We start from the raw sequence: 96,603 nt of genomic DNA on the forward strand, positions 1-96,603 counted from the left end.
CCCACACCCCCGCCCCACCTGCGACATCCGGGTGGGGGGGCGGCGCGGGGGCGCCCCACCCCCCTTCCGGAGGTGGGGCTACGTCAGGAGTTGGGCACGGTGGCGTACTTGGGGGTGCCGTCGGCCATCTGCCGCAGGGCGTCCTTGCGGTCGCGCTTGGAGAGCCGGTCGATGTACAGGTAGCCGTACAGGTGGTCGGTCTCGTGCTGGAGGCAGCGGGCGAAGAAGCCGGTGCCCTCGACCCGGATCGGGTTGCCGTGCTTGTCCTGGCCGGTGACGGCGGCGTAGCCGGGGCGGGCGAGCTCCTGGTACGCGGTGGGCACCGACAGGCAGCCCTCCTGGCCGTCGTCGAGGCTGCGGCGGCCGGCGGGGAGCTCCTCCAGCACCGGGTTGACGACGTGTCCGATGTGGCGGACGCCCTCGTCGTCGGGGCAGTCGTAGACGAAGACCTTCAGGTCGACGCCGATCTGGTTGGCGGCCAGGCCGACACCCTCGGCGGCGTACATCGACTGGAACATGTCGTCGACGAGCGCGGCGAGGTCCTCGTCGAAGGCGGTGACGGTCTGCGTCTCGCGGTGCAGCACCGGGTTGCCGACCACGGTGATCGGGCGGGCGGTGCCCTTGTTCGGGTCGGGCAGCTCGCCGACCACCTGCTGGACCTCGCTGTCCTGGTGCTCGTGGTCGTGCTCGTGGTCGTGGTGCTCGGCCATCGCTTGGTTCCGCTCCGTCCGCGTCCGGCTGGTGTACCGGTCCAGGGTACGGGGCGTGGCGGCGCACGGGGGCACCCCTCCCGGCCCCCTTGGGGCAGGGGGACGGTCAGCACACCTCTTCGAGGTCCCGGTAGGCGCGGGTGGCCGGGGAGGCGGCGGCCCAGCGCTCCAGCAGGGTGCGGACCAGTCCGGCGGGCGCGGCGATGCCGCATTCGCGTTCGATCTGCCAGGGGCCGCCGGCCGAGCCCTGGCTGAGATGGCTGAGGTGGCCGGGGTGCAGCGGGTCGCCGTCGTCGTGCGGGTCGTGGTGCGCGGTGTGGCCGTCGTCGATGGCCATCCGGGACTCCGAGCAGGTGCGGCACAGCAGCCGCACCGAGGACGTCCAGTCCTCGGCGGCGTACCCGGCGTCGGCGACGGTCTTCTCCAGCGCGTCCCGGTCGGCGGCGGTGGCGGCCTGCAGCAGCACCACCCAGGTCGGCACCGGGGAGGGCGCCCACAGCTCGATCTCGTCGAACACCGGGTAGGCGACACCGTCCGCGACCCGCTCGCCGTGCGGCGCGCCGTCGTGCAGCACCACCTCGCCCCAGCGGCGGCCGGAGGACGGCAGCGGGATGGACAGCACCTCGATCCGCGCCGGGTCGAGCCGGCGGCCCCACACCACCTCGGACTCGCCGTCCGGGGACAGCCGCACCGGGGTGGTGCCGAGGTCGAGCTCGATCGGCCCGTCCGTGCCCGGCCCGCCGGGCAGCCGCAGCCCGTACGCCTGCCAGGCGCGGCGGGCCAGCGGCCAGTCCTGCAGGGCGGTGGCGGTGATGCCGAGGTTCCACCAGTCCGGGGCGCCGTGCTGGCGGTCCAGCAGCGCGACCGCGCGCAGGCCGGCGCTGCGGGCCTGCTCCCAGTCGCGGCGGAACTTGTGCAGCAGGGCCAGGTTGAACCAGGAGTCGGACAGCGACGGCTCCAGGTCGGCCGCCATCACCAGCAGCGCCCCGGCGTCCTCGTACCGGCCGTCGCCGATCAGCGTGAACGCACGGTCGGTGGTCTGCCGCCAGGTCGCCGACGGACGGTGCCGTGCGCGGTGGAAGATCCTCACGTTGGTCCCTTGCCGTCGGTCGTCACCGGGTCGCCCCGCCTCCGGGTCTTCCCGCCACGACCGCATCCAACCACGCCCGCCATGGGCGGCGCGCCCCGCGCGGCCATTCAGGCCGCGAACCGGCAGCGGGCGGCGCGGTGGCCGCGGCGGCCGAGCCGGGCGAGCGCGTCCAGCACCACCGGGTCGTAGCCGCGGCCGGCGTCCAGCCTCAGGTGGTCGAGCGGGTCGGGGGCGCCGGCCCGGGGGCGGTCGGCGGCGGCGGTGCGCAGGTCGTCGTGCGCGTTGGCGACCCGGATGATCCGGGAGGCCAGCGGCAGGGTGGGGTCGTGCCGGCCGTCGTCGAGACGGCACGGGTCGGCGAGCCGGGCGACCTGCTGCCACACCTGCTTGGGCACGCCGGTGCGCCGGATCACTTCGCTGCCGAGCCGGGCGATCCGCTGCTGCTCCTCGTCGGGCAGCAGCGCGGTCGCCCCGCCGGGGACGGGTTCGACCAGCGACAGCTGGCCGATGTCGTGCATCAGCGCGGCGTACTCCAGCAGGGTCAACTCCCGGCTTCCGAGCCCGAGTTCGCGCCCCAGCGCGCACGCGGTGTCGGCCACCCGGCGGGCGTGCCCGGGGGTGGTGTAGCCGGCGATCTCGGTGGCCCGGGCGAGCGTCTCGATGGTCTGCCCCGTGGTGGCCCGCACCTCGACGGCCCGCCGGAACGAGGCCTGCGCGAGCAGCAGCGGCACGCAGAACACCGGCAGCGCCCACAGCCCGGCCTCGCCCGCGAGCAGGCTGAGCAGCAGCCCGGTGGCGACCTGCGCGGAGCCGATGCCGAGCAGCGCGTGCAGCTGGTCGTCGAGCGCGGCGCTGTACCGCAGCCCGGTGCGGGCCCGCTGCTGCCAGGCGGCCAGCACGGCGTCGCCGAGCGCGGCCAGCGCGGCGACGACGGCCAGCAGCGCCCCGTACGCGGGGCCGGGCAGCCGGTCGGTGGCGCCGGAGTCGTACAGCGGCTGGAACAGCAGCGCCGCGAAGGAGACGCTGACCACCCGGCGGGCCGCGGCGTCCAGTCCGCCCAGCGGGCCGCGCGGCCGGCCGCGGACGGCGGCCAGCGCGGCCCGCCCGGCCAGCTGCGCGGCGAGCCCTGCGGCCGTGCCGACGGCGGTGACGGCGGCGGTCTGCGACACCCCGTGCCCGGTGGGCAGCCCGTGCAGCGGCCCGAGCAGCGCGTACGCCAGGGCGACGGCGGTGGCCACCGGCGCGGGTTCGCGGTCGCCGGGCAGCGCGGGACCGGCGCACTGGCCGAGCGCGATCAGGGCGGTGAACGCCAGCGCCACCCCGGGCTGGCTGGTGCCGACGGCGAGCGCGTGCACCAGCGCGCAACCGCCGAGCACGGCGGCCGCGCCGTGCAGCAGGTCGGCCGGCCCCGGCCGCCGGACGGTCACGTCGCTCCGCCGGCGGGCAGGCCCTGCTCGGACGGCTGCGGCGTCCGGGCCGGTTCGGGCACGCCGAGCGGAATGTCCGGCACCTCGCCGTCCCAGCCGCCGGGCGGCGGCGGTTCGGGCTGCCAGCCGTGTTCGGCGACGGCGTCCACCAGGGCCCGCACCATCACCGGGTCGAACTGGCTGCCCGCGCACCGTTCCAGCTCGGTGACGGCCTCCGGGACGGGCCGGCCGCGCCGGTAGGAACGGGTGGAGGTCATCGAGTCGAAGGCGTCGGCGACCGAGATGATCCGGGCGAACTCGGGGATCCGGTCCCCCGCCAGGCCGTACGGGTAGCCCCGGCCGTCGATCCGCTCGTGGTGGTGCAGGATGCCGTCCCGGCCCTCGCCGAGGAAGTCCAGCTGCCGCACCAGCTCGTGCCCGAACACCGGGTGCACCTCGACGGCGCGCCGCTCCTCGACCGTCAACGGCCCGTTGCGGCGCAGCAGTTCGGTGGCCACCGCGAGCTTGCCGACATCGTGCAGGGTGCCGGCGAAGTGCAGGGTGCGGATCCGGTCCTCGGCGAGGCCCAGCTGGCGGGCGATCAGCACCGAGGCCCGGCCGACCCGTTCGCTGTGGCCGCGGGTGTAGGCGTCCTTGATCTCCACCGCCTGCACCAGCGCCTGCACGGTGGCCCGGTGCGCGGCGCGCTCGCGGTGGCCCTGCGCGGACAGCCAGGCGGTGATGGTCAGCGGCAGCAGCCCGAGCACCGCCGCGAACGCCCCGTACGGGCCCTGCCACAGCACCGCCACCATCAGCCCGCCCGCGCCGTGCAGCAGCGCCGCGGGCGCCGCCCGGCGCAGTTTGCGGAGCACGCCGCGGCCGGCCGGGCCGCAGGTCAGCCGGACCATGCCGGCCACCAGTGCGCCGTTGACCAGGCAGAACGTCAGGATCGCGGCGAACGCGCCGAACGCCGCGCCGGGGAAGCGGGTGCCCAGCAGCAGCCGGGAGCCGCCGAGCAGCCGGAACACCTCGGCGGAGATCGCCGAGGCCAGCGCCAGCTGGGCGGCGTTCCACACCCGGCGCAGGTGGCGCGGCTGCTGGGCGGGGCCGAGCAGCGCCCCGGGCAGCGCGACCAGGGCGGCGGCGGCCGGCGGCAGCATCAGCACGCCGGCGAACAGCACCGGGAAGAAGCCGCTGCCGCGCGGGTCCGCCGAGGGCTCCGGCCCGGACCGGCCGCGCAGCCACCGCCACACCCGGGCGCACGGGGTGCGCGCGCCCTGGGCGAGCGACTCCAGGCACAGGTGCAGCAGGGCCAGCAGTCCGATCCGGGGCCAGTCGAGCACCGGCCAGGCCGACCACAGCGGCAGCAGCGCGACCGTCGCCGCCGTCAGCACGGCGGCCAGATAGGCCACGGCCCGCCCCGGCAGGGCGATGCGCTCGCGTTCGCTGGCGATCTCGGCCTCCCCAGCCCGTACCGGGCCCTCCGACGTGAGGACTCGTCAGAGAATAGGGCCCGGCCACCCGGACGGGACGCACGATCGCGGATCGCCGCAGCCGGAGCAGCGACAGCTCACCCGATCGAGTGAGCAATCACTCCGCAGTGGCGATGGCGGAGCCGTGACCGGCCGTACCCTCGACCGTCATCTCCACGCCGACCGAGCCCACCTCGGCCACCGGACCGCCGCCCGGGCCCTGGCCCTGCCGGATCGAATCGATCCGGGCCAGCACCTTCGCCCGGAGGTCGGCGGGCGTGTCGTCGCAGCCGCACGAGCGCTTGATCAGCGCCTTGATCGCCTGTTCGAGGCCGTACTTCTCCAGGCACGGCGAGCACTCGTCGAAGTGCACCCGCAGCTTGGCGCAGTCGCCCTCGGGCATCTCGTTGTCGAGAAATTCGTAGAGGTGGTCGAGCACCTCTCCGCACTCGGTCTCGTGCGGATCGCCGCAGCTCATGAGCCAGCGCCCTTCGCTTCGTGCCCTGCACCGGTACCGGCCGGGACCAGCCCTCGCTCGCGGGCGTAATCCTCCAGCATGCCGCGCAGTTGGCGGCGACCACGGTGCAGTCGGGACATCACCGTACCGATGGGTGTACCCATGATGTCCGCGATCTCCTTGTACGCAAAGCCCTCGACGTCCGCGAGGTACACCGCGATCCGGAATTCCTCCGGAATGGCCTGCAGCGCGTCCTTCACATCGCTGTCCGGCAGGTGGTCGAGCGCCTGCGCCTCGGCGGAGCGCAGCCCCGTCGACATGTGCGACTCGGCGCGCGCCAGCTGCCAGTCCTCGATCTCCTCGGCCGCGGTGCGCTGGGGTTCGCGCTGCTTCTTGCGGTACGAGTTGATGAACGTATTGGTGAGGATGCGGTACAGCCAGGCCTTGAGGTTGGTGCCCTCACGGAACTGGTGGAACGACGCGTACGCCTTGGCGAACGCCTCCTGGAGCAGGTCCTCCGCGTCGGCCGGGTTGCGGGTCATCCGTAGCGCCGCCGAGTACATCGGCTCCAGGAAACCCAGCGCGTCACGCTCGAAGCGCTCGCGCCTGGCCTCCTCGCTCTCGTTCTCGGACACCCGGAAGGTGTCCTCGCCGATCACCTCGGCCAGTTCGTCGCCGGTGAGCTGCTCGCCCTCCGGACGGCCCTGGTCGGTGCCCGAAGCACCCGACGCGGCCGCGTCATCGGTCCCGACGACCGGACCCACCTCCTCGATCAGCTTCACACGGCCCACCACGGGCCGATCCGCAAGCGAGGATATCGGGCTGACCGGTTTCTCGCCCGCGGCAACCCACTGCGACCAGTCCGGCACGAGCGGCGCCTCGGCCGCCCGCTCGTCGGGCCGTTCGGGGCACGCGATCGAAACCATGGACGCTGCCTTTCCACCGGGACTCGTTCTGACGACTCGTGCAACCGCGAACATCGCCCGGGCATTCCCCATGGCGGTCCCTGGGATTCCACATGCTGACCGTGCCGCGGCCTTGCCGCCGCGCGCCTCCCGCTTCGCGCGGTCCTCCCCCGGCCCCAGCGGGCCGGGGGGTGCCCCCACCCGCCCCGGTCGGGGCACGACGGAACTCGCGTGTCAGAGCCAGTCGGCCACGGCACCGGTGATCAGCGTCAGCGCTTCCTCCTGACCCAGCGGGGCCTTCTTCGGGACTTTGAACCCGTGCGAGGCGTAGGGCACTTCGACCAGGCGGTGGGTGCCGGGCAGGGCCGGGAAGTCCGCCGGGGTGCCGAAGGTGTCGGCACCGCCCTGCACCACCAGGGTCGGCAGGCCGGTCCCCACCAGTTCCTCCGCCCGGCTCTTCTCCGGCTTGCCCGGCGGGTGCAGCGGGAAGGCGAGGGCCAGCACGCCCGCCGCGCCGAGGCCGGCGGCGGTGCGGCAGGCCACCCGGGCGCCGGCGCTGCGGCCGCCCGCGTACACCGGCAGCCCCGTCTCGGCGGCGGCGGCGAACTGCGCGGGCCAGCCGGCGTCGAGGGTCTTCGGGGCGGGGGCGAGCTTGCGGCCGGCCACCCGCCAGGGCTGCTCGGCGAGCACCACGGTGACGCCCGCCACCGGGAGGGCCGCGGCGAGCGCCTGCAGGTCGGGCGCCTCGATGCCGCCGCCCGCGCCGTGGCCGAGCAGCAGGACGGCGCGCGGGGCGTCGGCCCGGAACCAGTGGAGCCGGGCGTCGCCGGTGGGGGTCTCGATGATCTGCGGCATGGCGCCGAGCGTATAGAGGGGAGCGTCTCAGAACAGCGTGGTGAGGTCGTCCTCGGTGAGTCGCCTGGTCAGGCCGGGGTGGTTGTTGCGGATCGAGCCGACCTCGTCGGGCACCGGGTGGATGCGCAGCTCGCCGGGCGGTGGCGGGGTGAGGTCGGCGCTCTCGGCATGGGGGTCGAGCCAGGTGTCCCAGCGGTCGGGGCCGAGGTACAGCGGCATCCGCTCGTGGACGGGGGCGAGCAGCGGTTCGGCGGCGGTGGTGACGACGGTGCAGGTGACCAGCCAGGCGTCCGGGTGGTCGGCGGGGACGTCCCGGTTGCGCCAGAACTCGTACAGGCCGGCCAGCGCCGTCGGCGCGGGAGACGAAGTAGGGGCGGCGGGGCGGGCGGGAGACGTCGTCGGTGGGCGCGGTCTGCCACTCTCCCCCAGCCCGGCGGCTGGGAGGTGCCCCCATTTCGCCGTCCACCGGTATCAGGCAGCGCCGCGAGGCGAAGGCCTGCCGGTAGGCGGGCTTCTCGTGGACGGTCTCCGCCCGCGCGTTGATCATCTTCACCGCGGTGTCCGGACTGCTCGCCCAGGCCGGCACCAACCCCCAGCGCAGCACCCGCAGTTGACGCACCGGCCGGCGCTCGCCGCGCGGCGCCCGGTCCAGCACGGCGAACGCGGACGCGGTGGGTGCGACGTTCCAGCTGGGGGCCAGCGTCTCGGTGGGATCCCACTGCCGGACCCCGAAGTGCCGGACCAGGTCGGCGGGGTCGGTGGAGGAGGCGAAGCGGCCGCACATGCCGTTCAGCTTGCCAGAGCCTGCCTGCCCGCAGAACCGGCGGCTACCGGCCGCCCGTCCTTCCGTGAAACGCTGCCCGCCCGAACGACGGTGATCGGAGGCCCACCGGAATGGACTTCGCACAACTGTGGGACCGGATGACGGCCGTACAGCCCGACCCGCCGACCTGGCTGGCGTGGGGCGCCGCGGCGGCGGCGCTGCTGGCGGTGGCGCTGCGCCCGCTGTGGCGGCTGAGCCGCACCGTGGTGACCATCGCGCACGAGGGCGGGCACGGCGTGATGGCGCTGCTGACCCGCCGCCGGCTCTCCGGCATCCGCCTGCACTCGGACACCTCCGGGCTGACGGTCACCTCCGGGCGGCGGACCGGGCCGGGCGTGGTGCTGACCTTCGCGGCCGGCTACCCGGCGCCCTCGCTGCTCGGCCTGGGCGGGGCGGGACTGCTGGCGGCGGGCCGGATCACCGCGCTGCTGTGGATCGGCATCGCACTGCTGGCGGCGATGCTGCTGACCCTGCGCAACCTGTTCGGCGTGCTGGCGGTGCTGGCGACCGGCGGCGCGTTCCTCGGGGTGTCCTGGTACGGAGACGCCGAGTGGCAGGGCGCGTTCGCCCACCTGGGCGTGTGGTTCCTCCTGCTGGCCGGGGTGCGTCCGCTCGTCGAGCTGTTCTCCACCCGGCGGCGCGGCGACGCGCCCGGCTCGGACGCCGACCAGTTGGCCGGGCTCACCGGCGTACCCGCGACGGCCTGGCTGGCGCTGTTCCTGGTGGTGGCGCTGGTCTGCCTGGGGCTCGGGGCAGCCTGGCTGCTGCCCCGGTAGGGGGGCGCGGCCTCATAGACTGGGCGACATGACCGACTCCCTGTGGCCCGCTCCCGTCGCCACCGCCGCCGTGGACGCGACTGTGACGATCCCCGGCTCGAAGTCCGCGACCAACCGCGCGCTGGTGCTGGCCGCCCTCGCCGACGGCCCGGGCTGGGTGCGCCGCCCGCTGCGCAGCCGCGACTCGCAGCTGATGGCGGACGGCCTGCGGGCCCTGGGCGTGACGGTCGAGGAGACGGTGAACGAGGCGTCCGGCGGCACCGGCGGCGGCGAGGCCTGGCGGGTCATCCCGGCCGAGCGCCTGCGCGGCCCGGCCCAGGTGGACGTCGGCAACGCCGGCACGGTGATGCGCTTCCTGCCGCCGCTGGCCACCCTGGCGGACGGCCCGGTGCACTTCGACGGCGACCCGCGCAGCCACGAGCGCCCGCAGCACGGCGTGATCGACGCGCTGCGCACCCTCGGCGCCCGGATCGACGACGGCGGGCGTGGCGGCTTCCCGCTGACCGTGCACGGCACCGGCGCCCTGGACGGCGGCCCGGTGGAGGTGGACGCCTCGTCCTCCTCGCAGTTCATCTCGGCGCTGCTGCTGTCCGGCGCCCGCTTCAACAACGGCGTGGAGATCCGCAACGTGGGTGCCACGGTGCCCTCGCTGCCGCACATCCGGATGACCGTCGACATGATCCGCAAGGCCGGCGGCCAGGTCGACGCCCCCGAGGACGGCGGCGAGAAGGACATCTGGCGGGTCACCCCGGGCGCGCTGCTCGGCCGCGACCTGGTGGTCGAGCCGGACCTGTCCAACGCCGCCCCGTTCTTCGCCGCGGCCCTCGCCACCGGCGGCCGGGTCGTCGTCCGGGACTGGCCCAAGCACACCTACCAGCCCGGCGACCAGCTCCGCGAGATCTACACCGCGATGGGCGGCTCCTGCCAATTCGTGGACGAGGGGTTGGAGTTCACCGGCACCGGCAAGATCCACGGCATCGAGGTGGACCTGCACGACGTCGGCGAGCTGACCCCGGTGATCGCCGCCGTCGCAGCCCTCGCCGACTCCGAGTCCCACCTGTACGGCATCTCCCACCTGCGGCTGCACGAGACCGACCGGCTCGCCGCGCTCGCCAAGGAGATCAACGACCTGGGCGGCGACGTCTCGGAGACCGAGGACGGTCTGCGGATCCGCCCCCGCCCGCTGCACGGCGGTGTCTTCCACACCTACGAGGACCACCGGCTGGCCACCGCCGCCGCCGTCCTCGGCCTGGTGGTGGACGGCGTCCTGGTGGAGAACGTGGCGACCACCGCGAAGACCCTGCCGGACTTCCCGCAGATGTGGGCCGACCTCCTCGGCCAGGGCTGACGGGGGATCACGAGCATGCGCCGCTACGGCAAGGACGCCGACGAGGACGACATCCGCAGCCGCCCGGGCCGCCGGGGCTCCCGCCCCCGCACCCGCATCCGGCCCAAGCACGAGGACGCCGCCGAGGCGATGATCCTCACCGTGGACCGGGGCCGGATGACCTGCCTGGTCGACAGCGGAACCAAGGACGAACGCCTGGTCACCGCCATGAAGGCCCGCGAACTCGGCCGCAAGGGCGTGGTCGTCGGCGACATCGTCAACCTGGTCGGCGACCTCTCCGGGGCCCCCGACACGCTGGCCCGGATCGTCCGGGTCGAGGAACGCACCTCGGTGCTGCGCCGCACCGCGGACGACGACGACCCGTACGAGCGGATCGTGGTCGCCAACGCCGAACAGCTGGCCATCGTCACCGCGCTCGCCAACCCGGAGCCCCGCCCCCGGCTGATCGACCGCTGCCTGGTCGCCGCGTACGACGCCGGCATGGAGCCGCTGCTGGTGCTCACCAAGTCCGACCTGGCGCCCGCCGACGAGCTGCTGGAGTCGTACGCGGCGCTCGGCATCGACTACGTGGTGACCCGGCACGACGAGCTGGCCACCACCGGCGCGGAGGCCGTCCGGGAGTACCTGCGCGGGAGGACCACCGTGTTCATCGGGCACTCCGGCGTCGGCAAGACCACCCTGGTCAACGCGCTCGTCCCGGACCAGCAGCGGACCACCGGCCACGTGAACGCCGTCACCGGCCGCGGCCGGCACACCACCGTCTCCGCGCTCGCCCTGCGGCTGCCCCCGCCGCCCGGCGTGAAGCCCGGCTCCCGCAAGGCCCTCGACCCGGGCTGGGTGATCGACACCCCCGGCTTCCGGTCCTTCGGCCTGTCCCACATCGACCCGTCCCGGGTCATCCACGCCTTCCCCGACCTGGAACCCGGCACCGAGGACTGCCCGCGGGCCTGCTCGCACGACGAACCGGACTGCGCCCTGGACGCCTGGGTCGCCGACGGCCACGCCGAACCGGCCCGGCTCTACTCGCTGCGCCGCCTGCTCGCCACCAAGGAAGCCCACGAGGGGGACTGAGAGTTCACTGGACCGACGAGTCGCCCGGCCCTGCCCACTGGGTAACGATAGGAAGGTCACACCGTCCTATCTGACAGGGAGTCAACCCGATGGCATGGGCCATGGTGATCCTCGCCGGTCTGCTGGAAACGGGATTCGCGGTCAACCTCAAGCTCAGTCACGGCTTCACCAAGCTCTGGCCCACCATCAGCTTCTGCCTCTTCGCGCTCGGCTCCTTCGGCCTGCTCACCCTCTCCCTGAAAACCCTCCCGGTGGGCAGCGCCTACGCGGTGTGGACCGGCATCGGCGCGGCCGGCACCGCCTTGTACGGAATCATCTTCCTCGGGGAGTCCTCCTCCACCCTCAAACTGGTCTCGGTGAGCCTGGTCATCGCAGGTGTGATCGGACTTCAGCTCAGCGGCTCGGGACACTGAGTCCGCTAGGGTTCGGGGCATGGCCGACTACCACGACGATCTCCGACTCGCCCACGTCCTCGCCGACTCGGCCGACTCGGTCACCATGGAGCGCTTCAAGGCGCTCGACCTCAAGGTCGAGACCAAGCCCGACCTGACCCCGGTCAGCGACGCCGACAAGGCCGCCGAGGAACTCGTCCGCTCCGTCCTGCAACGAGCCCGGCCCCGCGACGCGGTGATGGGCGAGGAGTACGGCCTGCAGGGCTCCGGCCCGCGCCGCTGGGTGATCGACCCGATCGACGGCACCAAGAACTACGTCCGCGGCGTCCCGGTCTGGGCCACCCTGGTCGCCCTCCTCGAGGAACAGCCCGACGGCGAACACGCCCCCGTCGTCGGCATCGTCTCCGCCCCCGCCCTCGGCCGCCGCTGGTGGGCCGCCAAGGGACTCGGCGCGTTCGCCGGCCGCAGCCTCGCCAAGGCCCAGCGCATCCACGTCTCCAAGGTCTCCCGCCTCGCCGACGCCTCGCTCTCCTTCTCCTCCCTCAGCGGCTGGGAGGAACGCGCCCGCCTCGACGCCTTCCTCGACCTCACCCGCAAGTGCTGGCGCACCCGGGCCTACGGCGACTTCTGGTCCTACATGATGGTCGCCGAGGGCGCCGTCGACATCGCCGCCGAACCCGAACTCTCCCTCTGGGACATGGCCGCCCCCTGCATCGTCGTCCAGGAAGCCGGCGGCCGCTTCACCGGCCTCGACGGCATCGACGGCCCCTCGGGCGCGGACGCGGTCGCCACCAACGGCATCCTCCACGAGGCGGCGCTGCGCTCACTGAGCCTGTAGGCAGGTGGGCGCGAGCGGGGAGAGCGCAACCAGGGGCGCGGGGAACTGCGCGAAGGGGAACGCACCCACCAGCAAGATCGCGACGCAGGACAATGACTTGCACGTGATCGCGACCTTGCGGACGTGATGTGCGCTTGTCGCGCAGTTCCCCGCGCCCCCGGTTTCGCGCCCGCCTGCTCTCGCGCCCGCCTGCTCTCGCGCCCGTCTGCGTTCGCGCCCTCCTGCGTTCGCGCCCGATTACGCGGACAACTCCGCTGTCATCGCCTCCAGCAACCGCCCCGCCCGCTCCGCGACCTCCGCCGGCCCGTACTCCGTCGCCCGCTTGCACCAGTTCTCGGCCTGCACCGTCTCCCCCCGGCGAAGGGCCAGCAGCGCCAGCCTGAGCGCGGCCCGCCCGTGCCCCGCGTCCGCCGCCCGCGTGTACCAGAGCATCGCCTCGGCCTCGGAGTCCTGACGGGCCAGCAGCAGCCCGAGGTTGAACGCCGCGCTGCGGCTCCCGCCCTCCGCCGCCCGCCGGTACCAGCTCTCGGCGATCTGCAGCGCGCCCCGTTCCGCGGCGCGGACGCCCATCCGGACCTGCGCCCGCAGGTGCCCCGCGTCCGCCGCGACCGCGTACCAGTGTTCGGCGTCCGCGTCGGCGTCCCCGCGCCGGTCCAGGAGTGAGGCGAGCCGGAACGCGCCCTCCGCGGAGCCGCCTTCTGCGGCCTGCCGGTAGCGGTCGAGCGCCCCGGCGAGGTTGCCTCGCTGTTCCTGGACGACGGCGAGTTGGAGCGCGGCCTCGCCGTGCCCCTCGGCGGCGGCGCGGGCGTACCACTCCTGGGCCTGCCGGGTCTCGCCGCGGCCGGCGTGCAGCACGCCGAGGTTGAACGCGCCGTCGACGGAGCCGGCTTCGGCGGCCTTGGAGAACCAGGGTTCGGCTCCGAATTCGTCGCCGCGCTGGAGCAGCATGACGGCGAGCGCGTTGCAGGCTTCGCGGTGGCCGGCGTACGCGGCGCGGCGGTACCACTGTTCGGCCTGGGTGTCGCGGCCGACGCCGGCGCACAGCAGGCCGAGGTTGAAGGCGCCGTTGTGGTCGCCGGCGTCGAGCGCGGCGCGGTACCAGCGTTCGGCGACGGCGTCCTCGCCGCGGCCGGCGTGCAGCGCGCCGAGCGCATTGGCGGCGGCGGCGTCGCCGGCTTCGGCGGCCTCCTGCCACCATTCGGCGGCGGCGGTGGGGTCGCCGGCGTCGCGGAGCAGGAAGCCGAGCGCGCAGGCGGCGCGGGCTTCGCCGTTCTGCGCGGACTGCCGGTACCAGCGGGCGGCTTCGTCGAGGTCGCCGCGGGCTTCGAGCAGCACGCCGAGGCGCAGCGCGGCGCGGGCGTGGCTGCGGGCGGCGGCGGTGCGGTACCAGGTTTCGGCGGTGTCCTTGTCGCCGGCGGCTTCGCGCATCCGGGCGAGGCGGTAGGCGGCTTCGCGGTGGCCGGTGTCGGCGGCGGCCTTGAACCAGCGTTCGGCGCGGACGTCGCGGCGGTGTTCCATCAGGTCGCCGAGGGCGTACGCGCCGAGCGGGTGGCCCTGTTCGGCGGCGAAGTGCAGCCAGTACTCGGCGGCTTCCTCCTCGCCCTGGTCGCGCAGTTGCAGGCCGAGGGCGTGCGCGGCGGGTGCCGAGCCGGCGACGGCGGCCTGCCGCCACCACTGGCCGGCTTCGGCCCGGTGGCCCTGCTGGTGGAGCAGCACGCCGAGGTTGTTGGCGGCGGCGCGCAGGCCCGCGGCGGCGGCGGTGCGCAGGTAGGGTTCGGCGTCCTGGAGGTCGCCGCGGCGCAGCAGCAGGGCGCCGAGCTGGCTGGCGGCGCCGGGGTCGCCGGCGTCGGCGGAGCCGCGGTGGCGGGCTTCGAGGGCGGCCTGTTCGCGGGCGGCGAGGGCGGTTTCGAAGCTGTCGGCGCCGTCGTCGCTCTCCAGCAGGTCGCGGGCGGAGGCGGTGGCGACGACCTGGTCGGCGGTCAGGTGGACGAGGCTGTCGGGGCCGTAGCCGGACGCGGCGAGGCGGCCGCCGGCGGTGATGCGCTGTGCGGGCAGGCTGCCGCCCGGCCGGCGGGCGCGTCGGGCACCGGTGTCACTGTCCGTGGTGCTGCTGGCCGCCGGTCGTTCTCCCGTTCCGTTCCTTCCGATGAGTTTCATGCCGACTCCAGCTCCCCCCGAGTGTCGCGGCATTCGCCCCCGGCCGTCGGCCCGGGACGGGTCCCCCAGGGGTCACGCCGGATCGGACGGCCTGTCAATGGCCGTGCCGCGTCCCCCTCGTGGTCCATCGTCGCATCACCCGCAACCCTCGTACACCTGCTCCGTCCGTTTTGGCGGAGCGGGGCCGAAGCCCGGCGAGATTGCTTCAGCGCTTTGTCGATTTCCCGACACTGAGCCCCACAAACCCCGGCCACGCATCGTACCGGAGTCGATCAACACTCGATGCACACAAGGGCGAAGGCCCGAAGGGCGAATCCCTCCGGGCCTCCGTGGCGGAGCTGATGACGTTCGGTCAGCTGATGCTGAAATCGTCTGCCTGGTAGGCACCCTGGCCGTACCAGCCGTGCGCCCAGATGGTCACCGAGGTGACCGAGGCGCCGGTGGTGAACTTGGTGGACAGCTGCGTCCACGCGCTCCCGCCGGGGGTCCAGGTCGAGCTGTCCGCGCCGGAGCCGGTGACGCCCAGGTAGGTGTAGTTGCCCTTCACCCACGCGGACAGCGTGTACGTGGTGTTCGGCTTGACCGTGACGGTCTGCTGGCACTGCGCGGTGTCACTGGCACTGGCGTTGCCCTGCAGCGCGTACGAACCGGTGTGACCGCCGCCGACCACGCTGCCGCCGCCGCCCGCGCAGCTCCAGGGGCTGAGCGCGCCGGACTCCAGACCGGGGTTGGCGACGATCCCGCCGCCACCGGGGCCACTCGGCGAGGAGGACGGGCTGCCGGACGGGGAGCCGCTCGGCGAGGTGGACGGCGAGGGGCCGCTGCTGGTGCTGCTGCTCGCGCTCGGCGAGGGCGAGGTCGGCGGCGCGGGGCAGTTGGCGGCCGAGCCGTTGGTCGCCGTCACCAGCGGGTTCAGCAGCACCGCGTTCGGGTCGTCATAGAGCGAGAACACGAAGGAGCCGCCGAGCCCGTTGCAGTGCGCGTAGTCCATCTTGGCCTGGATGGACCTGGCGTTCTCCCCGGACCAGAAGTTGGTGCCGTCGTAGAAGTAGGCGGCCTGCGAGGCCGGGTCCCAGTAGGTGTCGTTGGCGTTGTCGACGACACCCAGCAGTTCCTTGTACATCCGCACCCCGGCCACGTTGCCGGAGTTCGGCGCCCCCTGCGCGGGCCCATTGGCCGGTTGGAACAGCCCGTGGTTGGCGCCGGCCGCCACGCCCGTCCAGCCGCGGTAGTACAGCGGGACGCCCATGTTCAGCTTGTTGGCCGGGAAGCCGCCGGGGATGCCGTACGAGGGGTCGCCGACCGTGTAGGCCTTGATCGCCTCGTCGATGGAGTACTTGGCGTTGCCCGGCGGGATGCTGTTCGACGGGTCACCGGGGTTCTGGTAGACCGGCGTCTGATGGTTGGTCGGGCCCTGCGCCTCCCAGCCGCCGTGCATGTCGTACGTCATCGGGTCGCCGAAGGTCAGGTACTGGGCGATCTTGTCGGTCTCGACGTGCTGGATCTTGTCCTGGCCGGCGGGCAGCGCGGCGCTCAGTGCGTAGGTCTTGCCGTCGGCGGCGCCCTGGGCGTTGAGCTCGCTGCGGAACTCGGCGAGCAGTGCGGTGAAGTTCTGCTTGTCGTTCGGGGAGGAGTGGTTGCCGGTGTGGCCGCCGCCGCCCGGATACTCCCAGTCGATGTCGAAGCCGTCGAAGATGCCCTTGCCGGTGCCGGGGCCGCCGTAGCCGCCCTGGGCGGGCAGGTTGCCCTTGATGAACATGTCGACGCAGGAGGAGACGAACTTCTTGCGGGAGGCGTCGGTGGCGGCCGCGTCGGAGAAGTACTTGGAGTACGTCCAGCCGCCGATCGACAGCAGCACCTTCAGCTTCGGGTACTTGGCCTTCAGTTCCTGGAGCTGGTGGAAGTTGCCGGCCAGCGGCTGGTTCCAGGTGTCGGTGGAGTTGTCGACGCTGTTGCCGTTGGCGAAGGTCTTCGCGTAGTCGGCGTAGTAGTCGCCCGCGCCGTCGCCGGCGTTCGGGTTGTTCTCGTCCTGGGAGGCCGCCGAGTTGGCTTCGAAGCAGGTCAGGTTGGTGGGGTCGATGTTGGCGAAGTCGTACAGCAGGTAGTCGAGTTTCCCGGCCATGCCGTTGGTGTCGACGTTCTTCAGGTAGTAGGCGTTCTGGTAGATCGACCACTGGTCGAAGTAGGCGATCTTCAGGCCGCCGCTGGTGGCGGGGGCGCCCGTGGTGTTGGACGGTCCGGCGGTCGCGGTGGGGGCTCCCAGCAGCGACATCGCCCCGGCGAGCAGGGTGGCGGCCGCGGCGGTGACGGCCCAGACCCTTCTGTTGTTGCGGTGCATGCGGATGTGCCTCTCCTGTCACGTGGGGATGCAGGAACGCCGTCGGACACCCGGTCGGGGAGCGGCAGACGGGGGCAGAACACGGTCGATGCCCGGATCGGGCACGTGTTGCAGCACCACGAGGCGGGCGGTGGGGGCCGCCCGTCATGGGCACGACCCAGATTGGACTGGACCACTGGGGGTGTCAATCGGGTCTGCACCAAGGAATGGCAAAGGCCCGGAGGCTGATGCCTCCGGGCCTTTCGCTACTGAGTAGCGGGGACAGGATTTGAACCTGCGACCTCTGGGTTATGAGCCCAGCGAGCTACCGAGCTGCTCCACCCCGCGTCGGTGAAACCACTGTAGCACGATCACGGGGTGGAACATCAAATCGGTTTTCCCAGCTCAGCCGGTGGGCGACGCCCCCGGCGAACCTGACGGTGCGCCGGACGGCGTCGGCGCAGCACCGCCCGAGCCGTTCTTCGGCTCGGCCGCCAGCGCGGCGTCCAGCGCCTTCTGCAGCGCCTGCTGGGCCTGGCCGTACGCCGCCCAGTCGCCGTTCTTCAGAGCGGTCTGACCGTCGGTGAACGCCTTCTGGGCGTCCGCCAGCGCCTTCGCCAGCGCCGGGTTGTCGCCCGGCGTGGGCGTCGCCGGCGGGGTCGGCGTGGTGCTGCCGCCCGGATCGGCGGGGGCGGTCGGGGTGGTGGCCCCGGCGCCGGCCGAGCCGAGCACCTTGGTCAGCGCCTTGTCCAGGGTGTCCTCCAGCGCCACGTTGTGGTCGCCGTACACCGCCAGCACCTTCTTCAGCACCGGCACCTTCGCGCCGCGCGCCACCAGGTACACCGGCTCGACGTTGAGGATGCCGCCGCCGACCGGCAGGGTCAGCAGGTTGCCGTACACCACGTCCGAGTCGGCGCCGTTGCGCAGCAGGGTCAGCTGGTGGGCGACGTCGGTGTCGGAGTTGAACTTCGCCTGGGTCAGCGCCGGGCCGAGCGCGCCCGATTCGGAGGTGATCCGCAGGATCCGCAGCTTGCCGTAGTCCGGGCCCGGGTCGGCGTCCGCGGTCATGAACGCGGCCAGGTTCTTCCGGCCCGAGGGCACGAACGAGGTGGTCAGCGAGAAGCTGGCCTTCTTCGCGTCCGGCATCCGCACCGTCAGGTAGTACGGCGGCTGCACCTCGTCGGCGTTGACGGTCGGGTCGACCGGCACCTCCCAGATGTCAGTGCCGTTGAAGAACGCCGTGGCGTCCGTCATGTGGTACATCCCGAGCAGGTCGCGCTGCACCTTGAACATGTCCTGCGGGTAGCGCAGGTGCGGCAGCAGCGTGTCCGGGATGTCCGCCTTCGGCTGGACGGTGCCCGGGAACGCCTTCATCCAGGTCTTCAGCACCGGGTCGGACTCGTCCCACTGGTAGAGCGTCACCTCACCGGTGTACGCGTCGACCGTGGCCTTCACCGAGTTGCGGATGTAGTTGACCTCGTTGACGGCGGTCAGGGTGCGGCCGCGCTGGTCGGTCAGCGAGTCCTTGGTGGCATCGCCGAGCACCGTCTTGGACGAGAACGGGAAGCCGTCGGAGGTGGTGTAACCGTCCAGCACCCACACCAGGCGGCCGTTCTCCACCACCGGGTACGGGTCGGCGTCGATCGACAGCCACGGCGCGACCTTCTCCACCCGCTCCTTCGGGGTGCGGTCGTAGAGGATCTTCGCGCCGTCCTTGATCGCCCCGGAGTAGAGGATCTGCGGCTCGGCGAACTTCACCGCGTACGCGGCCCGGGTCAGCGGGTTGTCCAGCGAGACGCCGCTGCCGCCGGTGTACTGGTACGTCCGGTCGGGGTCGGAGTCCCGGGTGTAGTCGATCTCGTCCATGCCGGGGCCGACGATCGAGTACGTGCTGGACTTCTCGCCGTAGTACACCCGCTGCTGGTAGTCGCCCAGCGCCCCGGTGGTCGGCAGCGACTGCTGGGTGTAGACCGGGTTGCCGTTGGCGTCCACCTGGTTGCCCTTGGCGGCGACCACGCCGTACCCGTGGGTGTACTTGAAGTGGTCGTTGATGAAGTTGCGCTGCTGCACGCCCGTCAGGTCCAGCTCACGCACGCCCAGCACGGTGTCCTGGTCGCCGTACCGGTCCACGTCCAGGGTCTTCGGGAACGCGTAGTACTGGCGCAGCGCCTGGTTCTGCTGGAACGTCGGCGACACCACGTTCGGGTCCAGCAGCCGGATGTCGGCCACGGTCTGCGCGTCCTGCTTCAGCTTCTCCGCGTCCGGGGTGACGGTCGGCGAGTACTGGTCCGGCTGAACGTCGGCGATGCCGTAGGCCTGCCGGGTCGCGTCGATGTTCTTCTGGATGTACGCGGTCTCCTTGGCCTGCTCGTTCGGCTTGACCTGGAACTGCTGCACGATCGCCGGGTACAGCCCGCCGACCAGCACCGCCGACAGCGCCATCAGCCCGAAGCCGATCAGTGCCGGCGCCCAGGTCCGCCGCACCGGCGTCAGGAAGAACAGCACCGCGCAGATGATCGCCACGAAGAACAGGATCGTCTTGGCCGGCAGGAACGCGTTCGCGTCCACGTAGCGCAGACCCGTCCAGCCCTCGACGCCCTTGTACGACTCGCTCTTCACCGCCAGCGCGTACCGGTCCAGCCAGTACGCCACCGCCTTCAGTAGCACGAACACGCCCAGCAGCACGGCCAGATGACCCTGCGCCCCGGCACTCGCCCGACGGCCCGGGCCTTGCAGCCGAAGGCCGCCGTACAGGTAGTGCACGGCCGTCGCCGCCAGCAGCGACACGATCACCGCGCTGAACGCGAAGCCCAACAGGAACTCGTACCACGGCAGTTCGAACGCGTAGAACGAGACGTCCAGGTGGAACTGCGGGTCCTTCTGCCCGAACGAGGTGCCGTTGATCCACAGCATCCACGTCCGCCACTGCGCGCCCGCGGCCGCGCCGGCCGCCAGGCCGACCAGCAGCGACAGCCCGATCAGCAGCCACTTGCGGAACGGCGCCACGCCCATCCGGTAGCGGTCCAGGCTCTGTTGCTCCACCGACATCGCCGCCAACGGCGGCCGCAGCCGGTACGCCAGCCACAGGTTGAACCCGACCACCAGCGCCATCAGCAGCCCGAACACCGCGAACAGGCCGATCTTCGCGCCCAGTTGCGAGGTGAACACCGAGCCGTACTTGACCGACTTGAACCACAGCCAGTCGGTCCACAGGCCGGCGAACATGACGAACAGCAGGAACAGTGCCGCCAGCACGCCGACCGTCAGCAGCAGCACCTTCGTCCGGCGCGGCGGCGGCCCGACTCTCGCTCGGAAACCCGGATCGGAACGATCCGGCATCTGGAAGGTCAAGACGCCACCTCAGCTGTTGTTGTCGTTGGGGATGACGGTGCCGCGCCGTGGACGGGCGGACACCGGACTCCAATGCAACTTAAACAGTCTTTACCGGAGTTCCCGGACACTGCGTCGGAGTTGGAGACGGCCCCCCCGGACATGTGAGGATGGCCCCATGTCCGACTCCCCTGACCTGACCTCCGCCGCCTCTGGCATGCCCGCCGCCACCCCCCTCACCCGGGCCGCGCTGGAGATCGACGAGCACGCCGCCACCCTCGGCTGGGACAACCCCGCCCGCCTGTTCGCCCTGGTCGACAACGCCCAGATGCGCAAGGCCAATCCGCGGCTCGCCACCCAGCTCGGCCTGGACGAGAACCCGACCGGCCTCACCCCGGTCGAACAGGAGGAGATCCCGCCGGGCACCGAACTCGACCGCTTCCTGGGCACCATCGCCTGGCCCGACGGCGTGGTCGGCTGCGCCCTGGTCGTCGAACGGCTCATGCTCCCGCCCGGCGCCGAATCCTCCCGCCCGAAGAACGCCACCGAGCAGGAGATCAACGACTGGGTCGCCGGCCACCCCCAGCGCCAGGAAGTCCGCATCACCGCCGCCGTCCTGCGCGACGGCGCCCGCGAGGTCGCACTGCGCCTGCGCGAGAAGGACATCGCCCGCGAGGTCCTCACCGGCCCCGACCTGGTCCCCAACCTCACCCAGGCCCTCCTCGCCACCTTCCAGTAACGAGAGGGTGCGAAACCAGGGAGAGCACCACCAGGGGCGCGGGGAACTGCGCGAAGGGGAACGCACCCGTCAGCAAGATCGCGACACAGGACAATGACCTGCACTTGATCGCGACCTTGCGGAGCAGTTCCCCGCGCCCCTGGTGGTGCAGCCCGCCTGCATTTCGCGCCCCGCGTTTCGCGTCAGCGGTTGCAGCTGGGCAGCGCCGCCTTCTCCCCGCTCCGGATGGAGTCGAGGGCCTTGACCGCCCCCGCGAGGTTGTCGACCTTGACCAGCGTGAGGCCGGAGGGCGTGCCCTTCGTTGCCTCGGCGCAATTCTCGGCGGGGGTGAAGAAATACTCGGCGCCCTTGTCCCGCGCGGCGATCAGCTTCATCTGGATGCCACCGATCGGCCCGACCGTGCCGTCGTCGTCGATGGTGCCGGTGCCCGCCACGAACTTGCCGCCGGTGAGGTCGGTGGGGGTGAGCTTGTCGACGATGCCGAGCGCGAACATCAGGCCGGCGCTCGGGCCGCCGACGTCCTGCAGGCCAATGTCGATCTTGAACGGGTAGACGTGGTCGACGCCGGGCGTGATGCCGACGATGGCCCGGTCCTCGCCCTCCGCCTTGCCGGTGGTGATGGAAACCTGCACCTGGTCGGCAGGGTTCGGCGTCGGGCCGGTCTTGGCGTGCGGGATCACCGTGAAGACGGTGGTCTCGCCGGGCTTGTGCTTCATCACCTGCTCGGCGACCTGGGTCCGGCTGGTGATCGCCGTCCCGTCCACCGCGACGATCTGGTCGCCGGCGTGCAGCTTGCCTTCGGAGGGGCCGCCGGAGGTCACCGAGGAGACGATGATCTGCGTGGTGACCGGGATGTCCAGCTGCTTCAGCGCGGCGGTCTTCGCGCTGTCCTCGGAGGAGGCGAACTCCTCCGCGTTCTGCTGCTGGGCCTCCTGGTCGGTCTGGCCCTTCGGGTACACGTTGTCGTGCGGCACCACCAGCACGTCGCCGCGCATCCAGCCGACGATCGCGGAGATCAGGCTGGGCTGGTAGTTCGCCCCGGTGACCTGGACCGTGGTCATGTTGAGGTGGCCGCTGGTCGGGTAGGTGTCGCGTCCGGTGATGGTGATCACCGGGGTGCCGGTCTTGTCCTGCACGCCGAGGGTGTTGTACGTCGGCCCCGGGCTCATCTCGGTGTACGGCACCTTCATCAGGACCGAGGCACAGAGCAGGCCTATCAGCAGCAGGGTGGCGGCGAGCATCGTCGCCGATCGGCGTGGCATGGCACGACAGTACGGGAAGTCCGGGCCGCGATGCACCGCTGTGCGGCCCGCCGATCTGCCCCTCCAGTGCCTCCCGCGAGGCTATTTGCCGCCGGAGCGTCCGCTGCCGGTGCTGCGTTCCATCGCGGCACGGAAGCGTTCGTGTTCGGCGAGCGAGGACGGGTCGGTGATGGAGCGCGGCGGTCGTGCCGCCCATCCCGCCCACACCGAGGCCAGTAGTCCGGCCACTACAGGAATGATCAACCAGGCAAGCGCAGCCATTTTCGAACTCCCCACAGGCTCGTCATGCGTATCAGCAGATTAGCCGCCTACCGGAGGAACGGCGCGTGCGGTGTCCGAGTTACGGTACGGCGTGGCGCGCCCACCGTTCCGAGATACCCCCGAACGGGGAACGAGCGGGGCGCGGAGCGGACACGGGTGGTCAGCAGGACCCCGATCCGACCCATTCCTCCTCGCCGTCGGCGAAAACCTGGTGTTTCCAGATCGGCACCTCGTGCTTGAGGTCGTCGATCAGCCGCCGAGAGGCCTCGAACGCCTCGCCGCGGTGCGGGCAGGAGACCGCGACGATCACCGCGATGTCGCCGATCTCCAGCCGCCCGGTGCGGTGCACCGCCGCCAGCGCCCGGACCGGGAAGTCCGCACAGATCTTCTCGGCGATCCGGCGCAGCTCCCGCACGGCGGTCGGGTGGGCGCTGTACTCCAGCGCCGCGACCGCCTTCCCGCCGTCGTGGTCGCGCACCGTGCCGACGAACAGCGTGGTGCCGCCCGTCGCGTCGTCACCGACCGCCGCGTGCACCTCGTCCAGGGAGAGCGGCGTCTCACGAACGGCGAGCAGCCGGATCGGGTCGTGGTTCTCGGACATGGCCCCCATCATTCCGCATCCGAGCGGGGCCCCGACAGCGGGTTTCGCACCGCGGAACGGCCGTCCGCGGTGCGAGGGAGCCAGGTCAGATCCGGCGGTGCTTGCGGGCCCGGCGGACCAGCGCCGCCGTGCCGATCAGCGCCACCGTGGCACCGGCCGCGCCCAGGCTGGTGGCGGCCTCCTTGCCGCCCAGCCGGCGCCCGGCCACGGCGTGCTTGCCGGACACCTGGGCGAGCAGTTCGGCCAGCACCTCCTCGTTGGTGTGCTTGGGCCGCCAGCCCGCCTCGTGCAGCCGGCTGCCGGAGACCACCCACGGGTACATGGTGTAGGCGAGATCACCGGCCGGGGCCGGAGTCAGGCCGAGGCGGTGCAGCCGGGCGGCGGTGCCCAGGGCCAGCGAGGCGGGCAGTTCCATCCGGCGGATCCCGGACAGCTCTTCCACGTCCTCCTGCTCCAGCCAGCCGTCGCAGCCGACCGTCACCTCGCCCTCGACCAGGCCGAGCGCCGCGTACTCCAGCGCCGAGGTCAGGTCGTCCAGGTGGCAGAACTGCCAGCACGGGCGGGAGCCGGCCACCACCAGCAGGCGCGGGGCCTCGAAGTGGCGGGTGAGCACGGTGTCGATGCCGGGGCCGACCACCACGGCCGGACGCAGCACGGTGATCTGCAGCCCGGGGTGGGCGCGCGGGGCGCGGCGGGCGAGCCGTTCGATCTCCAGCAGGTCGCCGACCAGCGAGGCCTCCTCGGTGGCCCGCAGTTCGGAGTCCTCGGCGAGCGGGACCTCGTTGTCGGCCAGCGCCCCGTAGACCATCGCGGAGGTGCACAGCACCACGCGGTGCACGCCGACGGCGGCCGCGGCGGTCAGGACGGTCTGGGCGCCGCGCACGTTGTAGGCGCTGCGGGTGCGCGGGTCGGACTCCATGCCGAGGTCCATCGCCAGGTGCACCACCACGTCCACGCCGGACAGCCGCTCGGCCACCGCCGGGTCGCGCACGTCCAGCACCCGCCAGTGCACGCCGGGGACTTCGCCGCGGCGGTCGTCCACCGCGAGCACCCGGCGCACGTGCGGGGAGCTCACCAGGCGCTGGGCGACGCGCTCGCCGAGCACGCCCGCGGCGCCGGTGACGGCCACGGTGAGCGGTTTGCCGCCGTAGGCTGGAGGCGGCGAACCGGCATCGGCCGGCACGTCCTCGCCCTCGGTCAGCCCAGAGCGAACGTCCGAAGGCGGGGAACTCACCGGCCATCCTCCACGGTTAGCTTAAGTGCGTACGTACGAGTGTCACGCACTGTCCATCCTGCCCGAGGCTCGGCCCCAGCGGTGCACCCGGCGCGGTCGGCCGCGAGACCATTGAAACCTCCCGGAGCCTCCGGGCAACAGAATTTCCCGCCACACCCGCGTGACGGCCGATCAGATCGAGGACCCCGTGAGCGACCTCCCCTTCGGATTCGGCGTTCCCCCCGAGGAGCCCGAGGACGGCAAGAACAAGGGCAAGAAGGACGGCGAGCAGGGCGACTCGACCCCGCAGCCGTTCGGCTTCGGCAACGGAAACCCCTTCGGGGCGCTGTTCGGCATGGGCGGCGCCGGCGGGGCGGGCGGCGACAACCCGTTCGCCGCGATGATGGGCGGCTTCAACCCCAACGACCTGGGCGCGGCGTTCCAGCAGCTCGGGCAGATGCTCTCGTTCGAGGGCGGCCCGGTGAACTGGGAGCTGGCCAAGAACATCGCCCGGCAGACCGTGGTCGCCGAGCAGCCCGAGGGGAAGACCAAGGACCGCTCGGTGGGCGCCGCCGAGCGCACCGCCGTGGTCGAGTCGGTCCGGCTGGCCGACCTGTGGCTGGACTCGGCGACCGAGTTCCCGTCCACCTCCTCGACGGCCGTGGCGTGGAGCCGCGCCGAGTGGATCGAGGCCACCCTGCCGGTGTGGAAGGACCTGGTCGACCCGGTCGCGGAGCGGGTCGGCAACGCCATGGGCGGCGTGCTGCCCGAGGAGATGCAGGCCGTGGCCGGGCCGCTGATGGGCATGATGCGCTCCATGGGCGGCGCCATGTTCGGCACCCAGATCGGGCAGGCGCTCGGCGCGCTGGCCGCCGAGGTGCTCGGTTCCACCGACGTCGGCCTGCCGCTCGCCCCCGCCGGGAAGGCCGCGCTGCTGCCGCAGAACATCGCCGAGTTCGGCGACGGGCTGAACGTGCCCGCCGAGGAGGTCCGGCTCTACCTGGCCCTGCGCGAGGCCGCCCACCAGCGGCTGTTCGCCCACGTACCGTGGCTGCGGGCGCACCTGTTCGGCGCCGTCGAGGCGTACGCGCGCGGCATCAAGGTCGACACCTCGCGGATGGAGGAGCTGGTCGGCCAGCTCGACCCGAGCAACCCGGAGGCCCTGCAGGACGCACTGGCCGGCGGCCTGCTGCAGCCCGAGGACACTCCCGAGCAGAAGGCCGCCCTGGCCCGGCTGGAGACCGCCCTCGCCCTGGTCGAGGGCTGGGTCGACGCCGTGGTGCACGCCGCCGCCACCCCGCACCTGCCGCACGCCGCCGCGCTGCGCGAGACGCTCCGCCGCCGCCGCGCCACCGGCGGCCCCGCCGAGCAGACCTTCGCCACCCTGGTCGGCCTGGAACTGCGCCCGCGCCGCCTGCGCGACGCCTCCCGCCTGTGGGCCTCGCTCGCCGACGCCCGCGGCGTCGAGGGCCGGGACGCGCTGTGGAGCCACCCCGACATGCTGCCCACCGCCGCGGACCTGGACGACCCGGACGGCTTCGTGCACCGCGACACCACCGCCGAGGCCGAGGGCGGCTTCGACTTCGACGCGCTGAACAGGCTGCTCGGCGAGGCCGCGGGCGGCGGCGCCGGGAAGCCCGACCTGACCAAGGGCGACGCCGGGTCCGCTTCCGACTCCGACAAGTCCACCTCCGGCGAGGATTCCGGCAAGGATTCCGGCAAGGACGAGGACGGCCGGGAAGGCGACGCCAAGTGACGTCGCTGCACACCGACGCCGTCCGCGCGCTGACCGACTGGGCGCCCGACGACGGCGGCCAGCAGGAGCTGCGCCGCGACTACCTGGCGCACCTGGCGGCCCACCCCGACGGCCTGTGGCGGGCCTGCCTGCCCGGACACATCACCGCCAGCGCGCTGGTGGTCGACCCGGCCGAGGGACGGGTACTGCTGACGCTGCACCCCAAGGTCGGGAAGTGGCTGCAGATGGGCGGCCACTGCGAGCCCGGGGACGGGACGCTGGCCGCGGCGGCGCTGCGCGAGGCGGTCGAGGAGTCCGGCATCGCCGAACTGGAGCTGCTCGCGGTCGGCGGCCGCACCACGCCGGTGAAACTGGACCGGCACCACGTGCGCTGCATGGGCAAGGACCGGCCGGAGAACATCCACCTGGACGTGCAGTACGTCGCCCTCGCCCCGGCCGGAGCGCGCGAGCTGATCAGCGAGGAGTCGCTGGACCTGCGCTGGTTCGGCTGGGACCAGTTGCCGGCCGACACCGACCGCTCGGTGCGGGACTTGGTGGCACGGGCCCGGGCGCTGGTCTGAGCCACTCGCTCTCGACCCCCGCAGGCCCTGAAGGGTCCGGCGGGGGTCGTCGTGCGTCGGGCGGCCGTCAGGTGTTCCGGGCGCCGGGGATGTGCGGCAGCCGGGCGGCGGAGGCGACGCCCTCCAGGTAGCCGCGGGCCCGCTCGGTGCGGGGGTAGGCGTCCAGCAGGGCCCAGAACCGGGGGCCGTGGTCGGGCACCAGCAGGTGGGCGAGCTCGTGCAGCAGCACGTAGTCCACCACGTACTCGGGCATGCCCTGGAGGCGGTGGGAGAGCCGGATGGTGCGCTCGCTGGGGGTGCACGATCCCCAGCGGGAGTTCTGGTTGGTCACCCAGCGGACCTGCTCGGGCTCGGCGCGGCCGCCCAGGTACAGCCCGGACAGTTCGGCGGCCCGGGCCTGCAGGGCCTCGTCGCCGAGCACTCGGCGCTTCTCCTGCGCGGCCAGCTTGTCGAGCATCTGCGCCACCCAGCGCTGTTCCTCGGCGTGCGACATCCGGGCCGGGATCAGCACCACGGTGCGGTCGCCCTCGCGGTAGGCGGAGACGGTGCGGCTGCGGCGGGCGCTGCGGCGCACCTCGACCTTGCTGCGGTCGATGGCCCGCTCGGGGCCGCGGGCCCGGTCGGCCTCGGTGCTGGCATGCGCACCGGACGCCGCGGTCGTGGACCCGGAGGCTGCCCGGGCACGCCAACGCGACGCCGACCGATGGGAGTCGCGTTCGGCTGCCATGGCATGGACGTTACCCCGTCCTCGCGACAGAAGTCCGGCACCGGGACGGCGCGGCCCCGGGGACCACCCGGGCGCGTTGTCCACAGGCTGTGCACGGTGATGACCGGATTTTCGGTACGGGCCTGTGGACAACGCGCTTTCGTGTCCGGAAGGTCGCGGGCAAGCTGCGGTCACCAGTTGATCCGACGCCTCGACCGGGACGCCGGAGACCGACGCTTGGAGGACCGACATGCGCCCCGTGATCAAGCCCGCCCTGTCCCGGCTCTGGCGGGAGAAGCAGACCCTGCAGTTCGGCACCGTCCGGCGGCACGCCCGCCTGATCGAGGGCGTCGACCGCAAGCTGGCGATGTTCCTGGAACTGATCGACGGCACCCGGGACGGGCCCTCGGTGGTCGCCGCCGGTAAGCGGCTCGGCCTGAGCGCCGAGTACTGCCAGGGCATGCTCGACTCGCTCGCCCGGAGCGAACTGCTGGACGACACCGAGGCCTTGAGCAGGGTGCTGGAGCTGTACCCGCCGGCCCGCCGCGAGTTGCTCGGGCCCGACCTCGCCTCGCTCTCCCTGGTGCACCCCGCCCCCGACGAGGCCGCCGCCGTGGTGCAGGGCCGTGCCACGGCCCGGGTCGAGGTGCGCGGTGCGGGGCGGGTCGGCGCGGCCGTCGGCACCGCACTGGCCGCCGGCGGCATCGGCGAGGTCGCCGTGCTCGACCGCGGCCGGGTCACCGTCCGGGACTGCGCACCCGGCGGCTTCCCGCCGGGGGATGTCGGGCGGCTGCGCGCCACCGCCGCCCGCGAGTTGGTGCACCGCGCCGTCGGCGCCCCGGTCGGCGAGCGCTACCGGCGCCCGCCCGCCACTCCCCCACCGCCCACCCTGGTGGTGCTCGCCCCGCGGGACGGCTCCGCCGCGTACACCGGCGCCGCGGTCGACGCCCAGGAGTTGATGCGCGCCGGCATTCCGCATCTCTACACCGGGGTGCTCGAACACCTCGGCGTGGTCGGCCCGTTGGTCGTCCCCGGGGCCTCCGCCTGCGGCAGCTGCGCCACCCTGGCCCGGCGGGACGAGGACGAGGCCTGGCCCCGGCTGCTCGCCCAGCTGATCGACGAGGGCCCCGGCCGTCCCCGCGCCCCGGCCTGCGACGGCGCGGTCGCCGCCTCCATCGCCGGGCTCGCCGCCCTGCACGTCCAGCTGTACCTGGACGGGGTGTTGCCGCCGAGTGTGGACGGCTGGTGCGAACTGTCCGCGGCCGACGGCATGGTGCGGCGGCTGCGGCTGCGCAGCCACCCCGACTGCGGTTGCCTGTGGCAGTCCGTCACACCCGCCCAAGCGGGCACAATGGCATAGGACATGCCTTCGGGCCCGTCCGGCGAGACCCAGCCGTTCCACCGCACGCCCCTTCCCGGTGCACCGCCTCCGGGGCGCGCGGCCCCGGCCGGGAGAAGCGCCGGACGGGCCCGGGAGTCCACGCACCACCGCCGGCGGGGGGCCGCCGGTCGGTCCGGCTGATCTGGAGGTCCGGTGAGCGATCTACCGCGCAAGGCAGTGACCGGCACGGCGCGACCGGCCGCCCGCCCGCGCCCGGCGGCGGCCCGGCGGCATGTGGCGACGGCTGCTTGGGCGACGGCGGCAGCCGCTGCCGACTGCTCGGTCCGAACGGGGGCGGCAGATGTCTGAGATGCCGCGCAAGGCGGTCTCCCGGACGGCCCGGCTGGCGGCCCTGCCGCTGAGCTTCGCCGGCCGTGCCACGCTCGGCCTGGGCAAGCGGCTCGGCGGGCGTCCGGCGGAGGAGGTCGCGGCCGAGCTCCAGGCCCAGACCGCCGAGCAACTCTTCGCCACCTTGGGCAAGTTGAAGGGAGGGGCAATGAAGTTCGGGCAGGCCATGTCGGTCTTCGAATCGGCCCTCCCGGAGGACGTGGCGGGCCCCTACCGGGCGGCACTGACCAAGCTCCAGGACTCCGCCCCGGCCATGCCGACCCGCACCGTGCACTCCGTACTCGCCGCCGACCTGGGCGACGACTGGGCGGCCAACTTCCGCTCCTTCTCCGACCAGCCGTCCGCCGCCGCCTCCATCGGCCAGGTGCACCGGGCCGTCTGGCAGGACGGCCGGGACGTCGCGGTCAAGGTCCAGTACCCGGGCGCGGGCGAGGCCCTGCTCAGCGATCTCGGCCAACTCGCCCGGCTGGCCCGGATGCTGGGCCCGCTGATCCCCGGGATGGACATCAAGCCGCTGATCGCCGAGCTGCGCGAGCGGGTCACCGAGGAGCTCGACTACCAGCTGGAGGCCGAGTCGCAGCAGCTGCACGCCCAGGAGTTCGCCGACGACGCCGACATCCGGGTGCCCCGGGTGGTCGCCCAGTCCGGGCGGGTGCTGGTCACCGAGTGGCTGGACGGCAAGCCGCTGTCCCAGGTCATCTCCGACGGCACCCGGACGGAGCGCGACCGGGCCGGGCAGCTGCTTGCCCGCTTCCTGTTCGCCGGCCCGGCCCGCACCGGGCTGCTGCACGCCGACCCGCACCCGGGCAATTTCCGGCTCGTCAAGACCGGCCGGGCCGCCTCCAGTTGGCAGCTCGGCGTGCTCGACTTCGGCACCGTCGACCGTCTCCCCGGTGGCCTGCCCCGCCCGATCGGCACCTCCCTGCGGCTCGCCCTGGCGGGCGATGCCGGGGCCGTCTACGACCTGCTCAAGCAGGAAGGCTTCGTCCGCCCCACCATCTCGCTCGACCCGGACGCGGTGCTCGACTACCTGGTGCCGATCATCGAGCCCACCCGCGCCGAGCAGTTCACCTTCAGCCGCGAGTGGATGCGCACCCAGGCCGCCCGAATCGCCGACCCGCGCTCCCCCGCCTACAACCTGGGCAAGCAGCTCAACCTCCCGCCCTCCTACCTGCTGATCCACCGGGTCACGCTCTCCACCATCGGCGTGCTCTGCCAGCTCGGCGCGACCGTCCGCCTGCACGAGGAACTCCTCCACTGGCTCCCCGGCTTCGCCGAGAACGAGGGCGACCAATGAGCCGCTGAAGAAGGTGACGAGGGTGCGGGTGACGGAGCGTCCACAGTGGGAACAGCCGTTCCCGGTGCGGTTCCTGATCGTCGGGGAGGACGAGGAGGACGGCCACCAACTGCTGCTCGGCCGGTGCGCCGCCGTCGAGGGGCTGTTCGCCGACCCGCCGCCGCCACCGCGCGAGGTCCTGGTACTGCGCGGCTGCACGCGGGGCCTGGCGGCGGGGTGGCTCGGTGCTGCCTTGATCACCGGGCGGTCGGGGGCCGGGCGCGAGTACCGGTGGGAGCTGCTGGACGCCGAGATCCTCGTGGTCGGGCCGCACGCCGCCGATCCGACGCTGGTCGACGTGGTGGTCGGGGCGGCGGTCGGCCTGGTGGACGACTTCCGCTTCGCGCAGGACCCGTGCGGACGCTTCGAGTTGCTGGGCAGTCGGAACGAGCGGCTGGCGGCGTGCGCGGAGGTGACGGGGCTGCTGACGGCCCGAGCCGGGCCCGCTCGATCGCCGGTGCGGCTGATCGGCTGCGAGCCCGCCGAGCCGCTGCGAGTGAAGGTGGACAGCGGATACTCGGGCTGGCCTGCCTGCACCGAGCTGTGGGCGCTGGACGACACCGGCCGGGTGATGGCCCGCGTCCACACCGGGCCGGCCATCGACCGCACCTGGCCGTCGGTGCTGCGCGGCGGCCTGCTGGACGTGCAGTTGTCGGTCTCCCCCGAAGATTTGCCGGGCTCCGCGGCCCGCGAGGTCTGGCGGCAGTGGCAGCCGGGGCCGCCCGAACAGCCGGGCAGCTGGCGCGGGTCGAGCGTCGCCGCCAAGGAGGCCTGGCAGTCGCTGGCGCTGAACCGGCTCGAACCCGGTCCGGACCGCCCCGGCGGCGAGTACCACCTGGCGGGCGCGGGTGTCGAGGACTCGACCGGCCTGCACTGCGCCCTGGGCGAGCGGTCAACGGCCCGGGCGGCTACTACGGGCGGGAGTGGAACGGCTTCAAGGACTGTTTCGGCGGCGGCTTCGGGCCGGTCCCGCCGTTCCCCCTGGTCTGGCACGACTTCGCCGTGACGGAGCGGGAGTTGGCGAGCGAGGCGGATCCGGCGACCGGACTGAGTTACCCGGAGGAGCTGGCCCGGCTGATGGAGAGCCGCCGGATCCGCGTGATCCGCGCCTGACCGACCGTCGGAGAGCGGCCGCGGCCGACCGCCGGTCAGGAACGTTCGCCCGGCAGCGGCCCCGCCGTCGGCCAGGCCGTCCGGACGCGGGTGGCGAGGGTCGCGCAGAACCGGCCGAAGACCGGGAGGGCGGTGTCCGCGTCAGCGAGGGCGGCGACGGCCCTGAGTCGGTGCGCCAGGCGCCGGCGGGCGGTGGCGTTGCCCCAGGTCCAGTCCGCGTGGTGCAACCGGGCCAGCTGGTCGGCGATGCCGCGCTCGGCCTTGGGGACGAGGGCGTCGCCGCGCAGCAGCCAGCCCACGCAGGCGTCGGCGAGCTCGGCGTCGGTGGGGGCCTCCGTGCCGGTGGCGGCGCGCCAGGCGGTGCGGTAGGCGGCCTCGGCCTCGGCGAGTACGTCGGCGGGTGGGGCGGTGGAGCACCAGCAGGTGGGGAAACCGATCCGCAGATAGGCGAGTTCGGCCGCGCCCGGGCCGAGCGAGGACTGCTCGAAGTCGATGAACCGGACGCCCTCGGCGGTGTGCAGGTCGTTGCCGGGGCAGGGGTCACCGTGCAGCAGGGCGTGCCGGGCTGGGGTGGCGGAGAGCCGGGCGAGCAGCGCCTCGGCCTCGGCGCGGGCGCCGGGCGGGGCGGGGACGTCGAGGGCGCGGGCCAGCGCGAGGAAGCAGCCGAGGTCGCGCCCGGTCGGGCCGGTCCAGGCGGGCAGCGCGGTGCCGGGGGCCGTCCCGGCCAGGTCGTCCAGGTCGGCGGGGGCGCTCGCGTGCAGCCCGGCCAGCGCGGCGGCGTAGTCGATCTGCCAGCCGGGGCCGGGGGTGCGGTGCTCCAGGCGTTCCAGCACCACCACGCGAGCGGCGGGGTCGGTGCCGAGCAGGGCGGGCACCACCGGGCGACCGGCGCGGCCGGCCCGCCGGGAGGCGAGGGACAGCGCGGCCGCCTCGCGGGCGTAGCGGTCGTCGGCCCCGGGCGAGTCGATCAGTTGCTTCACCACCACCGGGACGCCGGAGAGTTCGGCCCGCCAGACCCGGGAGCGCGGACTGCTGACCAGGCGGCGAACCTTGCGCGGCGAACCGAGTTCGGCGCGCAGCCGCTCGCCGAGCGGAAGGGAGGACCACATGCGGCACATCCTCGCACGCTCCGTTCGAGCAGCGAACGACAGTACGACCCAGCGAAGTTGGGTGGGCAGCGGGCCCGGACGCGCCGATGGCCGGCTCCCCGGCGGGGAGTCGGCCATCGGCGTTCAGGGGTTGGTCACCGGCATGGGCGCGGGGCCGGCCGGCGGGGTGGAGCGTCCGTCACATCAGGGCGACGGCAAGGGCCTTGCGGGCGCGCAGGGAGGCCTGCTCGGCCTTGCGACGCAGTCGCGTCGCGCGCATCACCCGCAGGCCGAGGCGTTGCTCCTCGGCCTCGTGGAGGCGTTCCTGCATATGCGCACGTGCCAGGGATTCTTGGAGGAGATTCATCTCAAGGGTCCTGTTCTGGATCTGGAGTTCAGTGGTCTGCTCGGAGCGGACGGTCGGATCGATGCCGGCGGGGTTCATGTGGTGGTCCTGCTCGTGGTGCGTAGTGGGGAAGGGACGGGACAGTTCGGAGTCGGCCTTGGCGGCCGCGAGGCGTACCGAGTCGCGCAGTGCGGTGTCCAGCGGGGGCTGCTCTCCCCGGCGGACGGCTGCGGCTTCGGTGCGGGACCGGGCTGCGGGGTTCACGCCATGACCTCGGTCTTGCGCGGACGGCCACGGGGGCGCTTGCGGGCGACGACGACGCCCTGGACGAAGAGCTCGCCACCCCAGACGCCCCACGGCTCGCGGCGCTCGAGCGCGCCGGTGAGGCAGGCGGCCTTGACGGGGCAGGTGCCACACAGCGACTTGGCGTACTCGACGTCGGCGGGCGTCTCCGCGAAGAAGACCTCCGGGTCGAAGGCCCGGCACGGAATGGGAAGCCCGAGCGAGTCAGCCTCGTCGATGGCGGTGAGCTGCATGAGTGTTACCTCCGGGGGGTCGGCCTGGTCGGCCTTGATGGTCTTGTCGGGTACGGACGGGAGGGGCGGCGGTGTGATGACCGTGGACACTTTGGGCGTCTTCCTCGTCTTCTTGTTGGGTCCGGCCGGGCTCGTTGTTCGAGATCGGCCGGAGGCCCCGTGGGGCCTGGGTAGGTCGTGCGTACCGGACAAAACAGAAGGGCCGCGGAACCCGGTTGCTGGGTTTCCGCGGCCCTGGAGGCACCGCCCTGACGGGTTGCGTCAGGGTCGTTCGCTCCAGGGTCCAGGCCCGCGGAAAGCCTGCTTCCGGACGGCTCCGGCGCCGCGAACGGCGGCCGTGGCCAGAATGATCTGCTGCTTCTGCTGCTTGACTCCGGCACCGCCGACGGCCGCATAGCGCCCATGGGCCGCTTCTGCCGCAACTGCCTTCGGTGCCTTGGTCGGTCGCTCGTCGGACAGCGCAATGCCATCGACAAACATCGACCGGTCACGGGACGAACCCACCTCGACACGGGTGCCCTCAGCATTGCCACGACCACTGACAAGGCAGTGCTCGGCAACCAGCAGGACTCCGGCGTTGCCGCCGGCCACGTCGAGACCCAGACCCGGCACGAGGACGCGCGTGGGCATGGCGAGGGTGGACATCGGGTCGGTCATTTTGGTGATCGTCTTCGTCGACACTGAACTCGCCTCCTCTCGGCGTCTCGCGGTGCCCAGTCCCCCGGGCTCCGATATCTGGTTGATGGTCAGCGCATGCAGAAACAAGCCCTCTGCGAGCGTTGCGGTCTCGTCCCCTTGACCGCTCCGGCAGGCTATTGCGCCGTACACGCGGCGCGCAAACTATTTTTCCGGCGAGTTTTCCGGTGAGTTCTCGGCCTGCTCCGCGGCCTCGCCCCCGGGTGAGTCCGGTACCGGCTCCCCGTCGGGCTCCCCCACGAGCTCCGGACTCTCCCCCGCACACAACAAGAGCACGTCGGAGCCGTACTTGTCCAGCTTCATGGCCCCCACCCCGGAGATCCGGGAGAGCTCCGCGAGGCTGCTCGGCACGTCCTCCGCGATGGCCGTCAGGGTGGCGTCGGTGAACACCACGTAGGCCGGGACGCTCTGCTCCTTGGCGCGGGCCGAACGCCACTCGCGCAGCCGCTCGAACAGCGCCTCGTCCATGGTGGACGGGCAGCCCTCGCAGCGGCGGAGCTTGCGCTCGACGGCGTCGGTCAGGGTGCGGTCGCAGACCCGGCACTTGACCGGGCCGCGCACCCGGCGCGCGGCCGGGCGCTCCGCGCCGGGCTCGACGCCCCCGCGCCCGCCGCGGGTGCGCGGGCCGGAGCTGGAGGAGCCGGGGCGCAGGCCGTCCAGGAAGCGGGTGGGCTTGCGGGAGGCGCGGCCGCCCGGGGAACGGGACAGCGACCAGGAGAGGGTGAGGAAGCGGCGGGCCCGGGTGACGCCGACGTACAGCAGGCGGCGCTCCTCCTCGACCTGCTCGTCGGTCTTGGCGTAGATGATCGGCAGCGTGCCCTCGGTGAGGCCGACCAGGAACACCGCGTCCCATTCCAGGCCCTTGGCGGCGTGCAGCGAGGCCAGCGTGACGCCCTCGACGGCGGGGGCGTGCTGGGCGGCGGCCCGGGCGTCGAGTTCGGCGACGTAGGACGCGAGGTCGGCGCGCTCGCCGGCGGCGGCGCGGGCGGTCTCGAACTCCTCGGCGAGGCGCACCAGCGCGTTCAGCGACTCCCAGCGCTCGCGGACGGCGCCGGAGCCGGCCGGGGCGGTGGCGGAGAAGCCGCGGGTGGCGAGCACCGCGCGGACCTGGGCGGCGAGATCGGGAGCGCCGGCGGTGAGCGGGTCGTCGGCGGCCCGGGCGGCGCCCTTGAGGAGCACGCCGGCCTCGCGGACCTCGGGCCGCTCGAAGAACCGCTCGGCGCCCTTGAGCTGGTAGGAGATGCCGAGGTCGGCGAGCGCCTGCTCGTACACCTCGGACTGGCTGTTGGTGCGGAACAGCACGGCGATCTCGCTGGCCCGCACGCCGGTGCCGAGCAGGTCGCGGATCAGCCGGGCGGTGGACTCGGCCTCGGTGGGCTCGTCCTGGTACTCGCGGTAGACCGGCTCGGGGCCGGCCTCGCGCTGGGAGATCAGCTCCAGGCGGTGCTGGGCGGCCTGGCCGCGGGCCTGGGCGAGCAGGCCGTTGGCCAGGTGCACCACCTGCGGGGTGGAGCGGTAGTCGCGCACCAGCTTGACCACCGTCGCCCCGGGGTGGCGGTGACGGAAGTTCAGCAGGTAGTCCGGCGTCGCTCCGGTGAAGGAGTAGATGGTCTGGCTGGCGTCGCCGACCACGCAGAGGCTGGCGCCGCCGTCGCTGCCCGTCCACTGCTCCAGCAGGCGCTGTTGGAGCGGGGAGACGTCCTGGTACTCGTCGACGGTGAAGTGGCGGTACTGGGCGCGGACCCGGTCGGCGATCTCCGGGCGGTCCTCCAGGATGGCGGCGGTGAGCAGCAGGACGTCCTCGAAGTCGATCAGGCCGCGGTCGCGCTTGGTCTGCTCGTAGGCGGCGTAGACCCGGGCGATCTCGGCCGGGTCGCGCGGGGCCTCGCGGCCGGACTTGGCGACCGCGGTCGGGTAATCGTCGGGGACGACCTGGGTGACCTTGGCCCATTCGACCTCGGCCGTCAGGTCGCGCAGTTCGGTGCGCTGGACGCGCAGGCCGCTGCGGCCGGCCGCCTCGGCGACCAGCTGGACCTTGCGCTCCAGCAGCCGGGGGACCTCGCCGCCGATGGCGCGCGGCCAGAAGTACTGGAGCTGGCGCAGCGCGGCGGCGTGGAAGGTGCGGGCCTGGACGCCCTCGGCGCCGAGCTGGCGCAGCCGGCCGCGCATCTCGCCGGCGGCGCGGGCGGTGAAGGTGACGGCGAGGACCTGGGCGGGCTGGTAGACGCCGCTGCGCACGCCGTAGGCGATCCGGTGGGTGATGGCCCGGGTCTTGCCGGTGCCGGCGCCGGCCAGCACGCAGACCGGGCCGTGCAGGGCGGTGGCCACGGCGCGCTGTTCGGGGTCGAGCCCGGCCAGCACGGCGTCCGCTCCGAGGGGGGCGAAGCCGCCGGGGCGGTGCTGCTGGCTGGGGCCACCGAGGCCGGGGAGGTCTTCCTGCATGCCTTCCATCCTCGCAGGCGCGCCGGACAGTCCGGACGGTGTTGTCCACAGCCCCGCTCGGATGATCGGATCGACCCACTGTTACCCGCCCTGGAATGGGGGCGGCCCGCCGGACGTTTCCTCCGTGGGCTGCACGCCCCCGTTCGTCGACCGAAGGAGTCCCTCACCATGTCCGGCACCGTCACGATGTACAGCACGACCTGGTGCGGCTACTGCAACCGCCTCAAGAGCCAGCTGGACCGCGAGGGCATCGCCTACACCGAGGTCAACATCGAGCAGGACCCGGCCTCGGCGGCCTACGTGGAGTCGGTCAACGACGGCAACCAGACGGTCCCGACGGTCGTGGTGGTCGGCGCCTCCGGCGAGCAGAACGTGATGACCAACCCGAGCCTGCGCCAGGTCCAGGCCGCGCTGGTCTGACCCGGCGGGCGGCCGGGCCCCGGTCAGTCGGCCGGGGCCCGGTCGCCGAGTTCGTAGAGCAGCCGGGCCCGGTCGGCGGCGTAGCGGGTCTCCACCACCCGGATCGGGCCGCGCCGGTCGCGGGTGACGCGGGTGTTGACCAGCAGCGGCACGCCGGGGCCGAGCCCGAACCAGGCGGCCTCGGCGGGGTCTGGCATCCGTGCGGTGAGGTGGTCGGTGGCGGCGGTCTCGGTGCGGCCGAGGTCGGCCAGCGTCCGTTCGTCGCCGCCGGGGGTGGGCAGGTCCTCCATCAGCGGGGTGCCGGCGGCCAGTCCGGGCCGGTAGTGGCTGTCCTCGATGGCGTAGGGCTCGTGGGCGACGCGGCAGAGCTGGCGGCGCATCATGACGCTGTCGTCGGGCTGGAGTCCGAGCCAGTCGGCGATGTCGCGGCGGGCCCGGACGGCCCACACCTCGTACTCGAAGCTGAGGTCCAGTCCGGCCGCCCGGGCTTCGGCGGTGTAGGTCTCGGCGCCGGCCGGCAGGGCGCCGCGGCGGTGCGGCCGGGGGTAGACCCGGTGGTCGTGCCGGGTTCGCCGGCGCAGGTAGGTGCCCTTGCCCTGGACGCGCACCACCCGGCCCTCGTTGACCAGGACGTCGATGGCGAGGCGGACGGTGTTGCGGGCCACCCCGTACTGCTCCTCCAGTTCGCTCTCGACGGGGAGTCGGCCGCCGCCCTCCCATTCACCGGAGTCGATGCGGCGGCGCAGGTCGGCGGCGATGCGCTGGTACTTGGGCGGGGTCGCGGCGGCGCGGGGGATCGTCACGCGAGCGAATGTAGCCAGGCCGTTTGTGGCATTTCAGCCGAACCTGGCATCCGCGGTCGCGGATCTGTTCGGGAGGTCCCGGGGATTCCGCCCCGGAAGATTCGAACATTTCCGGTCGGCGGAGCGGGACCCGGTCGGCCCCCGGAGTCGCCCGGAAGCGCGACAGGGGCGCGCGGAATGCTCCGCACGCCCCTGTACCCGGCGCTCTCACCAGCGGGCGGCCGCCGGCAGCGGTTCGCCGTACCAGAGTTCGACCAGGTGCCGGGCGATCGAGATGCCGGACGGCGGCAGGATCTCGCCGGCCGCCATGCCCGCCCGCAGTTCCTCCCGGCTGAACCAGCGGGCCTCGGACAGCTCCTCGCCGTCCACGGTGATCCCGGTGCCGTCGGGGTGCGCCCGGCCGAGGAAGCCGAGCATCAGGCTGGACGGGAACGGCCAGGGCTGGCTGGCCACGTACTCGACCTCGGCGACCCGGACGCCCGCCTCCTCCAGCACCTCGCGGCCGACCGTCTGCTCGATCGACTCGCCGGGCTCGACGAACCCGGCCAGCGTCGACCAGCGGCCCTCCGGCCAGAGCGCCTGCCGGCCCAGCAGGCAGCGGTCCTCGCCGTCGGTGATCAGCATGATCACCGCCGGGTCGGTGCGCGGGTAGTGCTCGGCCGCGCAGGAGGTGCAGCGGCGCAGGTGTCCGGCGCCGGCCTTCTCGGTGCGGTGGCCGCACCGGGAGCAGAAGGTGTGCAGCCGGTGCCAGTGCTCCAGGGCGACGGCGTGCACCAGCAGTCCGGCGTCCCGGTCGGAGAGCGAGCCGCCGACCTCGCGCAGCCCGGCCGGGCGGGCGTCGCCGTCCAGCCGGCCGGGCAGCGACTCGCAGTCCAGCGCGAAGTGGTGGACGCCGTCGTCGTCGGTGCCCAGGAAGTAGCGGTCGCCGTCCTGCGGGGCCTCGAAGGAGGGCAGCAGCACCAGTTCGGTGCCGCTGCCGGTGTCCACCACGAAGGCCTCGCCGCCGGCGATCGGCAGCACCTTGGTGGTGGGGTGGCTCCAGGCCGCGGCCAGCCACGGCTCGTCGAGTCGGCGGTGCGCCGACCGGTCCACCCCGGCGCGGGTCAGCGCGAGGTGCTTGGTGTCAGGGGCGCTGCTCAACTCGTCCATCCCCGTTCGCTTCGGTACGGCAGGTACGGCGCCTTCGCCGCTTCGGGACGCGCACTCACGGCCGGAAGTTCTCCGCGAGGTCGCCCCACAGGTACGCGGAGGTCTCGACGCCCTTGCGGAGCAGGTCGAGTTCCACCTTCTCGTTGATCGAGTGCCAGCCGTCCGAGGGCACCGAGATGCCGAGGAACAGCACCGGCGCGCCCAGCACGTCCTGCAGGTCGGCGGCCGGGCCGGAACCGCCCTCGCGGGTGAACAGGATCTTCTGCTCGAAGGCCCGGCCCATCGCCCGGACGGTGGACTGCAGGGCGGGGTGGTCCAGCGGCGTCAGACACGGGCGGGTGGCGCCCGGGAAGACGATCTCGTACCGGATGCCCGCCGGGACCTGCGCGGAAACCCAGGCGGCGACGGCCTCCCGGACCTTCTCCACCTCCTGCCCGGCGACCAGTCGGAAGGACAGCTTGAGGTGCGCCTCGGCCGGGACGATGGTCTTGCCGCCGGGGCCGGTGTAGCCGCCCCAGATGCCGTTGACCTCGGCGGTCGGCCGGGCCCAGACCCGCTCCAGGGTGGTGTAGCCGGCCTCGCCCAGGGTGCCGTGCGACTTGGCGACCTTCAGCCACTGCGCCTCGTCGAAGGGCAGTTCGGCGAACAGCGCCCGTTCCTGGTCGGTGAGTTCGACGATGCCCTCGTAGAAGCCGGGCACCGCGACCTTGCGGTCCGCGTCGTGCAGGCCGGCGGCGAGCGCGGCGGCCACGTCGGCCGGGTTGGGGACGGCGCCGCCGAAGGACCCGGAGTGGATGTCGCTGTCCGGGCCGTACAGGTCGATCTGGCAGTCCGCCAGGCCGCGCATGCCGGTGCACACGGTCGGGGTGGTCTCGGACCACATGCCGGTGTCGGAGATGATCACCACGTCGGAGGCCAGCCGGTCGGCCTCGCGGCGCACCAGGGCGGCGAAGTTCGGCGAGCCGGACTCCTCCTCGCCCTCGATCAGCAGCTTGAGGTTGACGGCGGGCGCGGTGCGGCCGGTGGCGGCGAGGTGGGCGCGCACGCCGAGGGTGTGGAAGAAGACCTGGCCCTTGTCGTCGGCGGCGCCGCGCGCGTACAGCCGGCGGCCGATCACGGTGGGTGTGAACGGTTCGGTGTCCCAGCCGTCCTCCTTGGCGGCGGGCTGCACGTCGTGGTGGCCGTAGACCAGCACGGTCGGCGCGCCCTCCTCGCCGGACGGCCACTCGGCGAACACCGCGGGCAGCCCGTCCGTCTCCCACACCTCGGCGACCGGGAAACCGGTCGCGCGCAGCTTCTCGACCAGCCACTCGGCGGAGCGGCGGACCTCTCCGGCCCGGTCGGGGTCGGCGGAGACGGAGGGGATGCGCAGCCAGTCGGCGAGGTCGGCCAGGAAGGTGTCCTCGTGCTGGTCGATGTAGGAGCGGACGGCGCTGTCCGGGGTTTTCGTCATACGGACGACTTTAGTTCGCCCGGGTGGGTCCGTGCCCACGACCTCCCTCGGCCGTGAGCACGGTCACCCTCCCTCTGCCGGGGCCTCAGGCGCCCCGGCGGCTCAGGGCGATCTTGGAGCGGGTGAGCAGCGCCGCGAGCAGCACCGCCACCACCGGCAGGCCGATCACCATCGCCGCCAGTTCGATCCACGGGATCGCGATCACCGGATCCGGAGTCGGCTGGCCGGGCGCCGCCCACCTCGCATGGTCCTTGGCCTCGAAGATCCGCAGGGCGACGGACGGGACGGTGCCGCACAACAGACCGAGCACCGAGCCCATCGCGGCGATCACACCGCACTGGAAGCCGGACAGCCGGCGCCGGATGCCGCCGCTCGCGCCGACCGCGGCCAGCGTGGCGAGGTCCTGCTGGGAGTCCGCCGCGGCCAGGCCGGTGGCGATGCCGGCCGCGCCGAGCGCCACCAGTCCGGCGAACACCGTCAGGCCGACGGTGATCAGGTCGACGTCCGGGTGGAAGCCCCGCTCGACCGTGATCATCGCGTTGTCGTCCAGCTTGGCCAGCGAGCCGTTGGCCTTCTGGTACGCCTTGTCGGACGGCTCCGCGGCGGGCATCCAGAGCGAGCCGGCCGCCCGGGTGCCCAGGCCGATCTTCTCGGCGGTCTGGCGGGTCATCATGGCGTTGCCGAACGGCGCCGGGACGTGCACCTCGACCGCGTCCGCCAGCAGGTGACGCTCCGCCGGCCGATAGTTGTTGTCCTCGCGCATCTTCTTCTGGTCGAAGGGGTCGGTGACCAGCAGGTCGACCTTGCTGTTCTCCACGTAGTCGGGCCGGAACACCAGGATCTTGCCGTCGGCGAGGGCCTTCTCGGCGGCCTGGTCACGCACCCCGAACAGGGTGTGCAGCAGGGCCGCGTCACCGACCAGGGTCTCGCCGAACATGGTGCTCCGGCGCTCCCCGCGGTCGCGGTTCACCGCGCAGCGGGGGTCGGTGTGCAGGCGCTCGTACTCCTCGGGGGAGCGGGCCCCGTCGGCGGGGCAGCGCTTGGACCCCGGCAGCACGACCTGGACCCAGCCGCAGGGCGCGCCGGGGTTGCACTTGGCGGTCGGCGTCACGTCCCACACGTCGGCGCGCTCGCCGAGGTCGGGGATGTTGCCCTCGACCACCTCGCGCATCATCGGCAGCCGGTTCTGGTCGGCGGTCGGCCCCCAGCCGGCGTACAGCGCGACGGTGTTGGGAGGCGCCGACGGCATGTACTCGCGGCGCTGCTGCTCGGTGCTGCTGGTGGTGTAGATACCCACGGCGACGGCGCCGGCCACGGCGGCCATCACGGCGGCCACCGCCGGGGCGGTGCGGCCGCGGTGGCGCACCGAGTCGCGCAGTGCGAGGCGCGGGCTGAGCGGCAGGTGGCGGCCGAGCCGGCCGAACAGGCCGATCAGCATCGGGGTGCACATCAGCATGCCGATCTCGGCGATCACCGAGCCGCCGAGCAGGCCGTAGACCACGGCGGTACCGGTGGCCGCGCAGGCCAGCGCCAGGGCGGCGCCGCCGCCGATCATGATCAGGCCGAGTACGGCGACGATCCGGCTGGGGGGCTTGCTGCCGCCGCGTCCGGTGAGCGCCACCACCACGTCCTGTCGGGCGGCCTGGACGGCGGGCACCACGGCCGCGAGCAGGCCGGTGACCAGGCCGACCACGACGATCGCCAGCAGGTCGAGCGGCTGCAGGTCGAAGTGGCCGAAGCGGCGTCCGGCGAACTGTTCGGCGTTGTCGCGGAACACCGCGACCAGCAGGATCGCGAGCGCCAGGCCGGTCAGCGCGCCGGTCACACCGAGCACCACACCGCCGCCGAGCACCACGGCGCGCACGTGCCCGCGGTCGCCGCCGCCGGCGGCGAGCAGGCCGAGCTGGCGGCGCGAGCGGCGGGCGCCGACCGCGAAGGCCGGTCCGGCGAGCAGCACGATCTCCAGCAGGGCCATGCCGACCACGGTGCCGCCGATCGCGACGGTCACCTTGTCGACGCCGCCGTAGTTCTGCCGCCCGGGCTGCTGGTACAGCGGCACCTCGGAGCGGGCGGGCGGGTGCATCAGGACGGCCTTGGAACTGACCGCGAAGCCGTACTTGTTGAGCTCCAGCACCTTCGGCCAGTCCAGCGCGGCCGCTCCGGCGGGCAGCTGGACCAGCCAGCTTTCGCGGCTCTCCGGGACGGCCGCCCGTTCCGGGTCCGCCTGCGCCAGCGGGGCGATCACGCTGCCGGGGCGGGCGAACAGTTCGGCGCGCTTGAGGTCGGCGGGGATCTCGACGACGGCCGTGATGGTGAACGGCGTGGACTCCAGGCCGCGGATCGCGGTGGAGTCGCCGAGCCGCAGCCCGGACTGGTTCAGGAACTCCTGGGTGGCGGCGATCTCGTTCGGCTGGGCCGGGGCGGTGCCGCGGATCCTGTTCACCATGCCGTGCCACACCGGGTCGGCCAGGTCGACCTCGACGGCCTCGGCCGTCATCCGGCCCTCTTTGGTGGTGACCGTGGTGCGCGGTCCGGCGGGCATCGGCACCAGCTTGGTGCCGGCCGGGAGCAGTTCCTTGATCAGGTCGACGGGCTCGGTGCTCGCGCTGCGCTGTTCCTCGGGCGTCTTCGGCCGCGGCTGTCCGTCGGGGCCGGGCCCGCCGGTCTGGGTCTCGTCGTCGGGGTTGGGCGCCTGCAGAACGATGTCGCCGCGCTGGCCCACGGCGATCCGGGCGTCGGCGGTGCCCATCACCCGGGCGACCTTCTCGCCCGGTTCCAGCTGGGCACTGCGGGCGACCACGTCGACGCCGGCCACGCCGAGGATCGGCAGGCCGATCATCGCCACCACGAGGGCGCTGCGACCCTTGGCGCGCATCGCGTCGCGCCGGGCGATCCGCAGGGCCGCCCGCCAGGCGGTCAGCCTCACTGGTCGCCGTCCTTGAGCGCGTTGGCGGCGGCGGTGACCAGCAGGGTTCCGGCGTCCTGCCGGGCGGTCTCGTCGACCAGCCGGCCGTCGCGCAGGAACACCACCCGGTCCGCCCAGGCGGCGTGCCGGGCCTCGTGGGTGACCATCATGGCGGCGGCTCCGGCGTCGCAGCGGGCGCGCAGCACGGCGAGCACGGACTCGCCGGTGGTGGAGTCGAGGGCGCCGGTGGGCTCGTCGGCGAGCACCAGGCGGCGGTCGCCGATCAGCGCGCGGGCGATGGCGACGCGCTGCTGCTGGCCGCCGGACATGTCGTCGGGGAAGCGGTCGGCGAGTTCGGGGATGCCGAGTTCCTCCAGCGCGGCGAGCGCTTCCTTGCGGGCGGCGCGGGCGGATATGCCGTCGAGTTCGCGGGGCAGGGCGATGTTCTCGGCGGCGGTGAGCGCCGGGATCAGGTTGTAGTCCTGGAAGACGTAGCCGACGGAGCGGCGGCGGACGGCGGCGAGCTTCTTGCGGTCGAGGCTGCCGAGCACGATCCCCTCGACCAGCACCTGGCCGTCGCTCGGGCTGTCGAGGCCGCCGGCCAGGGTCAGCAGGGTGGACTTGCCGGAGCCGGAGGGTCCCATCACGGCGACCAGTTCGCCCGGGTACACCTTCAGGTCCACGGCGCGCAGCGCGTGCACCTCGGCCGCGCCGTGGCCGTGCACCCGGCTCACCCGGTCCAGGTGCAGCACGGGCTGGGCCGGCTTGAGTTGTTCGGTCATCACTCCCCCAGGAGTTTCAGAGGCGGCCGCGTGCGCGGCTCTTGACGGCGCGGCGCTCGGGCGGCGCGGCGACGGGTTCGGCCGTGGCAGCGGCCTGTCGCTCGGCGTGCTGGCCGAGCCGGGATTCGCAGTGGTCCAGCCAGCGGATCTCCGCCTCGGTCTGGAAGATCAGCTGCTCCAGCACCAGCAGCCAGGCCAGGTCCGCGCCGTCGCCGGTGTCGGCGGCCAGCGCCCGGCCCTTGAGCCGGGTGTAGTCCTGCAGTGCCTTCATGCTGTGCCGGCGCTGGCCCTGGACGACGCCGGTGACGTCGACTCCCGGGACGGTCACCGCCATCGCCAGCTTGATCGCCAGTTCGTCGCGCGGCGGGTTGGTGCGCGGCACCGGGGTGTCGAACCAACGGCGCAGTTCCGTGCGTCCTTCGTCGGTGACGGCGTAGAACTGGTGGCCCTCGTCGTCCTCGCCGGCGGACTCGACCAGGCCGTCGCGCTCCAGCCGGCCCAGGGTGGTGTAGACCTGGCCGACGTTGAGCGGCCAGGTCGACCCGGTGCGGGCCTCGAACTCGGAGCGCAGTTGGTAGCCGTAGCGCGGGCCCTGGTCGAGCAGGGCGAGCAGACCGTGACGGATCGACATACTGAGTATGTATACCCGGTATGGACCTGCCCGCTCAAGCCGCCCCTCCGGTCGCACCCACCCGGTACCGTCGGCTCCGTGACCACTCTGCGGATCGCCACGTACAACCTGCTGCACGGTCAGCCGCTCGCCGCCGACGGCAGCCCCGCGCCCTACCCGATCGAGCCGGGCGGCCCGCTGGCCGAGGCCGTCGCCGCGCTGGACGCCGACGTCCTCGCCCTCCAGGAGGTCGACCGCGGCCAGGAGCGCTCCGGCCGCACCGACCAGGCCGCCATCGCCGCCAAGGCGATGGGCGCCGCCGACTGGCGCTTCGCCGCCGCGCTGCACGGCACCCCCGCCCGGTCGGCCGGCTGGGTCACCGACCCGGCCGTGCCCGGCCTCCAGGTGTACGGGCCGGCCGAGGCGGACGACGGCGCCGACCGGCCCTCGTACGGCACGGCGCTGCTGACCAGGCTGCCGGTGCTGCACTGGCGCGCCCGCCGGTTCGCGCCGGCCCCGTTCGGGCTGCCGCTGCGGGTGGCCGGGCGGCGCGGGCTGACCGCGGTGCCGGACGAGCCGCGCGCGGCGCTGGCGGCGGTGCTGGCCGGGCCGGCCGGGGAGTTCACCGTGGTCGCCGCGCACCTGTCGTTCGTGCCGGGCTGGAACGTCGCGCAGCTGGCCGCGATCCGGCGCTGGATCGCCGACCTGCCGCAGCCGTACCTGGTGCTCGGCGACTTCAACCTGATCGGCGCGGTGCCGCGCACCGTGCTCGGCTCGGCGCACGCGATCCAGCGCACCGCCGCCCGCGAGCGCGTCCGCACCGCGCGCCGCACCCGCCTGCAGGGCTGGTACGACCTGGCGCGCACCCCCACCTATCCGTCACACCGGCCGACCGTGCAGTTCGACCACATCCTGGGCATCGGCGTGCCGCGCAGCACGGTCGGCTCGGTGTCGGCGCCGCGCACCGGGGTGTCCGACCACCGGCCGCTGGTGGTGGAGATCGACGTCTAGAAGATCTGCCCGACCGGGGCCTCGGCCTGCTGCTGGACGGGCAGCAGCAGCGGGTCGAACTGGAGCATCAGCATGGCGGCGTCGTCGCCGAGCTTGTGCCCGACGTGGCGGACCACGTCGTCGTGCAGGCGGCGCAGCACCTCGACGGGGCCGCTGTCGGCGAGCAGCGGCAGCCGGTCGGTGAGCGGGTAGAAGGCGCCGCGGTGGTCGCGGGCCTCGATGACGCCGTCGGTGTACAGCAGGATGCGGTCGCCGGGTTCGGTGGTCAGCCGCTGCAGCGGCGGGCAGACGTCGCCGGGGTCGAGCACCCCGAGCGGCGGGACGGTCTCGTCTGCGGCCAGCAGCCGGGGCGAGTCCTCGCCGCGCAGCAGGACGGGGGCGGGGTGGCCGCAGTTGGCGATCTCCAGGGCGCCATCGGGACGGACCCCGAGCAGCACCAGGGTGACGAACTCCTCCTCCACGCCGGGGTGGTCGTTCTCGTGCAGCGCGCGGTCCAGGCTGACGGCGAGCCAGCCCGCGACCCGGTCCAGCGAGGGTTCCTGGTGGGCGGCCTCGCGGAACGCGCCGAGTACGGCGGCGGCGGTCTCCACGGCGGCCAGGCCCTTGCCACGCACGTCGCCCATCACGGCGCGCACCCCGTGCCGGGTGTTGACCACCTCGTACAGGTCGCCGCCGATCGAGGCGTGCGCGGCGGCCGCCGCGTAGCGGACCGCGGCCCGCACCGGCCCGACCCGTTCGGGCACCGGACGCAGCAGCACCCGGCGGGCGATCTCGGCGACCAACTGGGCCTCGGCGAGGGCGAGTTCCTGGCGCAGCCGGAGGGTGGCGCTGAGGTGGCCGATGCCGGCGATGAGCACGATCGCGGCGACGGTGGCGGTGTGCACGGACTCCCCGAGCACCCCGTGATAACAGGCCATGCCGAAGGCGCACAGTTCGGCGAGCGCGCCGATCAGCAGCGGGTACCACGTCCGCCGGGAGACCACGGCGGCGAGGGCGGGGACGGCGGTCAGTGCGGGTTCGACGGTGACCTGGCTGTTGGTCAGCAGGTCGAGGGAGACGACCAGGGCCATGCCGATCAGTGGCAGGGCGTGCGAGGTCTTGGGCCATGTGCCGGTGACGGTGTTGGGTACCGGCCCTGGGGTGGGGCCGTGGAGGACGTCCCTGATCCATCCGGTCGCGCTCAACGTCGGTCTCTCCAGCGGAAGGTGCGGGTGCTGCTCGGCACCTGCGGGTCTGACGGGAGGTCAGGGGGTCGGGGCCCTGACGGCGGCCGGAGTACGGGAGGATGACCGGTTACCGACCCCACAATAGGCACGAAACGTGCAGGGCGCACAGGTTTCGCTTGATCTCGTGACGAGTTGAATGCTCTGAGTGACTCTTTTCTACCTATTCCCGATCAGAAGATCGCTCAACTCTTTTCGGCCAGGAAGTCCTGACGGTGTTTCGATCCGGCCGCTGCGCACGTAGCAGAACGAGGCCGTGACCTGCTCCACCGGAACGCCCGTCTGCTCGGCCCAGGCGAGCCGGTAGACGGCGAGCTGCAGGGGGTCGCCGCTGTCCTCCCGGCCGGTCTTCCAGTCCACCACCTCGTAGCGCGGTGACCCTGCGCCACGGTCCGCGTCCCGGTAGACCGCGTCGATCCGGCCGCGCACCACCCGTCCCGCCAGCACCAGTTGGAACGGCGCCTCGACCCGGTGGGGGGTGCGGCCGGCGTACGGGCCGCGCAGGAAGGCCTCCTTGAGGCGCTCCAGGTCGCGCTCGTCCTCGATCTCGTCGATGTCGGCGTCCAGGCCGGGCAGCGCCTCCGGGCCGAGCAGCAGCGGCTGGTCGAAGCGGGCCTGCACCCAGGCGTGGAAGCGGGTGCCGCGGCGGGCGGCGGGCGCGGGCGGGCGGGGCATCGGGCGGGCGAGTTCGCGGGCGAAGCCGTCCGGGTCGGCGGCCAGCCGCATCAGCTCGGTGGCGGACAGCGAGGCGGGCAGCTCGACCTCCCGGACGGTGCGCCGGGAGCGCTCCAACTCGCCGATCAGCGCCGTCAGGTCGCGGTCCCAGGAGGCCACCAGCCGCATGTCCTCGACGCCCATGGCCTCGGGTTCGGCGGCGGGCGCCCCGGCCAGCCGGTGGCGGACCACGTCCGCGACCCGGCGGCGGGCGTGCTGCGCGGACGGGTCCAGCGGCAGCGGCCAGGGGGTCTCCACGGACACGTCGAACGCCGGGTTCTCGGCGTCCGGAAGCGGTTCCCCGGCCCAGTGCTCGACCTCGCCGTTGCCGGGCCGCTCGGCGTGCGCTCGCAGCTTCAGCAGGAAATCGGACGGCCCGCGCCGGCGCTTCTGCGAGGGCCCCCACCAGTGGCCGGAGGCCAGCAGCAGCGACCGCGGGCGGGTGAACGCGACGTAGCCGAGCCGCAGTTCCTCCACCTCGGCGTGGTGGGCCATCTCCTTCTTGAACAGGCCCATGCCCTTGGCGTTCCACGCCGGGTCGGCGGGCAGTGTGGCGGCGTCGCCGCGCAGCGCGTGCGGCAGCACCTTGCGGGTGGAGGTCCAGCGCTCCCGGCCCTGCCCGGACGGAAAGCCGCCCTTGACCAGGCCGGGGACGGCCACCACGTCCCACTCCAGGCCCTTGGACTTGTGCGCGGTGAGCACCTTGACGGTGTCCTCGCCGCCGGGCAGCCCGGCGTCCAGGCCGCGCTCGTACTCCTGGGCGGCCCGCAGGAAGGCCAGGAAGGCGGCCAGGCCCGGGTCGCCGTCCAGGTCGGCGAAGGACGCGGCGATGTCCAGGAAGGAGTGCAGGGTCTCCCGGCGGCGGGCGGCCAGCGCCAGCGGGGAGGCGGACAGCTCGACCTCCAGGCCGGTGACGGCCAGCACCCGGTGCAACACGTCCATCAGCGGTTCGGCCAGTGCCCGGCGCAGGTCGCGGATCTCCCGGGCGAAGCGGGCGAAGCGCACCCGGGCCTCCGGGGAGAACGGCAGCTCGTCGGGCTGCTCGGCGTCCACGAAGGTCTCCAGCGCGTCGGCCAGCGAGACCACCTCGGTGGGATCGGTCTCGGCGACGGCGGCGGCGAGCGGGTCCTGGTCGCCGAGCCGGGCGGTGCGCACCAGGTCGGCGGCGCGGCGGCCGAGCAGGGCCAGATCGCGCGGGCCGATCCGCCAGCGCGGGCCGATCAGCAGGCGCACCAGGGCGGCGTTGGCGGTCGGGTCCTGGAGTACCTCGCAGACGGCCACCAGGTCGGCGACCTCCGGGAGTTGGAGCAGCCCGCCGAGGCCGACCACCTCGACCGGGACGCTGCGCGCCACCAGTGCGGCGTGGATGTCGGGGAAGGCGGTTCCGGCCCGGCAGAGCACGGCGATCCGGCCGGGCGCGGTGCCGGTGCGCACCAGGTGGGCGATCGAGTCGGCGAGCCAGTCCACCTCCTCGGCATGGGTGGGCAGCAGCGCGGCCCGCACGTAGCCGTCGAGTTCGGCGCCGGGCGCGGGCCGCAGCGCCTCCACGCCCTCGTGCATCTCCCGCAGCGGGGCGGCGAGTTCGTTGGCGAAGGCGAGCAGCCGGCCGCCGCTGCGGCGGTTCTCGCTGAGCGCGAAGCGGTGCGCGGGGCTGCCGTCGGCCTGCGGGAAGTGGTGCGGGAAGTCGTCCAGGTTGGCGACCGAGGCGCCGCGCCAGCCGTAGATCGCCTGGCAGGGGTCGCCGACCGCGGTGACGGGGTGTCCGGCGCTCCCGGGGCCGCCGAACAGGCCGGCCAGCATGAGGCGTTGGGCGACCGAGGTGTCCTGGTACTCGTCCAGCAGCACCACCCGGTACTGCTCGCGCAGCAGCCGGCCGACCTCGGGGCGCTGCTGGGCGAGGCGGGCGGAGGCGGCGATCTGGTCGCCGAAGTCGAGCAGGCCGAGCTTCTGCTTGCGGGCCCGGTAGTCCTCGACCAGGTGCAGCAGTTCCTGCCGGCCGCGGGCGGCCTTCGGGACGGCCCGCAGGTCCTCGTTGGAGAGTTTCACCGTGGCCAGCGTGTCGAGCAACTCCTCGTCCCAGGCCCGCAGTTGCGAGGGTTCGACCAGGTGTTCGGCCAGTTCGGAGTCGAGCGCGATCAGTTCGGCGACCAGCGCGGAGAAGGTGCCGGTGAGCGCCGGGTAGGGGCCGCGGGCCTGCCGCAGCACCCGGGCGGCGAGCTGGAAGCGGGTGGCGTCGGCGAGCAGCCGGACGTCGGGTTCGATGCCCAGCCGCAGGCCGTGTTCCTTGAGCAGGGTGCCGGCGAAGGCGTGGTAGGTGGAGATCTGCGGGTCGCCGAGCGAGTCGTCCTCGCGCACCCCGGCCCGCAGCAGCGAGGCGCGGACGCGTTCGGCGAGCTCCCCGGCGGCCTTGTTGGTGAAGGTCAGGCCGAGCACCTGTTCGGGGCGCACCGCCCCGGAGCCGACCAGCCAGACCACCCGGGCAGCCATCACGGTGGTCTTGCCGGAGCCCGCGCCGGCCACGATCACGCCCGGGGCCATGGGCGCGCCGATGGCCGCCAACTGCTCGGCGTTGAACGGGATGCCGAGGAGTTCGCGGAGCTGGGCCGGGTGCTGCAACGGCTCAGTCGACGACATGCCGGCCGTCCCGCTGCGCGGAGCAACTGCCGCGGAAGGCGCAGCGGCCGCAGCGCTCGCCCGCGGTGGGGGTGAACCGCTCGGCGAGCACCCGGCCGGCGGTGTCGGCGAGCAGGTTCTCGATCCACGGGTCGCCGTCGGGCGGCAGCTGCCGCTGCACCTTGGGGGCGTCCGGCTCGCCCTTGGCGGGCTCGCGCAGGTGGACCAGTTCGGCGCCGCCCGGGACGGCGCCCTGCTCGAAGCCGGGCAGGCCGTCGAGCGCGCCGCCGCGCACCGCCAGCTGGTAGACGGCGAGTTGGCGGTGCTGGGGCAGCGACTTGTCGGTGGGGATCTGCTTGCCGGTCTTGAAGTCGACCACGTAGGCGCGGCCCACCGAGTCGGCCTCGACCCGGTCCATCGAGCCGCGGATCCGCACCGCGACACCGCCGACGTCCAGGGTGAGGTCGAAGCCGTGCTCGGTGGCGACGGTGGTGCGCTCGCGCTCCAGCACGTGCCAGCGCAGGAAGCGCTCCAGGGCGGCGCGGGCCTCGGTCTTCTCCTGCTGGGACTTCCACGGCGCGTCGAAGGCGAGGGCGTCCCACACGGTGTCCAGGCGCTCCATCAGGACGGCCAGGTCGGCGGGGGTGCGGCCGGAGCCGACCTCGTCGGCGAGGGCGTGCACCACGTTGCCGAAGCCCTGGGCGGCGGAGGCGGTGTGCCCCGCCTTCACGTCCTTCTCCAGGAACCACTGGAGCGCGCAGGACTCCAGCTGCTCCAGGCCGCTGCCCGACAGCCGCACCGGCAGCCCGGGCTCGCGCAGCGGCTCCGGGGCGGCGGTGGCGTCCACCAGGCCCCACCACTGGTCGGGGTGGGCGGCGGGGACCAGCGGGCGGCCCTCCTCGTCGAGGGCGGCCGCGAGGGTGGCGAGGCGTTCGGCGGCGGCCCGGCGCAGCTGCGGGGAGCGGGCCGGGTCGACGGTGACGGCGCGCAGCTCGGCGACCAGCGCGGACACCGCGAGCGGGCGGCGCGGGCGGGCGGTCACGTCGGCGACCTTCACCTGCGGGACGCGCTCCAGCACCCGGCCGGTGCGCGGGTCGAGGGTCTCGCGGTACAGCTCGCGCAGGAACCGGGACGGTTCGTCGCCGTCCTCGGCGGGGGCCTTGACGGCGGTGACCACCAGGCGTTCCTTGGCGCGGGTCGCGGCGACGTAGAACAGCCGGCGCTCCTCGGCGAGCAGCGCGGCGGCCGACAGCGGTTCGGCGAGGCCGTCGCGGCCGATCCGGTCGGCCTCCAGCAGCGAGCCGCGGCGGCGCAGGTCGGGCCAGAGTCCCTCCTGGACGCCGGCCACCACGACCAGGCGCCACTCCAGGCCCTTGGAGCGGTGCGCGGTCATCAGCCGCACCGCGTCGGGGCGCACGGCGCGCACCCGCAGGGTGTCGGCGGCGATGTCCTGGGCCTCGACCTCGGCGAGCAGGTCGAGCGCGCCGCGGTGGCCGGAGACCCGTTCCTCGGCGCGGGCGGCGGTCTCGAACAGGGCGCACAGCGCGTCCAGGTCGCGGTCGGCGTTGCGGCCGGCCGCGCCGCCTCGCAGCGCGGCCCGCTCCAGGCGTTCGCGCCAGCGCCGCGAGCCGTCCCACAGCTCCCACAGCGCGTCCTCGCCGGACGCGCCGCCGGCCAGCAGCTCGCGGACCTTGCGCAGCAGCACGCCGAGTTCGTAGGCGCGGCGGGCGTACGGGGCGTCCAGCAGGGCGAGCAGTTCGGGCTGCTCCAGCGCCTCGCGGACGAGTTCCTCGGCGGGGCGGACCACGCCGGCCACGCCGTCCTCGGCCAGCGCCCGGCGTTCCTCCTCGCGCAGGGTGCGGCCGAGGCGGCGCAGGTCGGAGCCGTCCAGGGCGGCGAGCGGGCCGGTGAGCAGGGTGTGCGCGAGGTCGGCGGTGAGCGCGCCCTCGCCCTCGGCGCACACCCGCAGGGCCAGCAGCAGCGGGGTGACGGCCGCCTCCTCGCGCAGCGGCAGGTCGTCGCCGTCGATCTCCAGCGGTACGCCGGCGGCGGCCAGCGCGCGGCGGACGCCCGGTATCGACCGGGAGCCGGCCCGCACCAGCACCGCCATCTCGCCCCACGGGACGCCGTCCTCCAGGTGGGCGCGGCGCAGCAGGTCGGCGACCGAGTCGAGTTCGGCGCCGGGCGTCGGGTAGGTGTACACCTCGACGGCGCCGCCCTCGCGGGAGGGCAGCAGGGCGCGGTGCGCGGCGAGCTTGTCGGCGGGGAGGCGGCCCATCGGCATCCGGCGGGCGAGTTCCCGGGAGGCGGCCAGCAGCACCGCGCCGGAGCGCCGGGACACCCGCAGCACCTTGACCTCGGCGGCCCGGCCGTCGGCCTGCCGGAAGGCGTCGGGGAACTCCAGGATGCCGTTCACGTCGGCGCCGCGGAACGCGTAGATCGACTGGTCGGGGTCGCCGACCGCGACCAGGTCGCGGCCGCCGCCGGCCAGCCGCTGCAGCAGCCGCACCTGGGCCGGGTCGGTGTCCTGGTACTCGTCGACGAACACCACGTCGTAGCGGCTGCGCAGCTGTGCGGCGACGTCCTCGCGTTCGGCGAGCAGCACGGCGCGGTGGACGAGTTCGGCGTAGTCGAGGACGCCGCGCAGGTCGAGCACGTCCAGGTACTCGGCCAGGAAGTGCGCGGCGGCGGCCCAGTCGGGGCGCTGGACGCCCTCCGCGAAGCGCAGCAGTTCCTGCTCGCCGAGGCCGAGTTCACGGCTGCGGGCGAGCACCGCGCGGACTTCGTCGGCGAAGCCGCGGGTGGTCAGGCAGGCCCGCAGGTCGAGCGGCCAGCGGATGGTGGCGGTGCCCGCCCTGGCGTCCTCGGCGCCGCCGGCCAGCAGTTCGCGGACCATCACGTCCTGCTCGGGTCCGGACAGCAGTCGCAGCGGCTCGGCGTACTCCTCGGGCGACTGGTGGGCGCGCAGCAGGGCGTAGCAGAACGAGTGGAAGGTGGTGGCCTGCGGGGCGGTGGTGCCGATCCGGGCGGTCATCCGGTCGCGCAGTTCCATCGCGGCCTTGCGGCTGAAGGTGAGCACCAGCACCCGCTCGGGGGCGGTGCCGTCGGCGATCCGCCGGGCGACCGCCTCGACCAGCGTGGTGGTCTTGCCGGTGCCGGGCCCGGCGAGCACCAGCAGCGGCCCCGACGCGTGCTCGACCACCGCCCGCTGGAAGTCGTCCAGCACGGGCGGGTCGGGCTGCGCGAGGGGGCTGCGCACCAGGCGGAACGGTGAGGTCACTGCGGTCCAGGGTCGTACGGCGGTTCAACGGCGGGCGGTGGGTGAGGGTGGGGCCCGCCGCATCGAGCCTACGATCCTGCACCCACAGACCCCTCCGGCGCACGTTCCCCGGTCAGGCTCCTGCGCTGCCGTCCCAGCGGGCCGCCCGCAGATCGACCCGCGGTTCGCCGGCCACCGTGCGCAGCGGGGTACCCTCGGCCCGGTACTCGGGCAGCGCCCGGTGTTCGTGGCCGGGCAGCGGCCGCCCGTCCGCGCGGATCACCCGCCACCAGGGCACCGAGCCGCCGTACAGTGCCATCACCCGGCCGACCTGGCGGGGGCCGCCGCGGCCCAGGTACTCGGCGACGTCGCCGTAGGTCATCACCCGGCCCGGCGGGATCCGCTCGGTCAGGTCGAGCACCGCCTCCGCGTACGGCGGGATCTCGCTCACGTCGTCCGGCTCGGTCATCCGACGTATTCTTCCCCATCCGGTCGATTTCCCGCACCCCCGGCGGGCAATGCGGCACGCGGGATACCGCCCCTGGACCGCACCGGGGTTCCGGGCATGGCAGCATCTTCGGGGCAGTGCGACACGCGAGGAAACAAGACCAGATGACCGGGACGGCTGAATTGAACGTGGACAAGGGCTCCGAGGAGTCCGCCACCGACGGTTCCGCCGAGCGGGGCCACGACGCCCCGCCGGTCGACCTGCGCCACCGGGCGCGGGACGCGCACCACACGGGGGAGGACGCGGTGGCCGCTCAGCTGCCGCCGGACGACGGGTCGGACCGTCCGGGCACACCGGACCGGCCGCCGGAGCGACCGGACCAGCACAAGAACGGGCAACCCGACGGGCAGCCGGCCGAGCCCTCGGAGGAGCCCTCGGACGGGCCTTCGGAGGAGCCCTCGGAGGAGCCGTCGGAGGAGCCTTCGGACGAGGAGCAGCCCGAGGCGGAGGAGCCGGCCGGCGAGTACCTGGCGGTCGACGAGCCGCTGCTGCCGCCGCGCGCCCACCGGCCCTCGGACCTGCTGCGGTTCCTCGCCGGTCTGCTCGGCATCGTCGCGGTGTTCGTGCTCGCGCAGGTGGCGGTCTCCACCACCAGCGGCATCGAGAACGACATCACGGTCAACGCCAAACGCATCCCCGACCTGCTGTCCACGATCTCCGCGCTGGTCTCCTCGATCGCCGTGCTGGCGGTGCCGCTGGCGTTCGCGGTCGAGCGGCTGATCAAACGCGACGGCCTGCGGGTCGCCGACGGCGTACTCGCCTCGGTCCTCGCCTACGGCGTCTCACTGGGCGTCGACTGGTGGGTGGCGGCCAGCGCCCCCGAGGAGATCCGCAACGCGCTGACCCAGTTCCCGCCGGGCCACGAGGAGACCCTCACCGACCCGGTGCACGGCTACCTCGCCCCGGTGATCGCGTACATGACCGCCGTCGGCATGTCGAGCCGGCCGCGCTGGCGGGTCGCGCTGTGGATCGTGGTGATCCTCTCCGGCGCGACCGAGCTGGTCAACGGCTACACCACCCCGTTGTCCCTGCTGCTCACCGTGCTGATCGGCTGGTCGGTGGCGTACGGCACGCTGTACGCGATCGGCTCGCCGAACATCCGGCCGACCGGGCAGCACCTGATGATCGGCCTGCGCAAGGTCGGCTTCACCCCGTCCGCCGCGCACACCGCCCCCGACGGCCCCGGCGGCACCCGCCGCTACCTGGTCGTCCAGCAACACGGGCCGCTGCTCGACGTGCACATCATCGACCGCGAGCAACAGGCCTCCGGCTTCTTCTACCGGGCCTGGCGGCGGCTGCGGCTGCGCTCGGTCGCGGTCCGCCGCAGCCCGCAGTCGCTGCGCCAGGCACTCGAACAGGAGGCGCTGATCGCCTACGCGGCCGCCGCTTCCGGGGCCCGTGCCCCGCAGCTGGTCGCCACCTCCGAGCTCGGCCCGGACGCCGCGATCCTGGTGTACGAGAACGTGGCCGGCCGCACCCTGGACGAGCTCGCCGACGAGGAGGTCACCGACGCGGTGATGACCTCGTTCTGGACGTCGGTGGCCACCCTGCACGAGCGCCGGATCGCGCACCGCCGGCTCACCGGCGAGTCCCTGCTGGTGGTGGACGACCGCACCGGCTGCCTGATCAACCTGTCCGGCGGCGACATCGCGGCCGGCGACCTGACGCTGCGCATCGACGTCGCCCAGCTGCTCACCACCTTCGCGCTGCGCACCGGCCCGGAGCGGGCCGTGGCCGCCGCCACCGAGGCGCTCGGCCCGGCCCGGATCGCCGAGGCGCTGCCGCTGCTCCAGCCGGTCGGCCTGAGCCGGCAGACCCGCGGCGACCTGCAGCGGATGACCAAGGAGCGGAAGGCCGCCGCGCAGGCGCTGGCACTCAAGCAGGTCGCGGCGGGCGAGCGCACCCAGCAGCAGGCCGAGGAGGACATCGCGCAGGCCGGCGAGGACCTGCTGTCCAAGCTGCGCGGGCAGATCCTGCAGATCGCCCCCGAGGCGCCGATGGCCCCGGCCAAGCTGGAACGGCTCAAGCCGAAGACGCTGATCATGGTGGTGGCGCTGACCTTCGCCGCCTACCTGGCGCTGACCACGATCCGGCCGGACCAGTTCAAGGTCTCCCAGATGAACTGGGCCTGGGCGGCGGCCGCGCTGGCCGCCGCCGGCGCCTCGTACGTCGCCGCGGCGATGAGCCTGACCGGTTTCGTCCCGGAGAAACTGCCCTTCGGCCGGACGGTGGCCGCGCAGCTCGCCGGATCGTTCGTGAAGCTGGTCGCCCCGGCGGCGGTCGGCGGCATCGCGCTGAACACCCGCTACCTGCAGAAGGCCGGCATCCGCCCGGTCCAGGCGGTCGCCTCGGTCGGCGCCTCGCAGCTGGCCGGGCTCGGCGGCCACCTGCTGCTGCTGTTCGCCTTCGGCCTGATCACCGGCACCCAGACCAACGGCGACCTGGGCGCCTCCCGGGCGGTGATCATCGGGGTGCTGTCCGCCGCGGTGCTCGCCCTGGTGGTGGCCGCGGTCGCCCCGCTGCGCCGGTTCGTGGTGACCCGGGTCCGCTCGCTGTTCTTCGGCGTGATCCCGCGGATGCTCGACCTGATGCAGACCCCACGCAAGCTGATCACCGGCTTCGGCGGCATCGTGCTGCTGACGCTGTCCTTCACCGCATGCCTGGACGCCTCGGTGCAGGCCTTCGACGGCGGCGCGCACGTCACCTACGCGGCCGTCGCCGTGGTGTTCCTGACCGCCAACGCGGCCGGTTCGGCGATCCCCACCCCGGGCGGCATCGGCCCGGTCGAGATCGCCCTGATCGGCGCCCTGACCGTGGCCGGCGTCCCCGCCACCGCGGCCACCCCGGCGGTGTTCCTGTACCGCCTGCTGACCTTCTGGCTCCCCGTCCTGCCCGGCTGGATCGCCTACAACGTCCTCCAGCGCAAGGGCGCGCTCTAGGGCCTAGCTCTTCGGGTACGCGGCGACGATCCGGGCCAGCATCTCCTCCCAGGGCGTCGGCGTCAGGCCGAAGGTCTCGCGGGTGGCGGTGTCGTCGAGCACGAACGGGCGCTCGAACTGGTAGGCGGTCTCCCGGGCGGCACGGATCGTCGGGTTGACCAGGCCGAGCAGGGCGAGCACCGGGCGTGGGATGCCGGTGACCTTCGCGACCGGCCGCCTGGCGGCGGCGCACAGCTCGGCGATCACCTGCCGCTGGCTGCGTGGCGCGTTGCTCGGCACGTGCCAGGCCCGGCCCCAGGCGCGCTCGTCGGCGCCGACGGTGACCAGCAGGCGTGCGACGTCCTCCGGGGCCGTCCAGCTGTGCGGCGCGTCGGGGTCGCCGAGGACCTGCACGGTGCGGCCGGCCAGGGCGCGGGAGAACGCCCGGTCGTCGAGCGCGCCGAGCGCGTTCGCCGCCAGGTAGTCGGAGCCGCGCACCTCGGTGACCCGTACCCGCCCGGCCTGGTGCGCGGCCAGCGCGTCGCGCCACATGGTGGCCCGCACCTCGCCCTTGGTGGAGACCGGCCGCAGCGGCGTGCCCGGGCTCATCGGCCCGTCCACCACGCCGTAGCCGTACAGGTTGGAGACGGTGGCCAGCACCGCGCCGCCGCGCTCGGCGGCGGCGAGCAGCGAGGCGGCCAGCGGTGGCCAGACCTCTGGCCAGCGGTGGTAGGGCGGGTTGGCGCAGTTGTAGAGGACCTCGGCGCCCTCGGCGACGGCACCGAGCGCCTGCTGGTCCGACGCGTCCAGCTGCTGCCGCCGCACGCCCTCCAGCGGGGCGGCGGAGGCGGCGCTGCGGGTGACCACCACGACCTCCTCGCCGCGCTCGGCGAGCAGCCGTGCGGTGGCCGAGCCGACCGGCCCGGCCCCGACCACCACGTGCTTGCCCATCGGACTCCCCCGCTCTCTCGAACATCCGCGCCCCTGCCGACGCAGGTGTGCTGTTCCGCACCCATGGTCACGCAAAACCGCCCGACCGGGGGAATTCCCCTGGTCGGGCGGTTCGCTGAATGTCTGTCAACGCACGGCGCGGCGTTGGGCCTTCGTCAGTAGACGGGCTTCTCCGGCTCGATCTGGTTGACCCAGCCGATCACGCCGCCGCCCAGGTGCACCGCGTCCGCGAAGCCCGCGGACTTGAGCACGGCCAGCACCTCGGCCGAGCGGACACCGGTCTTGCAGTGCAGCACGATCCGCCTGTCCTGCGGCAGGTCCTGCAGGGCGTTGCCCATCAGGAACTCGTTCTTCGGGATCAGGCGGGCGCCCGGGATGTTGACGATCTCGTACTCGTTGACCTCGCGGACGTCGATGATGTCGATGTCCTCGCCGCTGTCGATCCACTCCTTGAGCTGCTTGGAGGTGATCGTGGAGCCGAGCGCGGCGGCCGAGGCCTCCTCCGAGACGACACCGCAGAACGACTCGTAGTCGATCAGCTCGGTGACGGTCGGGTTCTCGCCGCACACCGCGCAGTTGGGGTCCTTGCGGACCTTCACCGAGCGGTACTGCATCTCCAGGGCGTCGTAGATCATCAGCCGGCCGACCAGCGGCTCGCCGATGCCGGCCAGCAGCTTGATCGCCTCGTTGACCTGGATCGAGCCGATCGAGGCGCACAGCACACCCAGCACGCCGCCCTCGGCGCAGGACGGGACCATGCCCGGCGGCGGGGCCTCCGGGTACAGGCAGCGGTAGCACGGGCCGTGCTCGGCCCAGAACACGCTGGCCTGGCCGTCGAAGCGGTAGATGGAGCCCCACACGTACGGCTTGCCGAGCAGCACCGCGGCATCGTTCACCAGGTACCGGGTGGCGAAGTTGTCGGTGCCGTCGACGATCAGGTCGTAGCCGGAGAAGATCTCCATCACGTTGTCGTTGTCGAGGCGCTCCTCGTGCAGCACCACGTTGACCAGCGGGTTGATCTCCTTGACCGAGTCGCGCGCGGACTCGGCCTTGGAACGGCCGATGTCGGACTGGCCGTGGATGATCTGGCGCTGCAGGTTCGACTCGTCGACGGTGTCGAACTCGACGATGCCGAGCGTGCCGACACCGGCGGCGGCCATGTACATCAGGGCCGGCGAGCCGAGGCCGCCGGCGCCGACGCAGAGCACCTTGGCGTTCTTGAGCCGCTTCTGCCCGTCCATGCCCACATCGGGGATGATCAGGTGGCGGGAGTACCGGCGGACCTCTTCGACGGTGAGCTCGGCGGCCGGCTCGACCAGGGGTGGCAGCGACACGGGGACTCCGATGGTCGTCAGTTTCTCGTTCGACTACGCCAACAGTGTCACGTGCCGGGGGTATTCCAAGACAGCAGGTCCACTTTCTGAGATGGCCGGCGTCGGATGGCGAGACTTCGCACCCGGCGCCGAACCCCCTGGTCAGGCCGCGCCCGCCCCGATCAGACCCGGCAGGCGGTCTCCAGCCAGACGTCCCCGAGCGACTCCTCCAGCGGCACCTGTGTCCGCCATCCGAGACGGTCCCGGGCGGTCCGGACATCCGCCTGCCGCCAGTGCACCGGCTCGGCGGCGGCCCGCGCCTCGGCCGCCCGGGCACCCTCCGTGGCCGTCTGCTGCGCGGGCAGCACCACCTGGCGGGCGTCCTCGCTGATCGTCCCCTCGAAGCCGGACGCCCGGACCAGCAGGTGCGCCGCCTCCCGCGCCCGCACCGCGTGGCCGCTACCGATGTTGATCACCCCGGTGGCCGCGGACACCGCCGCCGCCTGGATCGCCCGCGCCACGTCCCGGACGTCCACGAAATCCCGGTAGCCGGACAGGTCCGGCATCCGCACCTGGGCCTCCTCCTGCTCCAGCGCCCGCCGCAGGCCCTCCGCCAGCCGCCCGAACAGCGAGGCCGTCGGCGACCCCGGGCCGACCACGTCGAACACCCGCAGCACCAGCGCGTCCAGCCCCGAACTCAGCACCAACTCGGTGCCCGCCAGCTTCGACACCCCGTACGGCCCGACCGGACGCGGCTCCGCGCCCTCCGGGATCGGCCCGCCCGGCTGGGTCGGCCCGTACTCGGCGGCCGACCCGACGTGCACCAGCCGGGCGGGCTCCCGGCTGCGCCGGATCGCCTCGCAGACCGTCGCCACCGCCAGCGTGTTCGCCCGGATCAGCGCCCGGGACGTCCCGTACGTCGCCCCCGCGCAGTTGATCACCACCTGCGGGGCGACCGCGTCCAGGAACCGGGCCAGCGCGCCCGGACTGCCCGCGGCCAGGTCGAACCTGATGTCGGCGGAATCGCCCCGGCCCAGCACGGTCACCTGGAGCCCCTCCTCCGCCAGCAGCCGGTCGGCGACCCGCCGGCCGATGAACCCGTCGGCTCCCAGCAGCAGCACCCTCATCGGGCCCAAGTCCTTCCATCAGGCCCGGCACCGGCCGGGCAACGAGATTCGATCGACAAGTCGGAGTACGCCCCCGGCCGGGTGCTCAGCGGCCAGGCGTGCCCGGCCAGCAGGACGGCCGGGCCGAGCGCGGCGGCCAGCACCGGGCCCGGCGGCGGCGCCCCGAGCCAGTGCGCGGGGCCGGGCAGCGAGAGGACGGCGGCGCCGGTCGCGGCTGTCAGCACGGCGACCGCGGCGGTGCCGGGCCGCCCCGCGCCGCGCACCACACCGGCCAGCAAAGGCAGCACGCCGCACACCAGCAGCGCGGCCCACGCGGTACCGCCACGCCCACCGACCCCCGCCCGGGCGAGTACCGCAAGCACCGCCAGCTGCGCCAGCACGGCCAGCGGCAGGACGGGGCGCAGCCGGGAGCGGAACTCCCGCAGCGTGGCGAGTGCCGTCTGCCGCTGCCCGAACCGGCGCAGCCGGGCCGCGCCCCACCCGGCGCTCGCACCACCGAGGGCGACCACCAGCGCCGTGCCGGGGGCGGCGGCGCAGAGCAGGGCGAGCAGCAGTCCGCTGCCGGCGCCCTCGCCGAGCGCGGCCCAACGGGAGGACCACCAGGACGACCGGCGCCCGGCCCGCACCGGATCGTCGAGCAGCCCGTCGTCCGGCTGCCACCCGACGACCGCCCCCGGCGGCGCCGCACCCGACGGGACGGCGACCAGCGCGTGCCCGCCCGCGCCGGCCAGCACCGCCAGCGCCCCGCCCGCCACCCCGCCGAGCGCGGCGGCCGGCAGCAGCGGCAGCAGGTGGACGGCTGCGCCGCACAGCGCGGCGGGCAGTCGCCGCGGGGCCGGAGCGGGCGCCAGCGGTTCGGGGGGCGGCGGGCGGCGCGGCACCCGGGCGTACAGCTCCTCGGCGAGGCCGAAGACGTCGGCGTGCCGGTAGCGGGCGGCGCCGTCGGCGGCCAGGCCGGCGTCCTCCAGGGCGGCGGCGATCTCCAGCGGGTCCACCGCCCGCTCACACAACTCGCGGTTGGCGTCCAGGAGTTCACGCACCGGGTCGGCTGATGGCGAAGAGGCGGTCACACGGCCTCCGCGAGCGCGGGCAGCGAGGTCCCGCCGGCCGCCACCCAGTACTCGGCGGGCCGGGCGAACGGCCGCGCCGGAATGCCGGGGCGGGCCGGGAACGCCGGGTGGCGGGAGATCAGTTCGAGGTAGATCTCGCGGAACGCGCCGACCACGGGCTCGACGCCGAAGCGTTCCTGCGACCGCAGCCGACCGGCCAGCCCCAGCCGGGAGCGCCGCTCGTGGTCGCGCAGCAGCGCCAGGCAGGCCCCGGCGAGGGCGCGCGGGCTGCGCGGCGGCACCAGCAGCCCGGTCGGGCCGAGCACCTCGCGGGCCACCCCGACCTCGGTGGCGACCACGGCCCGGCCGCTGAGCATGGCGTCGGCGAGCAGCCGGGGGCTGCGCTGGGCGAGCGCGCTGAACACCACGGCACTGCCCGCCGCCCAGGCCGTGGCCAGGCTCTCCGGCCGCCCGGCGAACTCGACGGCCCCGGCGACGCCGAGCCGCTCGGCGATCGCCTCGCAGTGCGCCAGGTAGCCGGCCGCGCCCTCCTCGCCGTACATCCGCAGCCGGGCGTCGGGCAGTTCGGCGCGGACGTGCGCGAAGGCGTGCAGCATCAGTTCGGGGTCGCGGCCGGGTTCCAGCGCGCCGGCCCAGACCAGGGTGGGCGCCTCGGGTTCGGCCCCGGCGGCGGCCCGTCCGGTGGCGGGGGTGCCCTCGTGGATGACCCGGGTGCGGGCGGGGTCGCCACCGCAGTGCCGCTGCCACTGCTGGTCGTAGGCGCTGCCGGGGGTGAGCACGGCGGCCTGCCGGTAGGTCTCCTCGGTGAGCTGCCGGAAGAACGACAGCAGCAGGGCCCGCACCGGCCAGCGATAGGGGGCGGAGCGGTAGCCGCGGTACTGCTCGCGCAGGTGCAGGCCGTGCTCGGTGACCACGAACGGGACGCCGTGCAGTTCGCGGGCGACCAGCGCGGGCAGTGCGGCCGGCCCGCCGCCGACCACGTGGCACAGGTCGGCGCCGCCGAGCCCGGCCGGGCCGGTGCCGTACCAGGGCGCGGACAGCGGCCGCAGGCACTGTTCCAGCAGGTCGGCCGCGACCAGCACGTCGCAGACCTGCGGCTGGCCGCCGGCGGTGTCGGCGCCGGGCATCCGCCAGATCCGCTCCAGCGCGCGGTGCGCGTGGCCGGAGGCGAGGAACGCGGGCAGCGCCTCGTCCTCCCGCCCGAGCGCGGCCAGCCGGTACAGCGCGGGCCCGAACCCGGCCCGCTCCCCGGGCATCACCAGCGCGCGGACCAGCTCCTCGTACGCCCGCACGTAGGCCCGGCGGCGCAGCGCGGCCGGCCTGCGGCCACCCGGGCGGCGCCCCCACATGGGCAGTTCGTGGACGCCGTGCAGGCCGCGCACCCCGGTGGGCGGTGCGGGACGATCGCCGGGGAGCAGCCGGTAGAGCCGGAACTCGTGCTCGGGCAGGCCCTCGACCAGGCGGCCGCACCAGCCTCCTCCACCACGCTGCGCGTTGGTGTGACTGCCCTCGGTGAGCAGAGCTATGCGCACGACGCCTCCTGAGCACGAGCGTTTCGACGGGTTCCGGCCCTACGACACAGGAAGTGCGTCCGTGCTCGACGGCCCTCCGGCCGGCGTTCGCTCCCCCGCGTCCGCCACCGTCGCCGTCTCGCCCCCCACACCTGTTCGGTCCGACAACACGACGGTAGAGCGCCGGGCCGGACCCCTTGGGGGCCCGGCCCGGCTTGCCACCTGATCGAGTGAACGGCCGTGACCTCGCGCGTCTCGGCCGCGTTCTCGCCCGAAGCGCCCGGTGCACCCAGTGCGCCCGAAGCACCTCACCGGCCGTCAGCGTCCGGCGTCGGCCTCCACGAGCAGTTCGCGCACCGCGCGGGCCACCGGCTCGGGGTGCTCCAGCATCGCCACGTGCCCGGACTCGGGCAGCACCAGCAGCCGGGCGTCCCGGAACGCGGCGCAGGCCCGCCGGGCGGAACGGTAGGAGACCAGCTTGTCCTTGAGCCCGTACACCAGCAGTACCGGTACCTCGACCTGCCGGGCCTGCCGCCACAGCGACTGCTCGCCGCGCTCGGTGTAGGCGCTGACGATGCCGCGCGCGGACCCGGCCAGCGCCTGCAGGGCGTACGGCAGCGCGGTACGGCGCCGGTACTCGGCGACGGCGCGGGCCCGGCGGTGCGCGGGGATGCCCTCGGGGTCGCCGTAGACCAGCCGCAGCAGTTCGGCGGTGGCGCTCTCCGGGTCGCTGGCGGCGCCGCGGCGGCGGAGCAGTTCGGCCACGCCGGGGACGGCCAGCAGCCCGGTGGGCCAGGCGGTGCGCTGCGGGGGCAGTTCGGGCAGCGCCGGGGAGATCAGGGTGAGGCTGCGCACCAGGTCGGGGCGGAGCGCGGCGAGCCGGACGGAGACCGCGCCGCCGAGCGAGTTGCCGAACAGGTGGACCGGTCCGCGGCCGGTCTCCTCCAGGTAGCCGATGACGGCGCGGACGTGGCCGGAGACGCTCAGGTTGCCGTCCAGCGGCGGCGCGGACCAGCCGAAGCCGGGCAGGTCGACCGCTTCGCCGTCGACGTCCTCGGAGAGCTGTTCGAGCAGCTCCAGCCAGTTGTCGCCGGAGCCGCCGAGCCCGTGCACGAACAGGGCGGGCGGGAGTCCTTCGCGGGGTTCGGTGTGGCGGCTGACGGCCACTGCCGCTCCGGGCACCTCGACGGTGCGGTAGGGCTCCAGGGCGGCGAGAGGATGCTGGGCGGCGCTCATGGAGGACGATGGTAGTGAGGACGGCCTGCCACCGGCGCGATTCGGGCCGGTCCCGACCCGTTACTGGGTCCGTCCGGACCTGTGGACACCGCTGGTCCGGGCCGTATTGTGGGCTCCCGACAAGGGCGGTGGTGCGCTTTACTCGGCTTCACCCGCGCAACAGCGGGTTACCGAAAAGTAGAATCAACACCTTGCAGCCCATCGCAGACCGTGAAGTGAGGAGCGCCGTGACGGCCATCCAGGAGGCGCAGGAGCGTCCGCGCGGTGCCCGCCTGCCGCGAAGCGCCCGCCGTGAACAACTGCTCGGAGCCGCCCAGGAGGTGTTCGTCGCCCAGGGCTACCACTCGGCCGCCATGGACGACATCGCCGAGCGGGCCGGCGTCAGCAAGCCGGTGCTGTACCAGCACTTCCCCGGGAAGCTGGAGCTCTACCTCGCGCTGCTGGACAAGCACTGCGACGCCCTGGTGGACGGCACTCGGGCGGCGCTGGAGGCGACCAACGACAACAAGCAGCGGGTCGCCGCCACCATGGAGGCCTACTTCCACTACGTCTCCAGCGAGTCCGGCGCGTTCCGGCTGGTCTTCGAGTCGGACCTGACCAACGAGCCGGCCGTGCGCGACCGGGTCGAGCGGGCCACCGACCTGAGCGCCACCCTGGTCTCCAAGGTGATCGCCGAGGACACCGACCTGCCGGAGGCGGAGGCCAAGCTGCTCGCGGTCGGCGTCTGCGGCATGGCCCAGATCACCGCCCGGTACTGGCTGTCCCAGGAGTCCGAGATCCCGCGCGACGAGGCGGTCCGGCTGATCGCCAGCCTGGCCTGGCGCGGCCTGAAGGGCTTCCCGATGCACCCGGCCCTGGAGGGCTCCGGCGCCACCGGCGAGTGAGCGCCGATTCGGCCCTGAGCGGACCGACCCGGGACGTTCGCCTCCCAGCCGCTCCCCTGCCTTAAGGTGAAGCCCGTACGGCGCGCCGCCCGCGAACGGCGGTTCGAGCGCGCGCGGCCAGCTACCGGAGGGACGGAAGCCGTGGAGGTCAAGATCGGCGTGCAGAACGCGAACCGGGAGATCGTCCTGGAGAGCGCGCAATCTGCCGAAGAGGTCGCGGACGCGGTCGCCAAGGCCCTGGACGGCAGCGCCAAGCTGCTCACGCTGTCCGACGAGCACGGCCGCAAGGTGATCGTCCCGGCGGACCGCCTCGCTTACGTCGAGATCGGCGAGCCGTCCGTCCGCAAGGTCGGTTTCGGCACGCTCTGAGCGCACAGCACGGCGCCCGTTCCCCCACCCGGGGGGACGGGGCGCCGTGCTGTGCGTACCGGAGGCCCCGGGCGGGTAGGCGGTGGGTGCTCCAGCGCCGCACAACCCCGGGAGGCAGCCGTGTGGGAGACGACCGCGTTCGTCCTGATCGGCTTCGCCGTCGGGTTCGGTGCCCTGCTGGCCCGGCCCGGGCTGTTCCCCGGGTCGCGCGCGCTGCCGGTCGGCACCGCCCTGGTGTCCGCCGTGCTGGCCGGGCGGCTCACCCACTACGTGATGGACGGGCACGCCCCGGCGGTGCAGCTGGCGGTGTCGGCCGTGGTGGCGGTCCTGCTGGTGTCGGTGCCGGCCCGGCCGGACCTGTCGCCCCGTCGGCCCGGCGGCCGGCACCGCCACGCCTGACGACCGCTCAGGACGCCAGACCGAGCGCGGCCATCCGCTTGGTGTGGGCCTCGGTGATCCGGTTGAACATCTTGCCGACCTCGACCAGGTCGAAGCCGCGCACGTGCGCGCCGCCGACCAGCAGGTTCGACAGCGCGTCCCGCTCGGCGACCACCCGCTGCGCCTGGCTGAGCGCCTCGCCCATCAGCCGCCGGCCCCACAGCGCGAGCCGGCCGCCGACCCGCGGGTCCTCCTCGATCGCCTGCCGCACCCGGTCCACCGCGAACTCGCCGTGCCCGGTGTCGGCCATCACCCGCAGCACCAGGTCGCGGGTGTCGTCGTCCAGCCGGACCGCGACCTCGCGGTAGAAGTCGGTGGCGATGGCGTCGCCGACGTACGCCTTGACCAGGCCCTCCAGCCAGTCGGACGGGGCGGTCATCCGGTGGAAGGCCTCCAGCGGCTCGACGAACGGCTCCATCACCGCGACCGGGTCGGCGCCCACCTCGGCCAGCCGGTCGTGCAGCAGCTGGTAGTGCTGGAACTCGGCGGAGGCCATCCGGGCCAGCGCGGCCTTCTCCGCGATGCCGGGCGCGAACTTGGCGTCCTCGGCGAGCCGCTCGAAGGCGCTCAGCTCGCCGTACGCGAGCGCGCCCAGCAGGTCGAGCACCGCCGCGCGGTACTGCGGGTCGGCGGCCCGGGCCGTCCAGGGCCCGATCGAGTCGGTGATCCCGTCACCGGGTTCCTGAGTCTCCATGGCACCTGACCTTAGTGGTCCCGACGGGTGCGAGGACCGCCCGCCGCCGTCCCGCCACCCGGGCGCGGCCGGTCGGAGTATTCGCCGTCACGTGTTCGAGTCGTCGCTTGACTGTATGGTAGGTAGCGAGGCCAGGTGTAACCCCGCGCGGCCCGTCCGTTCAACGGCAGGCCGCGCAGTCGTACCCGGTGGCGTTCCGCCGCCCGGTGCACCGCACCCGGCGCTCACGTACGCGGATGCCCGGTCGGAGACCCGATCGGCTCCGACCTGGCCCGAGCCTCGGGCCCAGGCACCGCATCAGGCCGAGCGAGGGCCGCCGCGGACCGCGCCGCGATGCGCCGGGCCGCACGCCCCCGTCAACGGGACGCCCTCCCCCGCGCCGCCCGCCCGACGCGCCCCTCACCGGGCAGCGCGGGCACGGCAGGACGCGCTCGAACTCGGCCCCTCCACACGGAAGAGGCAGCACCCTGTCCACCACCGCCGAACCCACCAAGACGACCTTCCGGGAACTCGGAATCCTCCCGGAGACCGCCGAAGCCCTGGAGGCCGTCGGCATCGTCCACCCCTTCCCCATCCAGGAGATGACCCTGCCGGTCGCACTGACCGGCCACGACGTCATCGGCCAGGCCAAGACCGGCACCGGCAAGACCCTCGGCTTCGGCCTCCCGCTGATCGAGCGGGTCGTGGTCAAGGCCGACGTCGCCGCCGGCCGGGCCACCGCCGAGCAGCTCACCGACAGCCCGCAGGCGCTCATCGTGGTGCCCACCCGCGAGCTGTGCACCCAGGTCACCAACGACCTGCAGACCGCCGGCAAGGTCCGCAACGTCCGCGTCCTCGCCGTGTACGGCGGCCGCGCCTACGAACCGCAGGTCGAGGCCCTGAAGAAGGGCGTCGACATCGTCGTCGGCACCCCCGGCCGCCTGCTCGACCTGGCCGGCCAGCGCAAGCTCGACCTGTCCCAGGTCCGCGCGCTGGTGCTGGACGAGGCCGACGAGATGCTCGACCTCGGCTTCCTGCCCGACGTCGAGAAGATCATCACCATGCTGCCCGCCAAGCGGCAGACCCTGCTCTTCTCCGCCACCATGCCCGGCCAGGTCATCTCGCTGGCCCGCCGGTACATGAGCCAGCCCACCCACATCCGGGCCGCCGCGCCGGACGACACCGGCACCACCGTCGCCAACATCGAGCAGCACATCTTCCGTGCCCACTCGCTCGACAAGGTCGAGATGGTCTCCCGGATCCTGCAGGCCGACGGCCGCGGCCTCGCGATGATCTTCTGCCGCACCAAGCGCACCGCCGCCGACGTCGCCGACCAGCTCACCAAGCGCGGCTTCGCGGCCGGCGCGGTGCACGGCGACCTCGGCCAGGGCGCCCGCGAGCAGGCGCTGCGCGCCTTCCGCAACGGCAAGGTCGACGTCCTGGTCTGCACCGACGTCGCCGCCCGCGGCATCGACGTCGAGGGCGTCACACACGTCATCAACTACCAGTGCACCGACGACGAGAAGACCTACCTGCACCGGATCGGCCGCACCGGCCGGGCCGGCGCCTCCGGCACCGCCGTCACCCTGGTCGACTGGGACGACATCCCGCGCTGGCAGCTCATCAACAAGGCGCTGGACCTGCCGTTCAACGACCCGGAGGAGACCTACTCCACCTCCCCGCACCTGTACGAGCTGCTCCGCATCGCCCCCGGCACCAAGGGCATCCTGCCCCGCTCCGAGCGCACCCGGGCCGGCCTCGCCGCCGAAGAGGTCGAGGACCTCGGCGAGACCGGCGGCCGCGGCCAGCGCTCCGGCCGCACCGGTGGCGGACGCGGTGGACGCGGCGCAGCCCCCGAGACCCCGGCTCCCGCCGAGCGTCCGGCCCGCCGCAGCCGCGAGCGTCGCCGCACCCGCGGCGGCAACTCCCTCGCCACCGGCACCAACGCTCCGGCCGCCCCCGAGGTGACCACCGCCGAGCATCCCGCCGCGCCCGCCGCGCCCGCCCCGGGCGAGGGCCGCAGCTCGCGCCGCCGCAACCGCAACCGCCGCAACTCCGCTGCCGCCGCCCCGGCCGTGGTCGAGACGGCCATGGTCGAGACGGCTCCGGCACCGGTGATCGACGCCGCCCCGGTGGTCGTCGCGGAGCCGGTGGTCGTCGCGGAGCCGGTCGCCGAGACCCCGGCGGTCCGGGCCCCGCGCAAGCGCACCCGCAAGGCTGCCGCCGCCCCGGTGGTCGAGGTCGTCGTCGAGGCCGCCCCCGCCGAGCCGGTCGCCGAGACCCCGGCCGCCCGCACCCCGCGCAAGCGCACCCGCAAGGCTGCCGCCGCCCCGGTGATCGAGACGGTCGCCGAGGTCGTCGTCGAGGTCCCGGCCCCGGTGGTCGTCGCGGAGCCGGTCGCCGAGACCCCGCGCAAGCGCACCCGCAAGGCTGCGGCCGCGCCGGTGGTCGAGGAGACGGTCGAGGCCCCGGCGCCGCGCAAGCGCGCGACCAAGAAGGCTGTCGCCGCTGTCGAGGTCGTCGCCGAGGAGGCCGCCCCGGCGCCCCGTAAGCGCGCGACCAAGAAGGCTGCCGCCGCCGAGGTCGTCGCCGAGGAGGCCGCTCCGGCCCCGCGCAAGCGGGCCACCAAGAAGGCTGCCGCCGCCGCCGAGGTCGCCGCCGAGGAGGCTGCCCCGGCGCCGCGCAAGCGGGCCACCAAGAAGGTCGCCGCCGCCGCCGTCGAGACCCCGGCGGAGGAGATCCCGGCGCCGCGCAAGCGGACGACCAAGAAGGCTGCCGCCGCCGAGGTCGCGACCGAGGAGGCTGCCCCGGCCCCGCGCAAGCGGGCCACCAAGAAGGCCGCCACCGCCGAGGTCGCCGCCGAGGAGGCCGCCCCGGCGCCCCGTAAGCGGGCAACCAAGAAGGCCGCCGCCGCCGAGGTCGTGACCGAGGAGGCCGCCCCGGCCCCGCGCAAGCGCGCCACCAAGAAGGCCACGGCCGAGGAGATCCCGGCCCCGCGCCGGACCCGCAAGACCGTGGAGCAGTAACCCGCACCACCTCACCCGCCGGGGAGGGCCCGACCACCACCAGGTCGAGCCCTCCCCGTCGGCATTCCCACCCGCACAGGCCCCGCGCGCCGCCTGGCAGGGCCAGCGCCGTGCTGCCCCCCGATTCGCCGTCGGCTGCCGGACACCTGCCGCGCAGGGTGGCTCACCATGCCCCGCCCCGGGCAACAGCCGCCGAGCCGCACCTCGGTGGCCGACGGGGCGCGCAGCCATCCACAGCGGATGCGCCACCTGGCAGGGCCGGAGCCATGCTGCGCAACACTCGGCCCCGCTCCGCCCGACCCCGCGTCAGCAGTGGCCCCGTGCGCGTCGCCGCCCCGCCCATCCGGCCGTCGCCCCGGCCCCGTCCGACGGCCCTCGGCGTTTCGTCCCGCTCCGCCCGTGGCAGCCGGATGCGTGCTGCGTAGGGTGGCTCCGGGTTTTCGGGTGATCTGCCGGGAGGGCATGGAGTTATGAGTACGCCGCCGTTCTTGAAGCTGCCGGGGTGTGTGCGGGCCGTCCGGGTCGGTGGGCTGGCGGCGTTGCGGGGGGAGCCGGTGGGGGCGGTGCGGGGGACGGCGTTGCTGGTGCCGGGGTTCACCGGGAGCAAGGAGGACTTCATCGCGTTGCTGGAGCCGCTGGCCGAGGCCGGGTTCCGGACCGTCGCGGTGGATCAGCGCGGCCAGTACGAGTCGGGCGGCCCGGACGGCCCGGAGGCGTACACGGTGCAGGCGCTGGGTGCGGATGTCCGGGCGCTCTCCGCGGAGCTCGGGGCCGGGGGCGAGCCGCTGCACCTGCTGGGGCATTCGTTCGGCGGTCAGGTGGTGCGGGAGGCGGTGCTGTCGGCGTCCGACGAACTGCCGTGGGAGTCGCTGACGCTGATGTCCACGGGTCCGGGGGCGATCGATCCGGCGGAGGCGGCGCGGACGAGGCTGCTGCTGGACGCGCTGGAGTCGATGGACCTGGAGTCGATCTGGCAGGTGATGCGGCAGATGGACGGTGAGCGGGTGCCGACGCTGGATCCGGAGATCGCGGAGTTCCTGCACCGTCGCTGGCTGGCGAACCTGCCGCAGGCGCTGAAGGTGGCGGCGGCGCACCTGGTGGCGGCGCCGGACCGGGTGGACGAGTTGGCGGCGGTCGGGCTGCGGACGCTGGTGCTGTCCGGCGAGCGGGACTACGCCTGGCCGGTCGAGGAGCAGTCGCGGATGGCGGAGCGCCTGGGCGCGCTGCGCACCGTGGTGCCCGGCGCGGGGCACTCGCCGAACGCGGAGCGCCCGGCCGAGACGGCCGCGGCCCTCGCCGCGTTCTGGTCCGCGCAGGACGTGTAGCGCGCGGCGCGCCGTTTTCCCGGCGAATCCGGGCCACCAGCAGGCTTTCTGACGGTCAGTCAGAAGTCGGCTCCGGTTTTCGCGCGACAAGGATCGTTAGCTCGGGTAATATTTGACTCAGTCCGGAATCAGAACCTACGACGGCCGCACCCTCCTCCGGCCGTCGAAATCACGGATTTACCGGCGGGCAACCGCCAGGTAGCAGCGTCGCGGCACAGTGAGACAGGGGCATCGTCGCCTCCTTCCGGCTGCCGCACCGTAAGTGCCGCTGAAGAAGTCCTGCTTGAGAGTGGGGGGGAGCGACAGGTGACTGCACCTGCCGGACGTCCGACCCAGCCAGTGCCGGCGAGCCATCGCGCGATGGCCTACCGCCGGCCGAGTCCGCCTCGGAGCCCGAGGGCGGGAAGGGAGAGGCCCATGCGTTTCGAGATCCTTCGCCTGGATCACGCCGGAGCGGAGACCGATCGGCTGATCGCCGACGCGGCGACTGTCTCCGAGTACCTGAGGACCGCCGCGCAAACCGGCGAGCGCCTGTACATCCGGCCGTGCAAGGCCGTGTGACCGGACGCGGACGAGCCGCCGAGCCGTCCGACGTTCCGATACCCGGCTGACGCCCCGTCACCACAGGAGACCCCTGGGACGACGGGGCGTCAGTGTGTTCGGGGGCCGCGACCTGCGGGGGTTTGGCGCCGGGTCGCCCGGGACATCAACCCTGCCGGACCCGGGCCGTTGCCGGGGCGGCTCGTGGCGGACTCCTTCCGGGTGATCGTCCTTGACGCAGCAGTCCGGAGGGAGGACCGTTGTCGGTTATGAGGGGCGAGCCAAGCTGTCCGCGATGTGCCGGTCGGGTCCGCGCCCCCGGCCTCTTCTCCGACACCTGGCAGTGCGACCGGCACGGTGCCGTGCACCCGATGCAGCCGGTGCTGCCCCCCAGTGTCGAGGCGTTGAACGTCGCCGTGAACCGCTCGCAGGTGCCCGTCTGGATGCCCTGGCCGCTGCCGGTCGGCTGGCTGTTCACCGGGATCGCGCACGCGGGTGACGATCTGTCGGGTGCGCGCGCCACCGCCGTCGCCTGCTCGGGGCCGGCCCCGCTCGGCGGGTTCGGCGAACTGGTGCTGGTGGCCGAGGAGCTGGGCATCGGCCTGGGCGCCCGCTACGCGGGATTGGACGGGCCGGACCCGGGCGACTCGGTGGCGCTGTACAAGCCGGCGGACGCCAAGCTGATGGCGGCCGGCCGGCCGACCCCGATGTTCCACGTCCCCGGCGCCCCGGACGACCGGGCGGTGTACGTCGGCGAGGCGCGCGGCCTGTGGCTGTGGGCGATCGCCTGGCCCGAGCAGTCAGCGCTGTTGATGCACGACGAGCTGGTGCTGACGGACCTGCGCGACGCGGGGGCCGAACTCGGCCTGCTGCCCTGCGGGGCGCTCTCCCCCCGCCTGCTCGGCTGACCCACTCCCCCCGCCCCGCGCGGCTCCCTATCCTGGGCGGCATGCGTATCGATCTGCACGCCCACAGCAATGCTTCGGACGGCACCGACTCCCCGGCCGAACTGGTCGCCAACGCGGTGGCCGCGGGCCTGGACGTGGTGGCGCTGACCGACCACGACACGGTGGCGGGGTACGGCGAGGCGACGGCCGCGCTGGCCGGGACGGGGCTGACCCTGGTGCCGGGTGCCGAACTCTCCTGCCAGGTGGGCGGGATCAGCATGCACCTGCTGGCGTACCTGTTCGACCCGGCGGAGCCAGCCTTCGCGGCCGAGCGGGAGCTGGTGCGCACCGACCGGTTCCGGCGCGGGCGGGCGATCGTGGAGCGCTGCATGGAACTGGGCGCGCCGATCAGCTGGGAGCAGGTGCAGCGGATCGCCGGGGCCGGCTCGGTGGGCCGTCCGCACATCGCGTCCGCGTTGGTGGAGGCGGGCGTGGTGGCGAGCGTCTCGGACGCGTTCACGCCCGAGTGGCTGGCCAACGACGGGCGGGCGGACGTTCGCAAGCACGAGACCGACCCGGCGCTCGCGGTGCGGCTTGTGCGGGCGGCGGGGGGCGTACCGGTTTTCGCTCACCCCGGAGCGGACAAGCGCGGCCGGACGGTTTCGGACCAGGTGATCGTCGATCTTGCGGCGGCCGGGCTGGCCGGGCTGGAGATCGACCACACCGACCACGACGAACCGACCCGGGCCCGACTCCGCACTCTGGCAAGCGAGTTGGGACTTCTGGTGACGGGCTCCAGCGACTACCACGGCAGCCGCAAGACCGTCCGGCTGGGCGAGTTCACCACCGCCCCAGAGGTGTACGAAGCACTGGTGGCACAGGCGACCGGAGCCAAGCCCATCACTGGGTGAAACACCCCGGCGCGTCCCATCGCACCCGAACGACGGAACGCCCAGAATGCCCGCCATGAACGACGCCATCGACGGCAAGGTCTTCGGCTCACTGTTCGTCACACTGTTCGTGATCATGGATCCACCGGGCATCATGCCGATCTTCCTGGCACTCACCTCCGGCCGGACGCCCCAGGTGCAGCGCCGGATGGCCTGGCAGGCCACGCTGGTGGCACTCGGGGTGATCACCGTCTTCGGGCTGTTCGGGCACCAGATCCTCGACTACCTGCACGTGTCGATCCCGGCGCTCCAGGTGGCTGGCGGGGTCCTGCTGCTGCTGATCGCCCTGGATCTGCTGACCGGCCGGATCGAGGAACCCACCCAGACCAAGGACGTCAACGTCGCCCTGGTCCCACTGGGCACCCCACTGCTGGCCGGGCCCGGGGCGATCGTCGCGGTCATCCTGGCCGTGCAGGGAGCCAGTACCACGACGCAGCACCTGGCGCTCTGGTCGGCGATCGTGGCCATGCACCTGATCCTCTGGGTGACCATGCGGTTCTCACTGTCGATCATCCGGGTGATCAAGGACGGCGGCGTGGTCCTGATCACCCGGCTGTCCGGCCTGCTGCTGTCGGCGATCGCGGCGCAGCTGGTGGCCAACGGGGTGTTCGCCTTCATCGCGGACAACGCCAAGTGACGGGCCGACGAGGGCTCAGTCCAGTGGGACGCCGCGGCGGTTCGGGTCGCGCAGGTCGGTGCTGTGCTTCAGCCAGCGCTCCTCCAGCGCGCCCGCGCCCTGGACGCGCTTGAACGCGGCCTCGTTGGGCGTCATCGGCAGCAGCGGCAGGAAGCGCACCGCCTCGGCGGGGGCCGGGAGTTCGAGGTCCTCGACCAGGCCGCCGGGCTCGGCGGCCAGCACCGAGGTGAACGGGGCGCCGGTCCACAGCGGGGAGCCCAGGTCGAGCGAGCCGCCGGGGGCCACCACCAGGCCCTCCACCTGCGGGCTGGCGGCGAACACCACCAGCGCCCGGTGCACCTCGTCCCGCCCGCCGCGCACGGTGAGCACCAGTTCGGCGCGCGGGCCGCGCACCGGGTCGGCGACCGGCGAGGACGGGTCGGCCATCGGGGCGGCGGACATGCCGAGCGTCGCGTAGCGGACCAGGCCCTCGGCGTCCGGGCCGAAGCGCAGCACCTCGATCCGGTCCGCGCCGACGAAGGTGACCGCGGCGCGGCCCGAGGGTTCGCCGAAGGTGCTGATCAGCCGGGCCTCGACGGCGGCCAGGACGGTCTGCCGGGTCGGGCCGGAGCCGTGGCCCGGGCCGGCGTCGGGATCGGAGAAGTCGCCGAAGAGCGGGAAGTCGTGCGCCATGCCGCGACCTTAGCGCGCGCGGCGGCGGGCCGACTTTGGCGCGACCTTTACCCGGCGGAGGCCGAACTCCGGGGCCCGGCACGGGGAAGAGCTGTTAATGTGAGCGGTCGGCCTTGTGAATACGAACCAGGGCCGCGACGGCCCCCGCGTGGGCCCCGGCGTGGAGGAGGTGGTCACGGTGGACAGCAGTCGACCATGCAGTACCGGCAGCTCTCTCCGGCCCACCCTGGCCCGCCGCCTGCACGGCTGACCTGGGCTCACACGCAGCGTGGCGTCCGGCCGGGAGAGCACCTTCCCCGGGGTCGAGCCGTCGAAACCCGCCCAGCAACGGTTTTCTGACGCATCATCGGCTCCGGCGTGTCCACCGGTGTTTCCCGCCGTCGCGTTCGCCCTGCCCTGCCGGGGCGCGCGCCGGTCCGGCCCAAGGAGTCCGCGCCATGTCGATGATCAACAACCTGCGCGCCGCCGTCGTCCGTCCGACCCGCCGCCGGGCCGGTGACGACCTCGGACTGCCCCCCGGCACCACCCCGTCCTCGGTGGTGGACTGCGCCGTCTACCAGCAGGGCAAGCGGATCGGCGAGACCTGCAGCCCGCGCGAGGCCGCCCGACAGGTGAAGGCGGCCCACCAGAACGGTCCCGGCTCGTTCAGCTGGATCGGCCTGCACGAGCCCACCGGCGCCGAGTTCGAGGGCATCGCGCAGCGCTTCGGCCTGCACCCGCTGGCGGTGGAGGACGCGGTGCACGCGCACCAGCGTCCCAAGGTCGAGCGGTACGACAACATGCTGTTCGCGGTGTTCAAGACCGTGCGCTACATCGAGCACGAGCAGCTCACCCCGACCAGCGAGGTGGTCGAGACCGGCGAGCTGATGGTGTTCGCCGGCCCGGACTTCGTGATCACCGTCCGGCACGGCGCGCACTCCTCGCTGCGCGCCCTCCGGCTCCGCCTGGAGGCCGACGCCGAGGGCACCGGCCTGCTCGCCGAGGGCCCCGCGGCGGTGCTGCACGCGATCGCCGACCACGTGGTGGACAACTACCTGCTGGTCGCCGAACGCCTGCAGACCGACGTGGACGAGATCGAGTACGGCGTGTTCGCCAACCGCGGCGGCAGCGGCGCCGATGTCGGCCGGGTCTACCAACTCAAGCGCGAGGTACTGGAGTTCAAGCGCGCCGTCACCCCGCTGCTGCGGCCGATGCTGCAACTGTCCGAGCCGGTCGCGCGGCTGGTCGACCCGGAGATGCAGAAGTACTTCCGGGACGTCGCCGACCACCTGGCCCGGGTCAGCGAGCAGGTGCAGGGCTTCGACGAACTGCTCAACTCGCTGCTCCAGGCCAACCTGGCGCAGGTCTCGGTCGCCCAGAACGAGGACATGCGCAAGATCACCGCCTGGGCGGCGATCTTCGCCGTCCCCACCATGATCACCGGCGTGTACGGCATGAACTTCGAGCACATGCCGGAACTCCAGTGGACGTACGGCTATCCGACCGTGCTCAGCGTGATCGCCCTGATCTGCGTCGGCATGTACCGGGGCTTCCGCCGCAACGGCTGGCTGTGAGGGGCCTCGGGTGGGGCGTCAGCGGCGCTCCGCCCGGGCCACCAGCACCAGGCCCAGCAGGATCATCCCGACCGCCGGGTAGGCGGCGACCGGCGGCCACTGGCCCAGCCACACCGCCGCGATCAGCGCCGCGCCCGGGGTCTCCAGCAGGATCGCCGTCGAGGTGACCGACGGGCCCAGCGTGCGCACCACCCGGTTGCTCAGCGAGTGCCCGAGCAGCTGCGCCGACACCATCAGCAGGACGATCTGCCACCACGCAGCGGCCGGCCAGCCCGACAGCCGGGTGTCCGTCAGCAGACACACCACCAGCAGCGCCACCGCACAGGTCGCGTAGCAGACCAGGGTGTACGCGGTGGTCGACAGCGTGCGCCGCACCTCCGCGCCCAGCAGCACGTACCCGGCCGCCGCCGCGCCCGCGGCCAGCGCCAGCCCGTCCCCGAGCAGCGCCCGCGGCGAGACCGACAGATCGACGCCGGTCAGCACCAGAACGCCCGCGAACGCCAGGCCCACGCCCAACCACACCAGCCGCGGCGCGCGCACCCCGAACAGGCGCATCAGCAGGATCGTCCACAGCGGAGTGGTCGTCACCAGCGCGGTCGCGGACGCCACCGACGTCATCCGCAGGCTGGGCATCCACAGCCCGAAGTGCAGCGCCAGCAGCACGCCGGCCCCCATCGCCAGCAGCAACGCCCGCCGCGAGATCCCGCGCAGCTCGGCCCGGTGCCGCCACAGCGCGTACGGGCCCAGCACCGCCACCGACATGCTGTTGCGCCAGAAGGCGATCGCCAGCGCGGGCGCGGCCGTCGCACTGATCAGCGGGGCGGACAGCGAGATGCCCGCGATCGACACCGCCAACAGCAGCAGGTCGGTACGCGGCAGCACCGGCCGCCGATCGACCACCGCGGACGCGGCGGGGGCGTTCATGGTGGTGGGCACGGCTCTCCTTCGGCGGAACGGGGGGCAGGCTACACCGTAAGGTCTGTCTGCCCGTCATGGCACTGTCGTCCCGGGGGATGGACCCGTCCCCGGACGGCCAGGCCGTACGCTGTGCGGCATGGAGCGTACGACGACCGCGAGCCCGGCAGATTTCCTCGACCGGGCCCTGGTGGAGGAGTCCGCCAAGAAGTCCGGCCTGCTCTGGGTGCAGCCCGCCGGGCAGCCGCACGCCCGTCCGCTCTGGCACGCCTGGTACGACGGCGCCGTGATCGTCGTCGGCGACGGCGCCGAACAGCCCCTGCACGGCCTCACCGCCGACGCCACCGCCACCCTCACGCTGCGCAGCAAGGACAAGGGCGGCCGACTGGTCACCTTCCCCGCCACCGTCACCGCGGTCGCCCCCGGCACCCCCGCCTGGGACGGCGCCGTCGAGGAACTCAAGGGCAAGCGCCTCAACGCCCCCGACACCGACACCATCGGCGACCGCTGGGCCCGCGAGTGCCGCATCCTCCGCCTGGAGCCCACCGGCCCCCTCGCCCCCCACCCCGCCGACGCCCTCACCGCCACCCCCATCCCCACCCCGGCCACCACCCGCAAGCCGATCCCGGCCGGCCTCCCGAAGCTCCTCTTCAAGAAGAAGCACAAGAGCTGAAGCAAAGACAGGGGCGCGTGGGGGTACCTCCCGGCCCGCCAGGGCTGGGGGACAGCGCAAAGCGGAAGGCACCCGTCAGAAGGCTCGCGGCACCCCATTGACCTGCCGCCCGACGCGCCCCCGCAGCACGCCCCTCCGCGTCCGCGCAGACTGGCGCGAAGGCAGGGCCGCGAGGCGGAAGGCGCCCGCCGGAAAGCTCGCGGCACCCCATTGACCTGCCACCTGGCGCGACCCTCGATAGATTTGGGGGGTTGTGTCCGTTTCCCCCCGGGGAGGGAGTCGTATGGCGGGGCCAGGCAGCCGGGTGTTCATCTCTCACCTCTCCGGGGTCGCGGTGTTCGACCCGAACGGCGACCAGGTGGGTCGGGTCCGCGACGTCGTGGTCTCGTTGCGTCTCGGTGGCAGCCCGCCCAGGGTTCTCGGGCTGGTGGTGGAGGTGATCGGCCGCCGCCGGATCTTCCTGCCGATGACCCGGGTGACCAGCCTGGAGTCCGGCCAGGTGCTCTCCACCGGGCTGCTGAACATGCGTCGCTTCGAGCAGCGCCCGTCGGAGACCCTGGTTCTCGCCGAGCTGCTCGACCGCACCGTCACCCGTACCAAGACCGCCGACGAGGTGACCGTGCTGGACGTCGCGATGGTGCAGACCCGCCTGCGCGAGTGGGAGATCGACAAGGTCTTCGTCCAGGTCGGAAGGCCTTCCCGGCTGCGCAAGGCCAAGGGCGAGCAGTTGCTGCTCGACTGGTCCGCCGTCACCGGCTTCTCGCTCGCCGAGGAGGGTCAGGGTGCGGCCAACCTGCTCGCCACCTTCGAGCAGTTGCGCCCGGCCGACCTGGCGAACGTCATGCACCACCTGTCGGCGAAGCGTCGCGCGGAGGTCGCGGCCGCTCTCGACGACGACCGTCTGGCGGACGTCCTGGAGGAGCTCCCCGAGGACGACCAGGTGGAGATCATCGGCAAGCTCAAGGAGGAACGGGCCGCCGACATCCTGGAGACCATGGACCCGGACGACGCCGCCGACCTGCTCTCCGAGCTGCCCACCGAGGACGCCGAGCGGCTGCTGCGCCTGATGGAACCCGCCGAGGCGGCGGAGATGCGCCGGCTGCTCTCCTACGAGGAGGACACCGCGGGCGGCCTGATGACCACCGAGCCGATCGTCCTGGAACCCGACGCCTCGGTCGCCGAGGCGCTCGCCCGGGTGCGGGTCTACGACACCAAGCCGGCGCTGGCCGCGCAGGTGTACGTGTGCCGCCCGCCGAACGAGACCCCGACCGGCACCTACCTGGGCACCGTGCACTTCCAGCGGCTGCTGCGCGAACCCCCGTACACGCTGGTCGGCTCGATGGTGGACGACGACCTCGACCCGCTGCCGCCGAACACCCCGCTCCAGCTGATCACCTCCTACCTGGCCACCTACAACCTGGTGGCGGCGCCCGTGGTCGACGAGGACGACCACCTGCTGGGCGCGGTCACCGTGGACGACGTACTGGACCACCTGCTGCCGGACGACTGGCGCGAGGGCTCGGTGCACATCCCCACCGCGGAGGTGCCCGATGGACAGTGACCGCAAGCGTCAGCACGACTCACCGGGCCAGCGGATCCAGGGCGAGCTGCGGGAGCTGCGCCAGCTGCGCGAACTGCGGGCCCGCGAGCAGCGGGTCCGCCGCGAGGAGCGCCCCGGCCAGGCCCCGGGCTCCCGCTCCCGGCTCGACCAGCCGCGCACCGGCCGCCCGGGCCTGATCCGCCTGCCCGAATGGGACGCGGAGGCTTTCGGCAAGCTCTCCGAGCGGATCGCCCGGTTCCTGGGCACCGGCCGGTTCATCGTCTGGATGACGGTGGTGATCATCGCCTGGGTGGCGTGGAACACCCTGCTCCCGCCCACCGTGCGCTTCGACAACTACCCGTTCATCTTCCTCACCCTGATGCTGTCGCTCCAGGCCTCGTACGCGGCCCCGCTGATCCTGCTCGCGCAGAACCGCCAGGACGACCGCGACCGCGTCAACATGGAGCAGGACCGGGCCCGCAGCGACCGCAACATCGCCGACACCGAGTACCTGACCCGCGAGGTCGCGGCGCTGCGGCAGGGCCTCGGCGAGGTCGCCACCCGCGACTTCATCCGCTCCGAACTCCAGTCGCTGCTCAGGGAGATCGACGAACGCCGGGAGCCCGTCGAGCCGCTGTGACCCGCGGCACGCTACCGGCGAGTCGGGGGCGGGGCGCAGCGCCGTACCATCAACACATGGCCAACGAGACAGAGGTGGCGGCCGGGGTGACGGAGCAGTCCGTCCAGGAAGCCCTGGCGACCGTCCACGACCCGGAGATCAACCGTCCGATCACCGAGATCGGCATGGTGAAGTCCGTCGAGATCGGCGACGGCGGTGCGGTGAAGGTCGCGGTGTACCTCACCGTCTCGGGCTGTCCGATGCGCGAGACGATCACCCAGCGGGTCACCGATGCGGTGTCCGCCGTTCCCGGCGTCACCGCCGTCTCCGTCGAACTCGACGTGATGAGCGAGGAGCAGCGCCGCGAGCTCTCCCAGCTGCTGCGCGGCGGTGCCCCGGAGCGGGAGATCCCGTTCGCCAAGCCGGGCACTCTGACCAGGGTGTACGCGGTCGCCTCCGGCAAGGGCGGCGTCGGCAAGTCCTCGGTGACGGTCAACCTGGCGGCGGCGCTGGCCGCGGACGGCCTGAAGGTCGCCGTGGTGGACGCCGACATTTACGGCCACAGCGTGCCCCGCATGCTGGGCGTCGAGGGCCGGCCCACCCAGGTGCAGGACATGATCATGCCGCCGGCGGCGCACGGCGTGAAGGTCATCTCGATCGGCATGTTCACCCCGGGCAACGCCCCGGTGGTGTGGCGGGGCCCGATGCTGCACCGCGCGCTGCAGCAGTTCCTGGCCGACGTGTACTGGGGCGACCTGGACGTCCTGCTGCTCGACCTGCCGCCCGGCACCGGCGACATCGCGATCTCGGTCGCGCAGCTCGTCCCGAACGCCGAGATCCTGATTGTCACCACCCCGCAGATGGCCGCCGCCGAGGTCGCCGAGCGGGCCGGCACGATCGCGCTGCAGACCCACCAGAAGATCGTCGGCGTCATCGAGAACATGTCGGGCATGCCCTGCCCGCACTGTGACGAGATGATCGACGTCTTCGGCACCGGCGGCGGCCAGACCGTCGCCGAGGCCCTCACCCGCACCGTCGGCGCGACCGTCCCCGTCCTCGGCTCCATCCCGATCGACGTCCGCCTGCGCGAGGGCGGCGACGACGGCCGCCCGGTCGTCCTCTCCGACCCCGACTCCCCGGCCGGCGCCGCCCTGCGCACCATCGCCGGCAAGCTCTCCGGCCGCCAGCGCGGCCTCTCGGGCCTCTCCCTGGGCCTGACCCCGAAGAACAAGTTCTGACGGACTCTCAGCACCACGAGTGGCCCCGGGCACCCGCCCGGGGCCACTCTGCTGGAACCGCGCCGGGTGGCGGGACTGTCCACCCGGCGTGGACAGACGCGAAGACGGTGTGGACAGACGCGGAATCGGTTGCCTGGCGGCGGTGCTGCTGACAGCGGCAGCGGTGCTGATGCTGCTCAGCGCGGGCTGCACGATCGAGCTGGAGGGGCCGCCGGAGCTGAATCCGGGCCTCCACGACAACCGGACGTTCCTGGCGCAACTGGCTCTCGAAGGGGGACTCCTCCTCCTGGTGGCCGGCCTGGGCCTGGGCGTGCTCGGCCCCGGCCGGGTGGTCAGCCGGATCGCGGTCGTGGTGGTGGCCGTGCCCCTGCTGGCGTTCGGGGTGTTCCGGGTGACGGCGCTGGTCCCGATGCTGCGCTGCCACGGAAACTCGATCGGGCAGGTGACGGAGGGGTCCTACCGCTGCTACGACCGCTAACGGCCGTCGTAGGTCTCCAGGTCGGGAACGGTGGTGAAGCCGATGCCGTACGCGGAGACCGAGCGGCCGTAGGCGCCGATCAGGACGCCGGGGGCCTCGCCGGCCAGGACCCAGCCGTATTCGGACTCGCGGTAGCGGAAGGGCTGCGGGGCGCCGTTGACGGGGAGGGTGAGGGAGGACCAGGCGGGGCCGTCGAGGTCGTCGGCCAAGTCCCAGGCGAGGGTGGACTGCTGGTCGAGCCAGTGCTGGCGCAGGGTGCGGTCGAGGTTGCCGGGCCAGGTGGCGGCGAGCAGTCCGGCGCCGGCCAGCCAGGCCGCGGAGGAGGCGGAGGTGGCTTCCAGGGTGCCGGTGTTGTCGGCGCTGCGGCGGACCTCGCGGCGGGCCACGGTGACCACCATCGCGAAGCGCCGGGTGTCGCGCGGCTCGGGTCCGCGGGCGGGTTCGTCGCCGTGGCCGAGGGTGCCGTAGTCGGGGATGTCGCTCTGCGCGGCGCGCGGGCTCTGGCCGGTGCCGACCTGGCCGAGCCAGCGGCGGCCGGTCCAGCCCTCGTCCAGGCCGTACCAGGGGAAGTCGGCGGCGCGGTAGGCGACGAGGGGGTCGGCGGCGGGCCGACGCGTCGCGGCGGGGTCTGCGGTCGTTTGCGTGGCGTCCACTGCGGGCCTCCTCGGCTGTGCTCCTGCCACGGGTGGGCTCCATGGTGGCGCACCGCGGCCCCTCTGTCCGGGAAAACCGGGCCGGACACGGCCTGGCGTGACGGACCGCACAGCGCGCGCCCTCGGGGAGGTAGTGGACACGATAGCGGCGCGAACGACAACGCCCCGCCTGCCGGGCGGGGCGTCGGGGACGAGGTCCGGGTCGGGCGGGGAGCCTCGGTCAGGTGGCGTCCGGGTCGAACGGCGGGCGCTCACCGGCCGCGAGGGCCGGTCCGCTGCTCAACGGGGAGGCCGGCTTGGAGAAGTCGACCGAGGCACTCGGGGTGCGGGTCGGCTCGCCGTTCAGCGCGGACTTGAGGTCGACGCTGTCCTTGAGGTCCTTCAGTCCGAGCGGGTCGTCACCGTCGCCGAGCAGCTGCTTGCGGACGAAGGTCTTCGGGTTGAGGTCCTCGAAGTCGAAGTTCTGGAACTCCGGTCCGAGTTCGCTGCGGATGTCCTCCTTCGCGTTGTCCGCGAAGGAGCGGATCTTGCGAATGAACCCCATGGTGTCCTGAATCAGCTTCGGGAGCTTGTCCGGCCCGAAGATCACGATGGCCATGATCACCATCGTCAGGACCTCGAGTCCGCCTATGTCTCCGAACACCTGAACTCCCAGCACCCGACAACGCTGAACCAAGGGTAAACGCGGGCGGCCGCTCCCCGGTCTTCCTCAGGTGAATCCGTGGTAAAGACCACCCGGGCGACCGGCGTCGACGGCGTGCCGGTGAAGGCAGGCTAGCGCAGGACCTGGAGCTGGTCACCGCTGGGCGACGGCTGCGGGCTGGCCTGCAGCCGGGAGCGCATCGGAAAGTCCGGGGCGTCCATCTGCTGCTGCGCGTTGACGGGCACGATCGCCCCGCCCACGGGGGTGACGCTGGTGGGCTGCCGGTTGGGGCCGCTCTGGCCCGTGGTGAGGCCGCCGACACCGCTCAGGGTGACCGCGGCGACCGAGAACGCCCCGGCGGCGGCGAACACCAGCCGGCGCCCGCGCGCCGAAGCCGGGCGGGGAGTGGGCAGCTCGCCGAGCGCGGCCAGCGGACGCGGCGCGGCGGACGGGCGGGAGCCGAACAGGCCGGCCCGCGGGTCGATCCCGGGTATCGGGGCCTCGGCGCCCAGCGCGCCGCCGCCGAAGCCCGCGCCCCGGCCGAAGGAGCCGCCGGTGAGCCGGCTGCCGCCGAACACGGCACCCGACGGCCCATCAGGGCCCGACTCGTCCTCCGGCAGCGCGGCCACGGCCAGCAGCCGGGCCATCAGCGCCGCGGACGGGCCGGGCGCGCCGGCGCCGCTGAGCGTCCGCTTGACCGCGCGGGCGCCCTCCGCCTCGGCCAGGCACTCCGGGCAGGTCGCCAGGTGGGCCTGCACCCGCTCGCGGGCGTCGTGGCCGAGTTCGCCGTCCAGGTAGGCGGTGAGGCGGTCGCCGAGGTGGTGGTGCTCCTCGGCCGCCGGCTCGACCGGGCGGATCGTCACGGGCCGCAGCTCGGCCGCCGCCGGGGACTGCTCGACGGCGCGGCGCAGCGACGCCCAGCGCGAGCGGCCGGTGGCGTCCGCGCGCTCGGGGGCGTGTTCGCTCATGACCCCCTCCGGTCGCTTCCGCCCGGTTCGGCGCCGACCGCCACGGGCTCGGCGGAGCCGCCCCGGCGCGAACGGCCCGCGGCGGCGTTCGGCGCCCGGTGCTTGAGGGCGGCGCGCAGGTGCGAGCGGCCACGGTGGATCCGGCTGCGGACGGTGCCGAGCTTCACCCCGAGGGTGGCGGCGATCTCCTCGTAGGAGAGGCCCTCGATGTCGCACAGCACCACGGCGGCACGGAACTCCGGGGCAAGGGTGTCCAGCGCCTGCTGCACGTCCGCGTCGAAGTGGGTGTCGCTGAAGTGCTGGGCGGGGCTGGGCTCACGGCTGGCCAGGCGCTCCGCCGCGTCCTCGGCGAGGGCGTCGAAGCGGATCCGCTGGCGGCGGCGCACCATGTCCAGGAACAGGTTGGTGGTGATCCGGTGCAGCCAGCCCTCGAAGGTGCCGGGGGTGTACGTGGACAGCGAGCGGAACACCCGGACGAAGACCTCCTGGGTGAGGTCCTCGGCGTCGTGCTGATTGCCCGTCAGCCGATAGGCCAGGCGGTAGACCCGGGCGCTGTGCGCCTCGACGATCTCCTCCCAGCTGGGCGGCGTCCAGCTCTGCGCGTCGGGCCCCTCCGCGAAGGACGCGAGCGTACCGGGGGCCTCGGCCACCGAGTCGTCGGCTGCGGTCGTCTTGTCCAGGGGGGAGTGCACAGACTGGTTCATCACGGGCTTCGGCGTACGGGCCGACGTGGTGCCGCGGACGTGCCGCTGCACAGGGACGTCGCCCTCGGCCACACCTCCTCGGTCGGCTCTTCTGCCCAGCAGAGCCACCACCATATCCACCTCACACGTCAAGCCCGGATAAGAGCGGTCGAACAGCGGCCGCCGCAGGCGGTCCGGCCACCTACGACAACTCAACGGCCAGCCGTCGAACGCGGTTCCCGGACGGCCAGTAGTCTGTCGCTGGAATTTGTCGACTTCCATCGACATCGGCGCTCCGGAAGAGGAAGCCATCACCGAGTTCGGGCCCCAGCGAGCGGCCCTCGCCGACACCTACGTCGGCGAGGACGCGGTGCTGACCTACGCCCGGGCCCAGTCGGCCCGCACCGGCATACGCGCGATCGGCCCCAGCGGCGGCGCGGCCCTGCGCCTGCTGGCCGCCGCGCTCGACGCCAAGGCCGTGGTCGAGATCGGCACCGGCACCGGCGTGTCCGGCGTCTACCTGCTGCGCGGCATGCGGCCCGACGGCGTGCTCACCACCGTCGACTCCGAACCCGTCCGCCAGCAGTACGCCCGCGAGGCGTACCTGGCCGCCGGCTTCGCCGCCAACCGGGCCCGCTTCATCCCCGGCCGGGCCCGCGACGTGCTGCCGCGACTCGCCGACGGCCAGTACGACCTGGTGTTCTGCGACGGCGACCCGGCCGACTCCGGCTTCCACCTCACCGAGGCGATGCGGCTGCTCCGGCCGCGCGGCGTGGTCTGCTTCGAGGGCGTCTTCCAGGAAGGCCGGCTCGCCGAACCCGAGGCCGACGACCCGCAGATCCGCGCGGTGCGCGACCTGGTCGCCGACATCCGGGAGAGCGACATCCTGCTGCCCGCCCTGCTCCCGGTCAGCGACGGCCTGCTCTGCGCCGTCAAACGCTGACCCCGCACCAGCACGCGGAACGGGCCCGCTCCCCGCAACCGGGGGACCGGGCCCGTCGAACACTCCCGGAACGCCCGGGACGTGCGAGTGGCTACCTGCCTGGGTCAGCCGCAGGCCTTCTTCAGGGCCTCGCCCAGAGCATCCGCCTCGTCCGGCGTCAGCTCCACCACCAGGCGCCCGCCCCCTTCGAGCGGAACTCGCATGATGATGCCCCGCCCCTCTTTGGTGACCTCCAGCGGGCCGTCACCCGTCCGCGGCTTCATGGCCGCCATGCTCGTTCCCCTTCCTGCAACCGTTCAGGTACGCACCGGCAGTCCGTCCACCGCCGGTATCGAACGCATTGATCGGAAGCCATTATCCCGCATGCGACCGCTCGATGACCAACATCACTCTCTCCGCCAAGCCTCCCGAACCCGCATCAAAGCGCCGATAACCAGCCGGAAGCCGCATCCCGCCGCACTCCGACACGCCCGCCGGGCGTGCGCCACCTCACACTCCCCCACCCGGCCGCACTCCGGCATGCTGTGCCCACGACAGCCCACCGCGACCCGGGAGCCCTCACCGATGTCCGACACCGTGCGCTACCACCGCGACGGCGCCCTCGCCGTCCTCACCATCGACCGCGCCGACGCCATGAACGCCCTCGACGTCGCCACCAAGGTCGCCCTCCGGGACGCCGTCACCACCGCCGCGGCCGACCCCGAGGTGCGGGCCGTGCTGCTCACCGGCGCCGGCAACAAGGCCTTCTGCGTCGGGCAGGACCTCAAGGAACACCTCGGCCTGCTGCGCCACCAGCAGGAGACCGGCGAGGGCGCGCTGCGCACCGTCGCCGAGCACTACAACCCGCTGGTCCGTGCCCTCGCCGGGATGCGCAAGCCCACCGTCGCCGCCGTCAACGGCATCGCGGCCGGCGCCGGCGCCTCGCTCGCCTTCGCCTGCGACTTCCGGATCGTCGCCGACACCGCCGGCTTCAACACCTCCTTCGCCGGCGTCGCCCTCACCACCGACTCCGGCGCCTCCTGGACCCTCCCCCGGCTGGTCGGCCACGCCCGCGCCACCGAACTCCTGATGTTCCCCCGCACCGTCCGCGCCGACGAGGCCCTCGCCCTCGGCCTCGCCACCCGCGTCGTCCCCACCGCCGAACTCGCCGCCACCGCCCACGAGTTCGCCCTCACCCTGGCCAACGGCCCGACCGTCGCCTACGGCGCGATCAAGGAGTCGCTGGCGTACGGGGCGTCCCACTCCCTGGACGAACTCCTCGACAAGGAGGAGGAGTTGCAGACCATGGCCGGCAGCAGCGAGGACCACCGCATCGCGGTGGACGCCTTCGTGGCCAAGGAGAAGCCCACCTTCGTGGGCAAGTAACTCTCAAAGGGCGAAGCTCTCTTCACCCCACTCTCACCCCGCGCCCCGTCAGGGGCGCTGGGGGTCCCCCCAGCCGAAGGCGAGGGGGCGGAACTGCGCGAAGGGGAACGGCGCCCTCGGTGAGGTCCGTGGACGGCGGGCCCGTGGCTGCCCGGGCGGGCTCCTACCGCGCGTGGCAGTCGGCCAGGTGATCGTTCACCAGCCCGCAGGCCTGCATCAACGCGTAAGCCGTCGTCGGCCCCACGAACCGGAATCCGTTCTTCTTCAGCGCCTTCGCCAGCGCCGTCGACTCCGGCGTCACCGCCGGCACCTCCGCCAGCGTCTTGGGCGCCGGCCGCCCCGGATCCCCGGCGTGGCTCCAGATCAACGCGTCCAGACCGCCGTCGAGTTCACGCGCGGCACGGGCGTTCGCGAGGGTCGCGACGATCTTCGCCCGGTTGCGGATGATCCCGGTGTCGGCCATCAGCCGTTCCACGTCGTCGTCCCCGAACTCCGCGACCTCCGCGATCGAGAAGTCCCGGAACGCCGCCCGGAAGCCTTCGCGTCGCCGCAGGATGGTGATCCAGGACAGCCCGGACTGGAACGCCTCCAGCGAGATCCGCTCGAACAGGGCCTGGTCGCCGTGGACCGGCCGGCCCCACTCGGTGTCGTGGTAGACCCGGTAGTCCTCGGAGGAGTCGCCCCACCCGCAGCGCAGCAGCCCGTCCTCGCCGAGCACCGCACCGGTCACGAGCGGTCGCTCTTCTCGGAGTCAGCAGGGCCTTCCGCAGGCTTCTTCTCCAGCATGGCCGTGAACGACTCCAGCCCGGGCAGCGGCTCCCCGGCCGCGTCGCCCGTCGCCTCCACCGAGCCGCGCACCGCGCCGACCGCCTCCAGTTCGGCGATCTTCGCGTCCCGGAGGGCGAGTTCCGCGCCGAGGCGGTCGAGGACGTCGTCGACCTCGTCCATCCGGTAGCCGCGCAGCGCCATCGGCAGGCGCAGGTCGTCGACGTCGGTGCGGCTGAGCGGGCGGTCCTGCGGGAGGCGCACGGTGAGACGGTCGTGCTCCGCCTCGGGGAGGGATCCGCCGCCGCCCAGTGCCACCAGCGCGGCACCGCCGACCACCACGGCCATCGCAACCACGATCACCCAGAACACGAGCGTCCTCCGTCAGTCCCCGGCAGTTCCGGCTCCGGCAGTTCCGGCTCCGGCAGTTCCAGCTCCGGCAGTTCCGGTCGGCTTCGGCCCGCGGGCGGGATCAGGTGGGATCATGGTCCCGTACAGGCCGGGGCCCATCATTGCACCCGGGAGCGCTGAGGAGGAGACAACGGTGGCACTACGCCTCGGCACGCGGGAGTTCGGCCCGGACGAGCTGGTCATCATGGCGATCGTCAACCGCACCCCGGACTCGTTCTTCGACCGGGGGGCGACCTTCGCCGACGAGGCCGCGTTCGCCGCGGCGGACCGGGCGGTGGCCGAGGGCGCGGCGATCCTGGACATCGGCGGGGTGAAGGCCGGGCCGGGCGAAGAGGTCACCGTCGAGGAGGAGTTGCGGCGCACGGTGCCGTTCGTGGCGGAGCTGCGCAAGCGCCACCCGGACGCGGTGATCAGCGTGGACACCTGGCGGCACGAGGTCGGCGAGGCGGTCTGCGAGGTCGGTGCGGACCTGCTGAACGACGCCTGGGGCGGCTTCGACCCGAAGCTCGCCGAGGTCGCGGCCCGGTACGGCGCGGGTCTGGTGTGCACGCACGCGGGCGGCGCGGAGCCGCGCACCCGCCCGCACCGGGTGGGGTACGAGGACGTGATGGCGGACATCCTGCGGGTGACCGTCGGGCTGGCCGAGCGGGCGCTCGAACTCGGGGTGCGCCGCGACGGGCTGATCATCGACCCGGGGCACGACTTCGGGAAGAACACCCGGCACTCGCTGGAGGCGACCCGCCGGCTGCCGGAGATGACGGCGACCGGGTTCCCGGTGCTGGTGTCGCTGTCGAACAAGGACTTCGTCGGCGAGACGCTCGACAAGCCGGTGGACGAGCGCCTGCTCGGCACCCTGGCCACCACCGCGGTCTCCGCCTGGCTGGGCGCGCAGGTCTACCGGGTGCACCAGGTCGCGGAGACCCGTCAGGTGCTGAACATGGTGGCGTCGATCCGCGGCACGCGTCCCCCGGCGGTCGCCCGCCGGGGGCTCGCCTGACCCTTTGCCCGCCCGGACTACGCGGGCGTGCCCTGCGGCTTGCGGGCCGCTTCCAGGACCTTGAGCACGTCGGCGACCTCGTCGGTCACGTGGAACAGGTCGAGGTCCTCCGGGTTGGCCTTGCCCTGGGCGACCAGGGTGGACCTCAGCCACTCCACCAGCCCGCCCCAGTAGGAGCTGCCGAACAGGATCACCGGGAACCGGGTGACCTTGTTGGTCTGCACCAGGGTGAGCGACTCGAACAGCTCGTCCAGGGTGCCGAGCCCGCCGGGGAGCACCACGAAGCCCTGGGAGTACTTCACGAACATCGTCTTGCGGACGAAGAAGTAGCGGAAGTTCAGGCCCAGGTCGACGTACTCGTTCAGGCCCTGCTCGAACGGCAACTCGATGCCGAGGCCGACACTCAGCCCGCCGGCCTCGACAGCGCCCTTGTTGGCCGCCTCCATCGCACCGGGGCCGCCGCCGGTGATCACCGCGTACCCGGCCTCGGCGAGGGCCCGGCCGATCTCCACCCCGGCCTCGTACTCGGGCGTACCGGCCTGCGTCCGGGCGGAGCCGAACACGCTGATCGCGCTGGGCAGTTTGGCGAGCGCCCCGAAACCTTCGACGAACTCCGAGGTGATCCGCAGCACCCGCCACGGATCGGTGTGCAACCAGTCGGTCGGCCCGGTGGTGTCCAGCAGGGCCTGGTCCGTCGTCTTCGTCTCGACCTGGTCCCGCCGCAGCAGCACCGGCCCCTTGCGCTTCTCGGGCCACGGCTTCTTCCTGGCCCTGCGGACGGGTTCATCTCCGTTGGCTGTCATGACGAAACCCTACGCCTGACAAGGCAACTTTCCGAGGAACAACGGGAAACGGCTGCCCGTCCGCCAAAGGCCGCGGGGCGCCTACTCGGTGAGCCAGGCGCGCAGGCGGGCCTCGACCTCGGCGATCGCGCTCAGCGAGCAGTGTTCCTCGCGCTTGTGGGCCAGATTCGGGTCCCCCGGGCCGTAGTTGACGGCGGGGACGCCGTGGGCGGAGAAGCGGGCGACGTCGGTCCAGCCGAACTTGGCCCGCGGCTCGCCGCCGACGGCGGCCAGGAAGGCCTGGGCGGCGGGCTGGGAGAGGCCGGGGAGGGCGGCGGGTGAGGCGTCCACGATGTCCAGGTGGTAGCCGTCGAAGACCTCCCGCAGGTGGGTCTCCGCCTGCTCCAGGGTGCGGTCGGGGGCGAACCGGAAGGCGACGTGGATCCGGCACTCGTCGGGGATGACGTTCCCGGCGACGCCGCCGTCGATCCGGGTGGCGTTCAGGCCCTCGCGGTACTCCAGGCCGTCGATGACGACCCGTCGGGGCTGGTACTCGACCAGCCGGCGCAGCACTTCGGCGGCCTTGTGGATGGCGTTGTCGCCGAGCCAGCTGCGCGCGGCGTGGGCGCGGACGCCGGTGAGCGTGATGTCGGCGCGCAGGCTGCCCTGGCAGCCGCCCTCGACGACGGCGCCGCTGGGCTCCATCAGGACGGCGAAGTCGGCCGCCAGCCAGTCGGGGTGGGTGGCGAACAGGTGGCCGAGGCCGTTGCGTTCGGCCTCCACCTCCTCGCAGTCGTAGAACACGTAGGTGACGTCGTGGTTGGGCTCCGCCACCGTCGCGGCGAGCCGGAGTTGGACCGCGACGCCGGACTTCATGTCGGACGTGCCGCAGCCGAAGAGCAGGTCGCCCTCGACGTGCGAGGGCACGTTGTCGGCGATCGGGACGGTGTCCAGGTGCCCGGCGAGCACCACCCGCGCGGCCCGGCCGAGGTGGGTGCGGGCGACCACGTTGTTGCCGAACCGGTCGACGGTGAGGTGCGGGTAGGCCCGGAGCGCGGCCTCGACCGCATCGGCGAGGGCGGTCTCCTCGCCACTGACGGACGGGAAGTCGACGAGGCGGGCGGTCAGCGCGCCGCCGTCGAGGGTCAGGTCGAGGGGCTCGTTCGGGCTGCTCATGGCGGCCACCCTACCGAGCGGCCGGGCGGCCCGAAGGCCGGGACGCAACCGCACGGACCCGTACGGCCGTCCGAGCGGTTACGGTGTCCGCGAACGGCGCGGGCTCGGAAGCGGACCGCTGCGACAGGACGACGGACGACGAGGAGAGGGGCCAGCGTGGCCACAGACGCCGAGTACTCGGAGGGGGGCGCCGGGGAGCGCCGTCGGCGGCCGTGGCGGCGGATCCTGGTGGGGCTGCTGGCGCTGGCGGTGGTCGGCGGCCTGGTGGTGTGGCTGAACCGCGACAAGATCACCGTCCCCGACGAGGGCTGCAAGGTCACCGCCACGTCCGGTTCCGGGTCGCTGGAGCTGGGCGCGGCGGCGAACGCGGCGACCATCACGGCGGTGGCGATGTCCCGCGGCCTGCCCGAGCGGGCGGTGACGATCGCGCTGGCGACCGCGATCCAGGAGTCCAAGCTGCGCAACCTGGAGGGCGGCGACCGGGACTCGGTGGGCCTGTTCCAGCAGCGCCCGTCGCAGGGCTGGGGCAGCGTCGAGCAGATCATGGACCCGGTGTACGCGACCAACAAGTTCCTGGACGCGCTGGTGAAGGTGAACGGCTACGCGCAGATGCCGCTGACCGACGCCGCCCAGCAGGTGCAGCGCAGCGGCTACCCGCAGGCGTACGCCAAGCACGAGAACAACGCGACGCTGCTGGCCACCGTGCTGATGGGCCGTGAGCCGGCCTCGCTGAACTGCGTGGTGCACGAGCTGCCGCAGCCGGACGCGGCGGCCCCGCCGGCCACCGCCGTGTCGGACCGGGTGCGCCGGGAGTTCGGCAAGGCCGTGACGGTGGCGACCGCCGACAAGGCGGCCAAGGACCCGCGCGAGGTGCTGGCGTTCACCCCGCAGCCGACCGCTAGCACCGCGAGCGCGGGCGGCACCCAGCAGACCGGCTGGGCGCTGGCGCAGTGGTCGGTGGCGCGGGCGGCGGACCTGGGTATCGGGCAGGTCGCCTACGAGGGCAAGGTGTGGCGGGTGGACCGGCCCAACGACGGCTGGAAGCCGCTGCCGAGCGCCCCGCCGGACCGGGTGCTGGTGACGCTGGGCGCGCCGGCGAAGAAGAAGTGACGGCGTCGGCGGTGCGTTGACGAACAGGTGCCCGGGTGACGGCCCACCGGGTGATTCGCGTCAACTCCCGCTGACGGCACGGCAGTCGGCGGGCCGCCGACACGCCGGTCCACGGACCGGGTGACGGTTTCCGCTCCCGCCAAGGGAAGTGACGATTCTTCAGCGGTCGCATCGTGGACGATCCGCCCGGTTTGCCGGAAAGCGGATCGTCCGATCTTTGCAAACCCTTGACCTTGACCGGCCGAAACCTTCCCGGTGCTCTTGCGGTCATACACGTCGCCCGCGGGGCGAGCCGGACAGCCGGCCGTCCGCCCGGCGGACCGTAGACCTCACCTCTTAGGAGCACCATGTCCCTCCCCCTGACGCGCCGGATCGCCCAGGCCGCGCTGCTCGTCGCCGCCACCGCGGCGCCGCTCGCGGCCGCGGGTGCCGCCTCCGCCACCGAGGTGGTCCCGCAGACCGACCTGGGTGCCGGAGTGACCAAGCTGGCCGACGTCCCCAACTCGGGCGACACGGTGCAGGGGGCGTCCCACGAGCTCGGCCAGATGGTCGGCACCACCGGCGCCGCGACCCTCGCGGCGGGCGGCCCGGCGGCCGGCGACGCGGCCGGCAGCACCGTCGCGCACGCCCTGCCCTCCACCGACGAGGCGCTCGGCCACCTCGGCCCGGCCGCCAAGGCCGACCAGCTGACCGGCGCGCTCGGCACGCTGTCCGACCGGGTCGTCCCGGCCGTCGAGCAGAAGGTCGGCCCCGCGGTCACCGACAAGGTCCTCCCGGCCGCCCACAAGGCCACCTCCGCCCCGCTCGGCACCGTCGCCAAGAACCTGCCGGTGGACCGGCTGACGCACAGCCTGCCGGCCGCCGAGAAGCTCGCCCCGGTCGTCGGCGCCGTCCAGTCGCTGCCGGTCACGGGCGCCGTCGCGGGCCTGACCGAGCACGAGTCCGCCAACCGCCTGGGCGCGATGCCCGCGATGGGCGGCGGCAACAGCCCGCTGGGCAGCCTGCTCGCCGGCACCCCGCTGGGCGGGCTGCTCGGCGGCCTGAGTGGCGGCGCCGGTCAGCTGCCGATCGGCTGATCCACCGCACACGCCGAAGGGGCGGAGCCGACCGGCTCCGCCCCTTCCGCACGCCTGGCCCGGCGTCAGCGCTTCAGCCGCTCCACGGCGGCGGCCACCCGCTCGTCGGTGGCGGTGAACGCCACCCGCACGAAGCGGTCGCCCGCCGGGCCGTAGAAGTCGCCGGGGGCCACCAGGATTCCCAGCTCGGCGAGTTCGGCGACGGTCTCCCAGCACGGCCGGTCCTGGGTCGCCCACAGGTACAGGCTCGCCTCGGAGTGCTCGATCCGGAACCCGTACGCCTCCAGCGCGGCCCGCAGCGCACCGCGCCGCTTCGCGTACCGCTCCCGCTGCTCGGCGACGTGCCCGTCATCGGCGAGCGCGGCCGCGGTGGCCGCCTGCACCGGCGCGGGCACGATCATGCCGCCGTGCTTGCGGATCTCCAGCAGCTCCCGGACCACCACCGCGTCACCGGCCACGAACGAGGCCCGGTACCCGGCGAGGTTGGAACGCTTGGACAGCGAGTGGACGGTGAGCAGCCCCTCGTGCGAGTCGCCGCACACCGACGGGTGCAGCACCGACACCGGCTCGGCCTCCCAGCCGAGTTCGAGGTAGCACTCGTCGCTGACCAGCAGCACCCGGTGCGCCCGGGCCCACTCGACGGCGCGGCGCAGCTCGTCGGCGCCGAGCACCCGTCCGGTCGGGTTGGACGGCGAGTTCAGCCAGAGCAGCCGGACCTTGCTGCCGTCCAGCTCGTCGAGGTCCCCGTAGGCGACCGGCTCGGCACCGCAGAGCAGCGCGCCGACCTCGTAGGTGGGGTAGGCGAGCTTCGGGTAGGCGACCTGGTCGCCGGGGCCGAGCCCGAGCTGGCCGGGCAGCCAGGCCACCAGCTCCTTGGAGCCGACGGTGGGCAGCACCGCCCCGGGGCCGATCTCGGCGCCGAGGCGGCGGTTCAGCCAGCCGGCGATCGCCTCGCGCAGGGCGAGCGGGCCCCACACGGTCGGATAGCCGGGCGTGTCGGTGTGCGCGGCCAGGGCCTGCTGGATCAGCTCCGGCACCGGGTCCACGGGGGTGCCGACGGAGAAGTCGCACAGCCCGTCCGGGTGGCTCTCGGCGGTGCGCTTGTACGGTTCGAGCTTGTCCCACGGGAAGACCGGCAGGCGGTCGGATACGCGGCGCGCCGCCCCCGGGTGTCCCGGGAACGGCGCGTGCGTGCTGTCGTTGGTGCTCACAGCGTGGATGCCACCGATCAGTGGTCGGCGTTCTGCGGGGGCAGGGCCGCGATGAACGGGTGGTCGCGCTCGATCAGGCCGAGCTTGGAGGCGCCGCCGGGCGAGCCCAGGTCGTCGAAGAACTCGACGTTCGCCTTGTAGTAGTCCTTCCACTCCTCCGGGGTGTCGTCCTCGTAGAAGATTGCTTCGACGGGGCACACCGGCTCGCACGCACCGCAGTCCACACACTCGTCCGGGTGGATGTAGAGGGAGCGCTCACCCTCGTAGATGCAGTCGACGGGGCACTCCTCGATGCACGCCTTGTCCTTCACGTCGACACAAGGCTGCGCGATGACGTAGGTCACGCTGTCGTTCCTCCTCGGAAGGGCTGCCGCCCTACTGTTTACTCGGTCGCGCGGTGCGCGCGGCGTCGTCGTCGATGCCCGCCCCTAGTATCGCGGGTCGGGGGACGCAAATGCACAGGAGGTGCGGTTGATGGCTGGCGGAGTACCGCTCGAGGCCCGTCCGGAGGTCCGGATAGACCCGTCTGACGTGGGAAGACGCGTCTCGGTGCGGCGGGTTGACGGCGTGGCGGACGGGCGGCCGGTGTTCCGCGATGCGATCGGTGTGCTCACTGCTTGGGACGGCGACGGGTTGACGGTCGAGTCCCGGCGCGGCGTGTCGGTGCGTTTCGCCGCCGATCTGCTGGTCGCGGGCAAGCCGGTGCCGCCGTTCCCGGCCCGGAACGTCCCGATGCCCGACATCACCCCGACCGAACTCCAACGCACCGCGGCCCGCGGCTGGCCCGCTGTCGAGCAGCAGCCGCTCGGCGACTGGGTGCTGCGTGCCTCCGCCGGCTTCACCCGGCGCGCCAACTCGGTGCAGGCGCTCGGCGACCCCGGCCTGCCGCTGGACGAGGCGCTGGAGCGGGTCCGCGACTGGTACGCGGCCCGTGGCCTGCCCGCGCACGTCGAGGTGGTGGACGGCGCCTCCCCGTCCGACCTGACCGCCGAACTCGACCGGCTGGGCGCCCAGTTGGCCCCGACCGTGGTCCGCAGGGCGCGGCTCGGCGGACTGACCCGGGCGGCCGCACCGGAGAGCTGGCGGCAGGTCCGGCTGTCCCGCGCGGCCGACCGGAACTGGCTGTCGCTGTACCGCCGGGTGGGCGACGACCCGGCCCTGGAAGCCGCCGCGCAGGCCGTCCTGCACGGCGGGCCGTCGGTCTGGTTCGCCCACGTGCCCGGCCCGGACGGCGCACCGCTGGCGATCGGCCGGATGGCGGTGGACGGCGACTGGGCCGGATTCTCCGCGATCGAGGTCGCCCCCGCCGCCCGCCGCCGCGGCCTGGCCACCACCGTGATGGCGGCACTCGCCGCACGCGCCGCCGAGGAGGGCGCCACCGGCGCCTACCTGCAGGTCGAGGCCGACAACCACGGCGCACAGGCGCTCTACGACCAGCAGGGCTTCACGACCAGTCACACTTACCACTACGCCCGCCTTCCCCAGCGGTAGCGTGCACCACCTGAACCGAGCCACGAACCGCTGCTGAACCGAAGGCCGCAGTGACCGAGCAGAGCAGAAACCGCTTCCGAGCCGAGGCCCGGGCCGAAAACCCCGACCCGGTGCTGCTGTGCCTGCTCGCCGCCGCCGAGCACACCCTCGGCGACCCCGGCGACAGCGCCGAACCGCCCGACCTCGACGCCGTCCTGAGCGCCTGCCGGACCGCCCTGGACCGGCACGCCGCCGCCATCCGCCAGGCCGTCGCCGAACGCCGCCCGCGCGGCCCCGAGGAGACCGCCGCGCTCCTCGCGGCGGTGCTCGGCGGCCGGGAACGCTTCCACGGCCGCCAGTCCGACTACCGGCGGCTGGAGTCCTCCCTCCTCCCCGAGGTGCTCCGTCGCCGCCGCGGGCTGCCGATCATGCTCTCCCTGGTCTGGTCGGCGGTCGCCGACCGGGCCGGCCTGACCGTCCACGGCATCGCGCTGCCCGGCCACTTCATCGTCGCGGTCGGCGGCCCCGGGGACAGCGAGGACTACGTCCTCGCCGACCCGTTCCACGGCGGCCGCCTGCTCGACATCCCCGACGTGGAACGCCTGGTCGCCGCGTCCGGCCACCGCTACTCCCCCGAGCTGCTCACCCCCGCCCAGCCGCTCGACACCGTGCTGCGGGTCCTCGGCAACATCCGCCACTGGGCCGCCGAACGCCCCGAACACGCCCGCACCCAGCTCTGGGCCACGGAACTCGCCCTCCTCCTCCCCCGCCACCCCGCGCAACTCCGGCTGGAGCGGGCGGAGTTGCTGGTCAAGACCGGCGACTTCCTGGGCGGGGCGGCGGAGATGGACGCGTACGCGGAGATCCTGGACGCGTTCGACCCGGAGAGCGCGAGGCGAGTCCGTGACGAGGCCAAGTCGGCGCGGCACCGGCTCAACTGAGGCAGACAGACGCGAACCCAGGGAGAGCACAACCGGGGGCGCGTGGGGGTACCTCCCAGCCCTGGCGGGCCGGGAGGTACCCCCA

General features: G+C 73.5%; 86 protein-coding genes, 1 tRNA gene and 1 pseudogene. 36 read left to right on the forward strand and 52 right to left on the reverse strand.

Annotated elements, in window-relative coordinates; all coding sequences use genetic code 11:
- Positions 1-83 precede the first annotated feature (83 nt).
- The 8 genes and pseudogenes from def to ACFV18_RS26595 all read right to left on the reverse strand — a co-directional run bounded on the left by def (position 84) and on the right by ACFV18_RS26595 (position 7,679).
- A complete protein-coding gene (gene def / locus ACFV18_RS26560; protein ID WP_380487308.1) occupies positions 84-710 on the reverse strand; it encodes a peptide deformylase in 627 nt (208 codons plus the stop codon).
- A gap of 106 nt (positions 711-816) precedes the next feature.
- Positions 817-1,800 carry a tetratricopeptide repeat protein gene (locus tag ACFV18_RS26565; protein WP_380487310.1) on the reverse strand — a complete coding sequence of 328 codons (984 nt, stop codon included), beginning with the start codon at positions 1,798-1,800 and terminating at the stop codon, positions 817-819.
- A 107-nt stretch (positions 1,801-1,907) separates the two neighbouring features.
- Complete coding sequence (locus tag ACFV18_RS26570; RefSeq protein WP_380487312.1) at positions 1,908-3,227, reverse strand: HD-GYP domain-containing protein; 1,320 nt, start codon at positions 3,225-3,227, stop codon at positions 1,908-1,910.
- Positions 3,224-4,618: an HD-GYP domain-containing protein gene (locus ACFV18_RS26575; RefSeq protein ID WP_380487314.1), complete on the reverse strand. Its 1,395-nt coding sequence runs from the start codon at positions 4,616-4,618 to the stop codon at positions 3,224-3,226. Before ACFV18_RS26575 ends, ACFV18_RS26570 begins: the two co-directional genes overlap by 4 nt.
- Before the next feature lie 178 nt (positions 4,619-4,796).
- Positions 4,797-5,156 (reverse strand): mycothiol system anti-sigma-R factor, encoded by a 360-nt coding sequence (rsrA, locus tag ACFV18_RS26580; RefSeq protein WP_380487315.1) that lies wholly within the window; start codon positions 5,154-5,156, stop codon positions 4,797-4,799.
- Positions 5,153-5,899, reverse strand: a complete 747-nt coding sequence (locus tag ACFV18_RS26585) for a sigma-70 family RNA polymerase sigma factor (protein WP_380487471.1) — start codon at positions 5,897-5,899, stop codon at positions 5,153-5,155. Before ACFV18_RS26585 ends, rsrA begins: the two co-directional genes overlap by 4 nt.
- A 375-nt stretch (positions 5,900-6,274) precedes the next feature.
- Positions 6,275-6,895, reverse strand: coding sequence for an alpha/beta family hydrolase (locus ACFV18_RS26590; RefSeq protein WP_380487317.1), 621 nt, complete (start codon positions 6,893-6,895; stop codon positions 6,275-6,277).
- A gap of 27 nt (positions 6,896-6,922) precedes the next feature.
- Positions 6,923-7,679, reverse strand: a pseudogene (locus ACFV18_RS26595) (SOS response-associated peptidase).
- 110 nt (positions 7,680-7,789) lie between these two features.
- Here ACFV18_RS26595 and ACFV18_RS26600 point away from each other — a divergent pair.
- The 5 genes from ACFV18_RS26600 to hisN all read left to right on the forward strand — a co-directional run bounded on the left by ACFV18_RS26600 (position 7,790) and on the right by hisN (position 12,143).
- Positions 7,790-8,494 carry a M50 family metallopeptidase gene (locus ACFV18_RS26600; RefSeq protein WP_380487319.1) on the forward strand — a complete coding sequence of 235 codons (705 nt, stop codon included), beginning with the start codon at positions 7,790-7,792 and terminating at the stop codon, positions 8,492-8,494.
- A 28-nt stretch (positions 8,495-8,522) separates the two neighbouring features.
- Complete coding sequence (aroA, locus tag ACFV18_RS26605) at positions 8,523-9,842, forward strand: 3-phosphoshikimate 1-carboxyvinyltransferase (protein ID WP_380487321.1); 1,320 nt, start codon at positions 8,523-8,525, stop codon at positions 9,840-9,842.
- Between the two features lie 15 nt (positions 9,843-9,857).
- On the forward strand, positions 9,858-10,913 hold the full coding sequence (rsgA, locus tag ACFV18_RS26610) for a ribosome small subunit-dependent GTPase A (RefSeq protein WP_380487323.1): 1,056 nt from the start codon (positions 9,858-9,860) through the stop codon (positions 10,911-10,913).
- A gap of 89 nt (positions 10,914-11,002) precedes the next feature.
- On the forward strand, positions 11,003-11,326 hold the full coding sequence (locus ACFV18_RS26615) for a DMT family transporter (protein ID WP_380487325.1): 324 nt from the start codon (positions 11,003-11,005) through the stop codon (positions 11,324-11,326).
- Between the two features lie 19 nt (positions 11,327-11,345).
- Positions 11,346-12,143 (forward strand): histidinol-phosphatase, encoded by a 798-nt coding sequence (gene hisN, locus ACFV18_RS26620; protein ID WP_380487327.1) that lies wholly within the window; start codon positions 11,346-11,348, stop codon positions 12,141-12,143.
- A 237-nt stretch (positions 12,144-12,380) separates the two neighbouring features.
- On the opposite strand, the gene ACFV18_RS26625 is transcribed toward hisN, so the two are convergent.
- From ACFV18_RS26625 to ACFV18_RS26640, 4 genes are all read right to left on the reverse strand, one after another.
- On the reverse strand, positions 12,381-14,300 hold the full coding sequence (locus tag ACFV18_RS26625; RefSeq protein ID WP_380487328.1) for a tetratricopeptide repeat protein: 1,920 nt from the start codon (positions 14,298-14,300) through the stop codon (positions 12,381-12,383).
- Positions 14,301-14,652: 352 nt separating this feature from the next.
- Positions 14,653-16,638, reverse strand: a complete 1,986-nt coding sequence (locus ACFV18_RS26630) for a glycosyl hydrolase family 18 protein (RefSeq protein WP_380487330.1) — start codon at positions 16,636-16,638, stop codon at positions 14,653-14,655.
- Between the two features lie 253 nt (positions 16,639-16,891).
- A tRNA-Met gene (locus tag ACFV18_RS26635) sits at positions 16,892-16,965 on the reverse strand.
- 57 nt (positions 16,966-17,022) lie between these two features.
- Positions 17,023-19,956, reverse strand: a complete 2,934-nt coding sequence (locus tag ACFV18_RS26640) for a UPF0182 family protein (protein ID WP_380487473.1) — start codon at positions 19,954-19,956, stop codon at positions 17,023-17,025.
- Between the two features lie 169 nt (positions 19,957-20,125).
- Here ACFV18_RS26640 and ACFV18_RS26645 point away from each other — a divergent pair, with 169 nt between their 5' ends.
- Entirely contained in the window at positions 20,126-20,686 is a 561-nt protein-coding gene (locus tag ACFV18_RS26645) for a PPA1309 family protein (RefSeq protein WP_380487332.1), read from the forward strand.
- 182 nt (positions 20,687-20,868) lie between these two features.
- Here the strand turns inward: ACFV18_RS26645 and ACFV18_RS26650 are convergent, their stop codons facing one another.
- From ACFV18_RS26650 to ACFV18_RS26665, 4 genes are all read right to left on the reverse strand, one after another.
- Positions 20,869-21,948, reverse strand: coding sequence for a PDZ domain-containing protein (locus ACFV18_RS26650; protein ID WP_380487334.1), 1,080 nt, complete (start codon positions 21,946-21,948; stop codon positions 20,869-20,871).
- 81 nt (positions 21,949-22,029) lie between these two features.
- Positions 22,030-22,209 (reverse strand): hypothetical protein, encoded by a 180-nt coding sequence (locus ACFV18_RS26655; RefSeq protein WP_380487337.1) that lies wholly within the window; start codon positions 22,207-22,209, stop codon positions 22,030-22,032.
- 160 nt (positions 22,210-22,369) lie between these two features.
- Entirely contained in the window at positions 22,370-22,810 is a 441-nt protein-coding gene (locus ACFV18_RS26660) for a molybdenum cofactor biosynthesis protein MoaE (protein WP_380487340.1), read from the reverse strand.
- Positions 22,811-22,895: 85 nt separating this feature from the next.
- Complete coding sequence (locus ACFV18_RS26665) at positions 22,896-24,044, reverse strand: NAD-dependent epimerase/dehydratase family protein (protein ID WP_380487342.1); 1,149 nt, start codon at positions 24,042-24,044, stop codon at positions 22,896-22,898.
- A 187-nt stretch (positions 24,045-24,231) separates the two neighbouring features.
- Between ACFV18_RS26665 and ACFV18_RS26670 the strand changes: the two genes are divergently transcribed.
- Together ACFV18_RS26670 and ACFV18_RS26675 are read left to right on the forward strand one after the other, a co-directional pair.
- Positions 24,232-25,779, forward strand: coding sequence for a zinc-dependent metalloprotease (locus ACFV18_RS26670; RefSeq protein WP_380487344.1), 1,548 nt, complete (start codon positions 24,232-24,234; stop codon positions 25,777-25,779).
- Positions 25,776-26,339, forward strand: a complete 564-nt coding sequence (locus ACFV18_RS26675) for an NUDIX hydrolase (protein WP_380487347.1) — start codon at positions 25,776-25,778, stop codon at positions 26,337-26,339. The genes ACFV18_RS26670 and ACFV18_RS26675 overlap by 4 nt, the downstream gene beginning before the upstream one ends.
- Positions 26,340-26,406: 67 nt before the next feature.
- Here ACFV18_RS26675 and ACFV18_RS26680 read toward each other — a convergent pair whose 3' ends face one another.
- Complete coding sequence (locus tag ACFV18_RS26680; RefSeq protein ID WP_380487348.1) at positions 26,407-27,066, reverse strand: M48 family metallopeptidase; 660 nt, start codon at positions 27,064-27,066, stop codon at positions 26,407-26,409.
- Between the two features lie 229 nt (positions 27,067-27,295).
- On the opposite strand from ACFV18_RS26680, the gene ACFV18_RS26685 reads away from it, so the two are divergent.
- From ACFV18_RS26685 to ACFV18_RS26695, 3 genes are all read left to right on the forward strand, one after another.
- The gene (locus ACFV18_RS26685) at positions 27,296-28,405 is read left to right on the forward strand and encodes a ThiF family adenylyltransferase (protein ID WP_380487350.1); all 1,110 of its coding nucleotides are present in this window, start codon (positions 27,296-27,298) and stop codon (positions 28,403-28,405) included.
- Positions 28,406-28,727: 322 nt separating this feature from the next.
- Positions 28,728-30,071, forward strand: coding sequence for an ABC1 kinase family protein (locus ACFV18_RS26690; RefSeq protein ID WP_380487352.1), 1,344 nt, complete (start codon positions 28,728-28,730; stop codon positions 30,069-30,071).
- 28 nt (positions 30,072-30,099) lie between these two features.
- Positions 30,100-31,116 carry a hypothetical protein gene (locus tag ACFV18_RS26695; protein WP_380487354.1) on the forward strand — a complete coding sequence of 339 codons (1,017 nt, stop codon included), beginning with the start codon at positions 30,100-30,102 and terminating at the stop codon, positions 31,114-31,116.
- Positions 31,117-31,258: 142 nt separating this feature from the next.
- Here the strand turns inward: ACFV18_RS26695 and ACFV18_RS26700 are convergent, their stop codons facing one another.
- The 5 genes from ACFV18_RS26700 to ACFV18_RS26720 all read right to left on the reverse strand — a co-directional run bounded on the left by ACFV18_RS26700 (position 31,259) and on the right by ACFV18_RS26720 (position 36,331).
- A complete protein-coding gene (locus tag ACFV18_RS26700) occupies positions 31,259-32,332 on the reverse strand; it encodes a phosphotransferase family protein (RefSeq protein WP_380487356.1) in 1,074 nt (357 codons plus the stop codon).
- A 178-nt stretch (positions 32,333-32,510) separates the two neighbouring features.
- A complete protein-coding gene (locus tag ACFV18_RS26705; protein ID WP_380487358.1) occupies positions 32,511-32,921 on the reverse strand; it encodes a hypothetical protein in 411 nt (136 codons plus the stop codon).
- Positions 32,918-33,283 (reverse strand): WhiB family transcriptional regulator, encoded by a 366-nt coding sequence (locus ACFV18_RS26710; protein ID WP_369880316.1) that lies wholly within the window; start codon positions 33,281-33,283, stop codon positions 32,918-32,920. Before ACFV18_RS26710 ends, ACFV18_RS26705 begins: the two co-directional genes overlap by 4 nt.
- A 171-nt stretch (positions 33,284-33,454) precedes the next feature.
- Positions 33,455-33,874, reverse strand: a complete 420-nt coding sequence (locus ACFV18_RS26715; protein ID WP_380487361.1) for a hypothetical protein — start codon at positions 33,872-33,874, stop codon at positions 33,455-33,457.
- Positions 33,875-34,033: 159 nt separating this feature from the next.
- Positions 34,034-36,331, reverse strand: a complete 2,298-nt coding sequence (locus ACFV18_RS26720) for an ATP-dependent DNA helicase UvrD2 (RefSeq protein ID WP_380487363.1) — start codon at positions 36,329-36,331, stop codon at positions 34,034-34,036.
- Between the two features lie 168 nt (positions 36,332-36,499).
- Between ACFV18_RS26720 and ACFV18_RS26725 the strand changes: the two genes are divergently transcribed.
- Complete coding sequence (locus ACFV18_RS26725; RefSeq protein WP_380487365.1) at positions 36,500-36,751, forward strand: mycoredoxin; 252 nt, start codon at positions 36,500-36,502, stop codon at positions 36,749-36,751.
- Between the two features lie 23 nt (positions 36,752-36,774).
- On the opposite strand, the gene ACFV18_RS26730 is transcribed toward ACFV18_RS26725, so the two are convergent.
- From ACFV18_RS26730 to ACFV18_RS26755, 6 genes are all read right to left on the reverse strand, one after another.
- Positions 36,775-37,554, reverse strand: coding sequence for a GntR family transcriptional regulator (locus tag ACFV18_RS26730; protein ID WP_380487367.1), 780 nt, complete (start codon positions 37,552-37,554; stop codon positions 36,775-36,777).
- A gap of 207 nt (positions 37,555-37,761) precedes the next feature.
- Positions 37,762-38,703, reverse strand: a complete 942-nt coding sequence (gene nudC / locus ACFV18_RS26735) for an NAD(+) diphosphatase (RefSeq protein WP_380487369.1) — start codon at positions 38,701-38,703, stop codon at positions 37,762-37,764.
- Positions 38,704-38,758: 55 nt separating this feature from the next.
- A complete protein-coding gene (locus ACFV18_RS26740; RefSeq protein WP_380487370.1) occupies positions 38,759-40,156 on the reverse strand; it encodes a dipeptidase in 1,398 nt (465 codons plus the stop codon).
- An 85-nt stretch (positions 40,157-40,241) separates the two neighbouring features.
- On the reverse strand, positions 40,242-43,082 hold the full coding sequence (locus ACFV18_RS26745; protein ID WP_380487373.1) for an FtsX-like permease family protein: 2,841 nt from the start codon (positions 43,080-43,082) through the stop codon (positions 40,242-40,244).
- Positions 43,079-43,843 carry an ABC transporter ATP-binding protein gene (locus ACFV18_RS26750; RefSeq protein ID WP_380487375.1) on the reverse strand — a complete coding sequence of 255 codons (765 nt, stop codon included), beginning with the start codon at positions 43,841-43,843 and terminating at the stop codon, positions 43,079-43,081. The genes ACFV18_RS26745 and ACFV18_RS26750 overlap by 4 nt, the downstream gene beginning before the upstream one ends.
- A gap of 16 nt (positions 43,844-43,859) precedes the next feature.
- On the reverse strand, positions 43,860-44,474 hold the full coding sequence (locus ACFV18_RS26755) for a PadR family transcriptional regulator (RefSeq protein WP_380487376.1): 615 nt from the start codon (positions 44,472-44,474) through the stop codon (positions 43,860-43,862).
- 78 nt (positions 44,475-44,552) lie between these two features.
- On the opposite strand from ACFV18_RS26755, the gene ACFV18_RS26760 reads away from it, so the two are divergent.
- Entirely contained in the window at positions 44,553-45,464 is a 912-nt protein-coding gene (locus tag ACFV18_RS26760) for an endonuclease/exonuclease/phosphatase family protein (protein ID WP_380487378.1), read from the forward strand.
- On the opposite strand, the gene ACFV18_RS26765 is transcribed toward ACFV18_RS26760, so the two are convergent.
- The 4 genes from ACFV18_RS26765 to ACFV18_RS26780 form a co-directional block, all read right to left on the reverse strand.
- Positions 45,461-46,648: a PP2C family protein-serine/threonine phosphatase gene (locus ACFV18_RS26765; protein WP_380487380.1), complete on the reverse strand. Its 1,188-nt coding sequence runs from the start codon at positions 46,646-46,648 to the stop codon at positions 45,461-45,463. The two genes, ACFV18_RS26760 and ACFV18_RS26765, sit on opposite strands and share 4 nt — an antisense overlap.
- 198 nt (positions 46,649-46,846) lie before the next feature.
- Positions 46,847-50,035: a UvrD-helicase domain-containing protein gene (locus tag ACFV18_RS26770; RefSeq protein WP_380487381.1), complete on the reverse strand. Its 3,189-nt coding sequence runs from the start codon at positions 50,033-50,035 to the stop codon at positions 46,847-46,849.
- Positions 50,022-53,294 (reverse strand): ATP-dependent helicase, encoded by a 3,273-nt coding sequence (locus tag ACFV18_RS26775; RefSeq protein ID WP_380487383.1) that lies wholly within the window; start codon positions 53,292-53,294, stop codon positions 50,022-50,024. Before ACFV18_RS26775 ends, ACFV18_RS26770 begins: the two co-directional genes overlap by 14 nt.
- Positions 53,295-53,406: 112 nt before the next feature.
- The gene (locus ACFV18_RS26780) at positions 53,407-53,742 is read right to left on the reverse strand and encodes an MGMT family protein (RefSeq protein WP_380487385.1); all 336 of its coding nucleotides are present in this window, start codon (positions 53,740-53,742) and stop codon (positions 53,407-53,409) included.
- A 143-nt stretch (positions 53,743-53,885) separates the two neighbouring features.
- Here ACFV18_RS26780 and ACFV18_RS26785 point away from each other — a divergent pair, with 143 nt between their 5' ends.
- The gene (locus ACFV18_RS26785) at positions 53,886-56,720 is read left to right on the forward strand and encodes a lysylphosphatidylglycerol synthase domain-containing protein (protein WP_380487388.1); all 2,835 of its coding nucleotides are present in this window, start codon (positions 53,886-53,888) and stop codon (positions 56,718-56,720) included.
- 3 nt (positions 56,721-56,723) lie between these two features.
- Here the strand turns inward: ACFV18_RS26785 and ACFV18_RS26790 are convergent, their stop codons facing one another.
- The 6 genes from ACFV18_RS26790 to ACFV18_RS26815 all read right to left on the reverse strand — a co-directional run bounded on the left by ACFV18_RS26790 (position 56,724) and on the right by ACFV18_RS26815 (position 63,907).
- The gene (locus tag ACFV18_RS26790) at positions 56,724-57,650 is read right to left on the reverse strand and encodes an NAD-dependent epimerase/dehydratase family protein (RefSeq protein WP_380487390.1); all 927 of its coding nucleotides are present in this window, start codon (positions 57,648-57,650) and stop codon (positions 56,724-56,726) included.
- A 155-nt stretch (positions 57,651-57,805) separates the two neighbouring features.
- Positions 57,806-58,984 carry an adenylyltransferase/sulfurtransferase MoeZ gene (gene moeZ, locus ACFV18_RS26795; RefSeq protein ID WP_380487393.1) on the reverse strand — a complete coding sequence of 393 codons (1,179 nt, stop codon included), beginning with the start codon at positions 58,982-58,984 and terminating at the stop codon, positions 57,806-57,808.
- Between the two features lie 161 nt (positions 58,985-59,145).
- On the reverse strand, positions 59,146-60,090 hold the full coding sequence (locus ACFV18_RS26800; protein WP_380487394.1) for an NAD-dependent epimerase/dehydratase family protein: 945 nt from the start codon (positions 60,088-60,090) through the stop codon (positions 59,146-59,148).
- A complete protein-coding gene (locus ACFV18_RS26805) occupies positions 60,087-61,160 on the reverse strand; it encodes a hypothetical protein (RefSeq protein ID WP_380487396.1) in 1,074 nt (357 codons plus the stop codon). Before ACFV18_RS26805 ends, ACFV18_RS26800 begins: the two co-directional genes overlap by 4 nt.
- Entirely contained in the window at positions 61,157-62,692 is a 1,536-nt protein-coding gene (locus ACFV18_RS26810) for a DUF3492 domain-containing protein (RefSeq protein ID WP_380487397.1), read from the reverse strand. Before ACFV18_RS26810 ends, ACFV18_RS26805 begins: the two co-directional genes overlap by 4 nt.
- A gap of 297 nt (positions 62,693-62,989) precedes the next feature.
- A complete protein-coding gene (locus tag ACFV18_RS26815) occupies positions 62,990-63,907 on the reverse strand; it encodes an alpha/beta fold hydrolase (protein ID WP_380487399.1) in 918 nt (305 codons plus the stop codon).
- Positions 63,908-64,134: 227 nt separating this feature from the next.
- On the opposite strand from ACFV18_RS26815, the gene ACFV18_RS26820 reads away from it, so the two are divergent.
- From ACFV18_RS26820 to ACFV18_RS26830, 3 genes are all read left to right on the forward strand, one after another.
- Positions 64,135-64,791: a TetR/AcrR family transcriptional regulator gene (locus ACFV18_RS26820; RefSeq protein WP_380487401.1), complete on the forward strand. Its 657-nt coding sequence runs from the start codon at positions 64,135-64,137 to the stop codon at positions 64,789-64,791.
- Positions 64,792-64,932: 141 nt separating this feature from the next.
- Positions 64,933-65,160 (forward strand): DUF3107 domain-containing protein, encoded by a 228-nt coding sequence (locus tag ACFV18_RS26825; RefSeq protein WP_380487403.1) that lies wholly within the window; start codon positions 64,933-64,935, stop codon positions 65,158-65,160.
- 120 nt (positions 65,161-65,280) lie between these two features.
- Positions 65,281-65,559: a hypothetical protein gene (locus ACFV18_RS26830; RefSeq protein WP_380487404.1), complete on the forward strand. Its 279-nt coding sequence runs from the start codon at positions 65,281-65,283 to the stop codon at positions 65,557-65,559.
- 7 nt (positions 65,560-65,566) lie between these two features.
- On the opposite strand, the gene ACFV18_RS26835 is transcribed toward ACFV18_RS26830, so the two are convergent.
- Positions 65,567-66,292 (reverse strand): ferritin-like fold-containing protein, encoded by a 726-nt coding sequence (locus ACFV18_RS26835; RefSeq protein ID WP_380487407.1) that lies wholly within the window; start codon positions 66,290-66,292, stop codon positions 65,567-65,569.
- A gap of 581 nt (positions 66,293-66,873) precedes the next feature.
- Between ACFV18_RS26835 and ACFV18_RS26840 the strand changes: the two genes are divergently transcribed.
- From ACFV18_RS26840 to ACFV18_RS26865, 6 genes are all read left to right on the forward strand, one after another.
- Positions 66,874-69,297: a DEAD/DEAH box helicase gene (locus ACFV18_RS26840; protein WP_380487410.1), complete on the forward strand. Its 2,424-nt coding sequence runs from the start codon at positions 66,874-66,876 to the stop codon at positions 69,295-69,297.
- Positions 69,298-69,767: 470 nt separating this feature from the next.
- Complete coding sequence (locus ACFV18_RS26845) at positions 69,768-70,622, forward strand: alpha/beta fold hydrolase (RefSeq protein ID WP_380487412.1); 855 nt, start codon at positions 69,768-69,770, stop codon at positions 70,620-70,622.
- Positions 70,623-71,039: 417 nt separating this feature from the next.
- Complete coding sequence (locus ACFV18_RS26850; protein ID WP_380487414.1) at positions 71,040-71,183, forward strand: hypothetical protein; 144 nt, start codon at positions 71,040-71,042, stop codon at positions 71,181-71,183.
- 248 nt (positions 71,184-71,431) lie between these two features.
- The gene (locus ACFV18_RS26855) at positions 71,432-72,070 is read left to right on the forward strand and encodes a DUF6758 family protein (protein ID WP_380487417.1); all 639 of its coding nucleotides are present in this window, start codon (positions 71,432-71,434) and stop codon (positions 72,068-72,070) included.
- Positions 72,071-72,111: 41 nt separating this feature from the next.
- On the forward strand, positions 72,112-72,960 hold the full coding sequence (locus ACFV18_RS26860; protein WP_380487419.1) for a PHP domain-containing protein: 849 nt from the start codon (positions 72,112-72,114) through the stop codon (positions 72,958-72,960).
- 55 nt (positions 72,961-73,015) lie between these two features.
- Positions 73,016-73,636, forward strand: a complete 621-nt coding sequence (locus ACFV18_RS26865) for a MarC family protein (RefSeq protein WP_380487422.1) — start codon at positions 73,016-73,018, stop codon at positions 73,634-73,636.
- Positions 73,637-73,651: 15 nt separating this feature from the next.
- On the opposite strand, the gene ACFV18_RS26870 is transcribed toward ACFV18_RS26865, so the two are convergent.
- A complete protein-coding gene (locus ACFV18_RS26870) occupies positions 73,652-74,308 on the reverse strand; it encodes a suppressor of fused domain protein (RefSeq protein WP_380487423.1) in 657 nt (218 codons plus the stop codon).
- Positions 74,309-74,745: 437 nt separating this feature from the next.
- On the opposite strand from ACFV18_RS26870, the gene ACFV18_RS26875 reads away from it, so the two are divergent.
- Complete coding sequence (locus tag ACFV18_RS26875; protein WP_380487426.1) at positions 74,746-75,861, forward strand: magnesium and cobalt transport protein CorA; 1,116 nt, start codon at positions 74,746-74,748, stop codon at positions 75,859-75,861.
- Positions 75,862-75,879: 18 nt separating this feature from the next.
- Here the strand turns inward: ACFV18_RS26875 and ACFV18_RS26880 are convergent, their stop codons facing one another.
- Entirely contained in the window at positions 75,880-76,785 is a 906-nt protein-coding gene (locus tag ACFV18_RS26880) for a DMT family transporter (RefSeq protein WP_380487475.1), read from the reverse strand.
- A 130-nt stretch (positions 76,786-76,915) separates the two neighbouring features.
- Here ACFV18_RS26880 and ACFV18_RS26885 point away from each other — a divergent pair, with 130 nt between their 5' ends.
- The 5 genes from ACFV18_RS26885 to ACFV18_RS26905 all read left to right on the forward strand — a co-directional run bounded on the left by ACFV18_RS26885 (position 76,916) and on the right by ACFV18_RS26905 (position 81,324).
- Complete coding sequence (locus ACFV18_RS26885; RefSeq protein WP_380487428.1) at positions 76,916-77,449, forward strand: hypothetical protein; 534 nt, start codon at positions 76,916-76,918, stop codon at positions 77,447-77,449.
- Between the two features lie 283 nt (positions 77,450-77,732).
- Complete coding sequence (locus ACFV18_RS26890; RefSeq protein WP_380487431.1) at positions 77,733-79,010, forward strand: magnesium transporter MgtE N-terminal domain-containing protein; 1,278 nt, start codon at positions 77,733-77,735, stop codon at positions 79,008-79,010.
- Positions 79,000-79,629: a DUF1003 domain-containing protein gene (locus tag ACFV18_RS26895; protein WP_380487433.1), complete on the forward strand. Its 630-nt coding sequence runs from the start codon at positions 79,000-79,002 to the stop codon at positions 79,627-79,629. Before ACFV18_RS26890 ends, ACFV18_RS26895 begins: the two co-directional genes overlap by 11 nt.
- A 56-nt stretch (positions 79,630-79,685) precedes the next feature.
- Entirely contained in the window at positions 79,686-80,846 is a 1,161-nt protein-coding gene (locus ACFV18_RS26900) for an Mrp/NBP35 family ATP-binding protein (protein WP_380487434.1), read from the forward strand.
- Between the two features lie 109 nt (positions 80,847-80,955).
- Complete coding sequence (locus ACFV18_RS26905; protein ID WP_380487436.1) at positions 80,956-81,324, forward strand: hypothetical protein; 369 nt, start codon at positions 80,956-80,958, stop codon at positions 81,322-81,324.
- Here ACFV18_RS26905 and ACFV18_RS26910 read toward each other — a convergent pair.
- The 4 genes from ACFV18_RS26910 to sigE all read right to left on the reverse strand — a co-directional run bounded on the left by ACFV18_RS26910 (position 81,321) and on the right by sigE (position 84,292).
- Positions 81,321-81,977, reverse strand: coding sequence for a hypothetical protein (locus ACFV18_RS26910; protein ID WP_380487438.1), 657 nt, complete (start codon positions 81,975-81,977; stop codon positions 81,321-81,323). The two genes, ACFV18_RS26905 and ACFV18_RS26910, sit on opposite strands and share 4 nt — an antisense overlap.
- A 220-nt stretch (positions 81,978-82,197) precedes the next feature.
- The gene (locus ACFV18_RS26915; protein WP_380487440.1) at positions 82,198-82,620 is read right to left on the reverse strand and encodes a sec-independent translocase; all 423 of its coding nucleotides are present in this window, start codon (positions 82,618-82,620) and stop codon (positions 82,198-82,200) included.
- 131 nt (positions 82,621-82,751) lie between these two features.
- Complete coding sequence (locus ACFV18_RS26920; protein ID WP_380487442.1) at positions 82,752-83,588, reverse strand: anti-sigma factor family protein; 837 nt, start codon at positions 83,586-83,588, stop codon at positions 82,752-82,754.
- Complete coding sequence (sigE, locus tag ACFV18_RS26925) at positions 83,585-84,292, reverse strand: RNA polymerase sigma factor SigE (RefSeq protein ID WP_380487445.1); 708 nt, start codon at positions 84,290-84,292, stop codon at positions 83,585-83,587. The genes ACFV18_RS26920 and sigE overlap by 4 nt, the downstream gene beginning before the upstream one ends.
- Before the next feature lie 247 nt (positions 84,293-84,539).
- Here sigE and ACFV18_RS26930 point away from each other — a divergent pair, with 247 nt between their 5' ends.
- Positions 84,540-85,214, forward strand: a complete 675-nt coding sequence (locus tag ACFV18_RS26930) for an O-methyltransferase (RefSeq protein ID WP_380487447.1) — start codon at positions 84,540-84,542, stop codon at positions 85,212-85,214.
- Between the two features lie 104 nt (positions 85,215-85,318).
- Here ACFV18_RS26930 and ACFV18_RS26935 read toward each other — a convergent pair whose 3' ends face one another.
- Positions 85,319-85,486 (reverse strand): DUF3117 domain-containing protein, encoded by a 168-nt coding sequence (locus ACFV18_RS26935; protein WP_014137929.1) that lies wholly within the window; start codon positions 85,484-85,486, stop codon positions 85,319-85,321.
- Between the two features lie 292 nt (positions 85,487-85,778).
- On the opposite strand from ACFV18_RS26935, the gene ACFV18_RS26940 reads away from it, so the two are divergent.
- Positions 85,779-86,579 carry an enoyl-CoA hydratase/isomerase family protein gene (locus ACFV18_RS26940; RefSeq protein ID WP_380487449.1) on the forward strand — a complete coding sequence of 267 codons (801 nt, stop codon included), beginning with the start codon at positions 85,779-85,781 and terminating at the stop codon, positions 86,577-86,579.
- A gap of 163 nt (positions 86,580-86,742) precedes the next feature.
- Here ACFV18_RS26940 and ACFV18_RS26945 read toward each other — a convergent pair whose 3' ends face one another.
- Together ACFV18_RS26945 and ACFV18_RS26950 are read right to left on the reverse strand one after the other, a co-directional pair.
- A complete protein-coding gene (locus ACFV18_RS26945) occupies positions 86,743-87,309 on the reverse strand; it encodes a DNA-3-methyladenine glycosylase I (protein WP_380487451.1) in 567 nt (188 codons plus the stop codon).
- Complete coding sequence (locus tag ACFV18_RS26950) at positions 87,306-87,716, reverse strand: DivIVA domain-containing protein (RefSeq protein ID WP_380487454.1); 411 nt, start codon at positions 87,714-87,716, stop codon at positions 87,306-87,308. The genes ACFV18_RS26945 and ACFV18_RS26950 overlap by 4 nt, the downstream gene beginning before the upstream one ends.
- 223 nt (positions 87,717-87,939) lie before the next feature.
- Between ACFV18_RS26950 and folP the strand changes: the two genes are divergently transcribed.
- The gene (folP, locus tag ACFV18_RS26955; RefSeq protein WP_380487477.1) at positions 87,940-88,752 is read left to right on the forward strand and encodes a dihydropteroate synthase; all 813 of its coding nucleotides are present in this window, start codon (positions 87,940-87,942) and stop codon (positions 88,750-88,752) included.
- A 17-nt stretch (positions 88,753-88,769) separates the two neighbouring features.
- On the opposite strand, the gene ACFV18_RS26960 is transcribed toward folP, so the two are convergent.
- Both ACFV18_RS26960 and dapE read right to left on the reverse strand, forming a co-directional pair.
- Entirely contained in the window at positions 88,770-89,555 is a 786-nt protein-coding gene (locus ACFV18_RS26960; protein ID WP_380487456.1) for a TIGR00730 family Rossman fold protein, read from the reverse strand.
- Between the two features lie 81 nt (positions 89,556-89,636).
- Positions 89,637-90,710: a succinyl-diaminopimelate desuccinylase gene (dapE, locus tag ACFV18_RS26965; protein ID WP_380487458.1), complete on the reverse strand. Its 1,074-nt coding sequence runs from the start codon at positions 90,708-90,710 to the stop codon at positions 89,637-89,639.
- 156 nt (positions 90,711-90,866) lie between these two features.
- Here dapE and ACFV18_RS26970 point away from each other — a divergent pair, with 156 nt between their 5' ends.
- Both ACFV18_RS26970 and ACFV18_RS26975 read left to right on the forward strand, forming a co-directional pair.
- Complete coding sequence (locus ACFV18_RS26970) at positions 90,867-91,820, forward strand: hypothetical protein (RefSeq protein ID WP_380487460.1); 954 nt, start codon at positions 90,867-90,869, stop codon at positions 91,818-91,820.
- Between the two features lie 347 nt (positions 91,821-92,167).
- Entirely contained in the window at positions 92,168-92,896 is a 729-nt protein-coding gene (locus ACFV18_RS26975; RefSeq protein ID WP_380487463.1) for a hypothetical protein, read from the forward strand.
- 65 nt (positions 92,897-92,961) lie between these two features.
- Here the strand turns inward: ACFV18_RS26975 and dapC are convergent, their stop codons facing one another.
- Positions 92,962-94,107, reverse strand: a complete 1,146-nt coding sequence (gene dapC, locus ACFV18_RS26980; RefSeq protein WP_380487465.1) for a succinyldiaminopimelate transaminase — start codon at positions 94,105-94,107, stop codon at positions 92,962-92,964.
- A 17-nt stretch (positions 94,108-94,124) separates the two neighbouring features.
- On the reverse strand, positions 94,125-94,451 hold the full coding sequence (fdxA, locus tag ACFV18_RS26985) for a ferredoxin (protein WP_030061559.1): 327 nt from the start codon (positions 94,449-94,451) through the stop codon (positions 94,125-94,127).
- A gap of 187 nt (positions 94,452-94,638) precedes the next feature.
- On the opposite strand from fdxA, the gene ACFV18_RS26990 reads away from it, so the two are divergent.
- Both ACFV18_RS26990 and ACFV18_RS26995 read left to right on the forward strand, forming a co-directional pair.
- Positions 94,639-95,598: a GNAT family N-acetyltransferase gene (locus ACFV18_RS26990; RefSeq protein ID WP_380487468.1), complete on the forward strand. Its 960-nt coding sequence runs from the start codon at positions 94,639-94,641 to the stop codon at positions 95,596-95,598.
- 50 nt (positions 95,599-95,648) lie between these two features.
- Positions 95,649-96,518, forward strand: a complete 870-nt coding sequence (locus tag ACFV18_RS26995) for a transglutaminase family protein (protein WP_380487469.1) — start codon at positions 95,649-95,651, stop codon at positions 96,516-96,518.
- Positions 96,519-96,603 lie beyond the last annotated feature (85 nt).

This window comes from Kitasatospora sp. NPDC059673, from assembly GCF_042734215.1.
GTDB lineage: Bacteria > Actinomycetota > Actinomycetes > Streptomycetales > Streptomycetaceae > Kitasatospora.

Excerpts from the sequence above, each read along its gene's own strand:
- ACFV18_RS26770 (WP_380487381.1), bottom strand. The coding sequence starts at position 50,035 with ATGTCGTCGACTGAGCCGTTGCAGCACCCGGCCCAGCTCCGCGAACTC.
- def (WP_380487308.1), bottom strand. The coding sequence starts at position 710 with ATGGCCGAGCACCACGACCACGAGCACGACCACGAGCACCAGGACAGC.
- ACFV18_RS26755 (WP_380487376.1), bottom strand. The coding sequence starts at position 44,474 with ATGTCGATCCGTCACGGTCTGCTCGCCCTGCTCGACCAGGGCCCGCGC.
- ACFV18_RS26655 (WP_380487337.1), bottom strand. The coding sequence starts at position 22,209 with ATGGCTGCGCTTGCCTGGTTGATCATTCCTGTAGTGGCCGGACTACTG.
- ACFV18_RS26690 (WP_380487352.1), top strand. The coding sequence starts at position 28,728 with ATGTCTGAGATGCCGCGCAAGGCGGTCTCCCGGACGGCCCGGCTGGCG.
- ACFV18_RS26885 (WP_380487428.1), top strand. The coding sequence starts at position 76,916 with ATGGAGCGTACGACGACCGCGAGCCCGGCAGATTTCCTCGACCGGGCC.
- ACFV18_RS26880 (WP_380487475.1), bottom strand. The coding sequence starts at position 76,785 with ATGAACGCCCCCGCCGCGTCCGCGGTGGTCGATCGGCGGCCGGTGCTG.
- ACFV18_RS26865 (WP_380487422.1), top strand. The coding sequence starts at position 73,016 with ATGAACGACGCCATCGACGGCAAGGTCTTCGGCTCACTGTTCGTCACA.
- ACFV18_RS26975 (WP_380487463.1), top strand. The coding sequence starts at position 92,168 with ATGTCCCTCCCCCTGACGCGCCGGATCGCCCAGGCCGCGCTGCTCGTC.
- nudC (WP_380487369.1), bottom strand. The coding sequence starts at position 38,703 with ATGGACGAGTTGAGCAGCGCCCCTGACACCAAGCACCTCGCGCTGACC.
- ACFV18_RS26725 (WP_380487365.1), top strand. The coding sequence starts at position 36,500 with ATGTCCGGCACCGTCACGATGTACAGCACGACCTGGTGCGGCTACTGC.
- sigE (WP_380487445.1), bottom strand. The coding sequence starts at position 84,292 with ATGAACCAGTCTGTGCACTCCCCCCTGGACAAGACGACCGCAGCCGAC.
- ACFV18_RS26790 (WP_380487390.1), bottom strand. The coding sequence starts at position 57,650 with ATGGGCAAGCACGTGGTGGTCGGGGCCGGGCCGGTCGGCTCGGCCACC.
- ACFV18_RS26680 (WP_380487348.1), bottom strand. The coding sequence starts at position 27,066 with ATGGCAGCCGAACGCGACTCCCATCGGTCGGCGTCGCGTTGGCGTGCC.
- dapE (WP_380487458.1), bottom strand. The coding sequence starts at position 90,710 with ATGAGCAGCCCGAACGAGCCCCTCGACCTGACCCTCGACGGCGGCGCG.
- ACFV18_RS26590 (WP_380487317.1), bottom strand. The coding sequence starts at position 6,895 with ATGCCGCAGATCATCGAGACCCCCACCGGCGACGCCCGGCTCCACTGG.
- ACFV18_RS26935 (WP_014137929.1), bottom strand. The coding sequence starts at position 85,486 with ATGGCGGCCATGAAGCCGCGGACGGGTGACGGCCCGCTGGAGGTCACC.
- ACFV18_RS26920 (WP_380487442.1), bottom strand. The coding sequence starts at position 83,588 with ATGAGCGAACACGCCCCCGAGCGCGCGGACGCCACCGGCCGCTCGCGC.
- ACFV18_RS26890 (WP_380487431.1), top strand. The coding sequence starts at position 77,733 with ATGGCGGGGCCAGGCAGCCGGGTGTTCATCTCTCACCTCTCCGGGGTC.
- ACFV18_RS26900 (WP_380487434.1), top strand. The coding sequence starts at position 79,686 with ATGGCCAACGAGACAGAGGTGGCGGCCGGGGTGACGGAGCAGTCCGTC.
- ACFV18_RS26740 (WP_380487370.1), bottom strand. The coding sequence starts at position 40,156 with ATGACGAAAACCCCGGACAGCGCCGTCCGCTCCTACATCGACCAGCAC.
- ACFV18_RS26700 (WP_380487356.1), bottom strand. The coding sequence starts at position 32,332 with ATGTGGTCCTCCCTTCCGCTCGGCGAGCGGCTGCGCGCCGAACTCGGT.
- folP (WP_380487477.1), top strand. The coding sequence starts at position 87,940 with ATGGCGATCGTCAACCGCACCCCGGACTCGTTCTTCGACCGGGGGGCG.
- ACFV18_RS26960 (WP_380487456.1), bottom strand. The coding sequence starts at position 89,555 with ATGACAGCCAACGGAGATGAACCCGTCCGCAGGGCCAGGAAGAAGCCG.
- ACFV18_RS26815 (WP_380487399.1), bottom strand. The coding sequence starts at position 63,907 with ATGAGCGCCGCCCAGCATCCTCTCGCCGCCCTGGAGCCCTACCGCACC.
- ACFV18_RS26615 (WP_380487325.1), top strand. The coding sequence starts at position 11,003 with ATGGCATGGGCCATGGTGATCCTCGCCGGTCTGCTGGAAACGGGATTC.
- ACFV18_RS26860 (WP_380487419.1), top strand. The coding sequence starts at position 72,112 with ATGCGTATCGATCTGCACGCCCACAGCAATGCTTCGGACGGCACCGAC.
- ACFV18_RS26785 (WP_380487388.1), top strand. The coding sequence starts at position 53,886 with ATGACCGGGACGGCTGAATTGAACGTGGACAAGGGCTCCGAGGAGTCC.
- rsgA (WP_380487323.1), top strand. The coding sequence starts at position 9,858 with ATGCGCCGCTACGGCAAGGACGCCGACGAGGACGACATCCGCAGCCGC.
- ACFV18_RS26685 (WP_380487350.1), top strand. The coding sequence starts at position 27,296 with ATGCGCCCCGTGATCAAGCCCGCCCTGTCCCGGCTCTGGCGGGAGAAG.
- ACFV18_RS26850 (WP_380487414.1), top strand. The coding sequence starts at position 71,040 with ATGCGTTTCGAGATCCTTCGCCTGGATCACGCCGGAGCGGAGACCGAT.
- ACFV18_RS26720 (WP_380487363.1), bottom strand. The coding sequence starts at position 36,331 with ATGCAGGAAGACCTCCCCGGCCTCGGTGGCCCCAGCCAGCAGCACCGC.
- ACFV18_RS26895 (WP_380487433.1), top strand. The coding sequence starts at position 79,000 with ATGGACAGTGACCGCAAGCGTCAGCACGACTCACCGGGCCAGCGGATC.
- ACFV18_RS26855 (WP_380487417.1), top strand. The coding sequence starts at position 71,432 with ATGAGGGGCGAGCCAAGCTGTCCGCGATGTGCCGGTCGGGTCCGCGCC.
- ACFV18_RS26630 (WP_380487330.1), bottom strand. The coding sequence starts at position 16,638 with ATGCACCGCAACAACAGAAGGGTCTGGGCCGTCACCGCCGCGGCCGCC.
- ACFV18_RS26840 (WP_380487410.1), top strand. The coding sequence starts at position 66,874 with ATGACCCTGCCGGTCGCACTGACCGGCCACGACGTCATCGGCCAGGCC.
- ACFV18_RS26750 (WP_380487375.1), bottom strand. The coding sequence starts at position 43,843 with ATGACCGAACAACTCAAGCCGGCCCAGCCCGTGCTGCACCTGGACCGG.
- rsrA (WP_380487315.1), bottom strand. The coding sequence starts at position 5,156 with ATGAGCTGCGGCGATCCGCACGAGACCGAGTGCGGAGAGGTGCTCGAC.
- ACFV18_RS26645 (WP_380487332.1), top strand. The coding sequence starts at position 20,126 with ATGTCCGACTCCCCTGACCTGACCTCCGCCGCCTCTGGCATGCCCGCC.
- ACFV18_RS26845 (WP_380487412.1), top strand. The coding sequence starts at position 69,768 with ATGAGTACGCCGCCGTTCTTGAAGCTGCCGGGGTGTGTGCGGGCCGTC.
- ACFV18_RS26640 (WP_380487473.1), bottom strand. The coding sequence starts at position 19,956 with ATGCCGGATCGTTCCGATCCGGGTTTCCGAGCGAGAGTCGGGCCGCCG.
- ACFV18_RS26625 (WP_380487328.1), bottom strand. The coding sequence starts at position 14,300 with ATGAAACTCATCGGAAGGAACGGAACGGGAGAACGACCGGCGGCCAGC.
- ACFV18_RS26800 (WP_380487394.1), bottom strand. The coding sequence starts at position 60,090 with ATGAGGGTGCTGCTGCTGGGAGCCGACGGGTTCATCGGCCGGCGGGTC.
- ACFV18_RS26660 (WP_380487340.1), bottom strand. The coding sequence starts at position 22,810 with ATGTCCGAGAACCACGACCCGATCCGGCTGCTCGCCGTTCGTGAGACG.
- ACFV18_RS26650 (WP_380487334.1), bottom strand. The coding sequence starts at position 21,948 with ATGCCACGCCGATCGGCGACGATGCTCGCCGCCACCCTGCTGCTGATA.
- ACFV18_RS26835 (WP_380487407.1), bottom strand. The coding sequence starts at position 66,292 with ATGGAGACTCAGGAACCCGGTGACGGGATCACCGACTCGATCGGGCCC.
- aroA (WP_380487321.1), top strand. The coding sequence starts at position 8,523 with ATGACCGACTCCCTGTGGCCCGCTCCCGTCGCCACCGCCGCCGTGGAC.
- ACFV18_RS26600 (WP_380487319.1), top strand. The coding sequence starts at position 7,790 with ATGGACTTCGCACAACTGTGGGACCGGATGACGGCCGTACAGCCCGAC.
- ACFV18_RS26780 (WP_380487385.1), bottom strand. The coding sequence starts at position 53,742 with ATGACCGAGCCGGACGACGTGAGCGAGATCCCGCCGTACGCGGAGGCG.
- hisN (WP_380487327.1), top strand. The coding sequence starts at position 11,346 with ATGGCCGACTACCACGACGATCTCCGACTCGCCCACGTCCTCGCCGAC.
- ACFV18_RS26875 (WP_380487426.1), top strand. The coding sequence starts at position 74,746 with ATGTCGATGATCAACAACCTGCGCGCCGCCGTCGTCCGTCCGACCCGC.
- ACFV18_RS26940 (WP_380487449.1), top strand. The coding sequence starts at position 85,779 with ATGTCCGACACCGTGCGCTACCACCGCGACGGCGCCCTCGCCGTCCTC.
- ACFV18_RS26870 (WP_380487423.1), bottom strand. The coding sequence starts at position 74,308 with ATGGCGCACGACTTCCCGCTCTTCGGCGACTTCTCCGATCCCGACGCC.